Raw genomic sequence first — 115,343 nt, 5'->3', positions numbered from 1 at the left:
GGCAGAGAAACATGACAGGGCCTGTAACTTTTACGCGGTTCCGACGGTTTTCGGGGCTGTCCACGCAGGCACAGAGTTCGCCTATGAGTTTTCCGATCGTTACGGCATAAACGCCCTTTTCACGCTTGCTTATTACGCGCATTTCAGGGACTTCCTTTATAACGGGATCTGTTACTGACATCTTGAATAACTCCAGTATTTTTCCGTCTTGCTTGCAGGCGCCCTGCAAAATGCCTTCGATTTTCTGCAGCTGCCCGATCTCCAGCCGGATGTTCTCAAGCCTCTTTTTGAAGCAGGCTTCAATGACCTCACAGTTTCCCGTGCCTTCCGCATCCAGAAGTACGGCAATCTCGTCCAGGGAAAAACCCAGGTATGCGAGAGTTTTGATCGTCATCCCCCTCTCGACCTGGGCAACCGTGTAGTAACGGTAGCCGGAAAAGGAATCTTTTGCTTCCGGAACAAGCAGCCCTTTCCGGTCATAGAGGCGGAGTGCTTTTTGCGTGAGGCGGGTCATGAAGGAAAACTTTCCGATTGGGATCTGATCGATTGGCATCTTGCTCAATCCCTTAATTGCCCTGAAATTAGATAAACTGCCCCACTTTTCCCCGGGTAAAGGTCTGGTTTTTATGGATAAAATCCACAATATATATTTAAGAAATATATTGCCAGAAATTCAAAGTATATTGCCGCTATTTTTATGGGGAATCAGGCTTGTTGGAAGCTGAATTCAAAAGAATCAGGCATCATGCTTTGAGCTTCATTACGAGGGGGTAGAAGTTATGGGGAACGCAAAGAATTCGAAATTTCTTGGATTACTGGCTCTTATGGTGGTCCTGCTCGCAGCCGCTGGTTGCGTTGAAACGCCCGAGTCAGGCACAGAACCAGTCACGGAGCCAGTTACAGAACCAGTCACGGAGCCAGTTACAGAACCAGTCACAGAACCAGCAGCATACTGGCCAACTGAGGACTGGCGGACATCAACTCCGGAGCAGCAGGGGATAGACTCGGAAAAACTGGCTGAGACGCTGGATTACATCCGGGAAGAGGAAGTTAACATTCACAGTTTGCTGCTCATAAGGAACGGCTACGTCGTGACGGATGCTTACTTTTATCCTTTTGCAGAGGGTTCCATACATGATACCGCTTCCGTTACCAAAAGTTTCACATCAACCCTGACCGGCATCGCCATCTCCGAGGGGCACATAGCAGGTGTCGATCAGCCCGTCCTGGAATTCTTCCCGGAACGGAGCGTGGAAAATCTTGATTCGAGGAAGGAGGCAATAACTCTTGAAGACCTTCTTACCATGAGATCGGGTTTTGAGTGCATCAACTATCCTGTTGAAACCACGCTCTCTCAGATGAGGGAGAGCCCGGATTGGGTCCAGTTTACGCTTGACCTGCCCATGGCAGAAGAACCGGGCACCCGTTTCGTTTACTGCAGCTGCAACTCGCATCTCCTGTCAGGGATCATCCGGGAGACAACCGGCATGAGCGAACTGGACTATGCCAATGAAAGTCTTTTTGGCCCTCTCGGCATCTGGAACGTAAGCTGGCCTTCCGACCCTCAGGGGAACAACCACGGCTGGGGTGACCTGCGTTTGGCTCCCCCGGATATGGCCAGGCTGGGGTACCTCTACCTGAATGAAGGTGCCTGGGAAGGGGAACAGGTAGTGCCGGCAGAATGGGTGAATAGATCGACTCAAAAGCAGGTTTCCCTGGGCGAAGGAGAAGGATATGGGTACCAGTGGTGGGTTTCAGGCAATATCACCGGGCTTTACGAAGCAAAGGGACGTGGAGGCCAGCGGGTTTCTGTCTGGCCCGAAAAAAACATTGTAGTCGTGACCACAGGCGGAGGTTTTGAGCCCGGAGATCTTTCTCCCTTCCTTCTTGCAGCTCTGCAGTCGGACCAGGCCCTGCCGGAAAACCCGGAAGCCTATGGACGGCTTCAGGACAAAATAACGGCTGCCACAAACCCCCCTGATCCCGAACCCGTACCTCCGTTGCCGGAGATGGCAGCGGAAATCTCAGGTAAAACGTATGTATTTGAACCCAACCCCTTTGGCATCAATAGCATCTCCATGAGTTTTCCGGGGCAGGAGGAAGCAATTCTCACCCTCTCCCTGGAAGGGGACCAGCAGGTGCTTCCGGTAGGGCTGGATAATGTTTACCGCATATCTCCCGGGGGGGAGTTCGGACCTCTGGCCCTGAAGGGGTTCTGGAAAACAGACACAGAATTCGTTCTCTATTACAATGAGGTCTCCAATATTAACAACTACCAGGTAAACATGACCTTTGAAGCCGATGGGGTTACGCTTCAAATTCAAGAGCTGACAGGGCTTGGAGGTGTAACATTTAGCGGCAGGCTTGAGGAAAGCGGCAATGAACAGGAACAGTGAAGGAGGGGCAGTGAACAGGAACAGTCAACAGGACTCGACTGAACCACTTAACATCGTATTTAATTGAAAAGCTATCCAATCGTCTTCACCGTCTGCCTGTAATTTTGGCGCAAAAATGCGTTCTCGGCGACAAAATATTGAAGATGGGAAAAAAGGGACCTGAATTCATAGTTCTGGAGTTTTTGGTTTCTGGAATCCGGTCCCTTTGTATTTTGTTTATCGTTTTCATGCAGTGAAGCATGCAGGAGAGCTTCTGTAATGGTGGGGTATATTACATAACCCAGGGGTTCAAAGCAGCGGCGGGTCTTTTTTCCTGTAACATGAGAGCCTCGATGCCCCGGGTAAGCTCTTCCTGTGCACTTGTGGCTTTTCCCTAGTTTAAGGGTTCAGGGGGGTCGGGTCGGGGGAACTCGGGATTTAAACTGGAATTTCATATTCGAAATACGTGGCCCAGTTTCCTTTCGGGATGAAACGGTCGCCTGCACCCCATGCACCTTCTTCAAGAAGTGTTATTTCTTCATCTACCTCTACCTCTTGCTGCACGGCTGCATGGGCTGCGATATATACGGGACTTCCCGCTTCAAGGCCCAGGTCTGCAAGAGGAATGGTATAGGTAAATTCCGTTACTCCGGGGGCGTGTTCTTCTGCATATTCGAACTGACCGGGGGCCGGGTTTCCTTTCTTTGTTGCCGGGATTTCACCGGGGTCACCTACGATGGCAAGGTGGGTTTCGTTTAAGGTCCATCCGTCTTCTGTTGTATATTTTACGGAGAGGTTAGTTCCGTCACATGTAGCGTTTACCATTCCAACATCAAGCGTCTGGCTGGCCAGCAGGGCGACCGTCGTATCTGCCGAAGCGAGCGGGATCGTTGCCAGTAAAACAATTGACAGCGCGAGCAATTTCTTCAATGTCTTCATTCATCACACCTTTCAATTTTTGTTCAAGTTTTATATTTATATGGGATCTCTGGTTTTATTTTGAGGCTTGAGAACAAACAATACTGCTACATTTCAATCTATAATGGCAACAGTCAAAATATTATATGCATGTCCATTTGAAGGATATGCCAGTCCCCAACTCTCAAAGTTTTCCAATTTTTTCTTAGTCGATTAACTATATAAACATTCTTACAAGCAGGGTAAAATCGCTGATTTTGAATGGAATTTAAAACTTTATCAAGCCGTATTTTTCCTGAAAAATAGTTTTCAAACTTTAAAATTAAAATTAAACTTATAATCAAGCTTCTGCATAAGATTTTTAATTATAAATGTGTATTTTTAGCATATAAAATGAACTAAAAGTGTTAAGATAGCGTCAAATCCTTATTTTAATAAACTAAAAATATGGATTTGTACGTTAGATGCGCGCAACTAATTTTCAGCACCAATAGATGATTTTTAATCATAAATTGTAATTTTATTTGTATATGATTAGACGATCATATTAATTTTAATAAACTATCTATTAGTGTTATACACTTATACCTATATAGATCTAATAAATAGTTATTCATATAGGTTTTAAATCAATTTTGTTAAGAGAGTGGCATTTAAGAAAACGAACATGATATTCCGTGAATAACAGGCATAAATAAATTAAATTAATTTTCACAGTATCCATATTTGCCTATTAACCCTGTCATTCCCCTGGATAGGAAGGTTGTACTTATTTCGGCTCTTCGAAGCCATGCGAAAACTAACCAGTGAATTGCGATCAAAGACTTAAACCTGACCTTGATCACGGATGCCAAATTGCCTTTGAGGCAATCACACTGGCCATAAAAAATATGAAGGAATGTGTATTGGCAGGAATAAATAAACAAAGCTTTCGGTTTAGATATCCGCAAACGTTTTTTGATTGCTACAATTCTCAGCACGCTTGGTGAAAAAAAGCAACTACGTTTTTTACCCTGAATTTAAATAAACTGCCCCACCTTTCCCCGGGGAAAGGTTTGGCCTTTTCTGCCTTTTTTTCAGTAATCAATTTTTTTCGTGCGATTGAAATCCTATCCGTGCAGCTTGAAGAGGTTCCGAAAAGTCTGGGGACACACTATGTATGAAAGTTTTCTCAATGGTAAAAATGAACTTTGAGGAATTCCCGAAAGGGATGGAGACACACTATGTATAACGACTCTTTCAAAATTAGACTTGTATCTTAAAGCGTGGATCAGGAGGTTTCAAATTTGTGAAATTGTTACCCGAGATTCAATGGGCAAAATTTGCTGCATCTTGATGATAGGGAAGTAAAAATAATTGAAGACAATAAAAATAATTGAAGACTTTCTAAGTAAAAGGAAGGCAGGGCTGGATTTTATGCTCTCCTCAGGTTCGCAGGAAGGTCATCAGGAGCATTGAACAGGAGCATTGAAACGGTGCTTGATAAATATCGAAATTCAGTCATAATATGTTCAAACTGACCCTTAAAATTAAGTGGAGGTCTTGTTTGTAAGGAGGAGACTGCTATGTCACTCAGTGAAATTCATGGAGATCTAAAGATTGTTATGTCCGGGAAAGATAAAGAAGGGTTTTGTTACTCCCCCGGGAATCGACTAAAAATCCTGGGAATATACACAGCTGTACTGCTGGCTCTTGCAGCTGGGTATGTTGAAATCAGGCACAGGTTTCAACCTTTTATACCTGGCTGCAGGTCGGCCCTGGGCTCAATAGATCCGGATTCCGTTTTGATATTTAACAGGGTCCTTGACTTTGAGTTTGGTATCAGGCTTGCGTGCTATAACATAATTTACTGGGTTCGGGATTTCCTTTTTGAACTGATTACCTATATGCAAAACCACCCGATCGCCTCTTTCATTGTCGGGGCCCTGGCATACTATATGATGCGGAGCAAGCTCGGAAAAGAAGTTGACTGGTAACCGGGAGGATCAAGATGAATGTCAATAGGGAATCCCGGGCCTGGATAGGTTCTAAAATAAATACCCCCGAAAAAATCTCCGATTCGGTAAAAATGAGGTTTTTCTTTTCAAAAGCAGTGCTTCAGGAAGCCTACTCGCAGATATGCGAACTGGAAAGGAAGGAGGAAGCTTTCAAGCAAAAAGTCCTCAAAAACGGGGAAATGAGAAGCCAGGGCAGGGATCGGGAACTTGACCTTGAACATTATTTCAGTTCTTCCCGGGATTATGGAAAAGCTTTGATGCTCCGTTTCAAAGTGCCGGTTTTGGAACGCAAGCACTTCATTGGCAATTACCATTTCGTTTTCACGGAAATGCCGCTCGTGATTGAGGAAATGGACAGGCTCGTAAGGTTGAACAAAAGCCGCTTCGGGTCAATTACACATAAAGACAGATGCCGCTTTGAAGAAATTTCACTCTGTTCGACGCAGCTGTTAAATTCCCTTTTACTGGATGCGGAGAAGCTGATGGATGTTGAAAAAGTAATCCGGGAAACGCAGATTAAAGAAAAAAGCCTGGCTGCCGAAGAGATCACTGAAAATGACCTGAGAACGGTTAAGGACAGGATAGGAAACATGATCAGGGACTTTGAAGCGAATTCAAAGGAAATTAACGGGATTAAAATTTAAGGAGGGCCTGAAGTGTCTTTATCGATACCTGTAAAGATGGGAAAATATGTTGAAGCCCTGGGCGTAAGGCTTCAACAGGACAAAAGCAAGGGTAGAGAGGAAAGCTATCCCGGGAAAAACCCGGGGAAAAACTGGCCTGATGACGGCTACGGGAACAGTCGGCTTAAGCTTTCGGGAGAGCAGGTCAGATTCGAAAAGTTGCAGAGCATTGAGGAGAAAACTCGTCTCATGGGAGATAAGAAACGGCACTATGAAAAGCGGAAACATAAGTACGGGCGCCTGGCAGAGTCAGCCGAGGCGGACTATGATTCCCTGATCGCAGAAGCCGAAAAATGCCTTAAAGCCCTTGACGATACGACTGAAAGTTGCAGTGAGCCAAAGACCCGGAGACTGCGGAGAAAAGTTGCCAGGAAAGCGGAAGAATCCCTGAAAAAAGCCTCGTTTTCGGAGAAGCGGTTGAACAGGTGTTATGGGGTCTACTGTAATGCCGATGCCAACGTCCAGTTGATTGAAATGATCATCGATGAGCTGAAAAACAGGCACGACATAATAAAAGATGGGGAAGAATTAAATGAGGACTACCTTGCCGAATTCCTTGAGGCACTCGAAAGTATAGACATGGACCTTCTGGAAGACGGAAGCTCATATGATGAAAAAGAGATCAACAGGGCTCTTTCGGAGACCGCGGAAAAACTCCTCAACAGGTCCGAGCTTCAGGCAACCGACCTCCTGGGCTATGAGGAAGTCTTGAGACGGGTTGACGAACCTGAGTTTGAGGACATCCGCTCAAAACAGATAGACCAGCTCAAAGTAAGGTTGAATTCCCACCTTCATGCGGAAACGGATTCAAGCGGACTGAAGGAGATGTACTGAACTATTCCTGCCGAAAAAAACGAAATTTAATTTTTTCATAAATCCAGAGAGGTGTTTTCCAGAATGTCAGAGCTAGCTTTAATGAACAGGAGGCTTATGAACTCCGGCTTGAACCGCAAGGTGCTTTCGCCTGCTCCTCAGGAAAAAAACCTGGTGAACGAAACGTGGGAGGAGCTGAACCGTTACGTTGAAAAAGGTGACATACCGAATTTTTTGTTGTGCAGGGACCGGTTCTTCAGGATCCAGGTTGACAGGCTGCTTGCGGAATCAAAAAGCAGGTCTGTCCAGAATAAGCTTGTTTCAATCCAGAAACTCCTTGCAAACGAGAAAAACGATGACGAGATATACAGGTTTTTGAGCCAGCTTTCATCGGGATACGGAGCGGAAAAGGTAAGCTCCAGTGAAGAATCTGCCCGTATGGTTCCGATCGAGAGTTTCAGGGTGCCTCTTGGAGAAAAAATCAATATCCACGGGACTGCCGGAAAGGTCGTGGATGATATCGAGAAATTCTATACCCGCAGGCTCAGGTTTCCCGAGATGCCCTGCTATAAAAACCACAAGCAGTACATCCTCCTTGCGGGTCCCTCGGGGACGGGAAAAACCACGGTTGCAAAAGCCCTTGCACAAAGAATGGAGGCTGATTTCATTGCAGTTGATGCGGCCCAGATCCGCTCAAGCGGGTACGGGGAGTCTGCGGCCCGTATGCAGAGCATCTTCAAGCAGGCAGGGGAACTCTGTAAAGAGAGCGAGAAAAAAGTTCTTCTTTTCATTGATGAAGTAGACCACCTGGTACCTTCCCGGGCAAAGAACCCCCATGAAGCCTCTGTCGCCCTTATGGCGGAAATTCTCCAGTTCATGGACGGCGTGCAGTCCCTGCAGTTCGGGACAGACCGCCTCATCATGCTCTTTGCCACCAACAGGGAAGAAGACATCGACACTGCTTTCAAGACCAGAGTTAAAATGGTTAACATCCCTCTCCCTGACTTTTCAGTAAGATGCGGGATCGTAAAATCCCTTCTGAAGACCGCACCTCAGCACTGTGCCGTTGATGACAGTGATATCGAAAAAGCCGTCCGGACAACGGAGCCGGAATTTTGTTCCAGAAACGGGAAGCTTTACGCTTTTACGGGCAGGGACCTTGAAAGAGCCGTGGTAAGGGCAAGCGATCTTGCGGTTGAGAGGTTCCTTAAAGGAGATTCGGCGATCAGCAGCAGGATCCGGTTGATAGGTAAAAATGACAGGCCTCAGATCTGCCTGGATGATCTCCTGCAGGCGTTTTCAGAAGAGAGCAGGAGGCTTTCGGAAACGATAGGACAAAAGTAAGAAGTAAACCCGGTGGGAGCCAGAACTTGTCTTTATAGAACGGGTTGCAATAGGCTCTGGTTCCGGGACCTTTTACAATAAGTTTTAATTCAGCTCCACCCGAAAACAGTTTGTATTTATTGAATAATTTACATTTATTAAATATTTTTATTATTCGGCGTTTTCTGTTTATGCATTTTGAGAGAGACAATCGGCTGCTCAGGAGGTGACCAACAGATATTAATTTTTGAATATCAATGGGTAATATATCAATGTAATAAATAATATCCAGTGTACTCAGGGTTAACTATGTATTTTCAAAGCGATTTCGGTAACTCTCTTTGGGTTTCCCTGGCAAAAAGCAACCACATCGAGGTATTAAAAATACTTTATGATGTGTCCTATGAAGAGGGGCTCTTCCGAAATAGAGATATTATAAGCCGCTTTGAAAGGGGCCACAGGGAGGAAACATTCGGGGACCTTAATGCCGTGATTGATAACCTGTATGGATTGAACCTTGCCGTTCCCATTTACTATCCGGTTTCCTCCAATTTGAAGGATGATAGCAGAGTCCATCGTTTTTTCAAAGCTGTAGAGATATCCTTTTTAGGGAAAAAACTTATAAAAAAATTGTACAAATTTTCCGAATTAAATCAGGAAATCGAGTTAAAAGAATTTTGTACGGCTCTTTATGATAACAGGGGGAATAAAAAAGAGTTTGTTGAATGCAGCAGAGCATACAGAAAAAAATCCGGGTCTGCTCTGGAACAGGCTCTGGGACATTTTAATTTTCCTGACGGTTTCGGAAGCATAAGTAGAACAATCGAGCAAAAAGCTGATTATTCCCTTCACTTCATCATGTCCGGGGATTTCCGTGAAAAAAGAGCCCAAAACCCGAAGAGAGTTAATTTGAACAGCATGAGTCCCGAAAGCATCGGAAACATCAGGGATGCTCTTCAGGGCATTAACCCTTACACAAAGCCCTTGCTAGCCTCGGTAATAATGAACAGCTTCTTTCAAGAAAAAACTAGGCAGAGAGCTGTTTGTGCAGGTACGGGATATGAGGAAGACCCCGGCAAGTTTTACGAAACGCTAAGAAAAGGGTTTCAAAGTGGAGTTCTTGCTCTTGTTTATGAAGATGGGGAGGAGTTCCTGGAACTCACTCCCATGGGCGTTTGCCTGGTCAGTTTGCTCAGGGATATCGAATCCAGGAGAACCTGCCCCTGGTACGGGAGCATAAGTAAGGAACTCGGTTTTTTGCTAACGGTCAAACTTACGGACCTGGAAGAAAGGAGAAAACTAATAGAGAAATTAATTCAGGTCGAATGTGGAGAAGGAATCGCTTCTTATGAAAGAGGCTGGAAGAATGGGTTGCAGGATAAAGGGGGCCAGAATGGAGAGTATCAGGATGGATGGGTTCAGGAAGGAAGATATACGGATAGAAGGGGGAAAGATAAAAAAGGGAAGGATAAAGGGGAGCGTAACATAAAGGAGCAAAATAAAGGGGAATTGGAAGTGTATTTCAACTGTTTTGGCCTGATCAAAGACCTGGAGATTGGGGACATTGAGGTCAGGGAACTAATTCAGAAAAAGTACGGGTACGGGGCAGTTCTGGACCTTAACCTGATCTGTGACCGGGAAGGAGGGTGCAGTATGGAAAGCAGAGGTGAGCGTATTCAACTGCTTGAAAAGGTAATGTACAGGCCCGGAAAGTTCCTGGCACCGCTCGAAATACGGCCTAAGGAGGAAACGGGAAAACAAAGGCGCTGTGTCGTAGAGGCAAAATATGAAGTATTTAAGAACCTGAATTGATGGAAAGAAAGTGGTAATATGGATTATGATGAGCTCTTTATGGGGAGGATCCCGTTTGATGTGGTTTACAGGTGGAAGCAGCATGCGAAACAAAACGGGCAGCTGGATCTATTCTATGAATTCCTGGGAGATCTGGTTGACACCTTTAAAGTGCAGGACATCTCACGCTTCGAAATTCTGGAAAGCGAACTGAAAAGAGCTGAAGAAGAAAGAGATGAACCCGGAGTAAAGCAGATTAAAAATTCCCTTCTGGCAGAGGCATATAGTTATCGGGAAGAGGACCCTGACCTTTCGGAAGTACTTGAGGAAATCCGGAAACAGTTGAATAATCACTCTCTGGAACACTTTTACACTGATTTTTTAAACGCTTTTTTTTCCGAACCCGATTCCCGGAATTCCGATTGCTCCCCTGAACTCTATGAGTTTCCTGAATCTCCCAAACTTCCTGAATCTCCTAAGCTCCCGGAGATCCAGAAGCCCGGCTCAAGTTTTGTTTCCGGTTCGATGATAACCAATAACCCGCCTGTGGCAGCGGTAAGAGGTTCAAAATACACTGATTTGGAGGGTCAGGAGGAATACCAGGACGAGAAAGACATGACCGGAGACGGGCTTTCGGAACTGCTCACAAAATCGATACTTGGTTTGCTTGCCAAAGAGGGAAGCCTGTCCCTCAAAGAGCTGAGAGATAGGTTGAACGAAGCACCGGATCTTCAGGATATCGCTTACGGGGAATTTATGGACGCTTTATCGGACCTGGAAAACGAGGAGAAATTATCGATAGATGGCGAAAATGTCCGGCTAAGGAACTAAGGGCTAAACAAAAACCGTTTCATTTTTCTCCGAACAATTCGAATAGAGCCCAGTAATAGGGATGTTCGTAAGTTTCCATCAAATCAAGCTGTGATTCCCTTAACCTCCGTACTTTGCTCCCTTCTTTTTCATAAAATATTAAAAACAGGCTCTCTGTACTTTTATCATAAGCGCTCCAGAGGGATGAAATAACAGTCTGAGCCCCGGCACGCATGAAGGCGCGGGTCATACTTTCGACTTCATCTCCGTTATCAAGGCTTCCAAGGCCGGATTCGCAGGCCGACAGGGCAACAAGGTCCGTTTCAAGTTCGAGGTTGTAGATCTCCGTCACAAAGAGATTGCCGTCGGCAAAGACCAGGTGGGATAGCCTGGAAGCTTTTTCGATAAACTTTGCATGGCATGCAAGATGGATTATACCCTTTTTCCCTAACTCTTCCAGGACCGAAGTTTTTGTAGCTTCGTCCCGAATAAGGGCTTTTGTATTCAATTTTTCGGCAATGCTCAAAGCCTCGCTTTCGGCGTACTCCAGGTTTGAAGTGGGGTTCCCGACAACAAGAGCTTTCTGGCTGTTAACCTTCTTTTTTGCCAGCAGTTCAAGGATCGAAGCATTTTGCAAAAACCTTATTTCGTACTTTTCGATGAACCATTTCTTCCCATCGTGCAGGGCATTGAAAGGAAGATAGTGCAAAATGCCGTGAGGAATAATGATCAATTCTCTGCTGGCTAATTCACTACAGGCTAATTCATTGCTGGCTAATTCATCGTAGACTGATTCATCGCAGACAGATTCCACGCAGGCTAAGTCATCACAGGGTCCGGATTGTAATTCATCCTCCCAGGGTTTCACCAGATCCCGGTAAAGGTCCCGGGCTACAAATTTCAGGCGCCTTAGCTTTTTCTTTTCCTGGCCTTCTTTTGACCCTGTTTCGCTCCCTGATCCCGTTGAATCGGTTTTGCTCTCTTCCTCTTTCTCTGCCTCATGTTTTCTGAGTTCCATCCTTTCGGCTTCGATCCTTTTCCGGAAATCCACTATTTTTTCATGGAGGGTGTCCACAGCTGTCGGGAGGACCTTTACCTTAAAGTTTTCCTTCTGGATTATGAACAGGATTGCTTTTTCCGCAATGAAGAATTCCAGTACAACTTCGTTTTCCTCCAGGCAGCGCTGTACTGTTTCAATGTTTGTTACTCCGCTTGTTTTTATGGCATAATACTCCGGGTCTTCTTCCTTTATTTTTAGAAGGAATTCATCGTATTCCTTGCAGACTCCTTCCAGTTCGGAATCCAGGGCGCCCATTCTGGTCCTTGTCCCGCCTTTTAGCTGGAGCTCCTTTATTTTTCTGACGTACTCGGCTTCTTTTTCTTTCAGTTCGGGACTGGCTTTCAGGTTGAGTTTGGCAGAATCCAGCATGTCGAGAAAGACCCTTCCTTTGGCTTTTTCCGCATACTCGAAAGCCTCTTCGTATTTTTCCAGTTCCAGGCAGGTGGAAACCATTTTTTTGTAAACTTCGATCTTGTTTTCGAAAAAGTCTCCTCTCCTTTCGGGGATTTTTATGCTTCCCCGAAGGTTTTCGATCGCATCTATCGCCTTTTTGTAATTTTCATAGCTTCTCCGGAGGTTTTGCGTCTCCGCTTCGAGAAGGCCCTTTGTGTAAAATATTTTCCACAGGTATGAATTGGGAAACTCCTGTGCATAGCTTAAGGCCTTATCCAGAAGTGCGGAGGCTTCGAGTATTCTCCGGTTTTCGGATATTCTCTGGCTTTCGGGCTTCCCTGCCCTGAACTTACTGTCCCCGTAGGCCAGGTAATACCTTAAAAAAAATGGTGGGGGAAAAGGATGAATTTTCGTATATAGCTTCCCGCTTAACTGATTTTCCACAAGTCCGTAGCGTTCACTTGCTTCGGCATATTTGCCTGCTCCATAATAATAGTCTCCCGCCTGTTTGTTTGCCATAAACTTTAACTGCTCATAAAGGAACCCTGAGAATATAAGATATACGAGGATTGTCAGGAAAAAATGGGGCAGTATGTGCACAGGGTTATTCGGACCGTATTCGGCCAGGTCAAATATCGAAAAAGCCAGCACGGAATTGTAGGAGTAAGAAGCGCCTTCCAGGAAAGTTGTTAAAAAAACGGTTAAAAATAGGAAGATGAGCCCGGGCAGGAATGCCATTATCAGAAAAGACAGTTCCACTAACCACTTAAGGGCCAGGTTTTCATTCAGCGGCCTGGTTATAAAATATGCCAGGTAATCCATAATTGAGAGTACTAGCAAGAAGTGGACAAAAAAAGAAAATGAGAGAAATATCATGCCTGCAATGTAAAGGTAATCAGCGTTTAACTCTGCAAACATAAGCGGAACCAGTACATTAAACCACTCGGTACACTGCACTGCATAGAAAAGGCTGCATACCGGGAGGGTGAGCATAAAGAGCTTGTATGCTTTTAGCAAGCCGGGTAAGCTCGAGGAAGGGTTCCAGTTTTCGTTGCTTTCGGGATGGTCGAAGGCATTCCTTGAGTATTCCCGCTCAACTTCGGAACTTGAAAATCGGGTGATGAAATACGGTAGAAATAGCAAAATGCCAAAAAATATCCACATGCTGATAAACTGAATGCCGGTTGTGTAATCTTTTTTGAAATAATATGAAGTCCCGTCCAGCCCGCAGATTAAAATCACAAGAGCATAGATGGCAAAAAATGCTGAAAAAAGGGTTAGTAAAGGGTACTTTCCTTTTAAGGTTCCGGGAATTGCAAAGTTGACAATCCTGTTTTTGAGACGGGTATAAGATTGAAGAAGCCTGTTTTCGGGCTGCTTTTGCGGGTATCTGTCCTGCAGCAATTTGAGTATGTCAAGTTCCCCTTTGTAGATGCTTTCCAGGGTGTGCCCGTCGATTTTAAAAATTTTCCTAATCTCTTTTATCGATTCCTGGTATTCGCCCAGCATGAGGTGGCATAGGGACAGGTTATAATGGCAATCGTATTCTGTCAATTTATGGAAGAAATCTTTGAGGCCCATGAAAACATATTTATTTTCCAGAAGCGCCAGTTTCCTCATCTCACATTTTTTGGCCTGTTCCCATTCTCCCATTTTTATATACTTAACCGATTTCAGTGAAAGGGACAGGGTATCGTGGTACCTCCCCAGGAGGTATATCAGAAGGATCAACAGGAAGAAAGCAGCAATTATAAACAAATATATGGCAGTATTAAAGTATGCAATAATTGACCTGAATAGCTCTAAAAAATGAGTACCCGACCCTGCAGTTTGATCAGTGATCAATATTTTCAATTCCCGGGCTATCTCAACCCTGAAAACAATATCTCCTAAAACAATCAAGCCCAATAGAACAACCACAGCTAATTGGGAATACCTGAATATGAGAGTACATATGTCATGGCTCCCCGTAACTTCGGAGTAATTAGCTGAAAATTCGATGTGGATAAAGTAAAAAGATACAGGCAGCATAACTACAATAAGCGTGTTAAAAATAATAGAAATACTTTGAACCGGTTTTTCATCCACATCCAGTGCATCCGAAAGCTTGAACATGTAGATGATGAGGTATGCACCAATGAGGATCTGTAAAACAATTAAAAAGAAGGGTTGAAACTTTGATGCAAGCCGGTTTTCATCCATTTTTTTCCCAGGTCCGTTATGTAAGATCAGTGTCTTTCAGAGCAAATATTTTTTGAGTGCGGGCATAGTTAATTAAACAGATGGTATTGAATTATTGTGGAAGAAAGATTGTTGAATTATTATATAAGTAAATTGCATCCTCTGGCAGTCTTCCTGTGGTCAGCAGCTAGTCAGCAGTTAGTCAGTCAATATATTCCGGTAGTCAGTTGATATTCATTTGATATTTTTAGCCAAAAAGGAAAAGTGCCCGGTTCTGAATCTTTAGGTTAGTCCCCATACAACCTTATTAGCCATCTTATGTCGTTCTTGTTCACGGTCACCGAAGGTGACCGGCTTTTTCCGGATAGATATGAATAAAGAAGGGACATGTCAAAAAGTAAATTCCTCATCAAAAAATTAGATGATTGAAAGCAAGCAGAACAAATCAAATTTGCTCGGTAGAAACCCTCAATCAATGAAAGTTATTCTGAATAAATTAAAATTAGATATAAGTCGGAAATTAGGAATGAAATCAGAATATTGACGTGAAGTGGGTTGAATAAAAGTAAAAACCATTAATGGCAGTTTAGTTTGCAATCTCTTCTTTTCAGACATTTCGGGAAAGGCCGCCCGCAAAGCGGGCGGTGAGGGCCCCTGGAATCGACACGAGGAAGGAAAATCCCAGAATTGGAATCAGCATTAAACCCTGTCACAAAATCAGGGCCGTTTCAAGCAATACTTAGCTCACCGCTTCGCTCCCAAACCTCATTTGTTTACTCTTCCATCCGGGTGCGTTCCAGAATCCAGTCTCCTATTAGTTCCATAGCAGCAGGTGACATGGTTTCTTCAATTGCTGCGTACTCGGAGGGGGACCCGGTTTCTGCGGTCTGGAACAGGTGGTTAAGGCCTGGCAGCTCTTTTACGGTATAGTCCTCGTTGCCTCCTGCTTCGAGAGCTTCCTCGATGGCAGCGAGGTTCTCTTCAGGTGGCACCTGGAGGTCTTTTTCCCCGTTTATTGCCAGGACCGGACATTCCACTTCCATCAGGGTCGTTTTGGGGTCGTAGGTCAGGAAATAGCGAGTCCAGGGCGATACCAGCAGCTTTATTTCGGTATCCAGGGATTCTTCGGTGTAGCTGGAATACTGTTTTTCTTCTTCACTCAGGTTTTCCACCATATCCGTTATAAGTCCGTGGATTTCCTCCCCGGCAATTGTGTCGTTCTCTTCCTCTTTGATCACGGTGAATATGTCTTTTAGAAGAGCTTCATTTTTGGTGATAGTCTCTTCAGGCACTCCGTCAGCCTCGGCAACCAGCCTGCTCTGTGCCAGGACAATTTCCTCTCCCGTCACGCCCGGGCCTGCCATGAGCACGATGAATGCGACATCCGGGGACCGGACTGCCGCCATAGGGGCAACCAAACCGCCTTCACTGTGCCCGACCAGCCCTATCCTATCCGGGTCTATATCTTCGCGGCTCTTGAGGTACTCAACGCCTGCAACTACGTCTTCTGCGAAATCTTCGGTGGTGACATTGGAGAAGTTCCCGGTTGAACCCCCGACGCCCCGGTCATCGACCCTGAGGACGGCAATGCCCTGGCGTGTCAGGTAATCCGAGAGTACAAGGAAGGGGCGGTGCCCGAAAACCTCTTCATTACGGTCTTGCTTTCCGGACCCGGTTATGAGCAGCACGGCGGGGAAAGGCCCCTCAGTCTTCGGCGTGGTTAATGTGCCAGCCAGCTGGATCCCTGCCTCTTTGTTTTCATAAACGACTTCTTCTTCGTCATAAGGATAGGGTTTTACGGGGTCCTGCTCTCTACTCATTTCAGGTTTTTCCTCAATGCGGGTAAGCACAAGTGGCAAAACTAATCCTGACTGTTTCCACTCTCCTTCAAGGGCTGTGCCGTCCTCTTTCAGCACCCCTTCGAAAACACCTGTGGATGTCACTTCAAGGCGCAGGTTCCCGTCTTTGTAAGTAAGCTTCTCTACAGGTATGCCGCTTACCCCCTGGTCAAGGCTGTCCATGGTGGCGGTCGGGGAACCCTCGGGTCCGGTAGAGATATTGAATAAAATTCTCAATTCCTGTCCGCCCTGGACCTCCAGGCTTCCCATCCAGAGGCCTTCGATGTCTTCGATGTTTTCGATTTCCTCTTCAGGCATGTTATCGCTTTCTGAGATGCATCCGGAACCGGCTGCAGTCACAATCACAATCAACAAAAAAAAGCAAACTAAGATTTTATGATTCATAAAAGAACTCCTTTGTTTGTTTCTTTTTTCTTATTTCCATAAAGGAGTGGTCTCTTATTTGATTGTATTGAAAAGTACGCTATCCTTTTTTTCAGTGTTTGTTATTGCATTTTCTAACTGTTGCATCCCAAAATGATTTCGCACATCCCAAAATCTCTGGTTAGTTCACCTATACATATTATTCAATTCTTCTAACCTGCTTTCAGGAACGTCTTCTTTCAGAAGTGAGAAAAGCATTCTATCAAAATATTTTTCACCAACAGACCAGTATTTTCTTTGTCTGCCCTCAGACTGAAAACCTGATCTCATCATCACCTTCTCTGATCCTGAATTGCCCCGGGCACAATCGCCTGTGAGCCTGAATGCATCTGTAACATTGAAAGCGTAATGCACTAAAAAATCACAGGCAGCAGTACCATATCCTTTTCTCCACTGAGTATCATCGATCTGGTACCCGATCAGATAATTCCCATTGGTGAATTCTATTGGAAGCAGTGCACACTGGCCTATAAATTCGCCGGTACTATTTCCCCTGATAGTGAAAACATGACAATCCGGTATTTTATCTTCCTTTAAAGAGTCTTCTATTGACCTGACCAGCGGAGAAAAGTAAGCCATTGTATCCTCTTCTTTGTTTGGCCCAAAAAACATGTATTTGCACACACTTTCCTTTGAAAGCATTGATGCTATATTCATCAGGTCTGCCTCCACGCAATAACTAAAAGATATGTTGTCCTTGATCCACTTTGTTTTCATTTTGATCCCCTGATCGCGTAATAAATTTCTCTTTCTAACTAAAGTTTTTCTCTTTCGAACTCCGGTCCATTTCCTGAAACCAGATCCTTTTTAATACTAAACTTATGAAAATATTATGTAAGTGATCCGGCATATTTTTAAGCATAAATCCTTTTTACCTGCCATATGTTTTTTGCGAAAAAAGGACCTCACCTGGCAGTGCTTCTCGGCTGCACCTTCTACGGGATGACCGGGCTTTTCCTGGTGCACATCCGGGACATGCCCATAACTTCCATTATATTTTACAGGTTATTCTTCGGTCTGCTCCTTATCATGCTCTTCGTCCTGGGAACAGGCAGGGTCAGGGAACTTAAACCCGGGAAAAAGAAGATGTCCCTCCTCATGCAGGGCATTTTTGTCGTCGTGAACATGTTTTTCTACTTTATCTGTGTGAAAGAGACCTGTGTTTCCATAGCCATTTTACTTGAATACACGGCTCCCATTTACGTGATGCTTGCATCTCCCTTCTTGCTAAAGGAAAAAATTGGAAAGGAAAACATCGCTGCCCTCTTCGTTGCGGTTACGGGAGTTTTCCTGGTAATCAGGCCCGAGGGCGGGTTTTCGGAGTTTGAGCTTTCAGGCAGCCACTTTATCGGGATTGCTTCAGGGCTTTTTGCGGGGATGATCCTTGCGGCTATCATCATGAACGTGCGGATCCTGAAAACCGAATACTCCGAGTTTCCCATCGCCTTTTGGGGAACTGCAATCAGCTGCCTTTTTATGATACCTTTTGCTTTTGAGTCCCCTCTTTCCCTTATTGTGGAAAATATGCCAGCCCTTATGTCGTTCGGGATGGCTTCCGTGGGGCTTGGAGGGATCCTTACCACCATCGGCTTCGCTAACCTGGAATCCCAGACCGGGAGCCTGCTTGCCCTGATCGAACCGGTTGCAGGGGTCTTTTTCGATGTTGTGATCCTGGGAATTTCCTTATCCTCAACAACACTTTCCGGATGTCTTCTGGTCCTTATAGCATCCTTAATCGTCAGTTTCAGGGATTCCTCGGAGTTTGGTGGGGTACAGTCCGATTCTGCCGAAAAGGTGGAATCCTGTTAATTAAGCTTATAAGGTTTGCATGGTCGCGAAAATCGGCTGAGGATAAAGGCACGGAATAATTTACGGAGAATACAAAAAAAGTAATTTGAGGCCTGGATGCCTCAGGTTTTTACCTTTTGAGGATCATTGTCCTCAGGCGGTCGGCGGAGTTGGCGGACTTGTCAGCAATTGTGCCTATCCTTCCGACGAGGCCTATAAGGTGGCAGACGCCCGGGCCTCCTATGACATCTTCGTTTTCGAATATCTTCTTTAAAAGGGCGGTTTCCAGCACATCCACTTCATGTTCAAGTTTCTCTACTTCCGGGACAATGGTCAGAGTTTCCTTGACCTCTTCCTTGCTGAAAGAGGTGGCAAGCAGCTTGTACAGCTCATCGATGACATCGTTATACAGCTCAGCAGTTTTAAGTGCGCCTGCTGTCAGTTCTAAAAAACCCTCTTTTACTTCATCGGGAAGGTTTTTGCAGGGTCTCAGGGTCATCCAGTAAGCTGAGGTCTGGGCGTAGTCGGCAATGGAATCCTGCTGTTTTAAGAAGGACAGGAGGTCTTTTTTGTCAACCGGAAGCTTCACCGAGGACGGGATACTTGCCCGGATTTTTTGTTTTATAATATCGGCTTCATGTTCCAGTTTGTCAATTTCGGCGGTTAGCTCTTCCAGGCGTTTTGTATCCCCGGCACAGTAGGCATCCATGGCTTCAGCCAGCTTCTCTACTGCAAGAACTCCTTTTTTGGCGTGTATTTCAAGGGGGACAAAGGGAGAATCTACGACCACGTCGAGGACGGAACGAATGTAATCTTTCATAACCAGATCACCTCAAGCCCCACATAGATCAGCGCTGATGTAAGTGCTGCTATGGGGACGGTTGCTATCCAGGAAGAAATTATCTTCCAGATAACGCCCAGGTCTACGGCTGCAATCCCGCCTGCCAGTCCGACTCCTATGACGGAGCCCACGAGGGTGTGGGTAGTGGAGATGGGAAGGGAACTGTAACTGTGGAGCAGAACCACTGTGGCGGTCGCAAACTGTGCGGAAAAACCGCGGGTCGGCGTGAGTTCCGTAATTTTTGACCCGATGGTTTCGATGACCTTGTAGCCCCATGTGGCAAGCCCGACTACCATCCCGATACCACCAAGGATAAGCACCCAGATAGGGACCTCATTTCCTGCCATCCCAAGTACCTTAAGCCCGGCTGTGAGAGGACCGACGGCGTTTGCCACGTCGTTGGACCCGTGCGCAAATGCAATGTAGCATGCAGTTACGACCTGTAAGGATATGAATTTTTTCTCAACGAGAGGGAGGTCTGCTGCTCTGTGGAGGAACAAACTGCGGACCAGAGAAAAAGTCAGGTAAGCAAGAATCGCTCCAAGAATTGGAGATATGAACCAGCTGGCAACGATTTTGACAAGAACGAGCCAGTGGATGTCCGAAAAAGCGATTGTGCCGTTGAAAGCTGCAATGAGTCCGAAGCCTAGTACGGAGCCGACAATAGAGTGGCTGGTAGAAACAGGAAGGTTATAGAAAGTTGCAAGGGTAATCCAGAAGCCTGCCGCGAGGATTGCGGCAAGCATCCCGAGCACCACGATGTTCGGGTGGACCTCGCTGATCATATCGATGGGAACGATTCCTTTGGCAATCGTTGAAGTTACTCTTTTTCCGAAAAAGACCGCCCCTAAAAACTCGAAGATTGCGGCAATAATAATAACCTGCCTTATTGATAACGCGCCGGTCCCAACCGAGGTCCCCATAGCGTTGGCAAGGTCATTTGCTCCTATGTTCCAGGCCATGTACAGGCCGGCGAGGATGAGTGCAATGACAAGTAAGTCCATTTTTTTCTTTTCTCCAGAACTTTATGTTTTCCAGGATTTCATGATGATCAGGAACACTGAATCTTTGTAGACTTTGTGAAATGTTTCAAATTTTGTTCAATTGATCTTATAAATATTATAGCGATAAAGATTTTTTTATATATATAGGGTCTTTTATGGGTTTCCTGAGATTTCATTATATTTTATCCTTTTCGTATAGATATCGTCTCCTAATACTCATCATATGTCTATATGCCCTATATTTTTTATATACTTCCAGCTTTTGTATATATTTTAAATCTGGTCTCCCCCTCCTCATTTGGACCGAATTCACAAAAATTCATCACATATTTTGTATTTATTCTTTAATTATCTCAGAAAGTACCCCCGAGTTTAGCCCGGTTTAAGATCGAAAGGTTTTTATTAGATGAGTTTACGTTTTTTCTCGCTTCTCACTATACCTTTTTTTCGCCCCTTTATTCCTGTTCTTTCATCCCAAGCAGGCCCAACGCTTCCTTATCCTGAACGTCATGCCAGTTTTAATAGACCTGGGAAAATGAGCAGGGGTTTCAAGCAAGACGCTCGCATCCCCTCTCTTCCTATTTTTTTTCTGCAACTCCTCTGTCTGTCTGTCTTTGATTATAAAAAATTGCTAAGGTAACGGCAGCAACTATTTTTCCAGCTTCCCTGTTGCTTCCCTGTTTTTACAGAACCAGATTACCGCTCGTATTGTGAAGCTTATGGCTATCCCGTCATTGACAAGGATAAAGGCTTTCCCAACTATTTGTTGCCCTATCCCCGGTTTTTACTTTAAATCCCGGTTCAGTTTAGAAGCAGGTTCAGGGCAGCCCTGCCTCCCCAGGTCAGCCTAAGCTCCTTAGACAAGCCAAACTTCCTCAGGCTAGGTCCCTCAGACCAGCCGGACAGGACTCTTGCAGACCTCTATAGTAGACCCCGATGGAATTTCCGTTCCAGGCAGGCAGAGTTCAGTGACCTGTTTCGCCACATTGTTCGGTTTTAGAGCCGGTTCGACCATGAACATGGAGCTGTACATCTCCGTATCCACCCCGGCCGGGCAAACCGCATACACTTGCAGCCCTCCCCCTACTTCATAAGCCAGGGCTTCGGTGAGTCCGATTACCGCGAATTTTGAGGCTCCGTACACGGAGAGCTTCGGAACCCCGTGTTTTCCTTCCGCTGAAGCAATGTTTATGATCCTGCCGTTCCCCCTTTTCAGCAGGTGGGGAAGAGCGTATTTAGTGCAGAGAAATATGCCCTTCACGTTCGTATCCATTATCTCTTCGTATTCTTCGGGAGAAGTATCCGCAAGAAACTTCCTGTAAGCAACTCCCGCATTGTTCACAAGAATGTCCAGCCTTCCAAAAACTTCTATGGTTTTTTCGATAAGGTGCAGGACATCGGCTTCATCCCGCACATCAGTCCTTATAGCAAGGGCCCTGCTCGAACTCCCGACTCTTTCAACCAGCCTTTCAGCTACCTGAATTTCCCTCCAGGTCCTTGCCGCAATTACAACATTTGCTCCTTCTCTTGCAAGCGCCAGGCAGATGGCTCTTCCGATACCTCTGCCTCCCCCCGTAACGATTGCTGTTTGGCCTTCAAGGCGCATACATGTCCCCCTTTTTTTCGATCATTCTTCTTTGAAAACTGGGGTGCAGGAGTCAAATGCTTTTGGAAACAGGGTTTCTGAATAGAGTTTCTAATCCGAGAAATCGAAGCTGATTAAAAAGGCTGATTAAAAAGAGTACTTCGTTTTCCATTAACGTTCAATTAAAAGATTCCTGGTTTACTCAGGTTTTTGTGGCAAATAAAAAAAAGTTTGATGTGGGGAATGTGGGGAATGTAGGGAATGTGTGTACATTCACTTTATAGCTGCGGAATCGGCGGCGCATATACCTCGATTACGGACCCCGAGAGCACATTCGATTCCGGCAGGGAAAGCTTCAGGACCTTTTCTGCAACGTGTTCCGGTTTGAGTACCGGGATGTCCATAAACATGGACCTGTACATCTCAGTGTCCACCGCACCCGGGCAGACGCAGTAGACCATAGCCCTCCCGCTTAGTTCCGAAGCCAGAGCTTCCGTGAAGCCGTTTACCGCAAACTTAGAGGCGCTGTAAACCGAAAGCTCTGAGATCCCGTGCTGCCCCGCACCGGACGAGATATTGATGATCTTCCCGTTCCTGCTCTTTGATATGTGGGGGATTGCGTGCTTGGTGCAAAGGAAAAGCCCCTTCACGTTTGTGTCCATTATCTCTTCGTATTCTTCAATGGAGGTTTCCTCAATAGCTTTCCTGTGAGCTATCCCCGCATTGTTCACAAGGATATCGAGCCTTCCGCACTTTTCTATGGTCTTTGAGACCAGATTCCAGACGTCCTCCTCATTTCTGATATCGGCCTGGACAGCCATTGCTTTAACTCCGGCCTGCTTCACCATCCGGACTGTTTCCCGGATTTCACTCTCGTGCCTGGCAGTAACGACAATGTTTGCCCCCTCCTTTGCCAGCTCAAGGGCTACAGCCCTTCCGATACCTCTCCCCCCGCCGGTTATTAGGGCAGTTTGACCTTTTAACCTCATCATTTTATCTCCCCTTTTCTGGATATTTTTATCCAGTGGTTTTATATTTTAAATCAGAATTAATCTCACGTTGGAAGAAGGATATAATTTTTGAAACAAAGTTAAGGAAAAGAGGTTCTGATTTTGAAAAAATAGGATCGGTTTAAAGAGGGAAAGAAAGAAAGGAAAAAAGTTTCGATCTGCTTTATAGGTACCGACGCTCTCACCGGTCGTCGAAGACGACCGGCTTTTCCAGGAAGTATAATTAAATTACTAAAAATAATTGTTAAGTTTTCAAAAAGGATGTCCGGACAATTTTAATATCAGAATATTTGCGTAATGTGAGTCGAATAAAAGAAGGAGCTAATAACGCCATTCAATAATCGAAGCTAATGATGCCAGCTAATAATTACAGCAAATAATTACAGCAAATAATTACAGCTAATAATGCCAGCTAATGATGCCAGTTAATTATGCCAGCTAATAATTACAGCAAATAGTTACAGCAAATAATTACAGCAAATAATGGTAGTTTATTGTGCAATCACTTCTTTTCAAAAATTTCGGGAAAGGCCGTTTGCTTCGCAAACGGTGAGAGCCCTTGTTATCGATACGAAGCGGAAAAATCCCCCGAATCTGGATCAGCATTAAACCCTATCATAAAAAATCAGGGCTGTTTCAAGCAATATGACAGGATTTCTACAGACCTGAAAAAAAGAAAAAAGTAGTTTTTAAGGGGGATTTCGGCCCCAGTTATTTCATTCATTCCATTCATTTCATTCATTTCATTCATTTCATTCATTTCATTCATTTCCGGATATATTCCCTCAAATCCGAGTTCAGAATCCTCTCGATCTCTCCCCATTTCTCCGCACGGTTTTCCGCAAAGAGGAACCCGAAGAAACCGAATTTCCCATAATCGACTTTCCTGAGCTCCAGGGGCTTTTCGAAATCGGAAAGCAGCTTTTCGTAATCGAAGGCTTTCACGTCCTTCAAATCAAGGCCAGCCGGTTTGTCCAGCACGATCAGGCAGTAGTTTTTCCCTTCCCTGCCTTCGAGAATCTTCTCCCAGTCGGGCTCAAGCTGTTCCAGGAAGTACCTGTAGGTGTTTATTCCGTAGGCGAAGTGCGCGATGTCCGTGGTGCACCAGCCCGCAAAACGCATGGGGTTAAGCTCGATTGGCTGGATCCGGCGGTCTTCTCCAATCCTTAGTTCGATGTGCAGGGGGAAATACCTCAGGTCTGCCAGCTTCCCAATTTCCTTCAAAAGGTCTTCAACAGCTTCCCGGTAAGTTTCGATCACCTCTTTCGAAGTAAAGTAGACCCTGTCGCTGACGTCGCTTTCCGAAGAAAAGATGTGCTTGAAGATATTGAGGATAACAGGCTTTCCTTCGCCTGAATAATAGGCGTCAACCGCAAATTCCTCGCCTTCGATGCACTCCTCGATAATGAACTGCCCCACATTGAGGACCTGCACCGGATAGAGGTCTCTTATCTCTTCCACCTCTGCCTTTATGCTCTGCAGGACGGAAGCCCATTCCTGATCGCTTGAGACCTTATGCACCCCGAGGCTGAAAAACCCGACTGCGGGCTTTATGATGAAGGGCTTTTTTATCTCCTCAACCCGGAGCTCGTCGAGCCTGTCAAAGTCCACAGCCTGGAAGCGGAACTCTGGATAAATTCTTTCGAGCAGTTCCCTGAACCTTACCTTGTTCTTGAAAAACTCAATCTTCTCCGGAAGCCCCGTAAAAGCCAGGTTTTCAGCTATCCAGTCAATGGAGTTTTCGGAATTGGAATAAAGCGGGCAGATGCCCTGCTCTTTTACGCTTTCGATAAATTCGGCTTCCTCAAGGAGCCTGAACTTTTTTCCTGCATTTTCCGTGCTTATTCCGGCTGACATTTCGTTTTTCAAAACAGGGACCTGCATTTCGGCAACGGTATCCATTAAAAATTCGGAGACGTAGGGGTGGTCGAGGATTATCATTTTTTATTCCTTTTTTGGGGGATTTTGGGTTGGGTGTTATGAGGCGGATAATGGGGGAGGTTGGTAATATTTATTGCGGAATACTGAGGCCTTAAAAGCACCCCTGTTTTATTCTTGCAAAACAGTTTTATATACGAAAATTTAATAGAAAGTTACTCAGATATAATTAAAGTTTTTCAAACAATCAAAAACCCGGATTTTCTTGTCTATATAAAGGGTTTGATAAATTACCATCAAGAAATTTAGCTCTAAAAAAGGACCCTTTTCAGGCCTCCTTTGGCTAAAAACAGGCAAAAATTCGCGGTATTCTTGAGCAAGATCCACTAAAACAAGGATTGAAACCCGTTTGATCCGGTCCCCTGCAGCATGAGTGCCTTTTATTCTTGAGCAAGATCCACTAAAACAAGGATTGAAACCCGGAATGGTATATACACATCGGACGGGACAAAGGCATTCTTGAGCAAGATCCACTAAAACAAGGATTGAAACTCGTCCCGTTGTTTCCGTTGCCCGAGCTATCTATATTCTTGAGCAAGATCCACTAAAACAAGGATTGAAACGATCACTTCCGGGAGTAGGCATTTAGGGATTTTGGCCATTCTTGAGCAAGATCCACTAAAACAAGGATTGAAACATAGAGGGTCTATTTTCCCACGGGAAATAATAACGATTTATTCTTGAGCAAGATCCACTAAAACAAGGATTGAAACTTGTCCCGCCTACTTTCAGGACCATCGACCCGAAATATTCTTGAGCAAGATCCACTAAAACAAGGATTGAAACGTCAAAATTCCCCTTTTTCTCTCATAAATTCATACAATTCTTGAGCAAGATCCACTAAAACAAGGATTGAAACTCTTTTGAGAGATTCATAGTTTAACCCATTTGTGATATTCTTGAGCAAGATCCACTAAAACAAGGATTGAAACTTGAAATCCGGGTTATGCCATTCTTCCGGATGTTGGTATTCTTGAGCAAGATCCACTAAAACAAGGATTGAAACGTTCTGTGTGTCCCTGCCTGAGACATATTTCAATAGGATTCTTGAGCAAGATCCACTAAAACAAGGATTGAAACTCCACTTGGTGGCCACGTCGGTCCATTCGGATGCGTATTCTTGAGCAAGATCCACTAAAACAAGGATTGAAACAGCCTTCAATTTTCCGGAAATATCAGGATTATAAAAATTCTTGAGCAAGATCCACTAAAACAAGGATTGAAACATATACTCCACAGTCTATTCTGTCAATGATCCCGGATTCTTGAGCAAGATCCACTAAAACAAGGATTGAAACAGCATGGCAACCGGACACGGACCCAAAAATCAATGAATTCTTGAGCAAGATCCACTAAAACAAGGATTGAAACTTTATACCACGGTTCATATAAAACTTCGAAAACGGATTCTTGAGCAAGATCCACTAAAACAAGGATTGAAACAAAATATTGGAGGGTGAACTATTGGTCAAATATCCTATTCTTGAGCAAGATCCACTAAAACAAGGATTGAAACCTGTATTGTACTGGTGTGGTGGCGTAGTCGGCTGAGATTCTTGAGCAAGATCCACTAAAACAAGGATTGAAACGCAGTCGGCGGCTTCGGGTACTCAAAAGGGGCTAAATTCTTGAGCAAGATCCACTAAAACAAGGATTGAAACATTCATCGTGAAAAGTATCACAGATTTTATTCAGATTCTTGAGCAAGATCCACTAAAACAAGGATTGAAACACACTCTCATTCCACGACTGCAGGGTAGGGGGCTGAATTCTTGAGCAAGATCCACTAAAACAAGGATTGAAACTAGTTGGATTTGAATATGTGGCCCCGAGGTCCACGTATTCTTGAGCAAGATCCACTAAAACAAGGATTGAAACAAAATCCTGCAATTTTTGGAAGACTGCAGGGAGATCATTCTTGAGCAAGATCCACTAAAACAAGGATTGAAACTAGAGAGTAAGTATTGTATATGTATATGTATATGTATGTATAAATTCTTGAGCAAGATCCACTAAAACAAGGATTGAAACTAGTTTAGGTTGCATAGTAGAGTATACAGTAAGAATTCTTGAGCAAGATCCACTAAAACAAGGATTGAAACAGAATCAGGTTATCCCGTGACAAACGCACTGAGAACATTCTTGAGCAAGATCCACTAAAACAAGGATTGAAACTCCAGCAGCTATTAAGCGGGGACGGGAAACGGAGAGATTCTTGAGCAAGATCCACTAAAACAAGGATTGAAACCCAAAAAATCAAGTTTGGGGCAGGCTTCCCGACCGATTCTTGAGCAAGATCCACTAAAACAAGGATTGAAACTAAATTTGGGCCTGCCGGTGTAATCGCCGCAGGCGTAGGTGCTGCTGTAATTCTTGAGCAAGATCCACTAAAACAAGGATTGAAACTTCAGGATACGACATGACCCCGAACAACACACCCCCATTCTTGAGCAAGATCCACTAAAACAAGGATTGAAACAAGATTTCGAGCACGTGGAAACCATGCCAGACGGCAGATTCTTGAGCAAGATCCACTAAAACAAGGATTGAAACCATCGGTCCATTTTGTAGACGGTATGCCGGATTCAGATTCTTGAGCAAGATCCACTAAAACAAGGATTGAAACACCGCAAATACGCACTATCCCCCGCAACCGCGTATGAATTCTTGAGCAAGATCCACTAAAACAAGGATTGAAACTGGAGTATCCCATCATCTCTCTAACTGTTTAACACCGATTCTTGAGCAAGATCCACTAAAACAAGGATTGAAACGAGGTACAAAGATTATAATGCCTATGCAACCGCCTATATTCTTGAGCAAGATCCACTAAAACAAGGATTGAAACTCCAACTTCTCCCTTTCCTCCCGAGAAATCCCCGGATTCTTGAGCAAGATCCACTAAAACAAGGATTGAAACTCATCCTCCATCAAAGTGGCCTTTGACATTGGAATAAATTCTTGAGCAAGATCCACTAAAACAAGGATTGAAACTCAGTTCCTTTCCAATAATCGCCACACCTAGAATGGCATTCTTGAGCAAGATCCACTAAAACAAGGATTGAAACTCAGTTCCTTTCCAATAATCGCCACACCTAGAATGGCATTCTTGAGCAAGATCCACTAAAACAAGGATTGAAACGATGTAATTCTTCTCTTGTCGATACAACTCTAATTTATTCTTGAGCAAGATCCACTAAAACAAGGATTGAAACACATTTCAATGCAAAAGAAGGTTCCAACTCACACCCATTCTTGAGCAAGATCCACTAAAACAAGGATTGAAACACGTCCTGACTCATGGCTACCTCAGTGAGTGCGGTATTCTTGAGCAAGATCCACTAAAACAAGGATTGAAACTACCCGACGAGAGCCTGAGCGCCCTCCGTGAATTTATTCTTGAGCAAGATCCACTAAAACAAGGATTGAAACTTAACACTGCCTGAAGCTTGGGACCTTGTAACGCGTATTCTTGAGCAAGATCCACTAAAACAAGGATTGAAACGATGATAAACGGAGGAACAAACAGTGTATGAAATTCTTGAGCAAGATCCACTAAAACAAGGATTGAAACTTTCGGTTACGAGGGAGAGAAAGACGGATACCAGGAAATTCTTGAGCAAGATCCACTAAAACAAGGATTGAAACATCTTCGCGTCTGTCCTGTCAGGTTCGTTCAGCTCATTCGTGAGCAAGATCCACTAAAACAAGGATTGAAACAATACCAAATGCCGTCACCAGTTGTCCATAAGGCAGTATTCGTGAGCAAGATCCACTAAAACAAGGATTGAAACTACGGTAATCTATTGGTAATCCTGATATTTTGGTCAGATTCGTTAGCAAGATCCACTAAAACAAGGATTGAAACTTGAGTAGTCTGACCTGCAGCACGAGTAAGCATGGGAATTCGTGAGCAAGATCCACTAAAACAAGGATTGAAACATAGTTGTGTATTTTTGTTGTACATATTATCACTGATTCGTTAGCAAGATCCACTAAAACAAGGATTGAAACTATAACAATTAGTGTGAGATGTTGACCCGATTACAAGATTCGTGAGCAAGATCCACTAAAACAAGGATTGAAACTTCATTCTCTTTACATGCTCGTATGTGTTAATATAGTCGAGAAGTAGCTTCCACTAAAACAAGGATTGAAACCTTCCTACAACTGCCTGAAGAGCGTCAGCCATATTTGTCGAGAAGTAGCTTCCACTAAAACAAGGATTGAAACATTACTCTTATCGGTAATTGATCCCATCTATTATTTGTCGAGAAGTAGCTTCCACTAAAACAATGATTGAAACTTTATAACAAGGATTAGAACTGGATATGAAGTTCAGGCAGATCAAGGAAATCATTTTGGGATGAAACAGAGCCTCTGGGATCGACATACTAAATTATGGAATTGTGTTTCAGTTTAGTAGTTGCAAAATGAATAGGTTTTTCTGATTTGCTGTTGATACTAATTTAGAGGGATTGAAATGGCTGATTTCAGGGTTCAGGAAGATGGAAGGACGTATTATTGTGAGGATTATGCCTGTTCTATTCAATGTCCGGAGGGGTGGAAGGCTCATCCCAAAAGTCAGAAAGACTCCAGGGATGCAATGGTAATTTTTACAGGTCCTGATATGGCTGCGATCAATTTAGTAGTCGGACCCACCTATGGAATTTGTGAATCCATAGAAGAGATCGAAATATATTCAGAAAGGGCTTTAAAATTCCGCAATGTCAAATCCAGAAAGCGCATAATTGTTAAGGGTATTCCTGCACTGGAATTTCTCTATTCTTACTTTGGAGCTGAAACAAAAAAGGTTGCGTTTGCCAGGTATGGAACAGAGTTTTTGATTACATGCACTTCCGTAAAAGCGAAATTATTTCCGGTTTTTGAAAGCATATTTGATTCCTGTATCGAGTCTTTTTATCTGGATGAATTATTGCACCGGGCCAGGGAATCTCTTAAAATGGGGCTTAAAGCAACTGATTTGAATGAAAAACTGTTCTATTTTGGGAAGGCAATAGAAGTAAAACCTGATTTTTTTGAAGCATTTGCTGCGAGAGCTGATGAGTTTTTGAGCATTGGAGATTATGAAAGAGCTCTGCAGGACTATGAAAAAGCCCTTTCTGAATTTGAAGTCGGTTCAAAAAGTTTCGGGAAAGAGGGAGTGGAAGGGGGAGTGAAAGAGGGAGTGGAAGAGGAAGTCAGTCCTGAAAGAGTAACTTATATTTCTTATTTATGGTACAACAGAGCATCTACTTTTCACAAGCTTGGAAGAGAGGAAGAAGCGGTCCAGTGCTATGAAATATCTTTGAAAATCTCCCCTGATTTTGCCGAAGGCTGGTATAGTCTGGGCAATTCTTTTTTATTGCTTGGAATGTATAATGACGCCCTTATCGCAAACAACAAAGTTATCAAATTAAATCCAAAAGATATGAGAGCCTTGATTAATATCGGAAGCTGCCTGGATTTCCTGGACCAGCCCAAAGTGGCGCTCAGCATTTATGACAAAGCCCTAAAAATCGATCCGGAATTTCCTATGGCATGGTCCAATAAGGCTGACGTTCTTTACAAACTCCGGAATTACGATGAAGCATTACAACATTACTACAGGGCAGTAGAAATAAAACCTGATTATGTAAAATCGTGGTATAAGTTGAGTTGTGTCTTGTCCGAACTTGGAAGGAACAAAGATGCAGATGAAGCATACCAGCGGGTACTGGAATTAAAACCTGACTTTGATCCTTCGAAATACAAAGGTGCTTTTATTTCGGAGTGATCATTTCTCACATTTACGCTTGTGTGACCTGAATACAGGCGTAGCTTTCGCTAAAACAAGGATTGAAACGCTCTGGAACCGGCAGGCGAGGAAAAGCAGGCAACAAAATTCCTGAGCAGGATTTTACAGACACAGTTGATACATGGTGGATTTCTTTTTGATACAACCTTTTCATATAGAGTCGATAAGTAGCTTCCACTAAAATGAGGGTTGAAAACAGCTAAACAATTTCAGCAGCTTACTAATTTTCATCTTCTCATTGTTAACTAATTCCCTCGAATAACTCTATATTCTATATAGCGCCGCCCTGTGAGATTTCCTCCTCCTGCTTCCGAAAACAGTATGAGTATCAAATGGGAATGTATATATATTAGAAATTATTTACATGGGTTTCATGATTGCTTGTATTTTTGTCGGAGGCAGGAAAATCAGGAGAATTCCTGAAGCAATCTTATTGTTTTTTGCTGTCAGAGCCGGGTTAAGTTAAAAAAATAAAAACGGGGCGTGGCAGTTAAAACCTGGAGAATAAAATGATTCCTAATTACAAATACAAACCCGGAATCTATTATGCTGCGACCTTTATAGCGACCTATGTTCTCTGGTTTGCAGGGGCATATTTAAGTTTTAAGGACGATAGCGGGCTGTACATGTTGATTATGCTGCCCGGGCTGTTGGCACCGTTTTTGATCTCACTTGTCATGATCTTTGCGTCAAAGAACTCGGACTTAGTAAAAGATTTTATCAATCGGCTTATCAATCTAAGGCTGATAGCGCCTAAAATGCTGCCGGTATTTTTCTTAATAGCGCCGTTTTCCGTTCTGATATCCATCCTTCTTTCGCTTCCGTTCGGGGAATCGGTTTCGCAGTTCCAACTCGCCGAAGGTTTCTCTTTTTCAACGGGCTTTGTCCCTGTGCTGCTTGTTCTCATGCTTGCCGCGGGTTTTGAAGAGCTTGGATGGAGGGGATATGCTTTTGACAGTCTGCAGAGCCGGCACACTTACTTTAAGGCATCGCTTATTTTCAGCATACTCTGGTCCCTCTGGCACTTTCCGCTGATATTTGTCAATGAATCCTACCAGTACGAGATTTTTCACGAGAATATCTGGTATGGGGTGAACTTTTTCGTCAGCATCATCCCTCTGGGAATGATCATCAGCTGGATCTGCATAAAAAATGGAAAAAGCATTCCTGCGGCGATTCTCTTTCACTTTATTATCAATATCTCGCAGGAGGCACTGGATATGACCCAGACCACAAAGTGCATTCAAACTTTTGTCCTCATAGTTTTTGCAGCCGCTATCATCGCATATGACAAAGAGCTGTTTTTTTCCGAAAAGCACCTTGCTGGCGGAGCTAACTAAATGACAGATAAATCCGGAAAAATGGCATATGGGTCCGAAAAAACGCCCGGGGAATCCGGAAAAATGCCCTCCGGATCTGAAAAAATGCCCTCCGGATCCGAAGACCTTTATTCCAAATTCCTTTTTATCTGGTTCGGGCAGTTCATCTCAGTAATCGGTACCGGGCTCACCATCTTTTCCTTAGGGATATACGTATACCAGCAGACCGGTTCGGCTTCAAGCTACGTCTTTATACTGATGTGTGTGTTTTTGCCTCCCTTCCTGCTAAAGCCCTACGGTGGGGTCCTGGCAGACCGTCATGATAGGCGCTTGATGATGGTTCTCGGGGACATGGGGGCATCGCTCGGGCTTCTCTTCATATTTTTTATGATGGTTAGAGGGGATATCGAACTCTGGCAGATTTATCTCGGGATTGCAGCCAGTTCGATTTTTTCAGCTTTCCAGGAACCGGCTTATAAAGCCCTGATTACCGACCTCCTGCCCGAAGCCCAGTATGATAAGGCAAGCGGGCTGGTGCAGCTGGCAGGTTCGGCTCAGTATTTAATTTCCCCTTTTTTGGCCGGGATTTTGCTAACACTGATTGATATCGAATATATTTTCTTAATCGATATCAGCACTCTCATAATTGCTAGTTCCATTGTTATCTGGGTAAGAAATGCAATAGGCGGAATTTCAGTAAAACATGCGGAACAAAACATCATGGCTGAACTCAGGGAGGGTATCCAGGAATTTTCGAAAAATAAGGGCGTGGTTAACCTGGTCCTTACTATCACGCTTGTCCTCTTTTTTGTCGGGCTTCTCCAATCGCTTCTTATTCCGATGCTGCTGGGTTTAACAACAGTAAAAACAGTGGGAATCTCTCAATCCGTCTGCGCAACAGGTATACTTATCGGAAGCCTGTTTATCGGAGTATTCGGCAGCAAAAGCAAACAGGTAAATGTATTATCTGTCTCGCTATTCATGTCAGGAATATTTTTTGCCAACCTCGGGCTCTCAACAAATATAATCCTGATTACTCTGGCAGGATTTACGTTTTTTGCCACCCTGCCTTTCATTAACACCTCTATTGAGGTTTTAATTCGAAAGAATATCGACAACAGAAAGCAGGGGCGTGTGTGGTCCATAATTTCAATGGTTACCTATCTCGGCTCCATCATAGCCTTTGCAGTCGCAGGATTTCTTGCGGATCATATTTTCAACCCGCTTCTGGAACCGGACGGTTTGCTGGTTGAAACAGCCGGTTTTATTGTCGGTGTAGGAGAAGGCAGGGGAATTGCCTTAATCTTCGTAATTTCAGGATTAATGATTTCCGTGATAGCTCTGGTGATCTGGAGAAATAAAAAGATAAGAATATTGGAAGATGTTGAAGTTCAGGATAGCAACGTAAACCTGGTGAATGCAGGTGATTTTTAACTTTTATGTTTAGTAATATCAGTTATTTTGATGTGCTGAGTTGTGCAAAATTTCATTTATAGTCCCGAACGTAAATAAGTCCCGAACGTAAAATTTGATAGTCCTGCATTATTCAGTTGATGTTGTTAAGTCGAATTAAAGCAATGGCTGGCTCTAAATTTCGGACCAGGACCCCGTACAACCGGAAAAAAGTCCTGAACTATGTCCCCGTACAACCATAAGTAGCCGTATCATGTCGTTCTTGTCCACGGGCGACGAAGGAGCCCGGCATTTACACTATAAAAATTTAAAAGATAAAAAGAAGAAAAGACAAAAACGAGAATTTTAAACACAAATAAAAGAACATTAGTTTTTATTACTTTTTTACTTTTTTACTTTTTTGTGAGGGCCGCCAGGCAAGCTGGCGGAGGCTTTCGAATCTCTTCGCGGGAAAAAACGGTTTACCGGGTCAGGTGAGATAGGTCAAATTAAAGGTTTCCCGGACTAACCGGCACCTGTACTAACAAAAAAAATATCAACTGATAAGTGAGGGAGCACATAAAATTTACACTTACTTTATTATAACCACGGAAGGATTGCGCCTTATTTCCTTTATTCCGCGTTTTCAGTGCTTTATGTGGTTAAACTTTTACCTGAGACTGGGAAAGGAATTTGAGTCTTTGACTATATTTTAAGTGAGCGGTGCTTCCAGTGATACTTTTTTATTATAATCGCTTAAAAGAATAGTGCTCTTCAGTTCTACAGGTGTCTTGAGTCCCATGATATTCATTTCAGCGTTTGTGACACTCTCGATCTCAATTATATGATATGTGTCCGCTTCTATCCGGTATCTTGTAACAAAGCTTTTCAGCTCGATTCCCGAAGTATCGACTCCCATGGATTGCATTTGCTCCAGCACATTTTCCTGTTCCGGAATGACCTCAAGCAGCCATAAATCTCCTTCTCTGGACATGGTCGAATTTTCAGCACTGGACAATATCAGCTGTTGTTCAGATAATATCGCATTTAATTCTTCGGTATCTTCCAGCTTTTTACTCTGCCATAGACCTTTGTTTTCACGATAGTATGCCTGGTCATCGATGACCACTATCTCGATAGAGCGGTTTTGAAGGGTCATCGATTGGTACATTTTATTCTTGAATACGTCAACCTGCCCTTCCGAATTTATGACCTGGAAATTCTCATTCATCATTGAAAGGTTGGAGTACATCTCAAAGCGATAAAATCTGGTTTTTTCCAGAGCATCGGAGGTTTTGGATATTAAATCCTCCTCGTTCCTGACCTGCCCATTGGAATAAGAATAAATCAGAAAAACAGAGATCATGAATATTATTACAAGAGTTATCGTGAATCTGCCTGAAAGCCCGTTTTGCGTAATTTTTCTCATGTTCACGTTCTCTCTCTTCGTTCACGTTCTTTCTCTTCGTTCACGTTCTCTTTCTTAATAGATATACAGCTCCCAGCCCCGTCAGTAAGATTATCATGGCTGCTGCCAGATAGAACCATATTTCAGGGAGTGTACCTGTTTCTTTTGCCACAGGAGTTTCTCTAGAAGTGTTTTCCGTGCTTTCCGGGGCTGCCTGAACATCTTCAAGCGTGATATTCTCATCCTGGCTTTCTTCTTCCGTGATTATCGGGATTCTGCGGTGTCCGTCATGGGGTGCAGGATGCACAGGCTGCGTTATTTCAGTACCGGAAAGTCCATACATGCTCAGATGTGAGACGTTTGCCCAGACGTATCCCTCGTATTCCCTGCCGTAGATGATATCATTTGTAGTATTTATTCCGACATCATTTACCCAGTCCATGTCCGTAGTTAGTTTCTCCCATCTATTGGCAGACATATTGAACCAGTTAAAGCCTATTGTATTCTCATCTATATCTCCCGGATCGTCAGCATCCCCATCACCTGTTCTGTCAAGGTCCTCAGCAGTATAATAAATGACTATCAGAGCCCGTTCGACATTATTGGAGCTTTCGTTCAGGACATTTTCACTGACATTGATATCCAGAAATTTTACACCCTTTTCATCTGCAGATAATTCACAGGTAAAGTTCTCCGGGACATTTGTTCCATTGTATGATTTCAATTCTATTGACGGCTTTACAGGGTTTTTCAATTCGACCCGGATGAATGACCCCATCTCTTCAATGGCATCGGCTTTGAAATCACTGACGACATCTGGATATTGTATTGTCTGATTAAGGGTCTTGAACAGATCCAGTACCTTGTAATGGTCCGAAGGATATGGGTGGGAAAGCATGACAACGGTCTGGGATGATTTCCATATATCGTAATCAACATAGAACCTTGCATAGTCTGAGCCCTGCATTCTGGAAAGGATAGCTGGTTTGTTTTTCAGGATGCTGTAGCTTATGTTCCCGGCAGTATTATTTTCCAGTCCGGGTCTCCCAACAAGTAGAATATTGGATTTACCGGAATAGTTTTGGATTTCATCCGGACGGAAAACGGTTACATTGGTATATTTTTCTAGGTTTTCAATAAGTTGCTGAGTGTCATCATCCGGGTCATAAGCAACCCATATCCTGTCCACGTTGGGTGCAAATGAGTAGGGATCTTCAGAATCGTTTAATCCGTTACCCTTTGTATCCCCATTGCTCGGATCTGTACCATTTGCAAGCTCTTCAAAGTCGCTCAGCCCATCTCCATCAGTATCATTGTTCAATGGGTTCATCCTGTTATTTACTTCTTTACCATCAGGCACACCATCATTATCGGTATCATTGTTCGAAGCATTCGTCCTGTATAGAAGTTCATACCCGTCCTGCAAACCGTCCCTGTCAGAATCCGGGTCCCATGGGTCTGTACCCTTCTCCTTCTCAGTCCCATCGAACATGAGGTCACCATCAGAATCCGGATTACGGGCACTTGAATTAAATTCCCTTTCATCCTTATCATTCAATCCGTCTCCATCCGTGTCATTATTCCATGGGTCAGAGAAATAAACGAACGGTTCATCCGGGTTATATTCTTCAAGATCTGAGAGTCCATCGAAATCCGTATCCACTTTTGTAGGGTCACTTCCAAAAGTGATCTCAGTGCCATCATCCAGCCCGTCATTATCGGTATCATAATGATTTATGTTTGTCCCAAGCACACTCTCAACATAATCATTTAGCCCATCCCCATCGGTATCTACATCTCTGGGATTTGATGAATAGCTGTACTCATCAAAATCAGAGAGTCCATCGAAATCCGTATCATTTGCCAGAAACTCGCTTGTTACATGGCAGGTTGAAGTGCCCAATAACCTGTCGCTAAAGGTCACATCCCAGCCTCTGGTCTCGTTCATGTCACTCAATCCATCCCCATCGGAATCAAGGAACTCAGAGACATTACGGGGAGGAAGATCAGTTATCTGGGAGAATTTCTGAATGCGGTTTCCAGCAGTATCCTTATACATAGCGACGAGGGGGGCTTCAAGGACATATACATTTTTATTTGCATCAACTGCTATATCCATTGGGCTTATAAATTCCTCATCTCCAGAACCATAGCTCCCCCATCTGGTGATGAACCAGCCAGTAGGGTCAAACTTCTGAATGTGGTTTTTACTCTGATCAGCAATGTAGACAAAACCTCTATCGTCTACTGCCAACCCCCGGGGTGAACCGAAAGCTTTGGTTGAGTCTCCTTCACTATAAAATTGTGTTATGAATGTCCAATTAGAATAAGCCTTGTAAACATTGTATACATCTGTATAATATACGTTCCCATCCAGGTCAACTGCCACATTAGTAACACCCTCATAAGTACTAAAATAAGGATTTGATATTAGGGTCCCGTTTGAATTGAATTTTTGAATGCAGTGATTTATGTTAGCATAGACATAGCCCTCTTCATCAACTGCTATTTCTGGACCCCATCCGGAACCGGTATTCCATGATGTGAGGAAATTACCTTCTGAATCGAACTTCTGAATACGTCCACCAGTACCAGAAATATAATCAGCAATATAGATATAACCATTAGCTGTATCTATAGCCATATCAGATAGCTCTCCAAACTGTCCATTTCCAGAGCCTTTTGAGCCCCGTATGATTGTTCTTATGCATCCACCATTGGAATCGAAAGTCTGGACACTGTGAGAATCGTCTCCTGAATCGGCAACATATACATATCCATCCGCATCAACCGCTACTGCTGATGGGCAGTCAAACCGCGGATATCCGGATACGCCGTCTTTTCCCCATTTTGTTTCAAAATTAACATAGGTAAAAGTCTTTGGATTTGGAACATCAACAACACCGTCGCCATTTGAATCCTTCGATCTTGGATTGAGGGAGCTCCAGTATTCCATCTGGTCATCTACCCCGTCCTTGTCAGTATCTGGCATAAGGGGATCGGATTTAACAGTCATATTAAAGGATTGACCACTGTAATTGAAATTGATATCCCAGCCATTGATCTCTTTGTAATCTGACAGATTATCATTATCAGTATCCCATTCTGTCAGGTTCGTCCCATAGATAAGTTCCATTCGATCGCTCAACCCATCCCCATCCTTATCCCTACTTCCAGGGTCAGAGCCTATGATGTCCAGTTCAAATTTATCGCTTAACCCGTCCCCGTCCCCATCCCATGCCCATGGGTAGGGATCTACATTATTACCAAGCCCGTCGTTATCTTTATCCTGTGACGTTAACGGATACCATGTTGTGAAATCATTGACATTTCCTGGAAGTACATCGAAATAGAGTGTATCTAGCTCGTTTTGGATCGTTCCTGTTTGGTTCAGGCGTGTATATTTATAGCCGTTCCAGAAATCCCATTCAATTTTCCTGTCCGTATAGATTATTTTATAGTCCGCTGTAAATAGGACTGCTAGAGGGAAGTTAATGGTACCCAATTTTGGTTCAATCCATGCACCGATCTCGTATGTGGTATTCTTGGATTCAGGGTTTATTTCAGAGTATGATACATTGTTGGTAAAACTGCCATATGGTGAAACCCAATATGCATATGGTGTATCTTCAGTCATCCACCTCTTGACCTCATAATGAGGGATAACGTAACTTTCTTTAACATCTTCCCATGTACCGTCAGACGTTCTTAAAACGGTCCCGTTAACAAAACTACTAAATGTTATCCTGTCCCCGATGTCGAATCCATTTTCATTGTAATCTTTAATGTCAATCGAGGAATTAATCAGGCCGAGGGAAAATTCGGTATTCATGTAAGTTTGATGGAATGTACCTACTAACTTTTCCACCAGATTCGAAATACCAATATCAAAGAATCCCAGTATAAAGTCGGTCAGTGCAATAACTCCCAATATAATCCCTCCAACCAGGGCAATTATCCAACCCACATAAGGAATTAATGCCACTGCCAGCAAAATTACTCCAATGACAAAAAGACTGATTGCATATACACCCATAATAGTAGCATAAACAGCTCCCTGGAAAGTGCCGGTTGATGACCATCCCTCACTCATTGCAATTTTAAAGAAACCCCATATTGCAAAACCTATATCAAAAACGAATCCTACTACCAGCGTGATCGCACCTATTATACCAAGAACCTTCCCCAATCCTTCTGCAAATTTAGCCACAGTGCTGATAACATCCACAACTTTATCTACAATTTTGGATGTGTACATGACAAGGCCTAATACGCCCTGAATAAATTCACCTACATAATTTAATGCAAAAAAAACTCGATATGTACCTTCTGTAGCGATACTTATTACATCAATCAAAGAAGAATACGATAAAAGATAACCCCCAATCCCTGTTTCAATTACCTCTAGCACATCCAGGACTTCATTCACAAAACTAGTACTATCGTTCCCGATTCTTGTTACTGTTGATTCACCTATATTCCATGCTATTACCAGAACCATCATGGATGCAAGGGAATTATCATCCAGATTCATTAGTTGCCCCCAATCCCTGATGACTGGTAAAATTGAATCGATTACAAGGGGTTTTTGATCAGTAGTATTATACCAGCTTGTTTTCAAGGTTTTAAGGGTTATTACAGGCTCACTCCTTAGGTTAATGGAAAGCCCATTTCCCACCATGTAAGAGCTTGAATCAAGCTCTGACAGATCTTTTTTTGCGAAATTACTTTCAATTGCGGAAATGACTGGAAGAACCATGTCCTCTGGAAGCGAATTCAAAACTCCCGGGGTCATCCTGGTAGTAACATTCAATAATGCCTTATCACGATGAGATGAGCTATTAATTGTAGAGGACACACTCACGTTATGCTCGGCAAGTTTAGAGGGCATATCATATACAGTGGTCTGATTATTTCTTAAAAACGAATATGCCATTACAAAGTTAGCTGCAATTGTCTGGTTTATTTCATCACTGTAGAAAAGGCCGATATCACTGCCATAACTTTCCTCAATACTAAATCCAGTGAGCGTGAAGTTTTCCTGGTATTTTATCAGGGTTGTGTTTTCGGATATTACAGTTCCATTTTCCATAGAATCGGTCTTTGCCATCACCAGCCAGATAAGACTCGCATTTACCTGACTGTCAAGGGGTTCAGATTCAGGAAAGAACATCTTACCGGCCAGGGCAACATTTGCTCCAAGCCCTTGAACCTGAACAAGAGGTACATACGCAGTATTCGAAAAGATTCCAATCCCATAATCCTTCACATCTGCTTGATCAGGAACAGAACTCATTGTGAGTTCAAGCATGGGGATAACTTGCACATCATCTTCGGAATTATCCAGGTCCTGCATCGTACTTTTATTGTCATACGGCCAGTCCCATTTTTGCAAAGCTATGTTCACATTATTAGGATTTTGTGGGAGCAACTGGAAGTCTACATAGGTGGGATTTCCATTTGTTTTAAGATTAAAATTGAAGCTTTCTCTGGCTGCAGAAAGAGCAAAAGGGGATGAATCGATGTTATCTTCAACGCAATCGCCATCATTATCAAAATCCCAGATGTTTGGGTAACCATCCCCATCGACATCAAGGGAGTAAACATCCATCACTTCAAAGTAATCCGATAGCCCGTCATGATTTGAATCCGGTTCAAGCGGGTCTGACCTATAGAAAACCGATTCATTGTAGTCGTCCAGCCTGTCAAAATCAGAATCTGTGTTATTAAAATCAGTTCCGAGAACAGCTTCAACAGAATCGGGCAGTCCGTCGCCATCAGTATCTGTTTTGTTCTCGGAAGCGCCTATAAGTCCGACCACGTCCAGATCGGTGTTGACCTGGTTCTGAACACTAAGTTGAGATACCATTGCCAGAGCAGCAACAGTACCTTTTGAAATGTAAGAAGGTTCTTGAACTGATTCCTGGCTGCTTGATGCGGCTGCCGGGTAGAACTGGGCAGCCAATAAAATAAGAATGATCACCAGGTTATAAGGTCTACAACTACGCAAATCTATATCACCAACCCTATTATAGTTTACAAAATGTCAATGTATAAAAGAGTTGTCATTTTTTTCAGAACTGAGTTATATTCGCTGAGTTATATTCGAGGCTAAAATGTTACGGAGTTTTCAGTTTATTTGCTGCAAAAAACATCTCCTATCCTGCCATTGCGTTTGCTTTGTGGGATGTACTGGGTCAAATGCTGCCTTTTGATATAGAATAAACTGGAGGAAAAATGGTTCATGACTACAAATACAGCAGGGAACAAGACGGAATTCCTGAGCAAGGTGCATGAAGGCTCTTACTTTAAGTGACAGGTGCTTCAATTGATACTTTTTTATTATAATCGCTCAAAAGAATAGTGTTCTTCATTTCTACAGGGGTCTTGAGTCCCATGATATTCATTTCAGCGTTTGTGACACTCTCGATCTCAATTATATGATATGTGTCCGCTTCTATCCAGTATCTTGTAACAAAGCTTTTCAGCTCAATTCCTGAAGTATCGACTCCCATGGATTGCATTTGCTCAAGCACATTTTCCTGTTCCGGAATGACCTCAAGCAGCCAGACATCCTCTTCTCTGGACATGGTCGAATTTTCAGCACTGGATAATATCAGCTGTTGTTCGGATAATATCGCATTTAATTCTTCGGTATCTTCCAGCTTTTTAGTCTGCCATAGACCTTTGTTTTCACGGTAGTATGCCTGGTCATCGATGACAATTATCTCGATAGAGTGGTTTTGGAGGGTCATCGTCTGGTACATTTTGTTCTTAAATACGTCAACCTGCCCTTCCGAATTTATGACCTGGAAATTCTCATTCATCATTGAAAGGTTGGAGTACATCTCAAAGCGATAAAATCTGGTTTTTTCTAAAGCATCGGAGGTTTTGGATATCAAATCCTCCTCATTTTTAACCTGTCCATTAGAATACGAATAAATCAAAAAAGCAGAGATAAGGATTATTATTACAAGAGTTATCGTGAATCTGCCTGAAAGACCGTTTTGCGTAATTTTTCTCATGTTCACATTCTCTCTCTTCGTTCACAATCTCTTTTTATTCACGTTCTCTCTTCGTTCACGTTCCCTTTCTTTGTTTACATTCTTTCTCTTCGTTCACGTTCTCCTTCGTTCACTTTCCCTTTCTTTATTCACATTTTTTTTCTTAATACATATGCAGCTCCCAGGCCCGTCAGTAAGATTATCATGGCTGCTGCCAGATAGAACCATATTTCAGGGAGTGTACCTGTTTCTGCTGTCCCTGCAGTTTCGTTAGCAAGGTTTTCCGGACCTTGTAAGGGTTCCTGATCTTCAAGCGTGATATTCTCATCTTGGCTTTCTTCATCCGTGATTAACGGGATTCTGCGGTGTCCGTCATGGGGTGCAGGATCGACCGGAGGCTGCTTTATTTCATTACCGGAAAGCCCGTAGAGGCTGAGATGAGAGACGTTTGCCCAGACAGACCCCTCGTATTCCCTGCCGTAAATGACATCATTTGTGGTATTTACCCCAAGATCGTTTACCCAGTCCATATCAGTTGACAGTTTCTCCCATTCTCCTGATGATTCATTGAACCAGGAAATGCCTATGGATTTCTCATCGATATCCCCCGGGTCATTCGCATCCCCATCCCCGGTCCTGTCAAGGTCTTCGGCAGTATAGTAAATAACTATGATAGCCTGCCTGATGTTATTGGAGCTTTCGTTGATGACGTTTTCACTGACATTTATGTCAAGGTATTTCACAGCTTTTTCATTTCCGGATAAAGTGTACGTAAGGCTATGAGGGACGTTTGTTTCATCATAGGGTTTCATTTCTATTGTCGGTTTCACGGGGTTTTTCAGTTCGACCCTGACGAATGACCCCATCTCGGCTATGGCATCTGCTTTGAAATCGCTTACAAGATCCGGATATTCTATTTCCTGGGAAAGGGTCTTGAACATTTCCAGCACTCTGAAATGGTCCGATGGATACGGGTGTGAAAGCATGACAACTGTCTGGGTTGTGTTCCATAGGTCGTGGTCAACATAGAACCTTTCATAATCGGATTCCTGCATTCTGGCAAGGGCATCCGGTGAAGAGGCGTTCAGGATGCTCCGGGTTATGTTACCGGCAGTGTTATTTTCCTGTCCGGGTCTTCCGATAAGCAGAATACATTGCTTGCCGGAATAATTCCCTATTTCCTCCGGCTTGAATACAGTGACGTTGGTGTATTTTTCAAGGTTTTCAATAAGCTGCACCGTGTCATCATCAGGGTCATATGCCGCCCAGATCCTGTCCACATTAGGTGCAAAGGAGTAGGGGTCTTCGGAATCGTTCAAGCCGTTTCCGTACGTATCACTGTCCAGTGGATTTGTGCCGTTGCTGAGTTCCCTGAAGTCATCCAGTCCGTCCCCATCGGTGTCATTGTTTGATGGGTCCATCCTGTTCTCAACTTCCTCTCCGTCAAAAACCCCGTCTTTATCGGTATCGTTGTTCACTGCACTGGTATTATAAAACAGTTCATAGCCGTCCTGTAAGCCGTCGCCGTCAGAATCCGGGTCCCAGGGATCTGCACTATTATTTTTCTCCTCCCCGTCAAACATCAAATCCCCATCAGAATCCGGGTTTTTCAGGCTTGAATTGAAGTCTGCCTCCTCGGAATCGTTCAGCCCGTCGCCGTCAGTGTCTTTATTTCTCGGGTTGGATAGGTAATTGAACTCATCAAGGTCAGAAAGGCCATCCCCGTCGCTATCCGCTTTTGCAGGGTCGCTGCCAAAAGTTAGCTCGGTCCCGTCATCAAGCCCATCCCCGTCCGTATCAAAGTGGGTGATGTTCGTTCCCAGCATCATCTCTACAAAATCATTAAGCCCATCATCGTCGGTATCCAGATCCCCGGGGTTTGAAGGAATATTGTATTCATCAAGGTCTGCAAGTCCCTCGAAATCCGTGTCATTTGCAAAGGGTTCGCTGCTGACATGAACCGTGAAAGTGCCGGTTAGGTTTGTGAAGGTCACATTCCAGCCATTGGTCTCGTTTATGTCCATCAGCCCGTCACCATCGGTATCGGTAAGATTGGAAGTGCCGGGCACTTGAAGTTCTGTTATCTGGGAGAATTTCTGGATACGGTTTCCGGGCTCATTGCCAGATCCACCATATCCAGCTCCTTCACTGACATAGACATATTCATTTGCGTCAACCGCTATTCCCGATGGGTATTTAAACTCGCCATCATTTTCACCTTCGCTGCCCCATCTGGTGATGAACCAGCCGGTGGAGTCGAACTTCTGAATATGGTTGTCAGCTGTGTTGGCAATGTATACAAATCCCTTTTTGTCTACCGTCATACCTTCAGGCCATAAAAAAAGCCTGTCTGGATAACCTTCACTTTCCCATTTCAAAATGAAAGTTCCATTGGAATCGAACTTATAAATCCCGTGATTGACATGATCTGCCCCATCTGTCACATAGACATTTCCATCTAAATCAACAGTCAGTGCAGTAATGCCATTAAGAATGACCTCATCACTTTCGAACCAGGATGTTGTGATGAGGCTTCCACTGGGATCGAACTTTTGAATACATTTGAGAGCTGAGCCGTTAACTTCCAACACGGAGGGAGCATAAACATAACCGTCCGAATCAACGGCTAAAGCATAAGAATAGTTACAATACCATGATGTTACGAAGTTTCCGTTTGTTGTAAACTTTTGAATGCGTTCATATGGCGGATCATACCAGTAAACATCACTCACATAAACATAGCCGCGATTTGCATCAACCACCATGTCACCTATTGTTCTAAACTCTCCGTTTCCCGATCCGTGCCGTCCCCATTTAGTGATGAAGTTCCCATTGGAATCGAACTTCTGGATGCGGTGGTTATAAACGTCGGCAACATATACGAACCCCTCGGAATCAACTGCAACTGCAATTGGTTCATTAAATTGTCCATCTCCTGAACCATAACGACCCCATTTTTTTTCAAAATGAACATAAGTTATGTATCCGGGTTTTGGCACATCAATAACCCCATCACCGTCAGTGTCCTTTGATCCGGGATTGAGGGAACTCCAGTATTCCATCTGGTCATCCACGCCGTCCCCATCAGTATCCTGCACCAGAGGATCGGAGTGGACGGACATGTTGAACGTCCGGTTGCTGTAGTTGAAGGATATCGACCAACCGTTTATTTCTTTGTAATCCGATAGGTTGTCCCCGTCAGTATCCCATTCTGTCAGGTTCGTACCGTGGATAAGTTCTATTCTATCATTCAACCCGTCCCCATCCATGTCAGAATTTCCAGGGTCGGTTCCAATGTCCAGTTCAAATTTGTCACTCAACCCATCCCCATCGCGATCCCAGCTCCAGGGGTAAGGGTCTTCACTGTTGCAAATTCCGTCCCCATCTTTGTCCAGGGGGGAAATTGGATACCAATTTGCAAAATCGTTGATACTTTCGGGAAGTATGTCGAAATATATTGTATCGAGGTCCGTTGCTGAGGTGCCTTCGGAACTCTTTCGATAAGAATGCCATGTAAACCATTCTAATTTTTTCTCAGTATAGATTATTTTATAATCTGCCAATAATCGGATGGGTATCGGGAAGTTGACCGCACCCACATTGGGTTTTATCCATGCTCCGGTATCGTATGTTGTGTTTTTATGGTCGGGATATTCAAAATATGATATTTTCCTGGTATAACTGCCCACAGGAGATGACCAGGCTTGTGATGGCAGATACCATACCTTAATTGCATAGTGTGGAACTACGTAGCTTTCCAGAACATCATTCCAGGTACCATGTGAGGTTTTCGATACGGTCCCGTTTATCAGGCTGCTGAAGCTGATAGTGTCTCCCACATTCAGGCCGTTCTCTTTTTCATCATGAATGTCTATCGAGGTGCTTATTACATTAAGTTCAACGGTGGTATCCTGGTATGTCTTATGGAAAAGGCTCACAAGCCAGCCGATAAAATCTGAAAAAGCATATCCGAATATGCTGGCTATGGCATCAGCTATCATTATTATAGCAGCAATCACCTCACCTATGGGTCCTGCCAGTAAAAGAACTGTAAGGATTACAAGATAGATGGTCATCGCAGTAAGATAAACGGTTGCCTGAAAGGATGTACCGTTGTCCAATAATGCTATGAAACCGACAATTGCAAACGCGGCTTCAAGTACAAGTGCTGCAAAAGTAACGACCTTACCTGCGACTTTCAGGGCTTCTATTGTTTTAGTGGCTGCCTGTGAAGCTGCTTTTACACTTGCTCCAAGCGTTACTTTGATAGCACCCCATAGGGCTTTTCCGAATCCGACCAGCTTGATCGAGGTGAACAGATATACCCCAAAAATGCCGAGCTTTAATGTGGGCGTAAGATACCTGAAGCCATATTCTTTAATTTGAGATTTCACTTCCATTGCATCTTGGAAAATGGTACCTGCCCCGTTTAGCCTGGTTACAACTGATTCACCTATATTCCATACAAGCGCCATGCCCATCATGGAAGTAATTGTGTTTTCATCAAGCCCGCTTCCCTGTCCCCAATTTTCCACTTCAGGCAAAAAGGATTCCATGTCAACACTTTCGTTTGTGCTGGTGTCATACCAGCTCATCTTGATTGTTTTCATGGTAATGGCAGGAGCCGGGGACGCCGTCAGGTCGAAATCAAATGCTTTTCCGTTGACGCACACGCCGCCGGAAACAAGGTCATCGATATCCTTACTGGTAAAGTTGAATTGATAAGCGGCAAGTAATGGCAGTATCCTGTTTTCAGGTAATGAACTGAGTGCCTGTTCTTTCATTCCTGATGTAGTGTTAAACACTGCCACATCCCGGTGCGAGACCGATTCGATCTCGGAATTTACGGTCAGATTCGCACCCACAAGCTCGGCAGGCATATTGTATAACGTTGTCTGGTCGTCCCTGAGATATGAAAAAGCCATTAAAAAGCCTGCCAGCAATGTCTGGTTCACACTGTCGCCGTAGAACATACCAACGTCAGTACCATAGTTCTCCTCAACCTCAAAGCCTGTGAGCATACACCCTTCGTTGTATTTGGCAAGAGTGACTGTTTCGGATTCTATCCCCCCTGCGGTCTCATTATCGGTCTTTCCCTGCACCAACCAGATAAGGCTCGCATTAATTGAAACATCTAAAGGATCTGATGCCGGGAAGAACATCCTGCCTCCAAAAGCAACGTTGGCACCATAGTCCTCTACGACTGTCAGGGGAATGTACAGGCTGTCAGAGGAAACCGCAATACCATATTCCAGCAGGTCAGACTGCTCAGGGATCACGTTTGATTTTAATTCAAGCATGGGAATGAACTTGAGATCATCAGTTGAATGATCCAGGTCCTTCATCTGGCCTTTGTCATCGTACGGCCAGTCCCAATCCTGTAATGCTAACTTCAAATTGTCAGGATTCTGAGGCTTTATCTGGAACGTGAGATATGTCGGGTTTCCATTTGTTCTTATATCAAAAAAGAAACTGTCATTAAAACCGGAATGGGAGTATGGGGACAGGTCTATTGAGTCCGCCACTCCGTCGTCATCGTTGTCAAGGTCCCATACATTTGAAAAACCGTCCCCATCAGCATCAAGGGAGTCGACGTCTGTAACTTCAAAGTAATCCGACAGCCCGTCATGATTTGAATCCGGTTCAAGCGGGTCTGACCCATAGAAAACCGATTCATTATAGTCGTCAAGCATGTCAAAATCAGAATCTGTGTTATTAAAATCAGTTCCGAGAACAGCTTCAACAGAATCGGGCAGCCCGTCACTATCTGTATCTGTTTTGTTCTCGGAAACGCCTATAAGTCCGACCACGTCCAGATCGGTGTTGACCTGGTTCTGAACACTAAGTTGAGATACCATTGCCAGAGTAGCAGCAGTACCTGTCGAAATGTAAGAAGGTTCTTGAACTGATTCCTGGCTACTTGATGCGGCTGCCGGGTAGAACTGGGCAGCTAATAAGATAAAAACGATCACCAGGTTATAAGGTCTACAACTTCGCAAAGCTATGCCACCAACCCTATTATAGTTTATAAAATGTCAACGTATAAAGAAGTTGTCATTTTTTTCAGAACGGAGTTATTTTCGAGAATTTTAAGGCATCGCTGATTTTCAGCATACTCTGGTCACTCTGGCACTTTCCAATGATCTTTGCCAATAACTCTTACCAGTATGAGATTTTTCACGAGAATGTCTGGTTTGGCATGAATTTTTTTGTCAGCATCATCCCTATGGGAAGCTTTTGAGGATTTGCTAAAAAAGATTCGACAATGCATTAAAATAAATTTATAAAAATACTGTTATGTATTATCCTGCACAATATCAATTTAAGCTGACGTTTTTTCAGCCATACTGGGGGAAAATTATGGATAAACAGGAAGAAGAGTCAATGATCGGAGTCTGTCCTAACTGCGGAAAGCCGTTCAGGATAGAATCAACAGGTGGAGACGGGTGGCGCTACTGTGCAGAGGTCTGCGTAAATCCTTCGGCAATACCGGCAGGTGCGAGGCTGCAGGCGGACCAGGCTACGTTGCATTTTGTGGACGGCAGTATGCATGAGTACACACGGGAGGAGTATATCAAAGTTCACGGCATAGATCCTCTGCCCATCTGGAGAGCGATCGAGCAGTGGAGGGAAGAACAGATGAAGAAGTGGAAGGTGGAGGCTTAAAGTTTAAGGCTTAAAGCTTGTCGATTCCGAGCTATTTTTACCTCTTTTTTGATTTTTTGATTTTTTAATTCCATTGATTCCATTGATTTTTTAATTCCATTGATTCCATTCTAATAAAGCAGGAACAACTGAGAACCTTCTATGAAAACGAAGTAAAAGCCAGGGTAGCTTCTAGCAGGTCAAGCACGTCAAACAGGTCAAACAGGTCAAACAGGTCATCTGTTTTCCGGGAAGCACTGCGATCCGGGCTTTCACGCCTGTATATCCATTGAAAACCCGGGTTGAGAGGAGTTCTTTACTTTATGGTTTATAATGCGGCAGATCTGAAATCAGGAACTATTTTTTCTAATTCCTTTTATATTTTCGTTATTATATATCACTCAACCGGGGTCAATTATTATTTGTGAGGTTTTTATGCACCTGCTGTCTGCTAAATCGTTTTGCCTTTTAGGGCTTTCGTTACTTGATTTTGGAAAATTCAATGAAGCCAAATCAAATTTCAAAAAGGCAGTGGAGTCTTTTGAAATTTATATGGGGATTCATTCTAAGGATGAGGAATCCTGGTTTTACAGGGGGCTTGCACATTTCCATCTGGGAGAATATAATGAGGCAATAGCAGATTTTGATAGGGTACTGGATCTCAAACCGGATTACAGGGAAGCCCTCTATTACAAGGGACTTGCATTTCTTGAACTTGGGAATTTTGAAAAAGCAATAGGGAAGCTCGAAAAAGAACTTGAAAATAAACCTGATTTTGCTCTTGGATGGTACTGTAAAAAGGGTTTTTTGCTTCAAAAACTTGAGAGATATGAAGAAGCCCTCACAGCCTTTGAAAAGGTAATTGATATCTTTGAAAAAGATCTTGGCAATACCCCTGCAGATGCTTCCTTATGGTATTACAAGGGTCTGGCTCTTGAGGAACTTAGGAAGTTTAAGCAGTCACGGGAAGCTTTCGACCGGGTAGTTGAAATTTACCCGGAATATACGCATGCGTGGAATAGTAAAGGGCTTGCCTTTTACGGGCTGAGCAGATATGGTGAGGCCCTGGACACTTTTGAAAATGCAGTAAAAAATGACCGGAAATCGGTTTCGGCATGGGTCAACAAAGGTATGGCCCTATCGGCTCTTGGAAGACATGAAGGTGCTGTGAAAGCTTTTGACGAGGCTCTGGACCTCGACCCCGAAGATACCTTTGCCTGGAATGGCAGGGGGCTTGCTCTTCACGAACTTGAAATTTATGATGATGCCATAAAATCATTTGAAAAAACCATTGATCTCGAGCAAAAATATGCCGAGGCCTGGGCGAGGTATACCGGAGCCTGGAGTTCAAAGGGGCTCGCCCTTCTAAAGGTCAAAAACTATGACGCTGCTGCGAAGGCTTTTGAAGAGGTGCTCAAACTTGACCCCGAAAACGCCGCTGCATGGTATCACAAAGGTCTTGCTTTTTCCAAACTGGGAATATTCGATGAAGCTCTCGAAGCCTTTGACGAGGTAATAACCCTGGAACCTGAAAATGCTGCTGCCTGGCACGAAAAAGGCATAACTTTTTACCGCAGGGCCTTTATTCTCCGGGATTTGCAGAAAAACAAAGAGGCGGACCTGACCTATAAGAATGCCCTGGAAGCCTTTGATAAAGTTCTTGAGCTTAACTCCGGTTCTGAAGAGTCTGGAACAGGCTCTGGGACAGGCTCTGGTGATAACTTTGGATATGGCTCTGGAGCAGGTTCTGAAGAGGTATATTACTACAGGGCTCTAATCCTCCGCGAACTCAAAAAATGTGATGATGCAATACTGGCTTTTGAAAAAGTTGTCGAAATGAGTTCCGAATATCCCTTTGCCTGGTACTACCTCGGTTTACTCCGGCGAGATAAAGGCCTTAAACTTCTGGAAAATAAAAAAGACCGGGAAGGAATAAAGACCCTTGAGCAGGCAGTTTCGGCTTTTCAGCAATTCCTCAAATTTAAACCAGAATTCCAGAAGGCCTGGTATTACCTCGGGCTTGCTTTTCGAGAGTCGGGCAAGTATGACCAATCCATCCTTGCTTTTGATAAGGCCCTCGAGATAAAACCTATAGATGCCCATGTATGGTATGACAAAGGGCTTGCTTTTCGGCAGATGGCCCTTGGTTTGCTTAACTCCGGAAATGGGGATGAAGCTGGCACGATTTTTGATGCTGCGGTAAACTCCTTTGAAAAGGCTCTTGAGATTAACCCGGACTATAAGTCAGCATGGTACCACAAGGCCCTCTCCCTCCGCGAAGCCGGCTTATTGGAAGAAGCAGTCCCGGCTTTTGATGAAGCCGCCCGCTGTGACCCCAGCAGTTCCTTTGTATGGAATGACAGGGGGATTACCCTTTATAAACTTGGGATCGGGCAAAGTTCCCGGGAATTTCTTGAAAACGCAGTGAACTCTTTTAGCAGGGCTCTTGAAATTTCCCCTGAAAATGCAAACGTATGGTACTATAAAGGGCTGGGGCTTGTCGAACTTGAAAGGTATGAGGAATCAATAGCTGCTTTTGAGCAGTCCCTGGGGTTTGACCCGGACAATCCCCATGCCTGGTACAACCGGGGTCTTGCCTCCCGTTATCTGGCCGCCGTATTTTGCAAAAGTGGAAAGGAACATGAAGGCAGGGAACTTTTTGAAAATGCCATAAATTCCTTTGAAAAGGCTTTAATGATCTTTCCCGAACATCATGAAGCACTCATGAATAAGGCTCAAACTCTCCGGGAACTTGGTAAATATGCTGAAGCCATTGAAGTTTTTGACCGAGCCCTTAAAATAAATCCGGAGGATGCCTGTGTGTGGTGTGAAAAAGGGATCACATGCTGTAACATTCAAAAATACGATGATGGTTTGAGCTCTTTTGAAAAAGCCCTGGAACTCAATTCTGAAGATATTTGGGCCTGGTACGGTAAAGGGTCTGTCTTTTACGCGTTTAAAAATTACGAGGATTCCATCCGAGCCCTGGATAAAGCCCTGGAACTCGATAATGAATACGTTCCGGCCCTGTATCTCAAAGGCCTTGCACTTGTTAATTCCAATAGACAGACTGAGGGGCTCGAAGTGTTAGATAAGGCTCTACCCGCTTACTCGGCCTTCAATGATGTAAGGTAGATATTTTAAAATTCATTTTGCGAAGGTATTTTTTTCGTTCTTTTTTACGACATGAAAAACATGTTCTGATCTCTAATTCTGAATTTTGTTTTTTATAATATTAAATATTATATTATTATATTAACCATTGTTCTCTGAATTCGGTAGGCGATCATGTCATGAATGACGAGGAAGGCTAGGTCTGGTATAAAAAAGGTCTTGCTCTATGCAAAGATGGAAATCTTGGAGAAGCTATCGAGGCCTTTGATAAAGCTACAGAAATTAACCCTAATTATCTAAATGCTTGGTATTTTAAAGGTATTGCTCTTTGTGAACTTGGGAAAATTGAGATAAAAGATAAAGTGAAACTTACAAAATACAATGAAGCCATTGATGCTTTCGATAAAGCTATAGAAATTAAGAATGATTCTTCAAAGGCTTGGTACGATAAAGGTCTTACTCTTCGTGAACTTGGAAAAATTGAGAAAGAAGATGAAGTGAAACTTACAAAATACAATGAAACCATTGATGCTTTCGACAAAGCTACGGAAATTAACCCTAATTACCAAGATGCTTGGTATTTTAAAGGTATTGCTCTTCGTGAACTTGGCGAAATTGAGCAAGAAAACGAAGTGAAACTTACAAAATACAACAAAGCCATTGAAGCTTTCGATAAAGCTATAGAAATAAAGAATGATTCTTCAAAGGCTTGGTATGATAAAGGTCTTACTCTTCGTGAACTTGGGAAAATTGAGAAAGAAGATGAAGTGAAACTTACAAAATACAATGAAGCCATTGATGCTTTCTCCAAAGCTATAGGATTTAAAAATGATTATTCAGATTCCTGGCATTTTAAAGGTATTGCTCTTCGTGAACTTGGCGAAATTGAGCAAGAAAACGAAGTGAAACTTACAAAATACAATGAAGCCATTGAAGCTTTTGACAAAGCTATAGGAATTAAGAATGATTCTCCAGAGGCTTGGTACGATAAAGGTCTTACTCTTCGTGAACTTGGGCAGATTGAGAAAGAAGATGAAGTGAAACTTACAAAATACAATGAAGCCATTGATGCTTTCGACAAAGCTACGAAAATTAACCCTAATTACCAAGATGCTTGGTATTTAAAAGGTATTGCTCTTCGTGAACTTGCTGATAATGAAAAAGAATACAAAGTAAAGTTTGAAAAATACGATGAAGCAATCAAGGCCCTTGATAACGCTGTAGATTTTGGATTAGATCACATTTATGTATGGTATGACAAAGGTCTTGTATGTTTTTACAAAGGTCTTGCTCTTCGTGATGCTGGGAAGTACGATGAGGTAATTAAGAATTTTGATGATGCCATTGATTATTTAGATAAAGTTGTAAATTCTCTTAATAAGGAAAAACAACTATTATTTTATTATAGTACGTTAGATTTAAAGGGTTATATTCTTACCCAATACGGAAAATATCCAAAATACAAGGAAGCTATTAATTTATATAACAAGCTCTTTAAAGATAATTTTTTCAAGGGGTGTGAGATTGAAAATCATGCGTGGAACAACATTGGACTTGCCTACACGTGTATTGGGAATTATGATGAAGCAATAGAGTATTTTAAAAAGTCTGTTAACAAGTCTGAAAACGATTCCTATGCATTGTGCAATGAAGGTATCGCCTATGAAAAAGCTGGTCATTTTGAGGATGCTATAAATGCATATCTTACTTCTAAAGAGAAATCTGAAAAAGAGAAATCTGAATCTCAAAATTCGTTAATAAATGCATACTATTACACTGGTCTTGCTTGCTATAATCGGGGATTGAATACTAAGTTGGCGGATATAAGCTACCTTGAAAATTTACCCAAGCTTTTAAGTGAAAGTGAATTAATGTCAATTAATAAAGATAGAGATATTAAAATACTGAAAAATTTCTATTTGAGCAAATCGTTAGAATATTTTGAAAAAGTTCTCGAAATAGAACCATATCATGTAAATGCATGGGTTCATGAAGCAAGAACTCTTTATGAATTAAAGCGTCATAAAGAAGCTATAGATTGCCTTAATGAAGCCACAAAAATTAACGCTAATAATGGTTTGTTGTATACAGTTCTTTCAAATATTTATTTAGACTTGGGCAACCTTGATGATGCTTATACAAGCATAAATGCGGCGCTTGAAATAGGGTATGAAAACTCTGCTGTTTGGAAACTTAAAGGATTAATTCATATTGAAAGAAAAGAATATGGCGATGCTATTGATTATTTTAATAAGGCGATTTTATTTAATGCAAAAATGGATTGTTCGATAGATCCACTGTTTCTCCTATGGAAAGCCTACGCCAAATACCTTAAAATAGAGTTTTATTTTACATCAAAAGATAATATAAAATATATGGAATGTATTCATTCTATTATAAAAGATTTAGAAAGAGCTTTCTTGAACGAAAAAGGTTGCATTGGAGAATGTTCTCTATATTTCATTGGTTGTTTTTATTATAAAATCAATGATCTCTTTTCAGCAAAAGAAAAACTAAAACAATGCGTAGAATTATGTGAAACCTCAGAAGATCAGAATAAAACTTTAACTCCTGAATTGCTCAAAGTTCATACATCAGCATGTGAATTACTAGAAAATATCTGGACCTATCAGATTAAACCCCCATGGTGGAAATGGTGGTTGGATTATCCGGTACATTCAAGAAATAAAAAATATACATTTTATGGTCTTTTTTCCATCATTTTATTGATGTTATTTGCACCATTAATAGGTAGTCTTTATTTAATTATAGGCCCTGTACTTCCAGTATCAAATAATATTTATTCGGTGTTGTCGGCGGGGGCCTCTAATGTATCTATAAACTGGACTCTGTATCTCCTTGCTGTTCTATTTCTGATATTTGTTTTGTTATTTCCTTGTATAGAACGCATCAAAGGAAAAGACTTCGAAATAAAAATGAATTCACCTCAAGAATTAAAATTCGAATTATATCCTGTCACGCCTCCAAAAAAAGAACCTTCTCCACCAGCTATGGAGGGTGCGTTGAAGGTATTTGATAAATCTACTTAATAAATGTACAGAAACTTTGGATTGCATAAAAATTTTTAAAACTTTTAATGAGGGGGACTATATGACAACTGAAGATTTCATTAACTTAAATTTTAAGGGCCTCGAACGTTTACGTGACGAAAAGCCCGAAGAAGCGATGGAATGTTTTGACAGGGCCCTTGAACTTAATCAAAAATATGCTCCTGCTTGGAACAATAAGGGAATTGCCCTTGAAAGGCTTGGGAGGTATGAGGAAGCCAGGGAGGCTTTCGAGGAGGCTTTTGAGATAAATCCGCTTTATGAAGAAGCTCTGTATAATGAAGGGAATGTGCTCCGAAGGCTTGGTAGGCCTGAAGAGGCCCTTGAGGTTTTTGAAAAAGCCATTTCTCTCAACCCGGGGTATGCCCAGAACCTGTACGGGAAAGGACTTGCGTTGCTAGAACTCGGGGCGTATGCGGCTTCGGTTGAGGCTTTTGACGGGGTGCTTGAGCTTAACCCGGAGTTCCTGGGAGCTTCTTATCACAAAGGTCGGGTCTTCTACAGGCAGGGGAAGTATGAAGGGGCAGCGCAGGCTTTCGAGAAAGAGCTTGAGCTAAGTCGGGGAAACGACGGCAAGGTTCTTTGCTGCAGAGGATTTGCTCTCTATAAGCTGGAAATTTACGAAAAGGCCCGGGAAGCCTTTGAAAGGACACTTGACATAATGCCGGAGGCATCTTCCGCACACTACGGGCTCGGGCTTGTGTTAAGCAGGCTTGGAAAGTTTGAGGATGCCAGGGAGGCTTTTGCAAAAGCAGGAGAATGCAACCCGGAAAAGTATTCCGAAGGTGGGTGCTGTAAAGAGGGTAACGGGTTTTGCAAGCAAGGGAAATATGAAGACGCGTTGAAAGTTTTCAAAAGGGCTACGAATATAAATCCCGACTCTGCAAAGGCGTGGGGGCACAGGGGTTTTGTCCACTATCGCCTGAAGCAGTACGAGTCTTCAATCCAGGCTTTTGACCGGGGCCTGGAGCTTGACGAGGATGCTGAGATCTGGAACAACAAAGGGCTCTCCTTGCTGGAACTTGGGAAGTATGATGAAGCTCTCGAGGCTTTTGATAGAGCCACAGCAATTAATCCGAGGTATAACTTTGCCTGGAACAACAAAGGGCTTGCTCATGAAAAAATCGAAGCTTATGCCGAAGCTATCCAGGCTTTTGATAAAGCCCTTGAAATCAATCCGGATGATGCCTATGCCTGGAACTGCAAAGGTTGTGTTCTTTCCAAAGTCGATGAACATGAAAAGGCTGCCGAGGCTTTTGAAAATGCAGTCCGTATAAATCCCACGTATACCGATGTCAGGAATAACATCAACAGGTTCGAGAAAATGGATTGATTCCGGGAATCCAGGGTTCCGACCTGAGTCGAAAAATTCCAATTTTCTGGAGTTCAGGAAAAGCCGCCTGCTTCGCAGCCGGTGAGAGCGTTGGTAACTGAAAAGCAGATCGAAAACGGTTTTCAGGGCTGCTGAACGATTGGATTACTGTTGTTTTTCGTCCCAAATCTGTTGCTGTCCATTAAAGCCAATCCGGAAAGCTGGCAAAAAGTTATTTCCCTTAAAGGACAAAATTAAACCGGGAAGAGTTGGGGCTTCTCTAAGTTTAATTTTTAAGGGATTTACGGCAGGGCTTTTTCGGATGGGGCAGGAAACTAAGTCGATGGGGTTGTGGGCTTCCGCTTCGATCGGGGTGGGAGCAATGGTGGGGGCTGGGATTTTCTCGATTTTCGGCATGGCTGCCGCGATTTCGGGAAATGCCGTGTACGTTTCGTTTGTCATTGCGGGGCTGGTTGCGCTTTTAAGCACGTATTCCTATGCAAAACTGGGGGCGAAGTACCCTTCGGCAGGAGGGCCGGTCGAGTTCCTGGTAAGGGGGTTCGGGGACGGGGTCCTTAGCGGGGGGTTGAATGTTTTGCTCTGGGTCGGGTACATATTCGGGCTCGCCCTCTATGCTAAGGGGTTTTCTTCTTATGCGGTTACCTTTTTGCCTGCAGGCTCAGGCCAGGGCTGGGATGCGGTTTTTGCCACTGGAATCGTCCTGCTTTTTACGGGGGTGAACTTTATAGGGGCAAAGGCTGTGGGCAAATCCGAGCTTTTTATTGTTTCCATAAAGGTTGGAATACTCATCCTCTTCGGGCTTGCCGGGCTGTTCTACATCACCCCCGGAAACCTTGCCCTTTCGAATTTTCCGGCCCCTTCAAATATCCTCTACGGGGCGGGCATGGTTTTTCTCGCGTATCAGGGCTTCGGTTTGATTACCAATGCGGCCGAAGATATGGTAAATCCCGAAAAAACTCTCCCCCGGGCCCTGTATCTGAGCGTGGTCCTGGTCATATTTATCTACGTGCTTGTGAGCCTGGCCGTAGTTGGAAACCTCTCTATTCCCGAGATCGAGCAGAGCAAAGACTATGCTCTCGCAGCAGCCGCAAAACCTTTCCTGGGGGCTGCGGGCTTCAAGATCATGGCATTGGCGGCTTTGTTCTCAACAGCGTCGGCGATCAATGCTTCGCTTTACGGAGGGGCAAACACATGTTATATCATTGCAAAGGAAGGGGAACTGCCCGAATTCTTCGAAAGGAAGGTCTGGAAAAGAAGCACCGAAGGCCTGTTTATCACATCGGGCCTTGTAATCTTCTGCGCGAATTTCCTGAACCTGGAACGCATTGGCATGCTGGCAAGCGCGTCCCTGCTTTTAATATATGTAGCCGTGAATATCGCCCACCTGCGCCTGTACGGGGAAACCCACGCCAAACCCCTTTTGATATGGGCTTCCTTGCTCAGCAGTGCGGGTTTTTTTGCTGTCCTGGTATACTATGAACTGGGACATTCTCCCGGGACCCTTGTTTTACTCGCAGGCGTTATTGCAGGCTGCTTTTTGGTGGAATGGACCTACAGGAAGCTTTCAAAGCGGACACTGAAACAGAGAGAAATTATGTGCTATGTAGAGGTAATCGAAGTCGTGGATAAATAGTTGGAAAGGAATAGCTGGGGAGAGAAAGTCGCTGCAAAGAGAATGGCAAAACACCTGGAGCTTAAGAAGTTCATCCGGGAAAGACCCTTGAAATGCTTATCATCCTTGCTTCTTTTGCACTACTGTAAACCTTATAGTGAATTCTGTCTCATCGTCTCGTTTCAGTCCAAGTTCACCGTCTAACTGGTCTACAAGGATAGTTACCAGTTGTATGCCAAGACCGTCAGGATTTTCCAGATCAAAACTTTCAGGCACACCTACACCATTATCTGATACTGTCAGAATATAACTGCTGCCCTTTAAGCCCTCATTATTGTTTCCTGCTCTATTGTCTTTGCTTTCCGGGGATTCTTCTCTACAAAGTTTGATTTGAATTTTACCATTATCTCTGTTGGCAAATGCATGTTTGAGAGAGTTTGAAACAAGTTCGTTGATGATTATACCTAATGGGACTGCAGTATCCATGTCAAGGAAAATGTTTTCTTCCAGATTCAGATTTAAGCTGGCACTAGCATTTCCAAGCCTGTATGTCTGGAAAAGATTCTTAGTGAGTTCCTCAACATACGACGAAAAGTTCAGTGTGTCGAGCTCTCCACCCTTGTACAATTCCTCATGGATAAGAGCCATGGACATCACTCTGTCCTGACTTTCCCCGAAGGCTTCACGAACCTCTGAATCCTTAATACATCCTCTGTTGTTGAATATTTCAGCCTGTAGATCCAGAAGGGAGGAGACTACCTGCAGGTTATTCTTGATCCGATGGTGAATTTCTTTTTTACGGGCAGCTTCGATATTCGCAAGGAACTTTTCTGTCTCTTTTCTTTCGGTCACATCATAAATAGTACCCTGGTAGAATTCCGGCTTTCCATCCCCTCCCTGAATTTTCTGGTAGATTTCATCAACCCATCTGATTCCTCCGTCCCTGTGCTTTATACGAACTTCGAATTTTTCGTAATCAGTGGATTGAGAACTTCGGATCTTTTCCCTTTCTTTGATCAAGAGAGGCAGGTCCTCCGGATGGATTATGTCATCCCACTTAATCCGGGAAATAAAATCCTCTTCACTATACCCGGTGATCTCTTCAATAGCACCATGTATAAATACAGGAACAAAATTTTCATCTGCCTGGAAAGCGATCCCATGGAAATTATGTATGAAAAAGCGGTATTTCCTCTCACTTTCTTGAAGATTTTTACTGGAAAGTTTCCTCTCTGAAATATCTTTCAGTACTCCTATAGCCCCGTAAGGCTGACCCTCATGATCCGTGAGCCAGACTCCGTGGTTTTCTATATAAATACAGGTTCCATCTTTTCTTCTCAACCTTAATTCTTCCTTAAATCTGCCTCCGGCCTTTCTCACTCTCTGAAGTTTTTCGTCCCCACGATTCATATCTGTGAGATGGATATTTTTAATCCAGACTTCCTTGCCAAGCTTCTGGATTTCTTCAAAACTATACCCTGTAACTTCTTCTATGGCACCTGCCCAGCTGCTCTGATCTGTTCTTAAATCATACTCATATACCACCTGTCCTGTCTGCTCTGTGGCAATCCTGTATCTTTCCTCGTTTTTCCGAAGTTTTTCTTCTGCTATTTTACTTTTGGTTATATCTCTAGCAATAACCGAGATATCAGTCAGCTTTCCGGATGCATCAAAAACCGGAGAAAGAGTTAGTGAGACATTTATTATCCTACCATCCTTTCTTAACCGTAAAGTCTCATAATTGTGGATTTTATCTCCCTGTTTAATCAGTTCAGCCAATTCTTCTGCTTCTTCAACTAATATGGATGGCTCCAGAATGGATATGGGCTTTCTCAGAACTTCTCCAGCTGAATAACCATAAATTTGCTCTGCACCTTTATTCCAGCTAGTAATGATGCCATCAAGGGATTTGCTTATAATGGCATCTTTTGAATATTCCACAATATTCGCCAGATTCTGAATTTTCTCTTCTGCCTTCTTGCGCCTGGAACTTTCTATCTGTTCCCACTTTCCATCCCTTTTGACCAAAGCAAATTGATGGTTGATGACCACATCTATTATCCCGGCTGCGTTGCACCTGTCGAGAGGATAGGTACAGAGAGCAATCATCTGGTAATTGCCAATTACATCGTCTACCTGTCCCTCATAATCAGCAAAATCATTCCAATCCTCATTTTCCAGCCGGAAAGAATTTCCCAACCTCAGACCGTCACAGCCATTAGTCAGGGCCTGGTTGAGTTTTTCAACCCAGCCATTTAAGACTCTCTCCGAATCGAAATTACCCTCTTTTAAATACCATTGTGTGTAGGGAATGAATTCTATTTGCCCATTCTCCAGATAAGTATCAAAATCAGAAATTGCCCTTTTCAGGGCTTCTTTTGCCTCTTCCGCTTCAGAGGGTTGTGATACGATCCACATACAAAATTCGTTATTTTCCAGCCCTGCCTTGAAATATGGGACCAGTATGTCCATCAAATCTTCTTTTGTCTGGAAAAATTGGCAGAAATGGGTTCCCCAGGACACATCTCCAATAATATCAATGCCAGACTTTCTCAGGCTTTCTATCATTTCACACCTTCTCCTACTTGAGGATGTAAAGGCAAAAATTTCTTTGCCCCATGGTATGTGGTCCCTGCCTCTCTCCACATTTCAGAATTTAGGCTCTTCGCGGTTTTGGGTCATGGGAGTCAGTTACCGAAAACCGTAAGTCTAAGAATCTCTCTAATTTTTTCCAAAAGCGGGGGGAATGTGCTTGTTTTTCAGATTTGATCAACGACTCACCCCCCGACCCTATTTTGTATATTATATTTCGCGCAACAAAAATCAACACTTCATAAACTGAACAAGGTGCATAGTTTGTGTTTAAAAGCATACTTAATCGTAAGTTTACTCTTATTTAACATATAACAGTTCATTCATAAGATATTAATGAACCGATCCCAAAACTCAAAATTTGTTTCTTATTCAAAGACAGCGAATCCAGATTTTCCGGCACCTGAGTTGTTTTTATTCGGGCTATCTCCTCTACCCTCTTGCGAAGGTCAGCCTCCTGTCCGAACAGATACCTTTTTTATTCCTGGTCTTCCTTCTTCGTATTTTCTGGTTTGATTTCCCTCTCCGTAGTTGCAATGGCATATACCTCCCCGGCTTCATTCACCAATGAGGTGGCGGTCAGCCACACCTCCATTATTCGGCCGTCTTTGGTAAGCCGCTGGGTGCGGTAAGGTTCCAGAAACTCAGCCCTGCTAAGCTTCTTCAATGTGGCCAACTCTCCTTCTTTCCGGTTCGCCGGGATCAGGCTGCTAATGTTCATCGTCAGTGCCTCGGCTTCGCTCCAGCCGTAAATCTTCTCAGCCTTCGGATTCCAGGTCAGGATGTGGCCTTCCATATCCTGCAACGTTATAGCATCGCCCGCGTCGTGCACTACCGCGGCCAGACGTCGCATGGCCTCGGATTCCTTCAGAATCTCCCTTGCCCGCTTCATCTCGGTAATATCAGTAAAGGTAATCACCGCTCCCTTGATAACGTTTTCAAGGGTGCGATAGGGCCGGATGCGCAGCAGGTACCACAAGCCATCCTGAGTCTGGACTTCAATATCTTTGGGTATAAGGCTATCCAGCACCTCCTTTATATCTTCTACCAGACGGGCATAGCCCAACAGGTTTGAGACAATGTGCCCAACCGGCCGTCCCACATCGGTCGGGATCAGATTGATTACCTGTGTAACGGCAGGAGTGAAGCGCAGGATGCGCAGTTGATGGTCTACAAAGATAGTACCTATTCCCGTGCCACCCAAAAGGTTGTTCATGTCGTTAATTGCCTGCGACAGATCAGTCACCTTGTTCTGCAGTTCGGTATTGACAGTAGCCAATTCCTCGTTTACGGACTGCAGTTCCTCCTTAGAGGTCTCCAGCTCTTCGTTGGTGGATTGCAGTTCCTCGTTAATTGACTGCATCTCTTCGTTGGAAGATTTGAGTTCTTCATTGGAGGTCTCAAGTTCTTCATTGGAAGCTTTGAGATGTTCTTCCTTAACCTGCAGTTCCCGCTTCAGCTCTAAGATGCGCGCGTCATTTTCCATTGCGCTCTCAAAGGCTCCTTCACCGGCACCTATGGCGGTGGCTTTCCCGGTTTTGTTCTGCTCCCCCTTCGGCGGTTCCTCAAAGGTAACCAGGAACAGGCTTGGCCCGGAGGCGGCGTCAGGGCCTGCTGCCACAGGTCGTAACGCCAGATTGACTGTAGTGAAGTCACCGTTGGTTTTGACCCGCAGCCCGGGGTGGAATACCGGCTCTTTATTGACCGCGGCTCTGTACAGGTCCGTGGCCAACTCCTGCCGCAATCCCTCGCGAGCCATCTTCAGGATATTCAGGCCAGCCTCACCCGGAGCCGGTTCCAGGTACATGCCGGTACGGCCGTGAAGATAGAGGATGTCGCCTCGCTGGTTGACGAGCGCACCGACCGGGGCGTAATGTTGCAGCATCGTCTGTTCGGTCAGCTCGCGCAGCTGAGGTTTGCTTTCGATAGGAGCCTTGCCGTGCGGTCTTTTTGTCTCCCTGCTTTCCGGTCTTGATGGGATAAATGTCCCTATGGGGGGGCGTCCACTGCTAACATCCTTTTTGTGATAGAGCTTCGACTTGCGGTCCAGCGTGCCAAAAAGGTTCTCGAAATCACCCACGGTCTCGGAGGGGCCAAGGAAGAGAAATCCGCCCGGGTTCAATGCGTAGTGGAAGAGGGGGATGAGCTTCTTCTGCAGTTCCCTGTCCATATAGATCAGCAAGTTGCGACAACTGAGCAGGTCAAGTTTGGAGAAAGGAGGGTCCTTGATAATATCCTGCTCGGAGAAGACTACCATGTCACGGATACTTTTTCGGATGCGGTAGCTGCCACTTGAATCCTGGGTAAAGAAGCGCTCCAGCCTTTCCGGTGAGATGTCGATGGAGATGCTGGCGGGATAGACGCCGCTGCGGGCTTCTCCGATGGCCCTGCTGTCAATATCGGTTGCAAAGATTTGTACCTTGAATATTTGCTTCAACATTTCCATCTGCTCCTGGAGCAGGATGCCGATAGAATAAGCTTCCTCACCTGTGGAGCAACCGGGCACCCAGACCCGTATCGCTGAGTCCGGGTGCTTGTCGGAAAAGAGATGCGGGATGACTTTCTCCTGGAGTGCCTCGAACGCCGTTGGATTGCGGAAGAAACTGGTGACGCCGATTAAAAGGTCGTGGAAGAGTGCCTTCACTTCGGCAGGTTTTTGCTCTAAATAACGCACATACTCATCCACACTCTTGATATTCTGGATGGCCATACGCCGTTCGATGCGGCGGCTGATGGTGTTCTGCTTGTAATGGGAAAAGTCGTGTTCGGTCTGGGTGCGCAGCAGGGTGAATATCTTTTTCATCGCGTCTTCGGCCTTGAAAACCGCGTGGGGTCTTTTTCCAAAGGCCTGGGTGACATAGGCAATGAGCTGGGCTGGCATCTCGGCAGGCTCCAGGATGTAATCTACCAGGCCTGTGGCAATGGCGCTTCGGGGCATGCCGTCGTACTCGCTGGATTCGGGGGTTTGCACCATCAACATGCCGCCCTCGGCCTTGATTGCCCGCACTCCCAGTGTGCCGTCGCTGCCGGTACCCGAGAGTACGATGCCAATGGCCAGCTCTTGCTTGCCCTGAGCCAGGGACCGGAAGAATAAATCAATCGGAAGACGATGGCCGCGCGGTTTGGCCGGTTCCAGCAACTGCAGTGTGCCATCCTGAAAAATCATGTCGTGGTTAGGCGGGATGACGTAGACACAGTCAGGCTGGACAACCACCCCGTCCCTGACCTCGTAAACCGGCATCCTTGTATAGCGCCCTATCAGGTCGGTGAGGATGCTCTTGTGGTTAGGGTCCAGGTGCTGCACCAGGATAAACGCCATGCCGGGATTGGTGTCGTCGGGAATAGCTGAAAAGAAATTTCCGAACGCAGCCAGCCCACCAGCCGATGCGCCGATGCCCACGATGGGAAAGTCCTCTTTTGGGGATTTATTTGAGTCTGCATCCGGAGCAGGGGGTTCACTAATGGAAGTTTCTTCTGTAGTATGCAGCTTTTCCTCTTTGCCTGTGACTTCCTTTTTTTTGATCATATTATCGCATCCTTTCATGCCTGAACCTGAATCGGTGTAATGCCTTCCGTATACGTACTCGGGGATGGATCGCCGCCAGGTTTATATGCACGATTTAGGATAAGTTTGAACTCATAACAATAGATGAAATCCTTTGAATTTTTCAAAAAGGACTAATAGATGATATCTCTAGCAGATAATTTAGGTGCTCCTTTATTAAGAAGTTGATGTTTTGAGAGGTCTGAGAACTTTGGTTTTGTTCCTCTTTTCCCCCTCAAGAATAGTCGGAATTTTGAAACCAGCTCATTATATAATATCAACTCAATTTATAGGAGCACCAATATATCAAACTGGAATTTAAGAAATCATAATCCTTATGGAGGGGGAGTTAAATGAGAGCTCATTATAAAATATTTATGATATCTCAGAATAAAATATTTAAGATGACAATTGATTTAGTCACCATTATCATCCTTTATATACTGCTACTGGCACTACTTGTGGGGGTGATAAATATCCTCCTGGATATAAAATCAATTCTATTCGGGACTCTTGGGGGCGGTTTTGGTCAGATAGTATCCAGTGTCCTTACAATTTTTATTCTTATTGACCTTTTCAAGACTTTTGTTGATTATCGTGAACATGAAGAAATTAGAATTACATATGTAACCGATGCTACGATTTTAATAGTCATGCGCGAAATTGCGGCAGGGGTATATGCCCAAAGATTTGATTATCAATTTATTTTAGGCCTATCAATATTGCTGTTTACATTGGGTATAATAAGGGCTCTAGATGTCAAATATACACCCAATTAATTATTTCTCCCCCATTATTTGTAGTGGTAAATGATGTATCGGCTCTGTAGAAATTCTATTACTAATTTACTTTTTAATATATATAACATAAAGTAATATTGTATCTTGTCGTACAAAATCACTCATTAAAAATGAATGAAAATAACGGGACTTTTTTGCAAAATAAACTTTATTACCAAATATTATTGGAAAATAAGGAATTTTATGGGAAATGGCAAAACCTAAGTTCTCTGAAGAAAGTACAAGCTTATTCTCAGGCTCTCTGTTGAACGTTTAAAATATGGCTATCAACATTAGAGATATTTTAAACGCGTCTTAAAACGGTTGATATCTATACCATTTGGAAGTTTTGGAAATATCCGGTCATTCATCGTAATCAGGTACTTCAAAAAGGGCAGGGTATTTCTCTTTTAGTGGTATGAAGAGTTCTTCGTCTAATTTTGTATCATAAAGTGTTTTCACTTTAGAAAGCTGGTCAAGTGATAAATGGTAAGCCCTTTTAAGGTTAGCTCCTTTAAGGTTAGTCCCCTCAAGGTTAGCCGCTAAAAGGATGGTTCCTTTAAGGTTAGCTCCATTAAGGTTAGCCATAAAAAGGTCAGCCCCATCAAGGTTAGCCCCATCAAGGTTAGCTCCTTTAAGGTCAACTCCTTTAAGGTCAGCTCCTTCAAGGTTAGCTCCTTCAAGACTAGCTCCTTTAAGGTCAGCCCCTTCAAGGTTAGCCCCTTCAAGATTAGCTCCTTTAAGGTCAACTCCTTTAAGGTCAGCTCCTTCAAGGTTAGCTCCTTTGAGGTTAGCTCCTTTAAGGTCAGCTCCTTTAAGGTTAGCTTTTTCAAGCTTAGCCCCCTCAAGGCTAGCCTTTTCAAGCTTAGCCCACTCAAGGTTAGCTCCCTCAAGCTTAGCCCACTCAAGGTGAGCCTTTTCAAGGTTAGCCCTTTCAAGGTTGGCCTTTTCAAGGTTAGCCTTTTCAATCTTAGCCCACTCAAGGTTAGCTTCTTTAAGGTTAGCCCCTCTAAGGTTAGCTCCCTCAAGCTTAGCCCACTCAAGGTGAGCCTTTTCAAGGTTAGCCCTTTCAAGGTTGGCCTTTTCAAGGTTAGCCTTTTCAATCTTAGCCCACTCAAGGTTAGCTCCTTTAAGGTTAGCCCCCTCAAGATTAGCCTCTTCAAGGTTAGCCCTTTCAAGGTTAGCCCTTTCAAGGTTAGCCTCTATAAGGTCAGCTCCTCTAAGGTTAGCTCCTTTAAGGTTACCCGCTTTAAGGTTAGCTTCTTTAAGGTCAGACATACCTTAACCTCTTTCATTTACCACAAAATTTTTGTTTACCTTTTATCGATTGTGAACTAAAATAAACATTACTATGTTAGAAAGATATCTTCTGCTCTTCAGGATTTAGCTTTTGAAATTATTCTATTTACAGTCTCGGTCTATCAGGCCTGTCATGGTCATGAAGGTCTTTAAGGTCTTGCATCTATGATCCGGAAGGCCTTTTGGTGCCCTGGCAGCTCTTTGATCTATCAGGGATATCATGATCCTTAAGAACATGGGAGGCCTGTATAAAAAACGTTATCATTCTCAATTATTGTTCTGGTCCTGATCCTACGGAATATGACAGCAACCTTTTAAGGCAAAAGGTTGCCCTGTCAGGCCTTATGTCCTGGTTCGAACTTAATTTCCCACATACTATTATGCATTACCAAATAGGCGCTTCGCTGTTTTAAGTGGGTAACTTAAGTTCATTTCCTAAATATTGAACTAACATTTATAAGATTTAGGGACATTTGCTGTTGAAAATCACATCCATGCTTGATGTTTCTATTTTTGGTCTGGATACTTTCTAACTAAACAATTATTTCCAATACACACAAAGTAGCGAAGAGCCACCAAATATAAATTCTAGCAGATATTATTAAGTGCCAGTGGGGAATAGTAGAAATGCTGTTGTTAAACATAGCCAGAATCAGTCCTGAGCACAGTCTTGAAGCTTTGAAACGCTGGGAAGAAATGGAATGTATGGAATGTCCGGAAGGGGCGAAGGTCATCAACCAGTGGATCGATTCCGGGGGGAGCCGGGTTTTTACCCTTTACGATGTCGAATCCATTGAAGCCTACATGGCTTACAATTTCCCGTTTATGGATTTATGTGAGGTTGAGGTTTTCCCCGTAATAGAGTCAGGGACACTGAAAAAACTGGCTGAGGAGCAATTGAAGGTTTTAGGTGGGCTTGCCTGATCCCGCAGTTAGAAAAGCGATTTCTTCAGTTTCCTTTTTCAGTTTCCTTTTTCAGTTTCCTTTTTCAGTTTCCTTTTTCAGTTTCCTTTTTCAGTTTCCTTTTTCAATCTCCCTCCTCATGTCACGGTCACCTTACTGAACCTCCACCTTGCAATAAGAAACATTATTGAGGCAAAAGTTAGCAGGGACAGGAAGGAAACAAGGATGTCGTTTGGGGTATACACATATTGAATCCCGATAGCTGAGAAGTTATTCCCTATGGCAAAATATCTGATCCCGCTGACCAGGTGGGTCAAAGGGTTGACCGTTGAGAGAACCCGAAGCAGCGGGGGAAAGGAGTCCACCGGGTAAAGTGCATTGCTGGTGAAAAAGAAGGGCATGGTGAGGAGGGTTATCACTGCCTGCATCCCTTCCGGGCTTTCCATGCTGATGGCAATGGCTCCGGAAAGAAAGAGAAAACCCAGAGAAAAAACCCCGACAAAGAGCATGATCCCGAGTACCGAGACAAGGGTCCGGGATAGGGTATACCCGTCAAAAAACCGGACCCCGATCAAAAGCCCGAAGAGCATGATGACCGTAGCCTGGATGAAGGACTTCGTCATCCCGGAAAGCCCGATGCCTATTATGATGTGGATCCTTGGAAGCGGGCTTGAGAGGGTTTCTCGCATAAGCCCCCAGTTCTTGTCAAAGAGCAGCACCGTTCCTCCGAAAAGGCTTGTAAAAAGTGTGGTCATGGCAATAACCCCTGCCCCTATGAAGGTAAGGTAGCCGACCGTCGGGACGCCGGGGATTGTTGGGAGGGTAGCAGTCAACCTGTCAAAGTTATTGGACATCGCAACCCCGAAAAAAGCCAGCCAGAGAGCCGGCTGCACAAGGGAGGTGAAGAGGAGGGTCCTGAACCTGACAAACCTTAACATATCCCGCCAGTAGATGGTAAGAAAGCCCGTGTTCACAGCCTGCAGCCTCCCCCGCCCTCAGCTATCACTATAAGCCCTGTTCTCAATTCTTTTTCCATTTTCATAATACCTCAGCCGGAACCCCCTGAGTCTTTGTCTCAGGGGTAGTTGACTTTCAGCGCTTCCCTGCCCTTATGATCGCCGAGGACATCTTTTCTGCCCCCTCATCCCTTAATTCCCTGCCTGTATAATGGACAAAAACGTCATCCATTGATGGCTTTTTCAGGTTTACGGTTGTAATCGCTATTCCCTTTCCGGTAAGCATTTCCATGAGCTTCGGGAGCAGGTGGGTCCCGTCCCCGCTGAGCATGAGCACCAGGCCCTTTGGTTTTTCGGTGATTTCCCTTACACTGCCAAGCTCCATCAGGAGTTCTGCAGCCGCCCGGTTATCGCTGCTTTCCAGATAAATAAGGTCCTGACCAAGTTTGTTTTTCAGTTCCCAGGACCTGCCTGTGATTATGATTTTCCCGTGGTCGATAATGCTTATCCTGTTGCTGAGCTGGTCGGCTTCGTCCATGTAGTGGGTGGTAAGGAAAATGGTGGTCCCCTCCCGGTTAATCTCCCTCACGTATTCCCAGATCCTGATCCTGGTCTGGGGGTCGAGGCCGATTGTCGGCTCGTCCATGAAAAGCACTTTCGGGCGTGTCATAAGCCCCCGGGCAATTTCGAGCCTTCTTTTCATCCCCCCGCTCAGGTACTTTGTCCGGGTGTCCCCTTTTCCCTCAAGCTGGACAAGCCGGAGCAGTTCTTCGGTCCGCCTCCTCCGTTCTTCCTTTGGCATGGAATAGAGCCTGCCGTGGTATTCCAGGGTCTCCCGCACGGTCATGTCCCGGTCCAGAGTCAGTTCCTGAAAGACAATGCCGATGGATTCCCGGACCTTTTCTGGCTCTTTTGCCACGTCATATCCGGCAACTTTCGCAGTCCCTTTCTGGAGCTTCAGGAGGGTGGTCAGGATGTTGATAACCGTGCTCTTTCCCGCCCCGTTCGGGCCAAGAAAAGAGAAGATCTCGCCTTTCCGGACGTTGAAACTGATCTTATCTACAGCTTTTACGTCTCCAAAAGAGTGTTCGAGATTTTCCACTTCGATTATATTGCTATCCAAAGCTCAGACCCCGATACCCAAAACTTCAATTTCAAACTTCAATGTTAGTCCCCAAAGTTCTTCCCACAGGAATATTAAGCATCCAGTGATAAATAGCTATTTTTACTATTTTCGTTTTGTCCGGTCATTATATATTTGCGGACTTATATATAACAAGCCATATAATCCAGACTGTTGTATCCTGACTGGATTCTTCAATAAGTTTGACTTCTGGAGAAATTATTGAAAGGGGGGAAGTATTATCATGAACAGCAATATCATGGACAATAATATCCGGAATGTACGATTTCCGTCTTTGCCCATTGAAGAGTGGGAAGACACAAAGGATACTCTGCACCTGTTTATGCAAATTGTGGGGAAAATCAGGCTTGGCTTATTTCCGAAAAAGAACCACTGGTGGCATGTGCCTTTCTATGTCTCAACGCGGGGGCTTACTACCGGACCCATTCCCTATAAGAATTTCATTTTCGAGATGGAGTTTGATTTCAGGGAACATGTGCTGAGGATTGATTCAAGCAGCGGGGATTCCAGGAACATTGAGCTTGAAGGGCTTTCAGTCGCCCGGTTTTATAAAGCCGTATTCTCTGGTCTCTCTGAATTTGGAATAGAGACCAGCATCCTGGCAGTCCCGTATGATGCCCCGGATGTCAGCACGGAACCTTTCGAAACGGATGAAAAGCATGCTGCATATGACAGAGAGTACGTAAAGAGGTACTGGCAAATCCTTTTGCAGGTCGATTCGATCTTCCAGGTATTCAGGGGGCAGTTCATAGGGAAATGTTCTCCGGCACATGTTTTCTGGCATCACGGGGACCTGGCTCTGACCCTGTTTTCGGGAAGACCTGCCAGGGTAAGGGAAGGGGCAGGTCCAGTTGAACGGGAAGCCTACTCCCATGAGGTGATCAGCTTCGGGTTCTGGGCAGGAGATAAAAATGTGAGGGAACCTGCTTTTTATGCCTATGCGGCCCCGCAGCCTGAAGGGCTTATGGAAGAACCGCTCCGCCCGAAAGAAGCTTTCTGGAACCCTGAAGCCGGGATGGCACTTCTCATGTACAACAGCATAAGGGAGGCGGAGTCTCCGGGGCAGAAGGTGCTGGACTTCCTGGAAAGCGTGTATCTTGCCGGGGCAAAAAGGGCAAATTGGGATATTGAAGCATTCAGGCTTCCTTCATACGAAAAACAGCCTGAGAAATCATCTGGTGCAATTCCGGCCCACTGAATAGGGAAAGCCGGTTTGCGGTTTTTCTTTTTTTCAAGATTTTATATGTCAGCAGTGTGCCTGCTAACTTCATTAAGGTGCTCAGTAAAATTAGTATCATGCCGTAAAAGTCAGTATGGAATCTTAACTTCAATGAAGTATTCATTAAAGTTATTGCAGTACCTATTAAAGTTATTACAGTACCTTTTAAAGTTATTACACTACCTTTTAAAATTATTACAGTACCTTTTAAAATTATTACAGTACCTTTTAAAGTTATTACAGTACCTTTTAAAGTTATTGCAGTACCTTTTAAAGTTATTGCAGTGCCTATTGAGGTTATTACAGTGCTTTTTAAAGTTATTGCAGTGCCTTTGTGCACTACTAAAATCTCTCCCGGTCTCTATTGCTTCTGCTCTGTTTTCCACTTTTTTTCATGCAAAAGCCACCCGTCTCAGGCGGGTGGTGAGAACCCGAAGTATGATTGCACGCGACTTAAGGTTACACAATTATAGTCTCGAACGTAAGTATTTACACTTGCTTTATAACCATGGAAGACACAGAAAGCACGGAAGGATTGTGCCTCTATCTCCTTTATTCCGTGTTTTCCGTGCTTTCTGTGGTTAAACTTTCACTTGAGATTGGTGAAAGAATTTGGGCACTTGACTATAAAAGTAAAGTGGAAAAAAAGATGGAATTGTGCCCTCAGGGGGGCAAATTCCTGATAGAGGGTACTTACAGAGAAAGGGTATTAACGGATTCTTTTCTCAAATCCCCTTGAAATAGTGCCCTGTCGTATACTCCACATTTCTTGCTGCCTTCAACATGGCTTCTTTTCCGGAAAGGGCTTTTTTGTATGCTTCCGTGATTTCCACAACCTCCCTGTCGCTGTTCAGGGACAGGTTCAGGCGGAACACGTCAGCCCCGTATTTTTTCAGTTTATCGACATATTTCAACATGTCAAGCACTTTTGAGTTGTAGATCAGGGTCCGGGTCCCTTCTCGCTTGACCGGATAATCGGAACCGTCCTGGCCGGAAAGGAGCACATCACTGTTTTTATTTACCAGCTTCCGGTCAACCAGGGGTTTCAGGAGGTCGTTTTCCGTAATCAGCATCAATTCCCGGCCATAGACTGCGATTTCGGTCTGGCCTGCCCCTTCGCAGGTCTCCAGCGCTTCGCAGACGTTCTTTACCTCGCTCAGGTTCAGTTCGCTTGAGAGGGTTGCCCTGTACGCTCCTGCCTGGTAGAAAGTGCTTGCGGTAAAGGCGTTGAAGGTGTTGAACTCCTTCTGGGCGACAAAAGGAATTCCCAGAGTTTTTGCAAGCTGCACCGTACCCAGGCTGGAACATGCGATGCTGAAGCCTGCGTCCCGGACTTTTTCGATTAGGGGGATAAGGGCTTCCAGTTCCCTGTCGTGGTTTACTATGGGGAGGATGAAGACGAGTTCCAAGCCTCCGGCTTTCAGGTCTTCCAGTTTTCCTTCGTTTTCGGAGCTTTTTAGCTCCTCGAAGGTGGAAATCGGGATATAGATAATATCTGCACCCGCTTCGGCTGCCCGGAGCAGGGAAGAAACTTTGCCTACTTCAACGCTCAGGAGAGGCTTTCCGGATTCCTTTACTGTAACATTTGCTGCAGCTTTTTCCGAGCCTCCACCGATTTTCGAACTTGCCTGTGTACTGCACAGAGCGGTGAAATCTGAAACATCGGGTTTTTTTTGCTCTTTTTTATTTGCTTTGAGGATTTTTTCAAGCAGGAGGTCTGAAGCCTGGCGCCTTGTGCCCTTCAGTACCCCGACCGGGATGAAGATGTTCTCGTCGGCTTCGATCTCGACGCCTACGGCTTCAAAGGGAGTGCCACCAAGGCTTTCCATTGCCCTCCTTACCTGTTCTTCCGTGGTGGGAGCTTTCTGGGCTTCCTGGACGACGTAATCACCGGTAAATTCGGCAGTTTTGCCATATTCGGTTTCGTTTCCGGCTTCAATTCCGGTTTCGTTTCCGGCCTCATTTGCTGTTTTAATTTCGACTGTAAACCTTTCCCCTTTCCTGGCTTTTGCTTTCAGGCTTACGGGGATAAGCTTCATTTCGGTTTTTTGCAGGGTATTAAGGAGTTCGTTGTCAGTTGTAATATACAATTCGTCCCTGATGCGCACTGCCCTGCCAGTTTTGGGACTGATTTCAAGGCCCACTTTTTCGCCTTTCTTTGCGCTCTTAACACGTTCCCCACGGAGAGTGATTATGCCGTTTATTGCCGAGCCTATCATCCGTTCCCTGGCAAAAAGGCTGATCCCGTCTTTTATGTGGATGTCTTCGTTCAGTTGAACAGTGAGTTTGGTAGCGCTTTTTGAACGGCCAATATCCACTACCCTGCCGAGGAAGGCTCCGTAGTTGGAGCTGTACTTCGGGTGGGAGACACCTTTTTCCCCGAGGATAAAGCCTTTTGTATAGCCCCTGTAGAAGAGTTTTGCAAGTTCGGATTCCTTTGCTTCAATTTCTTCCTTGCTTAAGTGTTCCCCGGTCCTGCAGATCTGTTCGACTGCGGCTTTGTAGGCTGCTGAACTGCCGGTCACGTACTCGGATTTTTTCATCCGACCTTCGATCTTGAGGCTTTCAACCCCGGTTTTAACTATCTCGTCCAGGCCGGGGAGGGTACAGAGTTCGGCACAGCTGATCGGGTAGCTGCCCCCTATATATTTTTCGTCAATGTCCCTGCCGTTTACAAGAAAGCTGTAGCGCCGGCGGCAGGGCTGGGCACAGGCTCCCCGGTTTGCACTCCGGTCATGGAGAAAGCTGCTGAAGAGGCACTTGCCGGAGTAGGAGTAACAAAGAGCCCCGTGCACGAAGACCTCGATCCCGACGTCCGAGTGGTCCACGATGTCCTTGAGTTCGGCGGTGCTAAGTTCCCTTGAGACTATGACCCTTTTTGTCCCGAGCCCTGAAGCAAAATCGACTCCCGCTTTGCTGTGGATCGTCATCTGGGTGCTGGCATGCAGGGCCAGGTCAGGGTAGATTTCTCTAAGAAGCCGGAGGAGCCCCAGGTCCTGCAGGATAACCGCGTCGATCCCGGCGGCATAAGCCCTGTCTATTATTTCCAGGGCTGCCTGCATTTCCTTTTGCTTGATTGGGATGTTCAGGGCTACGTAGACCTTGACCCCGTGGGAATGGGCAAGGTCAACGGCGGCTTCCAGGTCTTCGGGTGTGAAGTTCTTTGCCCCCTGGCGGGCATTGAATTCGCCTACCCCCAGGTAGACGGCATCAGCTTTTCCTTTTATAGCGGCGAGCAGGGCGTCGTAGTCGCCGGCAGGGGCAAGGATTTCCGGAGGAGTGCAGGTGAAATTTTTGTCAGACATGTCGGATCAGCGTTTGTTGTTTTCAGGCAGCTGAAAGTTTTGGCAAATTTGAAGAAAAAGGGCTTACGCAAATCATTTCAGAACCGGTTTAAAACGTAAAGGAGCTTCTCACATAAAAATGGATGGTATTATCAGGGGGCGTTTCCCGCCAGTTCCGAGGGTTCGCCCTTGCGCAGGAAGTCCAGGACAGCCTTCGAATATTCGGCTGGCAAAAACCGCTCACCTCAGTGCTTTGCTCCTTCGAATACAATATAATCTGCCTCTGGCAGCTTTTCTGCAATCTCAAGAGTGATTGAGGGAGGTGTGAATTCGTCGTCCGTCCCGACTAAAAGCAGGGTCTTGCTCCTTATTTCAGGCAGGTGTTCGTAAGTGCCGTTCCATTTCAGGTTTGCATCTGCCTGTTTCCGGACTGCCGGGTCCAGGTCGGAATTTACGGCACAGGACCGAAGCAGGTTTTCCAGGAGGAATGTTTCAGGGACGCTTACGCTGTAAGCTGCCGAGGAGAGGATAAGTTTATCCACTTTTTCCGGATGGTTGATTGCCATTTCCTGGGCAATTGAGGCACCCATAGACGTGCCTAAAACATGGGCTTGCGGAATTTCGAGGGCATCAAGCAGGCCTGCAGCATCCCCTGCCATCAGTTCCGTGGAATAAGGTTCCTCGTTGTCGGAAGAGTACCCTATCCCCCTGTTATCGTAGCTTATAACCCTGTAGTCCTGTGCCAGACACTCGACAAAAGTTGCATTCCACATGTCCATAGTCCCTCCGAACCCCATGATAAGCAGAAGGGGCTCTCCTGAACCGAACTCCCTGTACCCGAGCTCTACGCCGTTAACGGAGGCGTACTTTACAGGGGAGGAATTGAGGGAAAAATCGGTAGATTCCTTTTGGGCTCCTTCCGAATAAAACCCAGAACATCCTGAACTTGCAAGAACTGTGAGGACCAGCGAGAGAATGATGAAAGTCTTAAAATTCATGAACGTCTTAAGATTCATAAACGTCTTAAGATTCATAAACGTCTTAAGATTCATAAGAGTACAACAATCATGGATGATAGAATAAAGATTCCCTCAAGGTCTGGAAGCTATACGGCCATGTCAATTTTTATATATATTTACTGTTATCAGTTCCAATCTCCTTATTTTCCAGGCCTTTCAGGCTCAAAAAGCAGTAAATTATCCTTTCTTTCGACAGTTGGCTTTTTTGCCGGATTTCTCTACTTATGAACTAAAACAGGGCATTTACAGGAAAAAACGCACCAGTTTCTACAATATTCCGGGAAAAGTAAAACGAAATCGAAATATTAAAGTAAGTGAAAAAAGACTTTAATTATACAGGCAAATAATTTTCTGGAATTTGTTGAAATTAAACATCAAGTCCCGGACATGGCAGAAGAAAGATATATTTGATCCACGGAGCATACAGATGGCCAGCTGTACCTGAGGACATACTCTCTTCGCCTTGCCCTGAGATCCTTTCCGTTTTTGTCTGTTCCGTTTTTACCTTTCCGTTTTTGTCTGTTCCGTTTTTACCTTTCCGTTTTTACCTTTCCGTTTTTACCTTTCCGTCTTTTTGCCTGTATTTGGGGAAATCCTGTCTGGCAATTAGAACCAGTAATCCGTTTTTGGATTTCAACCTATAAATCCAAACTTTAGGCAATTTGTGTAAACATAACGATTTTATATTTACAATAAAGTTATAATATTGATTTGTATATATAGCTATCTATCACTTTTATATTATTATGTTCCGGAAGTTTCCAATTTACGCTAACGTGCAGCTTATCCAAGGGGGTGAACTTACTGATATTTTTTATTAATTTCTGTGATTTTTTTTTGAAATTTAGTATTTTATTCGCCAAAAATTCTTAATTTGATCCGAAGTTTCCTATTCAAGCCCGGATTCAGGGCAGATTTTTGAAAGCATTTTCCTTTCATAATTCCATATTTTTTGAAGCGAAAAGGCTCTAGAGTGGTGCAAAATAAATGATGAATTTTTTTACATGTAGATGTGTGCGTTCGGGACTGAAAGTCGGATTTGAGTGCACTTTCAAAATAAAAAGAAGTTCGTGGACTGAGGTGTCCACGAAGTATTCTATGAAGTATTTAGGAGGTATTTAAGATATCTTTACAGAGCATCCATTAAGTGTTCATGAAGTATTTCCAAAGCTTACGGTTTTCTTACTCGCCGTAGCAGGCTTTTAAGTGCTCTTCAGAAGGCGGTTTAGTTGCCAGGCTCACGACGACTGCCACGATCAGGGCAAGGGGTGTTGCGACGAGTATCGGGTCAACAACGGTACAGGTGCCGGAAAGCAGAGTCGTTTTTCCGAAAAGAGCCTGGCTTATCCCAAGGGGTGCGGCTTCTTTTGCATGCACGAAAGTGAGCCAGAAGAGGCTGCTGAAAGTCCCGACAAGGAGGCTTGCGATTGCTCCTTCTTTTGTCATGCGCTTCCAGAAAAGGGCGCCTGAATACATCGGGAGGAAGGCAGCGGCACAGAGCCCGAAGAATATTGCGGTTGCCCTTGCAATGATGCTTATGGGCAGGATGTAGGCAAGGATTACACTTATAAGGATGGTTATTGCAATTCCCAGTTTGGTTACGGTGACGGCCTTTCCATACTCACCTTTCTTTATGTACTCCCGGTAAAAATCGTGTCCTATTGCCGTTCCCATCGTATGGAACTGGGAACTCAACGTGGACATAGCGGCGGCAAGTAGTGTCAGCATGAAAAGCATCACAAAAACATCAGGCATTGAGCTGTTGATGTATTCCGGGATGATAAGGTCCGTATTTCCTTTTGCAACAGCAAGTGAGATTAAGCCTTGTGTTTTGTAGAAGTAGGCATTCGAAAGGGCTCCCACGGTAAATGCGACCCCCGTCATCATGAAGATGAATGGGCCACCGACAAGGATTGCCCTGTTCAGGGCCCTGTCGTCCTTAACCGTCATGAACCTGACTGCAAGCTGGGGCTGGGCGAGTACTCCCACTCCGACACCAAGGACAAGGGTCGAGACGAGAGTCCACCAGATAGGGGAGCCTAAGGCCGGCATTGCAGTCCAGCCAAGGTGCCCTCCTTTAGCCAGAGCTTCGGGGACCAGCGGAGCCATGTCGGTGAGCATCCGGTGCGCCTCCGCAACACCGCCAAGTTTCGAGTAGGTCAGGACCATAAGAATTCCCATTCCCACGAACATGAGGGTTCCCTGGAGGGCATCGGTGTACATGACCGCAATCAGCCCGCCCGTTATCACATAGGCGGCGATTATAATTGTAAAGATCAAAACAGCGACATCATAATTTATCCCGAGTGCGGTTTCAAGGAACCTGGCAGCCCCGATGAGTACGATCCCCGCGTAAAGGGGCATGAAGAGCCCGATAAGGATTCCGGAAAAACCCTGTATAAACCTTGACTGGAAACGTTTTCCCAGCAGTTCCGGGAAGGTGACGGCGTTGAGGTTGCGCCCGATGCGCCTTGTCCTTGACCCGAATAAAACGAATGCAACAAATATTCCCACAAATACGTTCATGAACGTGAGCCACAAAAGTCCCATCCCAAGGGCTCCTGCAGCTCCTCCGAACCCGACTATTGCAGAAGTACTGATGAAAGTCGCACCATATGACAGGGCAAGGATGTAAGAATGAATTTTCCGCCCTGCGATCATGTAGTCATCTATATCTTTCGTTTTTTTGTAGCCCAGCCATCCGAGATAGAAGATTACCATCAGATAGAGCAGGACTATTACTCCAAAAACCGGGGTGTTTACTGCCATTACTCCGCAGCCTCCTTTTCCGCACTTTCAATCCGTTTTGGGCACTCGGCAATTTCTTTTTCAATTTCTTCTTCCGCACCCACATTCCACTTCAGAGCACCGTATAGGATGCATCCGAATGCGCTCAAAAAGCAGAGAACATATGCAATCCAGATCTGGGGATCATAAATTCCTAGCATTTTTTATCTCCAGTCAAGTATCTAATGTTATTTGGGAAATTATGTTACAATGATACATGTTAGCATATAACATAAATTAAGCTATCGTGGGCAGAAAAAATAAGGAGTCCAGGTTTACAGCTCAGAAAAGTTTCCGTGGCCATCTTATGAGTAATAATTCACTAACGAGCATCTCAAAAGCGAGCATTTCGTGAACCATCATTTCTTGCAGGAAGGGTTCGTGAGATTTAGCAGATTTTTTTGCGGTTGCTGGCTTTTTTTTCATATCGGAGTCGGGAAGTGAGACCGGGCTTAAGGGAGGAGACATGCTTAAAAAGAAGGCACGGTAAAAAGAGAGTCCGGTAAAAAGAGCATCTTGTGGGTATAAAAGGGATAAGGGATTTAGATCTTTTTTCCTAAATCCCCTCGGAGCGGCACTGCATATTTTCCGTTTTTCGGTTAGATTCCTGTTTTTTGTGTAGACCCCCACGGTTTTAAAAACAAGGTGCTTGATCACAATGCTTTTAAATTTCCCCAACCCGCGGGATATGTGCCGCTTTCCTGATAATTTCCCCACTTCTCCAAGTCATTGCTGACTTTCTTCATCCTGATAGGTTCTGCACTTTTTTGTTTTTACTCTGTGGTCTTGTTGTATTGTCTGTCGCTTTGCTTGTAGCTCTCAAGATGCAGCTTTGCTTGTACCTCTCAGGCTACAGTCTTAAATTGTTTTCTTAGATCATATATTTACTTGAGTGTAATATATATACAGTGAAATATGATAATACGACCTTGAGACAGTTGCATTATTCTTATTGTGTTGGCTCAATGATATAATCCTTGAGAAAAATAGGTCCTGTGAGGCACTATTCTGAGATTTTCATTGTTATCAATTCTGATGCCGTTTGGTAAAAGAGAGATTTGCTAAAAAGGCACTTTGTTTAAAAAAGCTAAGGTATTTGGAAAATAGGTATTTCAGGTCCCTTTTGGACGCTGTTGTGGGGCCAAAAGGCTCCTCTCAAGTAGCCAGTCTCGTCATGTGCGGCAACATTCTCGGTGCCTTGATTAATATATGGGCACCAAATTTTTGCCTGCAGGGAAATGTGCCTGAAGATTTATATGATTTTGAGCTTCTATCTCTTTAAACTATTTCTTCAAAATTATCCAGCACCGAAAACATAAATTCCTTTGACCCGGTAAGATACTCTTCCTGCCCAAGCATCTCCTCCTTTTCCTGGATAAACGGGCCATTTCCTATCTCCTCTCCGAACCTGCTGATCATGGACTCAACTCTTTCATCGTGCACTTCGGGGTGGAACTGCATCGCAACAACTCTTCCATCATAAATGAAAGCCTGGTTCCTGCACCCTTCGCTCTCGAAAAGGTGCACCGCCCCTTCCGGCAGGTCAAAAGTCCGCCCGTGCCAGTGAAAGACCGTGATCTCTTCCGGCAGCCCTTCCAGAAATTTTGTTTTGTCCCCGGTTGGGGCTTTTCGGATCGGGTACCAGCCCATTTCCCTGTTTCCGTTTTCAAACACCTTTGCGCCGAGCACATCGGCAAGCAACTGCGCCCCCAGGCAGATCCCGAGCACCGGTTTCCCTGCTGCGATGACCTGTTTGATGAACTGCTTTTCAACTATGAGCCAGGGGTTTTCGGCATAGTCGCAGATGCCCATTGGCCCGCCCATGATGATCAGGAGGTCAAAGGAGTCCATTTCGGGCTGCTTTTCGGTTTCATAAAAGCGGGTAGATTCCAGGGGGTAGCCTCTGGTTTCGGCGTATTCTTCGATTGTGCCGAGGGTGTTTATGGCTGAGTGCTGGAGGCAGTGGAGTTTCATGATAAGTCTACCTGATTTTTATGTAAAATATTTTATCGGGATTAACTTTAACTTATCTACAATAGAAACTTATGGCGCTTACTATAAAAATCGGTTGTAAATTGGGCTAGATTCCTATCTATGCAAATTTCCTGAAACAGATTTTTGAAAATACCCCCCGTCAGTCATTGAAATACCTTTTTTGGTCATCCCGCTGTACATCTTATAGTTATCAGAATAGATTTTTTGTATATTCTGCTGCACATTTGTCATATATTCTAATTTTAATAAAATCTATTTAAATTAATTTCCCCCGATGTTGATTTCTAAGCAATAATCCAAAAGCCTTTTAAATAAAAATGCTCTTTCCGTATAGGGGGATAGTGTGAATAAATTCGTTATTAAGTTCATTATAATCGTTTTTTGTTTGATGCTTATTTTAGTTCCCGCTGCAGGGACCGGGGATACCCGCACGGAAGGGTGTGAAACGGAAAGCCTGGAAGAATGTGAGACGGAAAGTGTGTCTTACTGTGTAGATGAAGACGATGATGAGCCAGCTCCCGAGGAAGCTCAGGTGAGCAGTGAGGGAAAGTTCAGGGTCGGGCCGGTTGTCAAGCTCAGGCCTGTCAACGATGTGATTGATTCGGGGGATGACGGGTTGATAGAGATGTACATGGATAACCCGACCATTAACGAAGTTAACCTGAGCGTGGACGTGCGAGTCAGTGTTCCTGCCGGGATTCATGTAAATGGGGAAGGGTTCGGACAGGCTGCTGCTGCCGGAACTGTCTACGGGACCTTCACGGTTCCGCCGGGGCAGGCAAGGACCGTGTACCTGAATGTCAAAGCCGATAAGGTTGGCACTTTTACCCTTCACCTGACCGGGCTGTACTATCCGGAAAACAACAAGGACAGTTATTACCCCATATCGCTTACCCATCCCTTTGTCGTAAATGAGGTTTCCGAAGACATAGAGGAGGTGCCTGAGCCCACCGATGGGGAAGGGGACCCGGACGGTGGCAAGGGGACAGGCACACAAGCTGAAACCGTACCAGGGCCTGGGGTTGTGTGCGCTTTGCTGGCTTTTGCGGGAGTCGCCTTTTTCAGAACTAGGCGGAAATCCTGATGTTGAAGAACAGATGAGATGAACGCGTAATGCTGAAAAATCGGTGATGAAAAAGTAAACCCTATTTTTCATTTTTTAATGCCTGCTCAAAACTTTAAAGGAAGAATCGGATTCCTTTCTTATTCTCGGGGGGATCGTTATTGCTGTTCAGGAATTCCAGGGTCAAGAAATCTTTAATCAACATCTCTCGTTTCATCACAGCCAGGTCTGTTAAATCTCAATTCAATATATCTCAATTCAATATATCTCAATTCAAGACATCTCAATTCAATATATCTCAATTCAATATATCTCAATTCAAGACATCTCAATTCAAGACATCTCAATTCAAGACATCTCAATTCAAGACATCTCAATTCAAGACATCTCAATTCAAGACATCTCAATTCAAGACATCTCAATTCAAGACATCTCAATTCAAGACATCTCAATTCAAGACATCTCAATTCAAAACATCTCAATTCAAGACATCTCAATTCAAAAAATCCAATTCAAAATTGCTCTTTTCCGTGTTTTTTTTGATGCTTTTGCTTTGCATTCCGGTGGCAGCTGACGAAGAACAGGCTGACCTGGCTGTTCTGGGAATCGTCCCGGATATTCCCGAGCCGCAGATAGGGGATGACGTGATTTTTACTGTGGAATATGCAAATCTCGGGAACCTGAGTAATGAAAGTTTTGTAATTTTTCTTTTTGTTGATGGAACTCTGGTAGGGGAGATGGATGTGTTTCCCCTTGATGCGGGGGAAGGTGCAAGTGTTGATTTTTTATTTCATATCGGGGAGGATATGGGAATCGGAGAACACTCCGTTATTGCGGTGATTGATGCCTCCGGCCAGGTCCCCGAAACTGATGAGTCGAATAATGATTTTGAGGATTATTTTTTCGTAAGTGGAAACGAAAACCCCGACCTCTTTGTCGAAGATATCTTATGGATGCCGGAATTTCCGAAAACCGGGGACGAAGTGACTTTTTCAGTAATGTACGGCAACCGGGGGACCCGTAATGCGGGAAATGGTTTTGGCATCTGTCTCTATGTCGATGATTCACAGGTCGCTTATGAATGGGTTGATGATCTCCAGCCCGGAGAATCTTCTGTTTGCGAATGTACCTGGACTGTTGACCCGGATTTCCCGGATGTTCTGGAAGGTGAACATAAGGTTGCCGCTTACATCGACATGGAGGACGAAAACGAGGGTTCAGGGGATATCGAGGAAAGCGATGAGACGAACAACAACTTCTCGAAGACATTCCAGGTAAGTGAGGACGAACCTGAAAGTGGGGATGAACCTGAAAGTGGGGACGAATCAGAGGGTGAGGTAGAACCTGAAAGTGAGGTAGAACCTGAAAGTGAGGTAGAACCTGAGAGTAAGGAAGAACCTGGAAGTGAGGGAGAACCTGAGAGTAAGGAAGAACCTGAGAGTAAGGAAGAACCTGGAAGTGAGGGAGAACCTGGAAGTGAGGGAGAACCTGGAAGTGAGGGAGAACCTGGAAGTGAGGGAGAACCTGGAAGTGAGGGAGAACCTGGAAGTGAGGGAGAACCTGGAAGTGAGGGAGAACCTGGAAGTGAGGGAGAACCTGGAAGTGAGGAAGAACCTGAGGGTGAGGTAGAACCCGAAAGTGGGGACGAATCAGAGGGTGAGGTAGAACCCGAAAGTGAGGTAGAACCTGAGAGTAAGGAAGAACCTGAGAGTAAGGAAGAACCTGAGAGTAAGGAAGAACCTGAGGGTGAGGAAGAACCCGGAAGTGACGGAGGACCTGATTTAGTAATTGAAGAAATTACCTGGGACCCTGCAAGCCCGAAAACCGAAGATGAGGTTACTTTTTCCGTAAAGTACGGGAACCATGGCAGCCTGAGTTCGGGAAAAGATTTTTACATCTGTCTGTATGTTGAAGACTCCAGGCTCGGCTATGAGAAAGTTCCTGTCCTTCAGGCAGGAGAGTCAGCTGTCTACGAATTTTCCTGGAAGCTTGCCCGGGATCTGGAAGGGGGTGACTATCAGGTTACGGCGTATATTGATATGAAGGATAAGGCCGGGTATTCGGAGTATGTCGAGGAAGAAAGCGAGGCAAACAACGATTTTTCCGGCACGGTACAGGTCGAGAAAATCCGGAGTTCCGGGAAACTGGATATTTCGGTCGCGGATGAAAGTACCGGGGAGCCGGTGGAAGGGGTTGAAGTTTATCTTGACAATACGTTTATCGGGTCCACCGATCAGGAAGGCTTTATCCGCAGCGAAGCTGCCCAGGGAGAAACTCATATCGTAAACGTCCTGAACCCCGATTACTTTGAATCGATGAAAGAGGTGGAAATGGGGTATGATGAATTAACAGGCGTTAAAATGGAAATAGTCTGTGCAAAAGTTCCCCTGACTTTGAACGTGGAAGACTCTTTCGGGCAGCCTGTCAGCAATGCTGAAGTTTTTATCGGGAACAATTTTACAGGTTCTACTGACCTTGAAGGGGTCCTTGAAGTCCGAATGATTCAGGAAAGTGATGTGATGGTCAGGGTTGAGAAAGAAACATATTACCCGACCGAAGGGCAGATACACGTGGGAAACAGGGGTGATTTTTACACCCTGGCCCTGAAGCAGGAAGACCCCAGGGCTCCCACGATAGAAGTTTCCGGGATTTCCGAAATAGGGGACGAAGATTCCATTCTCGAGGACGGGGAAGAGCTTGAACTGGACTTCTTCGTCAGGGATGAAAGCGGGATTAAAACAGTCCGGGTAGAAATTGACGGAACCTTGATAGATACCTTCCATGAGGAAGGGGCTTACAAAACCGTTATGGGGCCTCTGTCGGCAGGGGACCACCTGATAGAAATCAAAGCCTCTGACCTCGATGAAAATGAACACAAAAACCACAAAGAAATCCCCCTGGAAGTTTCCGAGAAAGGCCCGTCAGTAGCCTTCCAGTGCACTAAAAAAGAGCTCAATGTAGGGGAAACTGCGGTTTTCGACCTGGGGGTGATGAACCCTCTCGGAGGCAAAAAAATGAACGTACAGCTCGTTGTCAGGCCTCCAAGCGGGGTCTCGGTTTCGGGTTCATATTTTGTCACAAGCGGTGGGGGAATGTATCAGGCCAAGTATACGCTTGATCCCGGCAGTGATGTCAGGACCATCTCCCTTGAAATGATTGGCAATGAAGAAGGAAAACACACCGTTGAAGCGGATGTCTTCTACTCTTTTGAGGAGGACAAAACCTACTCCCAGCATGATTCCCTGAGCCTCGACGTAAAGGCTTCAGACTCTCCTTTTTCTTCAAAAGGGACCCGGGAATCCGTTGAAAGCTTTAATCCCGAATCTATTCTTGGCCCGGTTGAAGATTTTATTCCCGAACCAGTTAAAAGTTTTATTTCCGAAGCTCCGGCTTTCACAGGGCTGGTTTTTATTTTTGTGGTGCTTCTGTTGCTTAGCTCTTCCAGAAGAAAGAAATGAGGGGAAGTTTGAGCTCTTTTATTTCATTCCCTTTCATCTCTTTCATCTCTTTCATTCATTTTCATCTCAAAACTCCAGGGTCTTTCCATCTCCACCAATAATCGTCTTCTTTCCGTCCTTGGAGATGTATTTCAGGGAAACGTTTCCTTCGGTGTCGTATTTGGTGAAGACAGTTGTGTTCTTATCTTCGGACCACATGTATTCGAAGGTCGAGGTGCCTTCTTCACCTGTGGTTTCAAGGGCGGCTTTGCAGAGGGTTTCCCCTTCGAATTCTTCTTTCCCGATTACGGTCATGTCAAGGGCTTTTTTTGTGATCGGATTTGTGACCTTGACGTGGGAGCCAACCGGACACCATTCATCCTCCATGGTTCCGGGGAGGTCTACTTCGATTTCCGTGTCGTTATCGGAAATTGAAAACTTCGTTCCACCCTCACTGAGGCAGCCGGATGTGAACAGGGTGGCTGTAAGGAGTAAGATTACCAGGGTTGTTAGTGTTTGTTTTTTTGACAGGTTTCATCCCACCTTATGTTTTCAGAGTTTTTCTTCCTGAGTACAGATGGGAAGTAACCAATAAAAAATTATTCTACTATTTCAGGCAATTTTCGGGTCAGGAGATTTAATAAAAAGAATATGCAGAGTTCTCTTAGTTTTAAATTCCTGTCCTATTATTTGTTCGAAACATTTTTTAATTTTTCATTCATTAAACATATTCACATAATCAATAAATTTGCGATTAATGCAATATTTTTTGTACTGAACTGCCAATATCATACTGAATTGCCAATATCATACGGGTGACAAAAATAATTTGACATGAAGGGGAAGTGTTCAGTATTAACTTTGGTGCAGCGAAGGCTGACGTGGATGAATTTTCCTGGATGAAGCAGCTCCTCTCAACCAGCCCTGAGCCCATATTCAGGGTGGGAAAAGACGGGAAGGTGCTCTATGCGAACGAGGCAGGTACTCCTTTGCTTGAGATCTGGGGTATCCGTACAGGAGATGCACTTCCTGAAAATATTGCATGTTTTGCCCGAAAAGTCCTCCGGGAAAGGGAGCCCCGGAATTTAGTTGTAAAAGGAGGGGAAAAGGAATACTCACTCATGTTCAAGCCTTTTGATGAGGAATTCGTCCACATCCACGGGATAAATCTCAGTTCCCGGAAACCGGACGAAGAAAAGCCGCGTCTGCAAGAACACCAGCAGCGAGTTCTTTCCAGGTTGGGGGAACTGTCTCTTTCATCAGCAGGCCACCAGACTCTGCTGGATAAGACCGCAGCTATGGTTGCCTCTGTCCTTGAAGTCGAATCCTGCGAAATTCTAAAGTTTCCTCAAACAATCCACTCCTCAACCACTGCGCAGCCTCCTGCAGATCATGAGTTTGCCGGAGGGATCAGCGTTCCCTTCAAAATTCAGGGCGCATCCCCCCGAGTGATAACCCTGTACAGTAGAAAGCAAAGGGAGTTTACCCCGGAAGATGTACACTTCATGGTGGCTGTCCTTACCCTGCTAACTAAAATTCTCGAATATGGGAAGTTTGACCGGAAGCTCCGGAGCAGGATACTATTTCTTGAGACCCTGCTTGAGATCATTCCCTCCCCGATTTTTTTCCGGGACCGGAACGGAGTCTCCGGGGGTTCCAACGACCTTTTTTCCCGGCATGTAGCGGACTTTTCAAGGGAATCAATTCCGGGGCATTCCCTACCTGAACTGGAAGAAGTGCTTCAAAAAGAACTTCCGGGATTTTACAGTAAAAATGCAGGAACCATTTTGGGTGAGGACTCGGAGCACCTGGGGATAATGGTGGACATCAGCGAGCTGAGGGAGAACAGGGAAGCTCTGAGGGTGGCCCTTGAAGTGCAGAAAGTCCTCTGGACCGTTATCAACAACAGCCCTGCCGTGGTCTTTGTCTGGCGAAATGAGGAAAACTGGCCTTCGGAATTCGTATCCGAAAACGTGTCCCAGTTCGGGTACTCGGTTGAGGACTTCACCTCCGGAAAGTTTCTTTACGGGAACATAATCCACAGGGAAGATATTGACAGGGTCTGTGCCGATCTCGACCGCTGCATTGAGGAAGGGTATGAAAGTTTCAAGATGGAGTACCGGATATTCACAAAAGAAGGGGCACTGCGCTGGGTTGACGAAAGGACTTTTATCCAGAGGGATGCGGAGGGCAATGCCACTCTTTTACAGGGCGTGGTCATTGACATCACCGAGAGGAAAGTTGCGGAGGAAGCTCTTGCGAAAGCAGAGCAGCTCCGGAAAAAGGAGATAAATCACAGGATCAAGAACAACCTGCAAATCGTCTCTTCCCTCCTGGACCTTCAGGCGGAAAAATTCAGCGATGAGAAAGTTGTTGAGGCTTTCCGGGAAAGTGAAAACCGCATCGTGTCAATGTCCCTCATCCACGAAGAGTTGTACGAGTCCGGCGACCTGGACTACCTAGATTTTAGCTCCTACATTCGTAAATTGATCGCGGACCTCCTCAGGTCATATAACGTGGGGAGCTCTGAGATCCGTCTGCATCTGGACGTAGAAAGGGTAGTCCTCGGAGTTGATACGGTAATTGCACTGGGAATCATTATCAATGAACTGTTTACCAATTCTCTTAAGTATGCTTTTAGGGCAGGGACCCTGGGAGAAATCCATATCACACTGCTCAGGGAGGGAATCGGTGGGGATGAAAAGTCAGACAAAGCCAGGGTCAGTGCAAACTTTCTAAACAGCTCCGGAATATATGACCGCTTCATGCTTGTTTTTTCAGATAATGGGAAGGGTTTTCCGGAGGGAATTGATTTCAGAAACCCGGAGACTCTGGGTTTGCAGCTTGTGAATGCGCTGGTGGACCAGATAGAAGGTACTATTGAGATGGAAAGAGAAGCAGGCACAAAGTTTATTATCAGGTTCAGGAACGAACTTCAGGGGAGCAACCGGAGACTGATGTCGGAAGTTTAAACCTGCGAGATCCCCTCCCTAAACCCTCGAGTTCTATTTTTCAATCGCCACCTTTAATTCTTTTTTGCCCCCGGGGGCCTTTGTAAGCGCATATGCTAAGTCAAGCCTATCAAAGTCAGCTCGGTCGAAGTCGAGCCTGAGACTCTTTATTTTCTGGTCAGAAAATTCCAGTACTCCAGCCTGCTTTGATAAGATTTCACTGCCATCGTGGAGTATTGCCTTTAGGGTGAATTTCCTGAAAAACAGGCTACCTCCGACAAATCCGTTTTCAGGGATTATCCGAAGTTCGGCAAAGTAACTATAGAGCCATTCAGTCCACTTTTTTGCCTCGGTTTTCCCCTTAATCTTCTGTCCTGAAAGGAAGATTTCACAGTTTTCATTGAAATATGAAAGTATTGTTACAGTGTCTTTTGCTTCAATTGCTTTGTCTATCCGTAGCGTTATTTCATGCATGGTTTCAGACATTGATACTCCCCAATTACGTACTATTACTCTGTCCCAACTTCTAAATATATTTTTCGATGAAACGTGGAGTGATTGAAAAGTAGGGTGATAGAAAGTAAAGTACAGAATAATCGCAACAAAATGAATTGCATCTTTGCTTCTTTGCTTTTTTGCATCTTTTGTTTTTTCACCTTGTTTTTAGACTTCCTTTACTTTTTTACTACACATTTGGGCATTTTTTTAACCAGGGCAATAAATTTAATATATTCTTCCTGCACATTTTTATTTACTTAACTATTATAGTGCATTACTTTTTAAAAGCAAACAGGCAATTTTTGAAAAATATTTTTATTATGTGTTCATAGGCTTTCGGACCTTCGGCATATGCCCGGGGCTGAATGACCTGAAATAGAGGTATATCATGGACTTCAAGAAATTCTATAGAACAGTAATTCCTCTTGCAATCCTTATCGTACTTTTTTCAGGGTGCATAAGCTCTCCAGAGGAAGTTGTTACAGAGATCGGGAACGTTTCCAACACGGAAGCCTCCCTGCCGGTGACCCCGGAGGAAAACTTGGTTCCGGCTCTAGTTGACGGAGCCAATGGCACTGTGGGCGAGGACGTCGGGGAATTAGAGGACAGCGGCGAAACAGGTGATGCCGGAACCGGGGAGCTACCCTATACCACAAGGTCCCTTTCGGATGCCGAAGGGCAGGATGAAACAATAAGGGTCGGGGCTTTTAATATTCAGGTATTCGGAGTCACCAAGGCCTCAAAACCCGAAGTTATGGAAGTCCTTGCGCAGATCATACGCAGCTATGACGTCGTTGCGGTCCAGGAGATCCGGGACAGTTCCCAGACTGCTCTCCCTCAGCTTGTCGAGGCCGTGAACAGTGAGGGGGCAAGCTACGAATATGTGGTCAGTGAGCGGCTGGGCAGGACTACAAGCAAAGAACAGTATGCCTACGTGTATAACAGCACCAGGCTCAGGGTGGCAGGAGAACCTCATACCTACCCGGAACCCGAAGGTACTGACCCCTTTCACAGGCAGCCTTATATTGCCGGGTTCGAGCTGCCGGGCGAAAACTTCAGTTTTGTCCTGCTCACCGTCCACACCGATCCTGACGAGGCTGAAGAAGAGATAAACTCCCTTGACGAGGCCGTTGAATACGCCCGGACTGCCTACCCTGAGGAAGATGATTTCATCCTGATGGGTGACCTCAACGCTGACGGCTCATATTACGATGAGGACGCCCCGGGCGACCTTCGCGGTCCTGAATACAACTGGTTGATAAACAACAGCCTGGACACTACAACAAAGGCAACCGATTATACCTATGACAGGATAATCGTAAGTGAAGGCGCAGAGTCCCAATTCACCGGAGATGTTGGGGTTTTCAGGTATGACCTGGCCTATAACCTTACTTATGATGAAACGACTGCAGTTTCCGATCACTACCCCGTTTATGCCGAATTCCTCACCTCTGGAGATGATTTTTAAGGAGATGCGCATGGAGAAGCATTTAAGAGAAGCATTTAAGAGAAGCATTTAAGAAAATGAGTTCCAGGGAGGTGCGCTTTAAAATTTATTCTCATCTCCTGATTTTTTTATTGTTTTAGAGGTCCCTGCCTTTTTTGGGTTTGGATAACCGGATCTTCTTTTCCTTGATATTGAAGTAATTTCATTATTATGTTTATATTTCTCTAGTTATTATAGTCTGTGATGTCCAACATGAGCCAAAATTTTTATATGTTTTGAGCTCGAATTAACTACTAACTTTGTTAAATTTTATCATGCCTTGGGGGGAGTAGCTAGGGTACTGGATACAATTTTGGATATTCAATTTATCTATTCTTATCTCTTAGTTGAAAATATAATTTCAAAACGTTTTTATAGTACTATTATAAAAATATTAGTAATAATTAATTAAAATAATAATTATGTTATGTTATATTCCAGGCATGTTGGCTGATGGATGAATAACTGCGAAAGGGGCTCTTGATTCATATGTCTCTGGTTCGGTAAGGGAAACAAAATGTTTTGGCATGGCGACATCTTATGAATAATATACTGGTAGTTGAGGACAATCCTGTGATAATGGAACTTGTCAGAACCCTACTGACATCATTTGGTTATGGCCATACAGGGGTAGAAGATGGGTTTGAAACTCTGAAAGTTGTAAAAGAAAGTGATTTTGACCTTATCTTGCTGGATATACAACTTCCCGGAATGGACGGACTTGAAGTCCTCAAGAGGCTTAAAGAAGATCCGGAAACTGAGAATATTCCTGTTATTGCCCTGACAGCCCATGCCATGTACGGAGATGAACAGAAGTTTCTGAGAGCAGGGTGCAACGGCTATGTTTCGAAACCTATTGACATTCCAGGGTTCAAATTGTTGCTGGAAAAGTTATTGCCGGATACTAAAATTCGATACTAAAATTCGATACTAAAATTCGATACTAAAATTCGATACTAAACTTCGATACTGAATTGTTTGAGATAAGGGATAAAAAGTGTCCATAAAGAATGATTTTTGCTTTGTGGGGGTTGTGTGATGCAGAGTTTTTTCAGAGTTCAGTTCTCAAAAACATTAAATGAATTGCTCTTAATTTTGACTGTAGGTCTTATCTTTACAATAATTGCTTCCAGTTATAACCTTTTTGAATCTGTAGTGGCGTTTGTCGAGCAGTCTAACAGGTGGGAATTGGGGGGCTTACTAACTCTTTCGGTTTATCTTTCCTTCGGGCTTGGGGTTTTTTCCCTGAGACGCTGGATGGATACGGAAAATGCCCTTGCCCTTCACAGGATAGCCGAGGCCAACCTCAGGGAAAAAGATGAAAGGTACAGGGCCCTGTTCGAACAGTCCAATGACTCAATCATCATTTCGGACGGCAAATGGGTGCTGGATATCAATGAAAGGGGCAGGGAAGTCCTGGGTGTTGACCGGTTCGACACCGGGAACGTTTCCCTTATGTCCCTGGTCCCCGGAGAGTATCTCCCCGAAGCCCGGGAAGCCCTGAAAGTAACATGCGAAAAGGGTTCTTCATGCTTTGAAATGAAGTACATGAAATCGGACGGGAAGCTTATTGACGTGGAGGTCAGCTCGTCCCTTATACATAACGATGGAAAACTGGTCCAGATTGTTGCCCGGGACATAAGCTCCCGCAAAAAAGCCGAAAGGTGGGAGCAGGAAAGCAGGGAGAGGTTGAAAACAATAATTGATAATACCCTCTGCGGTATTTTGCTTATTGAGGCCTCCAGCAAAAAAATAGTTGACGCAAACCCTGTTGCAGTGACCACTCTCGGGATGTCCGAAAAAGAACTTTTAGGGGAAATCTGCCACCGTTTTCTTTCTCCGGAAGAAGAAGATAAATGTCTTTCCTTTGACCCGAATCATCCTTCAGACGTGGCTGAAAGTTCTCTCCTGAATGCCAGGGGAGAACCCGTCCCCATCCTGAAGAGTGTGGTGCCCGTGTCCATCGGGGGGACCGCTTATTTTGTAGAGAGTTTCATCGACCTTTCCGAACGCAAAAAAGCAGAAGAAGAACTGCTCCAGGCAAAGTTTGCCGCCGAAGGGGCCAACCGTGCAAAGAGTGAATTCCTTGCTACCATGAGCCATGAACTGAGGACTCCCCTTACCGCAATCATCGGGTTTTCGGACCTGATGCTCGGAGGCATGACCGGGGGACTCGATGAGCAGAATATGCGCTTCCTCAAAAATATTTCCAACAGTGGCATACACCTCCTTGCGCTGATCAATAACATCCTAGACCTCTCGAAAATCGAAGCCGGGAAAATGGACCTTGAAATTGAGAACTTCTCTGTCCCCGAGGTCTTTGCCGACACCAAAACTGTTACAACTCCCCTCTCCCTGAAGAAAAACATTTCAGTAGAATTCGATGTGAAACAGGGCATTTTCATCAGCGCCGACAGGGTCCGCTTCAAGCAGATCCTCTACAATCTTGTGAGCAATGCAATCAAGTTTACCCCGAATGAAGGGTCCGTGAAAGTCTCGGCTCTTCGATGCGAGGACAGTGTCCGGGTAAAGGTTGAGGACACCGGGATCGGGATTGCAAAAGAGGATATGGAACACCTGTTCAGGCCCTTTAAACAGATTGATTCGGCAACCAACCGCCATTATGAAGGCACGGGCCTCGGGCTCGTCCTTGTCAGGAAGTTTGTTGACCTGCACGGAGGCTCGCTTCATGTGGAAAGTGAGCTCGGGAAAGGCTCCTCATTCATGTTCGAATTGCCGCTAAGGTGCACCGGAAATGAGATGGTAAACGGGGGAACTAACGAAGGTGCAAAGTCTATCAGGGCTGCCGAAAATGGAGTCTCCGGAAATGCCGCTGAAACAGGGACCTCCGGAAATGCCGCTGAAACAGGGCTTTCAGGTATTGAAGGTAGCGAAGTTGAGGTGAAGGCTGCGGATGAGACTGAAAAAGGTTCGAAAATCCCGGAAATTATTGAACCTGAAGGTTCACTCGGTTCCGAACCGCTGGTGCTGGTTGTCGAAGACGACGAAATGTCCCGGGAACTGCTTGTTATCACATTAACCGAGGCAGGCTACCGGGTGGCTCAGGCTTCCAGCGGGAAACAGGCCCTTTTGCTGGCTCAGGAATTGAAACCTTTCGTGATCACCCTGGATATCATGATGCCGGAGATGAACGGCTGGATGGTGCTTAAGGACCTGAAAGAGGACGCTGCAACGGCTGAAATTCCTGTGCTGGTAATTTCCATGGACGACGATAGGAAATGCAGCATGCTCTGGGGTGCATTCGACCACCTTGTAAAACCCGTTGAAAAAGGCGTGCTGCTCTCCTCCCTGGACCACATGAGGGAAAGGACCGATATAACAAACCCGAAAATACTCGTTGTTGACGACGAGGCCGCAATAGTTGAGCTTATGGTCTCGATGGTTGAAAATAACGGTTATGAAGTCACCCGTGCATACGGGGGCAGGGAAGCAATTGAAAAGACCGTAAATGAGCATCCTGATGCCCTTATTCTTGACCTGATGATGCCAGGGGTTTCCGGCTTTGACGTAATCCAGGCCCTCAAGCGGAATCCGGACACGGTCGATATCCCGATTATAGTCTGCACCGCAAAAGACCTCACAAGCGAGGAAAAAGAAATGCTCAATAGCAATGTTTCTTATGTCATGCAAAAAGGGGACCTGAGCAGGGATAAACTTATTGCCTTCATCAAATGCGTTGAGCGTAGTGCTGAAACGTGCAGGTGCTGTTGAAGATAGTAAAACCGGAGTTGGAGGTTTCGGCTCCGCAGAAATCCTGTTATATCGCTTGAAATGGTCATGGTTTGTGACCGGGTTAAATCCCGGTTTCAAGTCTTTTCGTGATCTCAGACTTTTCCCGGGGCTCTCACCTCCTACAAAGAGGACAGCCTTTTCCGAAATCACTGAGGATAAAATGCTTGAAGAATAGGCTGCCAGTGGAACCCTGCACTCTGATTCGACATCCTGCCTTCGACATCCTGCCTCTAATATTTTGTCCGAAAAATAATCTTGTTGAAAATGGGAAATTTTTCCCTCTTTCTCTTTTTTCCCTGAACTTATCTTATTTCGGAATACAAACTTTGCTTACCACACACCATTGTTTTTTATGGTAGCCAGGATATTCGTGAACTCGTTGTTGAACTTGCATTTCCGGAAATCGGGGGAATCAAGGATGCTTTTCTTTATGCCCTGCATAGCAATCATGAGGCTCATGTTGCTGCTGTACTCAAACTCTTCTTCTGTGGGGGTAATGTTTTCGGAGAGGATTTCCATGAATCTCGGGTCCAGGTCGTTTGTAAGGTAGATGTCCAGAATCAAGAGGTCTGCAATTCTTTTGTAGAAGTCGATGAGTTCCTGGTAGCATGCCAGGGAGCAGACGCTTGAAATATATTTTTGCCGGTTCAGGTAAATCAGGTAGCGGGAGATTGTGCTTATCAGGATCTCTGTGCTTTCGTCTTTCGGGAATGCTATGGGAAATCGCTTAAGCATTTTTGGGTAAAGGTTGCTGTCTGTCCTCAATTTTTCACGTTTCCAGATTTCAGGGAAGGCCCGTGATATGGAGCAGTTTAGCACTGCCGTGATGTAGTGGTAAAGGCCGGGATCGCCAAGAACAATTCCGATCCCGTCCGCAAAAACATGGTCTCCGCTTGCATCATAGGAAGCCTGGAAACGGTAGTGGTCGGTAATGATAATTTTAGGGGTGCCTGTGTAACTGAGGATTTTTTCTTCCTCAAGCTGGTAGTAGTCAGCCGAATCAAGTCTTCCTGAATCAAGTCTTCCTGAATCAAGTCTTCCTGAATCAAGTCTTCCTGAATCAAGTCTTCCTGAATCAAGTCTTCCTGAATCAAGTCTTCCTGAATCAAGTCTTCCTGAATCAAGTCTTCCTGAATCAAGCTCCTCTGCATCAAGCAGGGACTTATTTTTAATTTCCAGAAGCCTTTCGTAAGCCATGGGAAACCTTGCTTTCAGGTCGGCGGGCTGGATGACCCGGTACTCCTTTCTGATGCCGTCTCTGAGGATGTCGTAAGGCAGCATAAAGCGATAAGAGGTCTGGCGGATAGCAAATTCATTGGAAAGGGCCCCGTCCATGTAGGGGTGCATTAATTCCCTTTCTATGTTTACGTTTTTGTATAACTTCCTGCAAACGTACGGTGCATCAGGGCAGTTTTCTCTCGAAAGGTTCACCCTGTGCAGGAAATCATTTTTTGAAGGAACTCCCTTGAAGATATCTATTGAGATGTCCTCAAGTGTGTGCGGAATCTGACTCAATCTTCCTACAATGTCGTCCTTGCTCCAGAACATGTTTTTCCCCTTCATTTTTTATATATTTTAGAAGTTTTGCCCGGTAGCCTCTTTCCGGAGCAGCAAATCCACAAAAGCTACAGCCTTACCCGGATAGGCTGAATTTTTGACCTTCTAAAATCCCCATGTAAAGTTTGATTATAAAGTATTAATATAATAAACTTTCTATGTCCCCTGGTTTACATTTGCGGAATATTCCTTTCCTCTCGGGAAATATACCTGCCATGAAGCTCAAAAAACCGAAAGCAACCTTTCCGGGGCTTGGGGGCTGGTTCCGGACAGGAATCAGGAATGCAAGAACAAGGTTGACAATTATCACCGGACATTTAAAACATATTCGCAAATCCTTCTCCGATACCAGGAAGTTCGCCTTTGACCTGAGCAGCTTTACGAGTTCTTCCTCGTTTTCCAGTACTTTTGCCTTTTTTGAAGCAGGGGCATTTCCGTCGCTGTCGATGACGAGCACGAAGGGAAATTTGTTTTCCAGGGCATACTCGAGGAAATCCGTGCCGAGTTTTCCTCCATCAGGGACAATGTAATAATCTTTGATTACTGGGAGTTACTCAAGTATTCCTTTTTCAGTATCTATTGCAGACAAGGTTTCGGCTAAAATTTCAGGTCGGTTATTTCCGGTTTTCTCTATGGCAACCCCACACAGGTGTTTGATTTTGGTATTTGGCAGATATTTTGATTGGAAAGTATCCAGTATTATTTTTGCCAGTTGTAAAAAGGACTGCGGCGCCTGCTCCACCCGTCAAAACCTCGTTCCCTGATTTCTTTCAGATTGTGCATTACTGCATCTCCACAGCGGGGCTTTAGAAAATCGAGTTTTTCGCAGCTTTCAAGCGCACTGCATTCCCAGCAGCCCTCATATCCTTTTTCCCGGCAGCACGCGATAACCAGGCAGGGCTCCTTACTGCACCCTCCTCCAACCCTGCAGCCTTCCGTACAGGAATGTCGGATGAGGGCTTCCAGCACTTCTATAAATGAATCATAGTGCTGGAATTCGGAGCCAAAAGGGCTTTTTACACTTGCATAGCTCTGAAAATCCGCCTTTTCAAGTTCAGCTTTCAACTGCTCTGCAAGTTTGCTGTGCCTGTTCCTGAAATGAATGCAATCGGCGCAATGTAGTCCGCAATAGGCTGTGAGCTCCTTTTCCTGCATGGGAATAATTTGACTTCGTTTTATAAATAGTTCATCGATTTCGGAGTCGTACCGCAAAATCTATTAAAATTTCAATTGAGACTTCAGTCCTCTGAATAGGTTTTAATCCGGACCTACCGGTGTAATCCAATCTCTCAGTTATCCCGCAATTTTTCTCTATTCGCTTTTCAGGTCCCGGTGCTCCCACCGGCTGTGAAGCAGCCGGCCTTTTCCCTAAGAATATTGAAATGACTAATAAATATAATATGATGACTGTAGATACAAGTTTATGGCTAAAAAAGGAATCTCGAAAACTTCTAAATAGGGGTAGTTTACAAAGATATCGTTCGATCCACATCTCTCCCAATAATATTAATCTGTGATTTTTTTTATATTTTTACATTTCAATGTATATTTTATTAAGTATAGTTCTTTATAATTGTACTATATTTATTTATTCTTTCCTTCTTCGTATGTGCTACACTTTTTGAGGTCAAAATATGAAGAAACACATAGCACTAATTGTTAAAAAATATTTATTAATTTATTTAAATATTTTGTATATTTTCCAAAATATTTTTTGTGTTCTGCGTTTTTCCAGACATTCATCCCAAGTACTAAATAAGTTTTGAATGTTCTGCGAGTTTATGTCAGAAAATCCTGAATTTCTCCCGAAGCTCCTGCAAAATGAAAAAATCGGTTAATGTACCCTCATTTCTTTAAGATTTGCTCTCTGGCTCGCCAGCATCCCTTCTCTTCGTAATATTTTTCCCGCCTGCGATGCAATAGACTCCGTGATAGATTCCAGGTAGTCTGTTGGGTCCAGCAGGTTTTACGGTTTTTCTTCGGCAAACCAGTTGCCTCCTAGGTATTTTTTACTCGAGGTAACCGGGTACTTTTTCCATAACTCAAAGTGGAGCATACTGGGGTTTTTATCTTTGAGTTTTGCAGAAAAGTCCTGAAATGCCTTCGACAAGCACATAATAGGTCGGGTTCCAGTAAGGCAGGATTTCAGGAGAAGTCATCATGCCGGTTTCTGCGCCTATCCCGTCTTCGATAGAAACGACCTCCGTATTTCCAGGCGCATAAAGGTCAACACCGCAGTGGTGGCGATCTCCCCGTTCTTCCCAGAAAGAACTCGGGTAACCTTTTTTCGGTATTTTTCCTGAAAGGGTCTTTTCAGGATCCATTTTACAAGGGTGTGTTTATCTTATGTTTTTGATTATTTTTTAATCGCAGTACTGCTAAAAAACAAGTTTTCTATCGCTGTTTTTTTATACCATTACTTACATATATACAATTGGTCCATAGGGCTAGTCCCAAATGTATGAAGAAGACGTACGAAGTAGGTATTTGACTTAAATAAGTAGTAACTTGAGTAAGTAGTAACTTAACTGAGTAAGGACTTAAATAAGCATTAACTAACTGAGTACAGAACGAAACTACATTAAATTGGACTTTAAGTGAGTAAGTAAATTAAGTAAGTAAATTAAGTAAGTAAATTAAGTAAGTAAATTAAGTAAGTAAATTAAGTAAGTAAATTAAGTAAGTAAATTAAGTAAGTAAATTAAGTAAGTAAATTAAGTAAGTAAATTGAGTAAGTAAATTAACTTGAATAAGTAACTAAATCAAATAAGTAGTAAATAATTGAGTAAGGACTAATGAGTACAGAACTAAAATGCATTAAAACTACGTTAAATTGGGACCAGGCCTTATGGATCGCCCTTTAAGGGTTTTTCAGTACATTGATTCTTGGTTAAATCCTTTTAGTTTTAGAATGCAATTCCTTACCATAATTCCTTCAGATTATCAGTTTTTCCTTTACCATAATTCCTTCAGATTATCAGTTTTTCCTGTTTGTTTCAACTTGACGGAGCTTCCGGCTTATTTTTAGTTTTCAAAACTTCATACTTTACAGACTGCATCTGTGGGTCTTGCCAAAAAAACGACAGTTTCTCCATTAAGGATTTCTGTATGAATGCTTCTACTTTTGACTTTCAGGAAAGATTTTGTAGATTTTCAGTGCATCTCACTTTCCGCAGATGTACACAAATGTATCATTCATTTACCGATTTGTCCGATATTCTTTGTATTATTGCGAGTTGGTTTTTATTTCATAACCATATTGAGAAAATAGATGGCATTTTTGTGGACTTCTGCGGAAGGTCAGGTGCATGGAAGATGTTTGATTTTTAAGTTTTCAATTTCCTTCTTTTAATTTGATATATTTATATAATATTGCACAAATCATTTTTATTACTTTATATGAAAATCAGGCTCATAGAAACCATTATTTTACGGAACCATTTTATGCAAATGTGGAATATGGAGATGAGCCTGTGGACCTGTGAACAGTAGTTAAAGCATGAATTAGGAAGCGTGAACTTTAGTTCGCGGGTAGTTTATCTGCATATACTAAATTTAGTTGGGGAGAAATGTATGAACCGAAAAGAATGCAACCTATCGTTAGATGAACTTCTCAAATTTGATGGCGTAATGGCAGCCGGGATTTTCAGTCCCGAAGGAAAGCTCGTGGATTACAAAGCCAAAACCGATATGCCTGAAGCGATGGCCCGGATGACCGCCAAGTTCTGCGGAACCGTGAACATGACGTTCGATGCTCTTGCCAGTGCCTACACGGAGCTCTTTAAGATGAACTGGGTACCTCAGCATAACTGGATGTACAGCGGCGGCGAATGGACCGTTATGATCTCGGGCACACGGGGAGTCTTTGTCGAAAGCTCAAAGGCCGATATAGAGAAGCTCCTCAAGGCTCTCGGAATGTGTTAACACCTTTAATAGCATGCTCGTAAATAGCCTGATTAGCTAGCCCTGAGCTAGTCCTTTTCAGGCAGATCTGCCCTTAAGGTTACGGAAGATGCCAGGTGCGGAGAAATATATGGGGCTTACGTGGTTGAACTGGAAATCAATAGCATTAAACCTTCAACCTTCTAAGGCATAACTTTGACTGAAACGTTTAATGAGCTTGATTTTGTAGCTCAGCTACGCAGGGCCTCAATAATAAAAAGCTTCTTCTACTCAATCAGCCAGAAGCAATTTAATTGCCCCTGCGTTCGAAGAAGCTTTGATCTTCAAAGTCACGTCCGATTCTCCATAGGCATCGTTGACATAATCGCTTCCTTCCCTGCTAAAACCGTCGGCTTCGACACGAGCCGGGGTAACAGCATCAACGTAAACTCCGATGTCACGGGGAAGCGTTAGGGTGATATCCCCGGTGTTTACGGACACTTCTATACCGGCATTGCTGCTCCAGTCCCCGGAAAGGTCAGCAATGATGGAACCGCTGTTCAGCTTCATCTCCATGTTGTTCAGGGAAGCATAACTGCCGGCAAGTTTTGCATCGATGTTCCCGTTTACGGACTCTATCGTTAATGAAGTCAAAGAAGGGTAGTTTCCAGGCAGACCGAGCACGACATTCCCATTGGAGTTTGTAAGCTCCAGCTCTTCCAGCAGCGGCTGGTTTCCTGCTATTTCTGCTTCCATATTCCCGTTTCTGACGCTGAGCTCAAGTGTTTCCAGCGAAGAACTGTTTAGGGAAAGGACAGAATTTCCGTTCTCAAGCTCCGCCTTCAGAACCATTGGCAGTTCCTCGTTAAGGAGCAGGTCCCACTCGTTCCGGGCTCCGCTCCCACCTTCGCGTGCCTCTGGCTGCCGTACACTGAGTTCTCCCTGCCTATCCCGGACACCGTACTCGATTTCAGGTTTCCATTCCGCTACATTGTACCTGAATTCTGCATCCAGCAGTTCATCCGAACCTCCGCTGATCTTCATATCTCCGTTTACCATCTCGAGTTCTACATCTGCAGCTTCAGCGCCGTCAAGTCCAACCGTCCGGGACTCAACCTGCAGTTCTCCTGCCTCCATGCAGCCGCAACCCAGCAGCAGTACCGCCATGAGTGCCGTCAAGCTAAAAATCAAAATAACCCGGGATGCCTTCCCTGAATCTCGTTTCCTCATTCCTTATCCTCTTCCGTAACCCATTATGTTCCACAATTCATCATGTTCCTTGAATTCTCTATGACCTTCAAATTCAAATCATTATGTTCCCCGGACCCTTTATGTTTCTCTAACTAATTATGATTCCTAACCCTTTATTCTTCATGCAATTTCGTTTTTGAAAATGTCTCATTTTACTGCTTTTTTGACCCCTGGATTAAAAGGACCAGTCCCAGGATACCAAGGACTCCTCCACCAACAAATCTGGCTGTAAAATCCGACATTGTCAGAAAAACCCATATCGCTATGATCAGCAGTATCGCCCCGACGATAACTTTCCCGGTATCCATTTGTCTCCTCCTCTATTCGTTGTCCGGATATTTTATGTAATTGAATATATATTATCACGTTAATATATATTATAACCCTAATCAATGTTTTATCCGGAAAAATTTGAGGTAGATCAATGGAAGTAGAAAAGGGACGGTTTGAAATCAAAAACGAAGAAGTGTATCTTTTACGAAGAACTGTGTCGTTTCGGGCCTAATATACGATAAGATGCCGGATTTGATCCAGATCTATAAAATTTGATCCGGACTTACAGAAAAGGGGTTCAGGAATGAAATTATGCTTAACTAAAGTAAAACAATTCCTTTTTGCCTGACGTTCAGGTCATTTCCTTATACCTTATAAGCTGGTTTCCCCGAATCCGATCTTGAATTTCGTTCCTGTTCCCCTTTCAAGCTCGATACTGCCTTCTATTTGCTCTACGAGGGTGTTTACTAGCTGGAGGCCCAGGGATGCGGTATCCCTGAAATCGAAAGCTTCAGGCAGGCCCACACCGTCGTCAGAAACGATAAGCGTAAATTGGTGGTCATGGTTAGTTTCTGCCCTCTGGAGTTTGACCCGGATTTCCCCGCTTCTTCCGTCGGGAAAAGCGTGCTTTAAGGAGTTGGAAACAAGTTCATTGACAATGATCCCGAGGGGAATTGCGGTATCCATCCCAAGGGAAACATTCTCCAGGTCCAGCTTTAAATGGATGTTTTCATCCCCCACTTTGTAAGACCTGAGAAGGTCAGTTGCCAGTTTCCGGAGATATGCCGTAAAATCAAGGGTTTCCACGTCCCTGTTTTCCTCTGTTTTGTAGAGTTCTTCGTGGATCAGGGACATTGAAACCACGCGGTTCTGGCTGTCCCGGAAGGCTTCAATAACTTTCCTGTCCTCAAAATGTTCGGCCTGAAGGCTGAGCAGGGAAGAGATCACCTGGAGGTTATTTTTAATCCTGTGGTGGATTTCTTTTTTGCGGATTTTCTCGGTTTTCAGGAGGGCTTCTTCCGCCTTTTTTCGTTCGGTGATGTCGAGCAGCACACCTACTATTCCAATTATTTCCCCGGCAACATTGCTGTAGGTGGCCTTGTGGGCAATAAAGTCCCTTACTTTGCCGTCTTCGGCACATCTTATTCTTATTTCATGGGGCAGACTTTTGCCCTCTTTTAGCAGTAGCTGGTCAAAACGTTCGGAGATCCGGACCATTTCCTCTGAGAACTCTTTCTTGAAATCATACATTGAGTGTCCTATAACTTTATTTTTCGGAAGGCCCAGAACGTAGCCGGCAAACATCTCATTGCAGCCCTGGTAGATGTAGTCCAGATTCCTGTAAAATACGGGAGCAGGGATTGCATCAAGAAACGCTTCCAGGAAATTTACGTTATTTTGAAGAGCTTTTTCAACCTGTTTGCGCCCGGAAATTTCCCTGAAGAGTATTTCGTTTGTTTTTGTAAGTTCGGAAGTCCTTTCCCTTACAAGTTCTTCCAGGTGCTCCCGGTGCTGCTTCAGTTCTTCTTCTGCACGCATGCGCTCTATATTTTCCGCGAGCAAAAAAGCCACCGAACTGAGGAAATAGGCGTCTTCTTCGGTAAACTTCCTTTTTTTCCTGCTGTGGGCACCCAGCACTCCGAAGGGTTTTCCCAGACTGCCTATGATGACACTGATCCCGCTGGCCACCCCGTGTTCTTTCAGGATTTCTGGGGGTTTGAAGCGTTTTTCCTCCCAAATATCTTCTACCATCACGGGGCCGTTCGAATACAAAGTATACCCTGCCTGAGACTCTTTTTTCCCTTCGACTATGGCTTTTCCCACGATCCCGGACTTCCAGCCGAACCCGGCCCTGAGCAGGAAGTCCCCATCCGGAAGGAGTTCCAGAACCTTGCAGTATTCGAGTTCAAGGGTCCGGGCAACCAGCTTTACACTTTCGTCCATGAAGCCCTGGAGCCTTCCGCAGGTAAGGGCCATCCTTCCCATTTTATGGAGCACATCATGCTGTTTTTCTTTTATGCGGAGCTTTTCCTGCATTTCTTTCTGACCGCTGATGTCGAATCCGTAAATGTTTACGTATTCGTCTCCATTCAGGGGGTGGAAAGCGACAAGGTATACCCTTTCTCCGGCTTTAACTTCCAATTTTTTCGGGCAATTCCTGGAAATTACTTCCCGCACCACGTTTCCGATAGAGGACGGCAGTTCTTCCCCTACCCCAACTCCCCACTCGTGCAGCAGGGGGTCACTTGCCATGTTTGCGTAAATGAGCCTTCCGACCTTTCCAGCGCGGAGCACAGGGTTCGGGTTTTTCGATGGAAACTGCTCCATTATCGTTCTCGTATTTTCCCTCTTCAGGCTGACAACCCCTTTAAAGTCGTCTCAATCACGTAAATATTGTGATTCGTGTCTTCTACCCTAACCCGGAATACCTTATCTTTTGCAGTCCGATAAGCAATAATTTCCCATAACCCGGTACTATTGTGCGTGCATATTATGTGCATATTGTGTGCAGAATAAGTTTGAAGAAATGTTTTTTGAATTTACTGGCTGGTTCCGTATTCTTGCTCACGTTATATATATTTTCACAATTATAATTTTATATGAGGGATCTTAATAAGATATCTTCCCCAACCTCTCTAAATGTGTGTTTCTTTTATGCTTTTATAATTTTCGGAACTACTGTCCATATCCAAAATTACATAATAGAATGATAACCATATATGCAATGTAACTAACAGAATCCGGAGGGTATGAATACGAGCACGATCGACAACTTGAAGGAAGCCTTTGCCGGGGAGTCCATGGCAAACAGGAAATACCTGGCTTTTGCAAAGAAAGCCGATGAAGAAGGTTTAATACAGGTCGCCAAACTTTTCAGGGCCGCGGCTGCTGCGGAAACGGTACACGCCCACAACCACCTTGGAGTCCTGGGGGAAATCAAAAGTACCGGGGAAAACCTGAAATGGGCGATTGAGGGTGAAACTTTCGAATTCAATGAGATGTATCCTGCCTACATCGAGGAAGCAAAAAAAGAAGGGAACAAAGATGCTGCCTGGAGCTTTAACCTGGCAAACCAGGTAGAGCAGATCCACGCAGAGCTCTACAAAAAAGCTCTTGAGAACCTGGGGAACAATGAGGAAGTCGATTACTACGTCTGCAAGGTCTGCGGAAATACCGTGGAAAATGAACCTTCCGGAAAGTGCCCTATCTGTGGAGCGCCAGCATCCGAGTTTGAAAAAGTAGAATAACCCGGATTTCCGGGTCTCTTCAACTTTTTACAGGGAACTTTAATTTTCTGGAATTTCTTCCTGTTTCATGCTGTTGAATGCACATTTCGAACCCTGGCACTCTTGTGCCACTATACTATACTAAAAAGCCATTTTGTTGATATAAGGTCAATAAAATGTTCAATAGTCAAACATTATTGCCCCATATTGGCAGGGGTTCGAAATATGCAGTTGAAGAGAACCCTGCCCTGATTTTTCTCATTTTGTTTTTTCATTTTTCTGCTTCACTTTTCTACTTCTCTTTTTTGCTTTGTTTTTCTGCTTCATTTTTGGGACGAAAAAACCAATGGACGGGTTATAGGTGAATATTTTTTCCTTCTCCGAATCCAAAATACCTATAAATTCATTCACTATATAGTTTATTTGGACAATCTATATATGTGAGGTCGTGCATTATATAATTGTAGAGAAATCAATATATAATTAAAGAAATGACTATAAAAGAAGGTGATAACAAAATGGAAAAACTCAGAAATTTAATTATAGAAAATGTAGCAATGTTCAGGGAAGCATTTCCGACAAGGTCCTGCCCAAGCCCGGATCTGATTTCAGCAATTTCGCATGACCACCCGTTTACCTACGGTCAGGTTGAAAACGAGATTGAGAAGATGGTCCATGAAGGGGTCCTTGAGACAGAACTCTCCGACAGCTACAGAGTAAAACTCGGCTAAGGAAATTGCGACATAAGTGAACCGCTTGATAAATAGAATCACTTGACGAAAAGAATCGCTTGATGAACAAATTGTTTACAGGAATTGCCTGATTTTTTCTGTGCATTCCGTAACATTGATTAGAGACGAGAAATTGCTTTCTCTCCCCCACACCTTTTTGTATCCCATCTTCAGGTTGCAGAAAAGCTGCAATGAGCAATTATCCACGTGAACTCATTACTGTTTTGATCCCAAAATTCAGAGCTTTTTCTACCCGGATTTTATGGTTTTGGAACTGCAATATTTCTTGCTAAATATACTTAATTAAATATATCATAATAAGAAAATTTATCTATGTATGTTTCCTTACTCATTTTATGTTAAAATTCATCAAAGCTCTTGCCGGTTTACTTTTGGTAGGGCTGTGCCTTGGGTTTACCAGGTTGTTTCTGAATACAATTCCCTGCCCTTAAGATAGCCAGCGGCTTGAAACCTCTCTTACCCGGCTTTTTTTAAGGCTGGTTGTTGACTTCTTGTCGGATAAGGCACGCTTCCTTAACTTAAATGACATTCTCAAAAGTGTTCAATATTTATAGAAACCTTTTCCTTTTTCTGCCGGGGTTTCGTAGTTACTGGTTTTGTTGCTAGTTCTTATTTTAGCAGACCAACCTCATATATTATGTCATAATAACAAAATTTATGCGCAATGAACCGTATCATCTTTTATGCTGAGATTTATAGGGACTATTGCTGGTTTACTATTGGTCGTGCTGGGATTATGGTTCATTAAAATGCCTTTAAATGCAATGCCAGTTCCAGGAGTTAACAGTTAGTTTACGCTATCTTTTATGGTTGATTTTACTCTAACACCATTTAATCCCCGACAATCTTCAGAAGTGGACATTCTCCGTAAGCTCCCTTCTTCTTATAATGCCGCTTTGCATGTTCCACGAGCATGGCGTGGTATTCCTGATATAGGACCGTATCCTCAGGAAGGTTTTCTTCAAAGAGGGCCTTAATTTCGTCGTATTTTGCCTTTTCCCCGGCCAGACCCAGGTTAGCCGTTATTCTTCTGGTGTAGGCGTCAACGACAAAGGAGGGTCGCTTAAAAGCATAGAGAAGAATCGAATCAGCGGTTTCGGGTCCTACGCCTTTCAGGCAGAGGAGCTCTTCCCGGGATGGAATTCCCTGGATTATCTCAGTGGATCTTTCCGGGGATCTTTCCGGGGTTTTTTCCTGCAGGTCTGAAAACCATTCGGCAAGGGCTTTGAGGCGGCCGGCCTTCTGGTTATAGTAGCCTGCGGGTCTGATGGCTTCTTTTAAGGTTTCGGGATCAAGAGCAAGGATTCCTTCGGGAGAGAGGGCTTTTAGCTTTTTGAGGTTGAGAAGGGCGGTTTCGACCTGGGGCCAGCTTGTGTTCTGGGTAAGCAGGGCTCCGCAGATTATTTCGAACTGCTGCGTACGGTTCCGGGGGTAAGTGTAATCACCCGGGTGGTATCCCTGCACGGAACCGGTTTTTGTGGGATTGGACCCGCCATTTACGTGGAGTTCTGTCAGGGGCCACCAGCCCTGAGGGCCGTATACGTCCAGCAGGTAATCGTAAATTTTTTTGATGACAGGGTCTCGGGAGCTATCTTCCTGAATGCTTGAATTGCTTTTCTGACAGCTATTTTTCTGGATTTTCTCTTTCATATCTAGAACCCCGGAAAATACTATACTTCAGTTATGCAGTTCAATATTATGGTTCGGGAATAGTGTTTAGCTTTTTTGAATAGTTATTTACGTCATCAATGCGAAATTGTTATCGAAATTGTTATTGAAATTGTTATAGAGAGCGGAATTATCACAGAAAAAAGGGTTAGTTTCAGGAGGCAATGAATTGGCGATAATCACCTGGCAGAATGCGGTAATTGCATTTGCAGGTATTCTGGTGATCGGCATCTTTGCGCTGGTCATAGTAGACGGTACCTTCCTTCATAAACAATACCTTGAGCCCTGGGCTGAAGACTATCATGAGCAGTTTGAGGACCCGAGGGTTCAGGTGCTTGCCCACGGGGTGCTTTCCCCGAATTCCCACAACCTCCAGTCCTGGAGAGTGGTTCTGGAAGGTGAAGACAGTTTTCTCCTGTATGTGGATACGGACAGGCTGAGCCCGAAAGCCGATCCTCCGGGCAGGCAGGCGACCGTCAGCCAGGGAACTTTCCTTGAATATGTAAGGATCGCGGCTGAAGAGCTTGGGTACGAAGCTGAAATCGAGCTTTTCCCTGAAGGGGAATACGGGCTCGAAGGCTCTCCTGAAAATTTAGACAGCAAACCTGTTGCCAGGGTGAGCCTGAAAGAAGCTTCCGGGGATGCTCCGGAGGAAGTTCGGGAAAGCCGTGAAACCGGAGGCTACATTTCACCTCTTTATCCCGTGATGTTTCTCCCGGACACTTACAGGGTCTCGTACAGGGAAACAAAGCTGCAGCAGGAAGACATTGAGAAGCTCGAGGCCCTGAGCACGGAAAACGTTACCATAGTCGTTTTCCAGGAAGCAGAGGACGTTGAAAAGCTTGGAGACATCGCCCTTCGGGCGGCAGAGGTTGAAGCTGGTAATTCCGGCGTCCAGGAGGAAGGCTCCGAATTGTTCAGGCCCAACGAATGGGAGAAGAACAAGTTCCGCTACGGTTTTACCATGGAAGGCCAGGGGCTTTCTCCCCTCAAAGTCCATGTACTTCAGGGACTCTTATCCCTTTTCCCCTCCATGAACAGCCCTGAAGCCTCAAGGGACTCCTTCCTCAGCCAGACCAAAACTGCCGTGGAAAATACCCCTGCATACGCTCTGATAATCACGGAGGGCAACAGCCGAACGGTCCAGGTTGAATCCGGTATCCTCTACAGCCGCTTCCTGCTAACAGCCTCGGACATGGGATATGCCATGCAGCCCCTGAGCCAGGCCACTGAAGAGTATCCGGAAATGGCTGGAATGTATAAGGAAATCCACGAAGAATACGCAGAAGAAGGGGAAACCGTCCAGATGCTTGTAAGAATCGGGGTGCCGGAAAAAGAAGTTCCTCCAACAATGCGCCTTGATGTGATGGATATAATAGAAGAGTAAATATGATTTAATAGAAGAATGAATCTGCTTTTGCGGGTTTTTCAATTCCTTCTTCTTTTTCTCTTTCTCATTTCTTCTTTTTCTTTTATTTTTCTTCCTTTTTTCCTGGTCGTCCTTTCTTTGTCGTCCTGCCTATTCATTTGATGTTCTCGAGTAAGAATAAAAATAATGGTTGGCTCTGAATCCTTGATTGTATCCCATACAACCATATTAGTATATCGTGTCGTTCTTGTCCCGGGCGCCGAAGGCGGCCGGCATTTCCAGAATAAAAATTAGGAAAAAGAAGAAAGTAAATGAAAAAAAGCAAAAACAGATAGAAATTTTCAATCAATGCAAGTTATTTCGGAAATTTAAAAATTAAATATAAATAACGACACGATACAACTATGGTCCTGAACGTAAATATTTACACTTACTTTAAACCACGGAAGACACGGAAAGCACTGAGGGCTGTGCCCTATTTCCTTTATTCCGTGTTTTCCGTGTTTTCCGTGCTTTCTGTGCTTTCTGTGGTTAAATTGTCACTTGAGATTTATGAAAAAATTTGGGTTATTGACTATAGTTCGAATATTGACGTGAAGTGAGTTGAATAAAAGTAAAGGGTTCCACTGGCAATTTGATTTTATAATCGCTGTTTTTCAATATTTTTGGAAAGGCCGCTTGCTTATGCAAGCGGTGAGGGCTCTTGCACTCGATTTCAGGAAGGAAATTCCCAGAATTGGACTCAGCATTAAATCCTGTCACAAAAACCAGGGCCATTTCAATCGATATTACATCATTCTAGAGAGCCTGAATACCCTTTTCTTTCTGTCTTTTCATTGCCAATTTCTTTCCCCTGCTATCCCACTTTTATTCGTACGATTTTTACATCTTAGTTCTTCTATTGTGTCGTTTTTGTATATTTATTCATCATTTATGTCCCTAATGTGTTAATATTTCTCTTTTTATGATAATATTTATATAATAATAATCACATAAATATAATTACAAGGATAATAATAAATGGGGTTAAATGAGGGTGGTAAGATGAAAGGAAGGTTCAGCACAATTGTCTTCAGTTTATGCTGTTTTTTAATAATGTTTTCACTTTTGATGGCAGTCCATATTTCTTCGGGTACTGCGGTATCTTATCAAAAAGACATTATAAGTGAGTCCACAAGGTCTGTGGATCAGAGCACGGACAATGATTCTGAAAATGCTCCGGAAACGACCCGGATACGGCTTGCTCATTATGAGGACAGCTTTTCATTTCAGGGCCTGCGCAAAAAAATGGCAATGGTCATGACAGTTGAAAGTGAGGAATGGACAGTCAGGTTAATTTAAATTTGTTAACCTGCACTAGCTTCTTATTATCTTATTCTAAACTGTTATTAACCCTGTTCTAAAATTAGCATGGAATTAAATCCACCTCCTGACATCTTTTTTATAATCAATATAACTATTTTTGAAAATTTTCTCGCAGTTTGCTTCTTCAAAGGGGATGAATAACAGTTCCATTGCCATTGCAAAAGCTACCGGAAAGACGAATGCTGTTGCGGGACCCGAAAAAATCAGGGGCAGCCCGAAGAGTATCAGAGTCATCCCGAGGTACATTGGGTGGCGGCTGATCCGGAAAGGCCCGGCAGTTATGAGCTTTGAAGGCTCTTCGTGAGGTTTGACAGTTGTCGCTTCTTTTTTAAAGATCAGATCGGTCCAGATGTTTAACGAGATACCAGCGGCGATCAGCAGGCCTCCGGCGATTATCCCAAAGTTTTCCGAATATGGAAGAGAGGCTGCTAGCTGTCCTTCCGGGTAAATAAAACGGGTTGACAGGGAGGTTCCTGCAGAAGCCAGGACAAGGAGCCAGAAGATTGTTGGGGGTAAGATTTTTGTCTTTTTTTCCGTCTTCACCTCTGTCCTTGATCCTGCTGTCCTCGATCCTGTTTTCTCTTCTATCTTCCCTTCTGCCATTTCTTTTGTCTTCATTTTCGTCTTCATTCTTGTTTCCATATTTCTCCCTCCTTGCAGGTTCATTCTGTGGGAATGAGCGGGAACTTAAGTCCCGCTGCTTACTGTTCCAGGAGTTTTTCCGGCCTTCTTGAAATCAACCAGAGCCCGGCAAGCAGGAAGAATGTCGTCCAGCCGCTTATCCCTGCTTCGAAAGTCTTTGCCAGGTCGCTGAGCAAGTAGAGCACACCTACGACCAGTACTAAAAGTCCGAACCATTTACCTGTCCTATGATCCCTTATTTTCTGTTCTCTCATCAGTTTTCACCTTCTTTTCGACTATCTTTTCTTTTACTCAAACTTCACTTTCGTTTCCTTCTTTCTGGGGATATACTTTCATTCCGCTTTTGTGCAGGATAACTCCGTAGGTATCTTCTATCGTGACGTCCAGTTCGTATGTGGAGTCCTCAACTCTCGGGAATTCAAGCACTATGGGGTCTGATGCCGTAACTCCTTCGTAAAGTTTTTTATCTGCACTTTCCAGAGTGATTCCATCCTGTTTGAATTCGTAAATCATGTAACAGTCAAGGGTTGCATTCGGGTCTCTCGGGATATAGCTGAATACGAAGTGTTCTTCATAGTTTTCGGATTCGCTCACGAACGCATCGAGAGAATCGTTCCCCCAAACGGTTACTTCCTGCTCGGCATATCCGTCGTCAAGGTATTCGTCCACAGCGTAGAAATTAATGCCAGCCAGGATTATTCCGGCGGCGATTATTATTAGAAAGATAGCTATGAGCACTTTTGTAAGGTTATTCATATTAAGCCTCAAGTTTCCTTTTTTCTGTTCCTTTTCCGATTTTAAGGTTCTTTAGCATGTTCATCCGCATGATGGCAATGGAAAATGCAAATTCACGTTCGGATTCTCGCCCGGTTATTTCAAACCACTAAAAGAAAATACGTACAGGAATTATTTGAAACAAATCTGGGGAAAATCTTAAGTTAGTAGGAATTGTGTTAGAAAGTAAACAAAGCTGCAAGTTAATTAGAAAAGCCGGATGCAACAGGTAAATCTGTAAGATGGTTGGAAAACCTGCAAGTTGCATGCAAATTTGAAAAAGGCTGGGATACTTACAAACTGCATGCAAATATGGGAATGGGTAGGAAGCTGTCATCTGAATGTGCAAATTAAAAAATCCTTTTCCCGGGGAACATATGAAAGCTTATGAACTCTTTTCCGAACTGGGTTCGGAAGTAAGGCTGGGCATCCTCAAAGCCCTTGGTGAGAAACCGCTGAAATTCACGGCTATCTCGGAGCATCTGAAGATCACCTCTCCAGAGACTTCCAGGCAGTTGAACAGGCTCATTGATGCAGCCCTGCTGGAAAAAAGGCCTGACGGCTTTTACTCCCTTACACCCTTCGGGAACCTTGTCATGGCTTCCGCACCTAACCTCGAATTCATCGCCCTGAACTCTTCTTACTTCCTGACCCACGACGTTTCCCCTATCCCTCCAGAGCTTCTCAGGCGGGTGGACATGCTCTCGGGAGGAAAAGTGGTTACCGGAGTCTTTGAGGTCATGGAAAATGTGGACTCCCTTTTCGACGGAATAGGAGAGTATTCCTGGTACCTCTCGGATAACTTCCCCAGGTGCTTCCTTCCAAAAATCGAACAGAAACTTGACGCCGGAGTGGAATTCAGGAGCGTATATCCGGAAGAATTTTTAACTAATGTTTTGCGCTCCGTGGGCGAAAAAGTCAGGTCCGGAATTGAATTCAGGACCCTGGAAGAAATCAGAATCGCCCTGAACGTAAACGACCATTACGCCTTTCTTGGCCTGCCGGGACAGGACGGAAAGATCGACCGGGACTGCGTCCTTATCGGTTCCGACTCCGGGTTTAAGGATTGGTGCAGGGAATTGTTCGAGTACTACTGGAGAAGATCGAGCAAGTATCACCCGTAATCAGATTTCCAATTTTTTGATTCAATTTTTTGATGCCCACCTATCAATTTTTTGATGTTATTTCCGGCCCTAAAAAGCTTTATGTTCCTGGATTTAATAAGTTTCAGAAATACCTTTCTGGTCGGAGAAAATGTTTTACCTGTCCCTGAAGCCGGTTTTCGATTTGATTGAATAAAAGTGCCTCCGCCAGCTTGCCTGGCGGCCCTTTCAAAAAGAAGCAAAAAAGAGATATTAGAAAGAACATTTACAGATTGTATCTGTTTCTGTTTGTTTCTGTTTGTTTCTGTTTGTTTCTGTTTGTTTCTGTTTGTTGCCGTTTGTTTCTGTTTGTTTCTGTGGCTCTGTAGAAATACTGTATATAGCTTGAAATGGCCCTGTTTTTTGTTACCAGGTTTACTAATGATTCCAGTTCCAGGAATTTTCTTTTTAAATATCGGTAACAAGGGCCCTCACCGCTTGCGAAGCAAGCGGATCATCCCGAAATTGCTGAAAAAAGCGATTGCAAAATACACTGCAATTATTGGTTTTTACTTTTATTCAACTCACTTCACGTCGATATTCTGATATTTTAGTATCCAGATATTTTCAGTCACTTTCTTACTATTATTTTCAGTCACTTTCTTACTATTATTTTCAGTCACTTTCTTACTATTATTTTCAGTCACTTTCTTACTATTATTTTCAGTCACTTTCTTACTATTATTTTCAGTCAATTTCTTACTATTATTTTCAGTCAATTTCTTACTATTATTTTCAGTCAATTTCTTACTATTTTTACTCATTTAAATTTACTTTATGGAAAAGCCGGTCGTCTTCGACGACCGTTGAGAGCGCCGGTACCTATAAAGCAAGTCGAAAAAAGATTTCGGGAAAAGCTGAACAGGGAAATTACAGCTACCCTGTAAGGGTTGATTTAGATAGGTTTTCTACAAAGCCGTTCTGTTTTGTTTTAATTTTTACCGTTTCCATACTTGCCGTTTTTATGGTTAATTTTGCTTTTTGTATTCTTCCTTTCCGCTCTCTTTTCTGATTTTTGTTCTGGGAAGGCCGGGCTCCTTTGTCGCCCGGGGACAAGGACGACATAATGCAGCTATTTCCGGTTGTACGTGGTCATGGCTAAAGAATTAAAGCCCGGCCATCCTTTCGAACTTCAGTTTGCTCCTGATTTATCCGTACGTTATTCACTCGTACCTTATTCGTTCCTTGTTCATTCCTTATTTATTCGTATCTCAAAGCGTCTACAGGCTTCAGTTCCGACGCATTCTTTGCAGGTACCAGGCCTGCGATCAGCCCCACGATAATGGACACGAGGGTTGCTACAAGGGTCCCTTTTATACTGAGAGCAAACTCAAAGGGGATTTGCATTCTCACCGAGATCATTAACACGATTACCTGGACAGCGGCTGTACCCAGGAGGATGCCTATGATGCCGCCTACAAGCCCGATCATGGCGGCGTTGCAGAGGAAGATCAAAAGGATGTCCTTGTTTTTTGCACCGATGGCTTTCATAATCCCGATTTCTTTGGTTTTCTCAAGTACGGAAGTAAACATGGTATTGGCGATGCCTGTTGAGCCTACCAGGAGGGAAATACCTGCAATTAAGGCAAGGAAGGCGGTTAAGCCGTCTATAAGTTTCCGGGTGCCTTCAATAGCTTCTTTCGGGGAACTCACATAGAAGTCCTGGGTCTTTTCGTCCACCCTCCGGGAAAGCCTCAGCCTGCTCTCGATTTCTTCAAGGGCAGCCTCGTGGTCTGCCCCACTGTGCAATTTTACTTCTATGGAGTCGTAGACGTCCCTCTCCCTTTCAAACAGGCTTTCCTCACTCTGCCTAAAAGAGTAGACCTCTTCGTAAGGCAGGTAGACGCTGCTTCCGAATAAGCCGCCCAGGCCCCCAAGGAGGCCCTCGTCCTTTGCCAGGACCCCGACTACCCGGTAGGACTTTCCGTTTAAGAGGACCATCTTGTTGAGCCGGATTTCCCTTTCAAAGGCCTCATTTGCAAGCTCGTTGGAAATGACCACAACAGCCCTGTCCCCGGGTTTCAGCATCCTCCCCTCGCCGATTTTCTTTTTGGTGATTTCAGGCCAGACCCTCGGGTCCACGCCCTTTGCCCGGATCGAGGTTTTCTCTCCCCCGTATTGCATATCAACCCCGGTTTCTACATTTACATTGACGTATTCGACCGAGGGGATGCGCTGGAGGGTTAGCACGTCCATTTTCGTAAGCTCGGGGTTTTGTATTTCCTGAGGCTCTTCCGATACTGCCGGCTCGCCTGCCTCGTCGAAATCCATCTCTACGGGATCAAAGGGATAAGAGGCGACAATTGTAATCGTATCTCCTCCCAGGCTCTCCAGGGTTTCGGTTACCTGTTCCTGGAAGTACTCTCCGGTCGTGACAATGGCCATTACCGAGGCAATGCCAATGATGACCCCTATGATGGTAAGCCAGCTTCTCAGCCTATTGGCTTTAACCATGTTCAGGGCTATTTTCAAAATCTTTGCAGGTTTCATGGCACCACAGGTTCCGGTTTTTTCGGGTTCACACGGTTTTTATTCAGATTCATCCGGGATTACTCTTCTTTCTGCTTTTTGTCCATCTCTGCTTCGTCTATTTTCCTTCCTTCCGTATCCACTTCGTCAATATTCCTTTTTTCCATCTCCCCATCATCCGTTTTCCCTTTCTCTGCATTCTTTTTCTGCTGCCTCCTGTAAACCAGGACAGCTGCAGCTCCCGCAAGGACCAGGAACAAAAGTTTGTATGAAAAGAAGCCTGAACTGCTATTTTCCCCGGGCTGCTTTGATTCTGAGGAGAGGGTGAAAGGTGAGGAATAAAGGTTCAGCTCCTTTTCCTCGACCTGCCTCATGCCGTCGCTGGAAGTGTAGCTTATTTCGAATTTAATGGGCAGGTCTTCCCCTATTTCTGCGGGCTTGAGGTTGAAGTCGGCAATGGTGTAGTCTCCTTTTTGCAGGTTTCCGAGGATTACGGAATTGGACCCGTCAGTGACGCTCCAATTAGCCTGGGAGGGTACGGAAATCTTGACCGAGTTTGCGCCGTTGTTCCCGATGTTCGAGACCGAAAAGGTGTAGGCTCCGGTCGGGCTTCTTTCCATAAAAGCGATGTCGAAGTCCGTGGTGCCTCCGATGTAGATTCCGGCTTTGCTCTTTATCTCTTTTCGCTTCTGGTTTTCCACGGTGCCTGCTTCCGTAATCGTCTGGAGTTCTTCGATGTCGTCGTAGGTAAGGACCATGTCCAGTTTGTAGAGCCCGGGTCTTGTGTTCACGTTGGTAAGGACGTCAAAACTGACGTTTGCGGTCTCTCCTATGTCGATCAGGTTGATGTGCTTGACGTTACTTGAGCCGACAGGCAGGATCAGGTCATCCGTGCATTCCCAGGAAAACATTGCATTTTTCAGGGGAGAATTTCCCACGTTCTTGATCCCGAAAGTAAGGTCCGTCTTTGTCCCGGGCACCATTTTCTCAACGCTTATGAACTCGATTTCCGCGTTGGACTCGCTGTCAATGTCGATTATGAGGTCTTTTGTAAGGGATAGCCCGTTTTTGCTGCCCCCGGTGTAGAGGTAGACCTTGAGGGGGTATTTTCCTTCATTTACGTCATTTTCGACCCCAAGTTTGAATTTTACGACCTTCCCGCGGTCGTCTTCATAGCGTTTTCCCAGCGTCCCGATGTTTTTGGAAAGTTCCTCTCCCGGGAGGGCCCTGAATGGATAATCGGGTTCTATTGTTACGATGCAGTTTTCCTGTTCATCATACCCCGTGTTCTGGACCGAGAGCCTGACTTCAAGGACGTCTCCGGGCTTAACAGGGTCCGGGTCCTGGTTGAGCAGGTCGATTGTCAGGCCTTTATCCTGGACGCCCAGCGCAAAGGCCGGGGAACTGAATAAAGAGAGGCCGATTAACAGTACGGTAAAGACAGCAAACATCCTGAATATCGGTGCTTTGAACGTTGCTTTATTGGATATCGGTATTTTGGATTTCGACTTATTAGATGTCGGTATTTTGAATAACAATTTTATTTTTTTAAGAGTCATCTCCATCCTTCCTTAAATTTCGGGCTTGAGCTGGTTGGGATTCGGCTTGTCCCGGATTATTTTTCCGTCCTTCAGTTCGATGTGCCTCTGGGCATACTGTGCGAGGTGACTGTCGTGGGTGACAATGATCACTGTTTTTCCTTTTTCCTTCCACAGCCTGTAGAGCGTTTCGAGTACTTCTTTTCCAGTAACGCTGTCAAGAGCCCCTGTGGGCTCGTCGGCAAGGATGATTTCAGGGTTGCAGGCAAGAGCCCTGGCAATCGAGACCCTCTGCTGCTGCCCTCCAGAAAGCTGGGACGGCCTGTGCTGCATTTTATCGGAAAGACCCACCAGGTCCAGGAGCGCCTTTGCTCTCTTTTCGGCGGCTGCATCGTCAACTTCCTGGATTTCCAGGGGCAAAAGCACGTTTTCAAGCGCAGTCATCCCCGGGATCAGGTTGTACTGCTGGAAAACAAAGCCTATGGTTTTTCCCCTGAGAACTGCAAGGTCCGATTCCTCCAGGCGGGCGATGTTCCTTGACTTCAGGAAGATTTCTCCCTTTGACGGGACATCCAGGCAGCCCACCAGGTTCATCATGGTGGACTTTCCGCTCCCTGAGGGTCCGATAATCGCGGCAAATTCTCCTTTCCCGAACTCCACACTCACACCCTGCAGGGCATTGACATCGACTTCTCCCATCTTATAAATTTTCCAGACGTTTCTGAAGGTGATCAGCGTATTTTCCATATTGTTCTCCTAAACCCACACTTACATAAAAATGGGAGGCATTTGAAAAATATATTTTAGCCCTATTTTTTCCGCAAAGACTACACTATGAAGCAAAAAGAAAGGCAGATTATTGGAATATATGGTGAAATAAAAATAAAGGTATCTAAGGACCCGTCACAGAACAACTTATGCACAGGTTCGATTGAATGCATTGATTTTCGAGATCATTGTCACCAATTGGAAATCAACTTCTTAAATTATATGCCTAATCTATTTTGCTACAAATTCTTAGATTTGATATAACATTCCTATTAGCTTATTTCTACAGAATTACAGGCTTCCGGTAGTAAACAGAAAAGTGTATATTTGGGAAACAATAGACAGGCCGGCTGGAATACAGACAGTGAGTGCGGCGTTTTTAAATGACATATTTCGTGCATGCAAGAGTGCAAATATCCAGATGTATGCAGACAGTAAGAGACATAAAATTCCAATTATTTGCGAGGTATAAA

77 protein-coding genes, 2 pseudogenes and 1 CRISPR repeat array (2 of these 80 running past the window's edge) are annotated in these 115,343 nt (G+C 44.3%); of the genes and pseudogenes, 33 read left to right on the top strand and 46 right to left on the bottom strand.

Going from position 1 to position 115,343, the window contains the following annotated elements; all coding sequences use genetic code 11:
• Positions 1-553, bottom strand: partial view of a MerR family transcriptional regulator gene (locus tag MSMTP_RS09600; RefSeq protein WP_048178802.1) — the 5' portion only. Its footprint begins 305 nt before the window's first position; the window shows 553 of its 858 coding nt (coding positions 1-553); it begins with the start codon at positions 551-553; its stop codon lies beyond the left edge, outside the window.
• A gap of 226 nt (positions 554-779) precedes the next feature.
• On the opposite strand from MSMTP_RS09600, the gene MSMTP_RS09595 reads away from it, so the two are divergent.
• The gene (locus tag MSMTP_RS09595) at positions 780-2,396 is read left to right on the top strand and encodes a serine hydrolase (RefSeq protein ID WP_048178801.1); all 1,617 of its coding nucleotides are present in this window, start codon (positions 780-782) and stop codon (positions 2,394-2,396) included.
• Between the two features lie 417 nt (positions 2,397-2,813).
• Here the strand turns inward: MSMTP_RS09595 and MSMTP_RS09590 are convergent, their stop codons facing one another.
• Positions 2,814-3,314 carry a hypothetical protein gene (locus tag MSMTP_RS09590; RefSeq protein WP_048178799.1) on the bottom strand — a complete coding sequence of 167 codons (501 nt, stop codon included), beginning with the start codon at positions 3,312-3,314 and terminating at the stop codon, positions 2,814-2,816.
• 1,544 nt (positions 3,315-4,858) lie between these two features.
• Between MSMTP_RS09590 and MSMTP_RS09585 the strand changes: the two genes are divergently transcribed.
• From MSMTP_RS09585 to MSMTP_RS09560, 6 genes are all read left to right on the top strand, one after another.
• Positions 4,859-5,269, top strand: a complete 411-nt coding sequence (locus tag MSMTP_RS09585; protein WP_156153777.1) for a hypothetical protein — start codon at positions 4,859-4,861, stop codon at positions 5,267-5,269.
• 14 nt (positions 5,270-5,283) lie between these two features.
• Entirely contained in the window at positions 5,284-5,934 is a 651-nt protein-coding gene (locus MSMTP_RS09580) for a hypothetical protein (RefSeq protein ID WP_048178796.1), read from the top strand.
• A 12-nt stretch (positions 5,935-5,946) separates the two neighbouring features.
• A complete protein-coding gene (locus MSMTP_RS09575) occupies positions 5,947-6,807 on the top strand; it encodes a hypothetical protein (protein WP_156153776.1) in 861 nt (286 codons plus the stop codon).
• Positions 6,808-6,870: 63 nt separating this feature from the next.
• The gene (locus MSMTP_RS09570) at positions 6,871-8,130 is read left to right on the top strand and encodes an AAA family ATPase (RefSeq protein ID WP_082090570.1); all 1,260 of its coding nucleotides are present in this window, start codon (positions 6,871-6,873) and stop codon (positions 8,128-8,130) included.
• Positions 8,131-8,418: 288 nt separating this feature from the next.
• Positions 8,419-9,921, top strand: a complete 1,503-nt coding sequence (locus MSMTP_RS09565; RefSeq protein ID WP_048178793.1) for a hypothetical protein — start codon at positions 8,419-8,421, stop codon at positions 9,919-9,921.
• An 18-nt stretch (positions 9,922-9,939) separates the two neighbouring features.
• Positions 9,940-10,731 (top strand): hypothetical protein, encoded by a 792-nt coding sequence (locus tag MSMTP_RS09560; protein ID WP_048178792.1) that lies wholly within the window; start codon positions 9,940-9,942, stop codon positions 10,729-10,731.
• Between the two features lie 19 nt (positions 10,732-10,750).
• Here the strand turns inward: MSMTP_RS09560 and MSMTP_RS09555 are convergent, their stop codons facing one another.
• The 3 genes from MSMTP_RS09555 to MSMTP_RS09545 all read right to left on the bottom strand — a co-directional run bounded on the left by MSMTP_RS09555 (position 10,751) and on the right by MSMTP_RS09545 (position 17,343).
• On the bottom strand, positions 10,751-13,894 hold the full coding sequence (locus MSMTP_RS09555) for a CHAT domain-containing protein (protein ID WP_197076054.1): 3,144 nt from the start codon (positions 13,892-13,894) through the stop codon (positions 10,751-10,753).
• 1,223 nt (positions 13,895-15,117) lie between these two features.
• Entirely contained in the window at positions 15,118-16,587 is a 1,470-nt protein-coding gene (locus MSMTP_RS09550; RefSeq protein ID WP_156153775.1) for a S9 family peptidase, read from the bottom strand.
• Between the two features lie 165 nt (positions 16,588-16,752).
• Complete coding sequence (locus tag MSMTP_RS09545; protein WP_048178790.1) at positions 16,753-17,343, bottom strand: GNAT family N-acetyltransferase; 591 nt, start codon at positions 17,341-17,343, stop codon at positions 16,753-16,755.
• A gap of 165 nt (positions 17,344-17,508) precedes the next feature.
• Here MSMTP_RS09545 and MSMTP_RS09540 point away from each other — a divergent pair, with 165 nt between their 5' ends.
• On the top strand, positions 17,509-18,435 hold the full coding sequence (locus MSMTP_RS09540; protein ID WP_048178789.1) for a DMT family transporter: 927 nt from the start codon (positions 17,509-17,511) through the stop codon (positions 18,433-18,435).
• A 109-nt stretch (positions 18,436-18,544) separates the two neighbouring features.
• Here the strand turns inward: MSMTP_RS09540 and MSMTP_RS09535 are convergent, their stop codons facing one another.
• From MSMTP_RS09535 to MSMTP_RS09515, 5 genes are all read right to left on the bottom strand, one after another.
• The gene (locus MSMTP_RS09535; RefSeq protein WP_048178788.1) at positions 18,545-19,234 is read right to left on the bottom strand and encodes a TIGR00153 family protein; all 690 of its coding nucleotides are present in this window, start codon (positions 19,232-19,234) and stop codon (positions 18,545-18,547) included.
• Complete coding sequence (locus tag MSMTP_RS09530; RefSeq protein ID WP_048178787.1) at positions 19,231-20,259, bottom strand: inorganic phosphate transporter; 1,029 nt, start codon at positions 20,257-20,259, stop codon at positions 19,231-19,233. Before MSMTP_RS09530 ends, MSMTP_RS09535 begins: the two co-directional genes overlap by 4 nt.
• An 889-nt stretch (positions 20,260-21,148) precedes the next feature.
• Positions 21,149-21,865 carry an SDR family oxidoreductase gene (locus tag MSMTP_RS09525; RefSeq protein WP_048178786.1) on the bottom strand — a complete coding sequence of 239 codons (717 nt, stop codon included), beginning with the start codon at positions 21,863-21,865 and terminating at the stop codon, positions 21,149-21,151.
• Between the two features lie 257 nt (positions 21,866-22,122).
• On the bottom strand, positions 22,123-22,836 hold the full coding sequence (locus MSMTP_RS09520; RefSeq protein WP_369799585.1) for an SDR family NAD(P)-dependent oxidoreductase: 714 nt from the start codon (positions 22,834-22,836) through the stop codon (positions 22,123-22,125).
• A gap of 783 nt (positions 22,837-23,619) precedes the next feature.
• Complete coding sequence (locus tag MSMTP_RS09515; protein ID WP_048178785.1) at positions 23,620-24,795, bottom strand: ATP-grasp domain-containing protein; 1,176 nt, start codon at positions 24,793-24,795, stop codon at positions 23,620-23,622.
• A gap of 305 nt (positions 24,796-25,100) precedes the next feature.
• Positions 25,101-29,098: direct repeats of the CRISPR family, unit length 37 nt; unit sequence ATTCTTGAGCAAGATCCACTAAAACAAGGATTGAAAC.
• 177 nt (positions 29,099-29,275) lie between these two features.
• On the opposite strand from MSMTP_RS09515, the gene MSMTP_RS09510 reads away from it, so the two are divergent.
• The 3 genes from MSMTP_RS09510 to MSMTP_RS09500 all read left to right on the top strand — a co-directional run bounded on the left by MSMTP_RS09510 (position 29,276) and on the right by MSMTP_RS09500 (position 33,342).
• Positions 29,276-30,568, top strand: a complete 1,293-nt coding sequence (locus MSMTP_RS09510; RefSeq protein ID WP_048178784.1) for a tetratricopeptide repeat protein — start codon at positions 29,276-29,278, stop codon at positions 30,566-30,568.
• A 530-nt stretch (positions 30,569-31,098) separates the two neighbouring features.
• On the top strand, positions 31,099-31,929 hold the full coding sequence (gene mmrce1, locus MSMTP_RS09505) for an MmRce1 family CPBP family CAAX prenyl protease (RefSeq protein WP_048178783.1): 831 nt from the start codon (positions 31,099-31,101) through the stop codon (positions 31,927-31,929).
• A complete protein-coding gene (locus MSMTP_RS09500; RefSeq protein ID WP_231582741.1) occupies positions 31,930-33,342 on the top strand; it encodes an MFS transporter in 1,413 nt (470 codons plus the stop codon). It abuts the gene before it with no gap.
• A 670-nt stretch (positions 33,343-34,012) separates the two neighbouring features.
• Here MSMTP_RS09500 and MSMTP_RS09495 read toward each other — a convergent pair.
• The 4 genes from MSMTP_RS09495 to MSMTP_RS17980 form a co-directional block, all read right to left on the bottom strand.
• A complete protein-coding gene (locus MSMTP_RS09495) occupies positions 34,013-34,729 on the bottom strand; it encodes a hypothetical protein (protein ID WP_048178782.1) in 717 nt (238 codons plus the stop codon).
• Positions 34,730-34,769: 40 nt separating this feature from the next.
• Entirely contained in the window at positions 34,770-40,673 is a 5,904-nt protein-coding gene (locus MSMTP_RS17985; protein WP_052718357.1) for a 6-bladed beta-propeller, read from the bottom strand.
• 343 nt (positions 40,674-41,016) lie between these two features.
• Entirely contained in the window at positions 41,017-41,733 is a 717-nt protein-coding gene (locus MSMTP_RS09485; RefSeq protein WP_048178781.1) for a hypothetical protein, read from the bottom strand.
• Between the two features lie 128 nt (positions 41,734-41,861).
• Positions 41,862-47,711: a 6-bladed beta-propeller gene (locus MSMTP_RS17980; protein WP_156153774.1), complete on the bottom strand. Its 5,850-nt coding sequence runs from the start codon at positions 47,709-47,711 to the stop codon at positions 41,862-41,864.
• Positions 47,712-47,800: 89 nt separating this feature from the next.
• Here MSMTP_RS17980 and MSMTP_RS20275 point away from each other — a divergent pair.
• From MSMTP_RS20275 to MSMTP_RS09450, 7 genes and pseudogenes are all read left to right on the top strand, one after another.
• Positions 47,801-47,944: pseudogene (locus MSMTP_RS20275) on the top strand (MmRce1 family CPBP family CAAX prenyl protease); the annotation flags it as partial.
• A gap of 128 nt (positions 47,945-48,072) precedes the next feature.
• A complete protein-coding gene (locus tag MSMTP_RS09470; protein ID WP_048178780.1) occupies positions 48,073-48,378 on the top strand; it encodes a hypothetical protein in 306 nt (101 codons plus the stop codon).
• 414 nt (positions 48,379-48,792) lie between these two features.
• Positions 48,793-51,492, top strand: coding sequence for a DUF2225 domain-containing protein (locus MSMTP_RS09465; protein ID WP_048178779.1), 2,700 nt, complete (start codon positions 48,793-48,795; stop codon positions 51,490-51,492).
• A 191-nt stretch (positions 51,493-51,683) separates the two neighbouring features.
• Positions 51,684-51,755 (top strand): annotated as a pseudogene (locus MSMTP_RS20425) (hypothetical protein); the annotation flags it as partial.
• A gap of 78 nt (positions 51,756-51,833) precedes the next feature.
• Entirely contained in the window at positions 51,834-54,521 is a 2,688-nt protein-coding gene (locus MSMTP_RS09460; RefSeq protein ID WP_048178778.1) for a tetratricopeptide repeat protein, read from the top strand.
• Positions 54,522-54,582: 61 nt separating this feature from the next.
• Positions 54,583-55,872, top strand: a complete 1,290-nt coding sequence (locus MSMTP_RS09455) for a tetratricopeptide repeat protein (RefSeq protein WP_048178777.1) — start codon at positions 54,583-54,585, stop codon at positions 55,870-55,872.
• A 301-nt stretch (positions 55,873-56,173) separates the two neighbouring features.
• Complete coding sequence (locus MSMTP_RS09450; RefSeq protein WP_048178776.1) at positions 56,174-57,505, top strand: APC family permease; 1,332 nt, start codon at positions 56,174-56,176, stop codon at positions 57,503-57,505.
• Between the two features lie 99 nt (positions 57,506-57,604).
• Here the strand turns inward: MSMTP_RS09450 and MSMTP_RS17975 are convergent, their stop codons facing one another.
• Both MSMTP_RS17975 and MSMTP_RS09440 read right to left on the bottom strand, forming a co-directional pair.
• Positions 57,605-60,052: a PAS domain S-box protein gene (locus MSMTP_RS17975; protein WP_052718355.1), complete on the bottom strand. Its 2,448-nt coding sequence runs from the start codon at positions 60,050-60,052 to the stop codon at positions 57,605-57,607.
• Positions 60,053-60,554: 502 nt separating this feature from the next.
• Complete coding sequence (locus tag MSMTP_RS09440; protein WP_052718354.1) at positions 60,555-63,602, bottom strand: chemotaxis protein CheB; 3,048 nt, start codon at positions 63,600-63,602, stop codon at positions 60,555-60,557.
• Positions 63,603-63,973: 371 nt separating this feature from the next.
• Between MSMTP_RS09440 and MSMTP_RS09435 the strand changes: the two genes are divergently transcribed.
• Positions 63,974-64,399, top strand: coding sequence for a phosphate-starvation-inducible PsiE family protein (locus MSMTP_RS09435; protein ID WP_231582740.1), 426 nt, complete (start codon positions 63,974-63,976; stop codon positions 64,397-64,399).
• A gap of 363 nt (positions 64,400-64,762) precedes the next feature.
• Here the strand turns inward: MSMTP_RS09435 and MSMTP_RS09430 are convergent, their stop codons facing one another.
• On the bottom strand, positions 64,763-65,677 hold the full coding sequence (locus tag MSMTP_RS09430) for a pentapeptide repeat-containing protein (RefSeq protein ID WP_052718353.1): 915 nt from the start codon (positions 65,675-65,677) through the stop codon (positions 64,763-64,765).
• A gap of 648 nt (positions 65,678-66,325) precedes the next feature.
• Between MSMTP_RS09430 and MSMTP_RS09425 the strand changes: the two genes are divergently transcribed.
• Positions 66,326-66,622: a DUF3303 domain-containing protein gene (locus tag MSMTP_RS09425; RefSeq protein ID WP_048178775.1), complete on the top strand. Its 297-nt coding sequence runs from the start codon at positions 66,326-66,328 to the stop codon at positions 66,620-66,622.
• Positions 66,623-66,738: 116 nt separating this feature from the next.
• On the opposite strand, the gene MSMTP_RS09420 is transcribed toward MSMTP_RS09425, so the two are convergent.
• Both MSMTP_RS09420 and MSMTP_RS09415 read right to left on the bottom strand, forming a co-directional pair.
• Positions 66,739-67,575, bottom strand: coding sequence for an ABC transporter permease (locus MSMTP_RS09420; RefSeq protein ID WP_082090569.1), 837 nt, complete (start codon positions 67,573-67,575; stop codon positions 66,739-66,741).
• 118 nt (positions 67,576-67,693) lie between these two features.
• A complete protein-coding gene (locus tag MSMTP_RS09415) occupies positions 67,694-68,680 on the bottom strand; it encodes an ATP-binding cassette domain-containing protein (protein ID WP_048178774.1) in 987 nt (328 codons plus the stop codon).
• A gap of 244 nt (positions 68,681-68,924) precedes the next feature.
• On the opposite strand from MSMTP_RS09415, the gene MSMTP_RS09410 reads away from it, so the two are divergent.
• Complete coding sequence (locus MSMTP_RS09410; RefSeq protein ID WP_197076048.1) at positions 68,925-69,899, top strand: DUF5996 family protein; 975 nt, start codon at positions 68,925-68,927, stop codon at positions 69,897-69,899.
• Here MSMTP_RS09410 and MSMTP_RS19240 read toward each other — a convergent pair.
• From MSMTP_RS19240 to MSMTP_RS09370, 7 genes are all read right to left on the bottom strand, one after another.
• Positions 69,838-70,260 carry a hypothetical protein gene (locus MSMTP_RS19240; protein WP_156153773.1) on the bottom strand — a complete coding sequence of 141 codons (423 nt, stop codon included), beginning with the start codon at positions 70,258-70,260 and terminating at the stop codon, positions 69,838-69,840. The genes MSMTP_RS09410 and MSMTP_RS19240 overlap by 62 nt on opposite strands.
• A 385-nt stretch (positions 70,261-70,645) precedes the next feature.
• Entirely contained in the window at positions 70,646-73,225 is a 2,580-nt protein-coding gene (locus MSMTP_RS09400; RefSeq protein WP_048178772.1) for a DUF3656 domain-containing protein, read from the bottom strand.
• Between the two features lie 224 nt (positions 73,226-73,449).
• On the bottom strand, positions 73,450-74,202 hold the full coding sequence (locus MSMTP_RS09395; protein ID WP_048183231.1) for an alpha/beta fold hydrolase: 753 nt from the start codon (positions 74,200-74,202) through the stop codon (positions 73,450-73,452).
• 1,203 nt (positions 74,203-75,405) lie between these two features.
• Entirely contained in the window at positions 75,406-76,992 is a 1,587-nt protein-coding gene (locus MSMTP_RS09390; protein ID WP_048178771.1) for a sodium:solute symporter, read from the bottom strand.
• A complete protein-coding gene (locus MSMTP_RS09385) occupies positions 76,992-77,171 on the bottom strand; it encodes a symporter small accessory protein (RefSeq protein WP_048178770.1) in 180 nt (59 codons plus the stop codon). Before MSMTP_RS09385 ends, MSMTP_RS09390 begins: the two co-directional genes overlap by 1 nt.
• Before the next feature lie 121 nt (positions 77,172-77,292).
• Positions 77,293-77,727: a hypothetical protein gene (locus tag MSMTP_RS09380; RefSeq protein WP_156153772.1), complete on the bottom strand. Its 435-nt coding sequence runs from the start codon at positions 77,725-77,727 to the stop codon at positions 77,293-77,295.
• A 561-nt stretch (positions 77,728-78,288) separates the two neighbouring features.
• Positions 78,289-78,984 carry a type 1 glutamine amidotransferase gene (locus MSMTP_RS09370; RefSeq protein ID WP_048178767.1) on the bottom strand — a complete coding sequence of 232 codons (696 nt, stop codon included), beginning with the start codon at positions 78,982-78,984 and terminating at the stop codon, positions 78,289-78,291.
• 364 nt (positions 78,985-79,348) lie between these two features.
• Here MSMTP_RS09370 and MSMTP_RS09365 point away from each other — a divergent pair, with 364 nt between their 5' ends.
• Both MSMTP_RS09365 and MSMTP_RS17970 read left to right on the top strand, forming a co-directional pair.
• Positions 79,349-80,089, top strand: coding sequence for a hypothetical protein (locus tag MSMTP_RS09365; protein WP_048178766.1), 741 nt, complete (start codon positions 79,349-79,351; stop codon positions 80,087-80,089).
• A gap of 521 nt (positions 80,090-80,610) precedes the next feature.
• Positions 80,611-83,526, top strand: a complete 2,916-nt coding sequence (locus MSMTP_RS17970) for a CARDB domain-containing protein (protein ID WP_052718352.1) — start codon at positions 80,611-80,613, stop codon at positions 83,524-83,526.
• Positions 83,527-83,592: 66 nt separating this feature from the next.
• Here the strand turns inward: MSMTP_RS17970 and MSMTP_RS09355 are convergent, their stop codons facing one another.
• Complete coding sequence (locus MSMTP_RS09355) at positions 83,593-83,892, bottom strand: hypothetical protein (protein ID WP_231582739.1); 300 nt, start codon at positions 83,890-83,892, stop codon at positions 83,593-83,595.
• A gap of 458 nt (positions 83,893-84,350) precedes the next feature.
• On the opposite strand from MSMTP_RS09355, the gene MSMTP_RS17965 reads away from it, so the two are divergent.
• Positions 84,351-86,477 carry a histidine kinase dimerization/phosphoacceptor domain -containing protein gene (locus tag MSMTP_RS17965; RefSeq protein ID WP_052718351.1) on the top strand — a complete coding sequence of 709 codons (2,127 nt, stop codon included), beginning with the start codon at positions 84,351-84,353 and terminating at the stop codon, positions 86,475-86,477.
• A 33-nt stretch (positions 86,478-86,510) separates the two neighbouring features.
• Here MSMTP_RS17965 and MSMTP_RS09345 read toward each other — a convergent pair whose 3' ends face one another.
• Positions 86,511-86,942, bottom strand: coding sequence for a nuclear transport factor 2 family protein (locus MSMTP_RS09345; RefSeq protein ID WP_048178764.1), 432 nt, complete (start codon positions 86,940-86,942; stop codon positions 86,511-86,513).
• Between the two features lie 400 nt (positions 86,943-87,342).
• On the opposite strand from MSMTP_RS09345, the gene MSMTP_RS09340 reads away from it, so the two are divergent.
• The 3 genes from MSMTP_RS09340 to MSMTP_RS09330 all read left to right on the top strand — a co-directional run bounded on the left by MSMTP_RS09340 (position 87,343) and on the right by MSMTP_RS09330 (position 92,172).
• On the top strand, positions 87,343-88,422 hold the full coding sequence (locus MSMTP_RS09340; protein ID WP_052718350.1) for an endonuclease/exonuclease/phosphatase family protein: 1,080 nt from the start codon (positions 87,343-87,345) through the stop codon (positions 88,420-88,422).
• A 558-nt stretch (positions 88,423-88,980) separates the two neighbouring features.
• Positions 88,981-89,361 (top strand): response regulator, encoded by a 381-nt coding sequence (locus MSMTP_RS09335; RefSeq protein ID WP_048178763.1) that lies wholly within the window; start codon positions 88,981-88,983, stop codon positions 89,359-89,361.
• 267 nt (positions 89,362-89,628) lie between these two features.
• Positions 89,629-92,172: a response regulator gene (locus MSMTP_RS09330; RefSeq protein WP_231582738.1), complete on the top strand. Its 2,544-nt coding sequence runs from the start codon at positions 89,629-89,631 to the stop codon at positions 92,170-92,172.
• A 351-nt stretch (positions 92,173-92,523) separates the two neighbouring features.
• On the opposite strand, the gene MSMTP_RS19715 is transcribed toward MSMTP_RS09330, so the two are convergent.
• The 4 genes from MSMTP_RS19715 to MSMTP_RS09305 all read right to left on the bottom strand — a co-directional run bounded on the left by MSMTP_RS19715 (position 92,524) and on the right by MSMTP_RS09305 (position 96,074).
• Positions 92,524-93,741, bottom strand: a complete 1,218-nt coding sequence (locus MSMTP_RS19715) for a hypothetical protein (protein ID WP_197076044.1) — start codon at positions 93,739-93,741, stop codon at positions 92,524-92,526.
• A 148-nt stretch (positions 93,742-93,889) separates the two neighbouring features.
• Positions 93,890-94,207, bottom strand: coding sequence for a hypothetical protein (locus tag MSMTP_RS19710; protein WP_048178761.1), 318 nt, complete (start codon positions 94,205-94,207; stop codon positions 93,890-93,892).
• A gap of 242 nt (positions 94,208-94,449) precedes the next feature.
• A complete protein-coding gene (locus MSMTP_RS09310; RefSeq protein WP_048178760.1) occupies positions 94,450-94,905 on the bottom strand; it encodes a DUF3795 domain-containing protein in 456 nt (151 codons plus the stop codon).
• A 911-nt stretch (positions 94,906-95,816) separates the two neighbouring features.
• Complete coding sequence (locus tag MSMTP_RS09305) at positions 95,817-96,074, bottom strand: hypothetical protein (RefSeq protein ID WP_052718349.1); 258 nt, start codon at positions 96,072-96,074, stop codon at positions 95,817-95,819.
• A gap of 1,249 nt (positions 96,075-97,323) precedes the next feature.
• Here MSMTP_RS09305 and MSMTP_RS09300 point away from each other — a divergent pair.
• On the top strand, positions 97,324-97,674 hold the full coding sequence (locus MSMTP_RS09300; protein WP_048178759.1) for a DUF2173 family protein: 351 nt from the start codon (positions 97,324-97,326) through the stop codon (positions 97,672-97,674).
• Positions 97,675-97,923: 249 nt separating this feature from the next.
• Here the strand turns inward: MSMTP_RS09300 and MSMTP_RS09295 are convergent, their stop codons facing one another.
• The 3 genes from MSMTP_RS09295 to MSMTP_RS09290 all read right to left on the bottom strand — a co-directional run bounded on the left by MSMTP_RS09295 (position 97,924) and on the right by MSMTP_RS09290 (position 101,484).
• Positions 97,924-98,862: a toast rack family protein gene (locus tag MSMTP_RS09295; RefSeq protein ID WP_048178758.1), complete on the bottom strand. Its 939-nt coding sequence runs from the start codon at positions 98,860-98,862 to the stop codon at positions 97,924-97,926.
• Positions 98,863-99,035: 173 nt separating this feature from the next.
• Positions 99,036-99,191 (bottom strand): hypothetical protein, encoded by a 156-nt coding sequence (locus tag MSMTP_RS19230; protein ID WP_156153769.1) that lies wholly within the window; start codon positions 99,189-99,191, stop codon positions 99,036-99,038.
• Positions 99,192-99,528: 337 nt separating this feature from the next.
• The gene (locus MSMTP_RS09290; RefSeq protein ID WP_048178757.1) at positions 99,529-101,484 is read right to left on the bottom strand and encodes a histidine kinase dimerization/phosphoacceptor domain -containing protein; all 1,956 of its coding nucleotides are present in this window, start codon (positions 101,482-101,484) and stop codon (positions 99,529-99,531) included.
• Positions 101,485-101,906: 422 nt separating this feature from the next.
• Between MSMTP_RS09290 and MSMTP_RS09285 the strand changes: the two genes are divergently transcribed.
• Positions 101,907-102,404 (top strand): rubrerythrin family protein, encoded by a 498-nt coding sequence (locus MSMTP_RS09285; RefSeq protein ID WP_048178756.1) that lies wholly within the window; start codon positions 101,907-101,909, stop codon positions 102,402-102,404.
• A gap of 497 nt (positions 102,405-102,901) precedes the next feature.
• On the top strand, positions 102,902-103,114 hold the full coding sequence (locus tag MSMTP_RS09280; RefSeq protein WP_048178755.1) for a hypothetical protein: 213 nt from the start codon (positions 102,902-102,904) through the stop codon (positions 103,112-103,114).
• An 852-nt stretch (positions 103,115-103,966) separates the two neighbouring features.
• On the opposite strand, the gene MSMTP_RS09275 is transcribed toward MSMTP_RS09280, so the two are convergent.
• Entirely contained in the window at positions 103,967-104,785 is an 819-nt protein-coding gene (locus MSMTP_RS09275; RefSeq protein ID WP_082090567.1) for an endonuclease III domain-containing protein, read from the bottom strand.
• Between the two features lie 187 nt (positions 104,786-104,972).
• Between MSMTP_RS09275 and MSMTP_RS09270 the strand changes: the two genes are divergently transcribed.
• A complete protein-coding gene (locus tag MSMTP_RS09270) occupies positions 104,973-106,190 on the top strand; it encodes an Acg family FMN-binding oxidoreductase (RefSeq protein ID WP_048178754.1) in 1,218 nt (405 codons plus the stop codon).
• 41 nt (positions 106,191-106,231) lie between these two features.
• Here the strand turns inward: MSMTP_RS09270 and MSMTP_RS19225 are convergent, their stop codons facing one another.
• Positions 106,232-106,399 (bottom strand): hypothetical protein, encoded by a 168-nt coding sequence (locus tag MSMTP_RS19225; RefSeq protein WP_156153768.1) that lies wholly within the window; start codon positions 106,397-106,399, stop codon positions 106,232-106,234.
• 868 nt (positions 106,400-107,267) lie between these two features.
• Between MSMTP_RS19225 and MSMTP_RS09265 the strand changes: the two genes are divergently transcribed.
• Positions 107,268-107,513 (top strand): hypothetical protein, encoded by a 246-nt coding sequence (locus tag MSMTP_RS09265; RefSeq protein WP_197076042.1) that lies wholly within the window; start codon positions 107,268-107,270, stop codon positions 107,511-107,513.
• 75 nt (positions 107,514-107,588) lie between these two features.
• Here the strand turns inward: MSMTP_RS09265 and MSMTP_RS09260 are convergent, their stop codons facing one another.
• From MSMTP_RS09260 to MSMTP_RS09250, 3 genes are read right to left on the bottom strand one after another with little or no spacing between them, the layout of a single operon-like run.
• On the bottom strand, positions 107,589-108,179 hold the full coding sequence (locus MSMTP_RS09260; protein ID WP_052718348.1) for an isoprenylcysteine carboxylmethyltransferase family protein: 591 nt from the start codon (positions 108,177-108,179) through the stop codon (positions 107,589-107,591).
• 59 nt (positions 108,180-108,238) lie between these two features.
• Positions 108,239-108,433, bottom strand: a complete 195-nt coding sequence (locus MSMTP_RS09255) for a hypothetical protein (RefSeq protein WP_048178752.1) — start codon at positions 108,431-108,433, stop codon at positions 108,239-108,241.
• Between the two features lie 37 nt (positions 108,434-108,470).
• Positions 108,471-108,935 (bottom strand): hypothetical protein, encoded by a 465-nt coding sequence (locus MSMTP_RS09250; protein ID WP_048178751.1) that lies wholly within the window; start codon positions 108,933-108,935, stop codon positions 108,471-108,473.
• A gap of 395 nt (positions 108,936-109,330) precedes the next feature.
• On the opposite strand from MSMTP_RS09250, the gene MSMTP_RS17960 reads away from it, so the two are divergent.
• On the top strand, positions 109,331-110,077 hold the full coding sequence (locus MSMTP_RS17960; protein WP_197076040.1) for a winged helix-turn-helix domain-containing protein: 747 nt from the start codon (positions 109,331-109,333) through the stop codon (positions 110,075-110,077).
• Here MSMTP_RS17960 and MSMTP_RS09240 read toward each other — a convergent pair.
• The 6 genes from MSMTP_RS09240 to MSMTP_RS09210 all read right to left on the bottom strand — a co-directional run.
• Positions 110,068-110,520 carry a hypothetical protein gene (locus tag MSMTP_RS09240; protein ID WP_048178750.1) on the bottom strand — a complete coding sequence of 151 codons (453 nt, stop codon included), beginning with the start codon at positions 110,518-110,520 and terminating at the stop codon, positions 110,068-110,070. The genes MSMTP_RS17960 and MSMTP_RS09240 overlap by 10 nt on opposite strands.
• A gap of 99 nt (positions 110,521-110,619) precedes the next feature.
• Entirely contained in the window at positions 110,620-110,859 is a 240-nt protein-coding gene (locus tag MSMTP_RS09235; protein ID WP_048178749.1) for a hypothetical protein, read from the bottom strand.
• 436 nt (positions 110,860-111,295) lie between these two features.
• Positions 111,296-112,585, bottom strand: coding sequence for an ABC transporter permease (locus MSMTP_RS09225; protein WP_048178747.1), 1,290 nt, complete (start codon positions 112,583-112,585; stop codon positions 111,296-111,298).
• A gap of 59 nt (positions 112,586-112,644) precedes the next feature.
• Positions 112,645-114,015, bottom strand: coding sequence for a COG1361 S-layer family protein (locus MSMTP_RS09220; protein ID WP_048178746.1), 1,371 nt, complete (start codon positions 114,013-114,015; stop codon positions 112,645-112,647).
• 120 nt (positions 114,016-114,135) lie between these two features.
• Complete coding sequence (locus MSMTP_RS09215; protein ID WP_048178745.1) at positions 114,136-114,849, bottom strand: ABC transporter ATP-binding protein; 714 nt, start codon at positions 114,847-114,849, stop codon at positions 114,136-114,138.
• A 312-nt stretch (positions 114,850-115,161) separates the two neighbouring features.
• Positions 115,162-115,343, bottom strand: partial view of a YIP1 family protein gene (locus MSMTP_RS09210; protein ID WP_048178744.1) — the 3' end only. The gene runs 490 nt beyond the window's last position; 182 of the gene's 672 nt are visible here — the last part of the coding sequence; the start codon falls outside the window, past its right edge; the stop codon is at positions 115,162-115,164.

The sequence above is a fragment of the Methanosarcina sp. MTP4 genome (assembly GCF_000970045.1).
Classification (GTDB): Archaea; Halobacteriota; Methanosarcinia; order Methanosarcinales; family Methanosarcinaceae; genus MTP4.
The sequence above is the reverse complement of the archived record's forward strand: the minus strand, read 5'-3'. Positions and strand labels throughout refer to the sequence as shown.

Bases quoted from the DNA above. Each gene is read 5' to 3' on its own strand.
- MSMTP_RS09595 (WP_048178801.1), top strand. From the start codon at position 780: ATGGGGAACGCAAAGAATTCGAAATTTCTTGGATTACTGGCTCTTATG.
- MSMTP_RS09590 (WP_048178799.1), bottom strand. From the start codon at position 3,314: ATGAAGACATTGAAGAAATTGCTCGCGCTGTCAATTGTTTTACTGGCA.
- MSMTP_RS09585 (WP_156153777.1), top strand. From the start codon at position 4,859: ATGTCACTCAGTGAAATTCATGGAGATCTAAAGATTGTTATGTCCGGG.
- MSMTP_RS09580 (WP_048178796.1), top strand. From the start codon at position 5,284: ATGAATGTCAATAGGGAATCCCGGGCCTGGATAGGTTCTAAAATAAAT.
- MSMTP_RS09570 (WP_082090570.1), top strand. From the start codon at position 6,871: ATGTCAGAGCTAGCTTTAATGAACAGGAGGCTTATGAACTCCGGCTTG.
- MSMTP_RS09565 (WP_048178793.1), top strand. From the start codon at position 8,419: ATGTATTTTCAAAGCGATTTCGGTAACTCTCTTTGGGTTTCCCTGGCA.
- MSMTP_RS09560 (WP_048178792.1), top strand. From the start codon at position 9,940: ATGGATTATGATGAGCTCTTTATGGGGAGGATCCCGTTTGATGTGGTT.
- MSMTP_RS09550 (WP_156153775.1), bottom strand. From the start codon at position 16,587: ATGAATCATAAAATCTTAGTTTGCTTTTTTTTGTTGATTGTGATTGTG.
- MSMTP_RS09545 (WP_048178790.1), bottom strand. From the start codon at position 17,343: ATGAAAACAAAGTGGATCAAGGACAACATATCTTTTAGTTATTGCGTG.
- MSMTP_RS09540 (WP_048178789.1), top strand. From the start codon at position 17,509: ATGTTTTTTGCGAAAAAAGGACCTCACCTGGCAGTGCTTCTCGGCTGC.
- MSMTP_RS09535 (WP_048178788.1), bottom strand. From the start codon at position 19,234: ATGAAAGATTACATTCGTTCCGTCCTCGACGTGGTCGTAGATTCTCCC.
- MSMTP_RS09530 (WP_048178787.1), bottom strand. From the start codon at position 20,259: ATGGACTTACTTGTCATTGCACTCATCCTCGCCGGCCTGTACATGGCC.
- MSMTP_RS09525 (WP_048178786.1), bottom strand. From the start codon at position 21,865: ATGCGCCTTGAAGGCCAAACAGCAATCGTTACGGGGGGAGGCAGAGGT.
- MSMTP_RS09520 (WP_369799585.1), bottom strand. From the start codon at position 22,836: ATGATGAGGTTAAAAGGTCAAACTGCCCTAATAACCGGCGGGGGGAGA.
- MSMTP_RS09515 (WP_048178785.1), bottom strand. From the start codon at position 24,795: ATGATAATCCTCGACCACCCCTACGTCTCCGAATTTTTAATGGATACC.
- MSMTP_RS09510 (WP_048178784.1), top strand. From the start codon at position 29,276: ATGGCTGATTTCAGGGTTCAGGAAGATGGAAGGACGTATTATTGTGAG.
- mmrce1 (WP_048178783.1), top strand. From the start codon at position 31,099: ATGATTCCTAATTACAAATACAAACCCGGAATCTATTATGCTGCGACC.
- MSMTP_RS09500 (WP_231582741.1), top strand. From the start codon at position 31,930: ATGACAGATAAATCCGGAAAAATGGCATATGGGTCCGAAAAAACGCCC.
- MSMTP_RS09495 (WP_048178782.1), bottom strand. From the start codon at position 34,729: ATGAGAAAAATTACGCAAAACGGGCTTTCAGGCAGATTCACGATAACT.
- MSMTP_RS09485 (WP_048178781.1), bottom strand. From the start codon at position 41,733: ATGAGAAAAATTACGCAAAACGGTCTTTCAGGCAGATTCACGATAACT.
- MSMTP_RS09470 (WP_048178780.1), top strand. From the start codon at position 48,073: ATGGATAAACAGGAAGAAGAGTCAATGATCGGAGTCTGTCCTAACTGC.
- MSMTP_RS09465 (WP_048178779.1), top strand. From the start codon at position 48,793: ATGCACCTGCTGTCTGCTAAATCGTTTTGCCTTTTAGGGCTTTCGTTA.
- MSMTP_RS09455 (WP_048178777.1), top strand. From the start codon at position 54,583: ATGACAACTGAAGATTTCATTAACTTAAATTTTAAGGGCCTCGAACGT.
- MSMTP_RS09450 (WP_048178776.1), top strand. From the start codon at position 56,174: ATGGGGCAGGAAACTAAGTCGATGGGGTTGTGGGCTTCCGCTTCGATC.
- MSMTP_RS17975 (WP_052718355.1), bottom strand. From the start codon at position 60,052: ATGATAGAAAGCCTGAGAAAGTCTGGCATTGATATTATTGGAGATGTG.
- MSMTP_RS09440 (WP_052718354.1), bottom strand. From the start codon at position 63,602: ATGATCAAAAAAAAGGAAGTCACAGGCAAAGAGGAAAAGCTGCATACT.
- MSMTP_RS09435 (WP_231582740.1), top strand. From the start codon at position 63,974: ATGAGAGCTCATTATAAAATATTTATGATATCTCAGAATAAAATATTT.
- MSMTP_RS09430 (WP_052718353.1), bottom strand. From the start codon at position 65,677: ATGTCTGACCTTAAAGAAGCTAACCTTAAAGCGGGTAACCTTAAAGGA.
- MSMTP_RS09425 (WP_048178775.1), top strand. From the start codon at position 66,326: ATGCTGTTGTTAAACATAGCCAGAATCAGTCCTGAGCACAGTCTTGAA.
- MSMTP_RS09410 (WP_197076048.1), top strand. From the start codon at position 68,925: ATGAACAGCAATATCATGGACAATAATATCCGGAATGTACGATTTCCG.
- MSMTP_RS09400 (WP_048178772.1), bottom strand. From the start codon at position 73,225: ATGTCTGACAAAAATTTCACCTGCACTCCTCCGGAAATCCTTGCCCCT.
- MSMTP_RS09395 (WP_048183231.1), bottom strand. From the start codon at position 74,202: ATGAATTTTAAGACTTTCATCATTCTCTCGCTGGTCCTCACAGTTCTT.
- MSMTP_RS09390 (WP_048178771.1), bottom strand. From the start codon at position 76,992: ATGGCAGTAAACACCCCGGTTTTTGGAGTAATAGTCCTGCTCTATCTG.
- MSMTP_RS09385 (WP_048178770.1), bottom strand. From the start codon at position 77,171: ATGCTAGGAATTTATGATCCCCAGATCTGGATTGCATATGTTCTCTGC.
- MSMTP_RS09370 (WP_048178767.1), bottom strand. From the start codon at position 78,984: ATGAAACTCCACTGCCTCCAGCACTCAGCCATAAACACCCTCGGCACA.
- MSMTP_RS17970 (WP_052718352.1), top strand. From the start codon at position 80,611: ATGCTTTTGCTTTGCATTCCGGTGGCAGCTGACGAAGAACAGGCTGAC.
- MSMTP_RS09355 (WP_231582739.1), bottom strand. From the start codon at position 83,892: ATGGAGGATGAATGGTGTCCGGTTGGCTCCCACGTCAAGGTCACAAAT.
- MSMTP_RS09345 (WP_048178764.1), bottom strand. From the start codon at position 86,942: ATGTCTGAAACCATGCATGAAATAACGCTACGGATAGACAAAGCAATT.
- MSMTP_RS09340 (WP_052718350.1), top strand. From the start codon at position 87,343: ATGGACTTCAAGAAATTCTATAGAACAGTAATTCCTCTTGCAATCCTT.
- MSMTP_RS09335 (WP_048178763.1), top strand. From the start codon at position 88,981: ATGAATAATATACTGGTAGTTGAGGACAATCCTGTGATAATGGAACTT.
- MSMTP_RS19715 (WP_197076044.1), bottom strand. From the start codon at position 93,741: ATGTTCTGGAGCAAGGACGACATTGTAGGAAGATTGAGTCAGATTCCG.
- MSMTP_RS09310 (WP_048178760.1), bottom strand. From the start codon at position 94,905: ATGCAGGAAAAGGAGCTCACAGCCTATTGCGGACTACATTGCGCCGAT.
- MSMTP_RS09305 (WP_052718349.1), bottom strand. From the start codon at position 96,074: ATGGATCCTGAAAAGACCCTTTCAGGAAAAATACCGAAAAAAGGTTAC.
- MSMTP_RS09300 (WP_048178759.1), top strand. From the start codon at position 97,324: ATGAACCGAAAAGAATGCAACCTATCGTTAGATGAACTTCTCAAATTT.
- MSMTP_RS09295 (WP_048178758.1), bottom strand. From the start codon at position 98,862: ATGAGGAAACGAGATTCAGGGAAGGCATCCCGGGTTATTTTGATTTTT.
- MSMTP_RS19230 (WP_156153769.1), bottom strand. From the start codon at position 99,191: ATGGATACCGGGAAAGTTATCGTCGGGGCGATACTGCTGATCATAGCG.
- MSMTP_RS09290 (WP_048178757.1), bottom strand. From the start codon at position 101,484: ATGGAGCAGTTTCCATCGAAAAACCCGAACCCTGTGCTCCGCGCTGGA.
- MSMTP_RS09285 (WP_048178756.1), top strand. From the start codon at position 101,907: ATGAATACGAGCACGATCGACAACTTGAAGGAAGCCTTTGCCGGGGAG.
- MSMTP_RS09280 (WP_048178755.1), top strand. From the start codon at position 102,902: ATGGAAAAACTCAGAAATTTAATTATAGAAAATGTAGCAATGTTCAGG.
- MSMTP_RS09275 (WP_082090567.1), bottom strand. From the start codon at position 104,785: ATGAAAGAGAAAATCCAGAAAAATAGCTGTCAGAAAAGCAATTCAAGC.
- MSMTP_RS19225 (WP_156153768.1), bottom strand. From the start codon at position 106,399: ATGGTTGTATGGGATACAATCAAGGATTCAGAGCCAACCATTATTTTT.
- MSMTP_RS09265 (WP_197076042.1), top strand. From the start codon at position 107,268: ATGTTTTCACTTTTGATGGCAGTCCATATTTCTTCGGGTACTGCGGTA.
- MSMTP_RS09260 (WP_052718348.1), bottom strand. From the start codon at position 108,179: ATGGAAACAAGAATGAAGACGAAAATGAAGACAAAAGAAATGGCAGAA.
- MSMTP_RS09255 (WP_048178752.1), bottom strand. From the start codon at position 108,433: ATGAGAGAACAGAAAATAAGGGATCATAGGACAGGTAAATGGTTCGGA.
- MSMTP_RS09250 (WP_048178751.1), bottom strand. From the start codon at position 108,935: ATGAATAACCTTACAAAAGTGCTCATAGCTATCTTTCTAATAATAATC.
- MSMTP_RS17960 (WP_197076040.1), top strand. From the start codon at position 109,331: ATGAAAGCTTATGAACTCTTTTCCGAACTGGGTTCGGAAGTAAGGCTG.
- MSMTP_RS09235 (WP_048178749.1), bottom strand. From the start codon at position 110,859: ATGAGTAAAAATAGTAAGAAATTGACTGAAAATAATAGTAAGAAATTG.
- MSMTP_RS09225 (WP_048178747.1), bottom strand. From the start codon at position 112,585: ATGAAACCTGCAAAGATTTTGAAAATAGCCCTGAACATGGTTAAAGCC.
- MSMTP_RS09220 (WP_048178746.1), bottom strand. From the start codon at position 114,015: ATGTTTGCTGTCTTTACCGTACTGTTAATCGGCCTCTCTTTATTCAGT.
- MSMTP_RS09215 (WP_048178745.1), bottom strand. From the start codon at position 114,849: ATGGAAAATACGCTGATCACCTTCAGAAACGTCTGGAAAATTTATAAG.